This window comes from Bacillus sp. Root131 (assembly GCF_001429475.1).
Classification (GTDB): domain Bacteria; phylum Bacillota; class Bacilli; order Bacillales; family Bacillaceae_G; genus Bacillus_A; species Bacillus_A thuringiensis_S.
Genome location: NZ_LMJQ01000001.1, coordinates 2,556,230 through 2,671,572 on the forward strand (window position 1 = coordinate 2,556,230; position 115,343 = coordinate 2,671,572).

Consider the following 115,343-nt stretch of genomic DNA (forward strand, 5'->3'; position numbering starts at 1 on the left):
ATGATACGAAACATAACATAAAAGCAGGTTTAGTTAAACCACTTGCTTATATGCATCGAAATATTTTAGATCATAGAGATTTATTTAACTCTTTATTTAAAATCGAACCGATGAAAGAGAAAACAAATAGCGGACTTCGTTCAATTTCTTGGGAAGACGCACGTAAACACGCAGAACAAGAAGGGAAAGCTGAGTCTACTACAAATACATTTGGAATTGAAAATCCGTATTATCATAAGAATAATCTGAAGAAAAAACTTAAAGGTTTAAAAAACTTTAGAGCAAATGAAACATATGATGAATCACCAGAATATAATGATTTACAAATTATTTTAGATTTATTTAAAGAGAAAAATGTCAAACCGCTCTTTATTTCTGTACCTGTAAATGGGCCTTGGTATGATTATACTGGATTCCCGAAAGAACGCCGTGAAGTGTATTATAAAAAAGTTCGAGAACAGGTTGAGAAAGCAGGATATCCAGTAGTTGATTTCTCTGGCCATGAATATGATAAGTATTTCTTAAAAGATACGATTCATTTGGGCTGGAAAGGTTGGATTTATTTTGATGAAGCAGTGCAGAAATTTTATTCTGAGAAATAAAGTATAGAAATCGGAATGGCTATGAGCCGTTCCGATTTTTTTAGTATAGAGGATTTTGGTGAGGACAATTTGGGAATGCATGTATATCTTGAACCTGTCTATAATCATAATGTTTCATTGCGAACTGAGCTTGATAAAGGTATTCATACACATATAATTGACCATCATGCGCTGAACATAATACGCCGGAAGTTCCTTGCCCATTTATGAAGGAAATACCGATAGGGCGTCCGATTAAGTATGGTATTTTTTGCTGCCAATGCATAGGGGAATCACTCCTTTTTGAGATAATATACGAAAAGAATGATCGAATGGTTGCTTATCCATGTAAATGTAGATGGAAAGGTGTTATATAATTTCTGAAGATTAATTCATATATAAATAAAAAACCGCTATAACTTCGAATGAATTTATAGCGGTTTTTATTATATTCTTAAGCAAGATTTTTGCGCTTTTTTGTCCATTTTTTTATAACGAAGTATAAAAGTATAAGTACGACGCCACCAATTGCAAATGATTTCACATACGGACCAGCAATATCGTTTATATTCTCCCAATTTTCACCTAGTTTTTCACCTAAATAAATGAAAATAATAGACCAAGGGATAATCGCAAGTGCTGTTAATGTAGTGAAACGTAGTAAAGGCATTTTTGTAATACCAGCAGGAATTGAAATCGCATGACGCACTACTGGAATGAAGCGTGCTGTAAAAATGACGCCAGTTCCGTAACGATTAAACCAATCTTCTGCAGCATCTATTTGTTTTTTATGTATGAAAATATATTTTCCATAACGTTCTAATATAGGGCGTCCGCCGTATCGTCCAAGCCAATAAATAAAGATTTGGGCAATAACACCGCCAATTGTACCGAATACAACTGCGCCTATAAATGAGATACTACCATTGAATACTAAGTATCCTGCATAAGCAAGGACAATTTCACTTGGGATAATCTCAATCATAAGTCCAAGCATAATGCCCCAATAACCTAATCCTTCAAAAAACGTTAATACTGAATGAATAAAACTACTTAACATTGTTGCACCTTCTAATTTATGGATTTTTGAATATATGCCCCTTTACTTAATAATATAAAAGGTTCACTATATGTATATTATACCTTATTCATATAGGGGATTGCTATTTCAATTCTTTTATGTCTCCCATAAGTATTATAGTAAAGGATATAAGCCACGTTTTCATGAAGGGTTAATGAAAAGATTATTAAAAATTTCTTATAAAAAAATAGAAGCATTTCTGCTCCTATTTTTTAAGGCTTCACATCTAAGTTCTGTAAAAATAACGTTGCTGTTACGTAACGTTTTGCTAACATTTGTACATAAGCGGTATGTACAGAAAGGGTCGCAATAATAATAGCGTTACGAATTGCTTCGCGTTGTTCGTTATTAATTTGATCGAACTTGCTTGCGATTTTATCAGCTTTTTCTTTTACGATGTTTTCAATTGTATGAACTGTATCTGTTGCATTTAGTTGTAAGCAATTCCCTTGATTGAGTTCTTCAAATAGAGAAGAGTATGCTACATATAAATGAACAGGATTGATTAAATCATCACTTCGATCGGCTGGGTCATTAACGATAAGGCGTAATAGCTTACGAATTGATTCAAAATCAAGTGCTGTTTTTAAATCTTCGACAATGAACAGTAAGGCTGCTTGTTCAATCGAATATTTTTTCCCTTTTTGAGGAGAGCCAATCATTTCTTTTATATCTCGTTTCACCCAGTTTTGCATAGCAGTTACAGAGAAACTTGTGTTTTCAATCTGATTGCCAAGCGCAACTATTTCATTTAAAGAAAAACCGACATCAGTATCGTCAATTTTAATCAGCTTTTCAAAAATAGGTGAAAGTGCGGTAGTAATAAAAGCTGTAACGCTTTGTCCGCTTTCAATATCTTTTTTATGTGACTTTGCCCAAGCTTCTTGTAAAATACCGAGAGGCTTTTTCGTATTCCATCCTCTTAGTGATAGAAGAAGGGTAGCCATTTCGTTTCGTGTGAGATGAAATGTTTCCATCTTTTCACCTCCAAAATAATAAAAAGTTCTTATGAACTTATAATATGTTTTGTTTCATTTAAAGTCAATTCTGTTTTGCTTAATTTTTCCTTTGTCACCAAACTGTCGGAAGTAAATAATACTTGCATATTTCGACAAAAGTTCATATAATAAGTTCATAAGAACCTTTAAAATGTTCTTAAAAACAAATCTATCATTCTGAATTTACTAGAAAGATAGATTTCACATATATCTATATAAAAGGAGAATGGATATAATATGTTGAAAAAACTTGTAGCAGTAATGACAGCATTTATGGTTATCTTTGGGGCTAGCAGCTTTATGTTCGTAGATCATGCGGCAGCGAAAAGTTACAAATCTGGTAAAAAATCATTTACACCAAGTTCAGGTCAAAAGTCAAAAGTTGATTTAAACAAAAAAGACTCAAATGTAAATTCTCAAAAAACGACTCCAGATTCAAAAACGAAAGCAACAAACACAGCACCAAAAAGTAATAAAGGAAGCTTTATGAAAGGTTTATTACTAGGTGGTCTTGGTGGTTTACTAATGGGTAGCTTATTTGCAAATATGGGAGCTCTTGGTTCTGTATTAGCGTTTATGGTAAATATGTTAGTAATGGCTGGTATCGTAATGTTAGCAGTTCGTGCATTTAAATACTTCAAAGACCAACGTAAAAAGAAGGCAGATGAAGTAGCATGGAAACAATAAAAATTTCTGAACAAGAATTAATAAATGCGCTTTGCGTATATATAGCTGAAAAAAGACAAGTGGGTCCAGAAGAAGTGTTAGTTGAACTCATGTATGACGATGACTACGGTTTCTCTGCGGAAGTAGAGGTAAATGGTCGCCAGCAAATTTTAATTCAAGCAAACTTAATCGAAGCATTACGCTTATTGCTTGACAGAGAATATAATGTCAATTCATTCGCAGCGAGATTACAACTTGAATTAGATGATGAAGAAGGTATTTACGCATTAGCGAAAATTAATAGTGACGAACAATAAGACTGTTAGGGCTTCATGCTCTAGCAGTTTTTTTATTTTAATTTCTATTATTAGTATGTTTCCTATTTTGGGATAAAATTCAATTATTAATAAATGAATGAATTGGTAAAAATATGTTATTCTTATTAAGAATGTTTTATATTAATAGGAGGATATTATGAAAAAGAAATTATTAGCAACAATAGCTGCGGTATGTTTATCTTTAACTGCTTGTAATTCAACGGAGCAAACAAAAGATGTACAAGCGAACGAAAAAAAAGATAACAATACTGAACAGCAAACAGCAAAAACTAGCCCGAAAGCTAAAGAGATAAAAGAAAAAAGTGCAGTGGAGAGATTATCACAAGATCATAGTGTTTCGTTAGAAGGTGATGGCGCGAATTCTTCTGATTTTTTTTGAGTTAAAATCCGGATTTGTTATTGCGGAAGTAGAACATACAGGAGAAAGTAATGCAATTCTAGAGTTAAAAGATGAACAAGGTAATGACTCTGGTTCACTTTCGAATTTTATTGGTAATGGAAAAGAAAAACGTGTAGTTTTATTAAACAAGAGTGGAAAATATTTTATTAATCCAATGGCAGATGGTCACTGGAAAGTGAATATGTCTCAGTCTATTCCAATAGATAAAGTAGTAACAGCTCCAGGAACAATTAGTGGTCACGGATCTGATGTTGTTTTTGTGAAGCTTGAAAAAGGTTTGAAAGAATTGCATGGTGTACATAAGAATGGTGAAAGTAATTTTGTAGTTGATTTAAACGATAGCATGATATTTAATGAAATTGGTGCTGCCGATACTACGAAAAAAGTACCTGTAAAAGAAAATGGTATACATATATTCACTATTCAAGCTGATGGTGATTGGACAATCGAAGTGAAATAATTTGAAAAGCTCTCCTTATGTTTTTGATAAGGGGAGCTTTTTGACAAATAAGTCTTATTAAATAATTTCTTGTTGTTTATAGAAATCTTTATAATTTGTTTGGAATTTATGCCATAAATTATTCATCTTTCGTCTACCGATATCTACCATCGGATTAAACTGAATTGCAGCTTTCTGACGAACAAAGTGAACGTTTTGAATGGCGTGATATAATTGTTGGTCGACTATATCACGTTTTTTACTTGCATATTTAGCAATTGATAGACCTGCAACAGTTCCTTGCGCCATCGCAATTTTTCCGCTTTCAATGCCTGTAATATTGCCAGCTACAAATAAACCTGGAAGAGGGGTTTCCATTGTTTCGGAATGGAGAGGAACGTGTCCGCCTAATTCTGAAATGTAATGGAAGGGACAACCAGCTACAGCTGCAAGTTCGGCAAGTGGGTATAATCCCCCGGCAATACAAACAAAATCTGCTTCATATATTTTCTCTGATCCATTAATAACATTTCCTTTAGAGTCAATATTAGCAATACGTACACCTTCAACTTGATCTGTTCCGATAATTTCAAGAGCTGCTTTCCGAAGGTGAAGTGGCGTTCCGTTTATTTTCATTCCGCTGTTTGGATAGAATGTTAATCCAGCTTTTCGAATCCAATCATATTTCATAAAGTGGCTACCTATTCGTAAAATAGCAGAAGGAGCGAGATGTGCTGCATTTAAAAGAGAGTTTAAAACTTCTTCAGGTTCACCAGCTTTTTGACTTAACTCGCTTTTTTCAGGGAGTACAATATGATCTACTTTAATTCCCGCTAATTGCAATTCACTTAAAATGGCGAAAGACAAAATGTTAGCACCAATAATGATTCCTTTTTTTCCAACTTGCACGCGATGAACATTTGTCATAACTTGAGCTGCTCCAATTGACATCACTCCTGGAAGTGTCCAGCCTGGAAGGGGAATAAAATATTCCGCAGCACCAGTAGCAAGTAGTACGAACGGTGCTTCTAACGTACCGATATTAGTATGTACAAACCAATTGTTTTCATCTTTATCTAAATTATAGACCGAAACACCGCACCTGATATGTACTGAAAGTGATTCTGCTTCTTCATGAAGTCGCTTCGATTCTTCTATTCCGTTCCACCATTCTCCAGTAGGCTCTTGATGCAACTGTCCTAACAATCTCCCGCCCGGCTTCATAAATTCATCAATAACGAGCACTTTTAGTCCGAAACGAGCACAAGAGATAGAAGCAGATAATCCCGTTGGTCCTGCACCAATGATAATTACATCACTCATCGTTTTTTCACCATCTCTCTCACGATATTCGGATGCTGTTTCCCGCTTTCAACAACCATGTTTTCTTCTACAACAGTTAAGCATGCGCGTACATTTGTTTGATTATTTACTGTCACGCGGCATTCGGAACAGTGCCCGATATTACAATAAATACCTCGCGGTGTCCCGCTATCTTCATGAACTCTTAATGTCCGTATTTCATTTGCTAACAGGGCAGCAGCTATCGTTTCATGTTCATATGCTTCGTATTGATGACCGTTAAATTGAAAAGTAATACGCTCACTACTTTGTAAAGTACCTAAAATAGGGTGATGTGTAATTCTATTCATTTACTTTCACCTACCGATCCAAAAGTAACTGCACGTATTGGTGGTTGATATTTTAACGGTAGTTCATTAAGAGTTACGTCAGGATTCGCATTTTCTATCATTCGATCTATCATTATTCTGCATGTGCGACCACCGCAAAATCCCATGCCAGCACGTGTTCTTAGTTTTAATTCTCTTGCCGAGCAGTTATATTCAGCAATTGTCGATTGAAGTTGTCCATATGTAACCTCTTCACAACGACAAACGATTAAGTTGTTTTTATTTGTCATATGTATTCCTCCTCTAGTTCGGTTTGCACAAATTATATATGCAAAAATCATGCCAATATAGAGGGGAGAGGGCTACCTATAAACGCCTGATTGGTGCATACTGATTCTTTATTGAAGTCCGAGTTTCTTTAAACGGTTATATAAAGTAGCCCTTGTTACGCCAAGTTGTTTTGCGCATTCTAATTTATTCCCATTTAAAATTCGTAAAGCCTTTTCAATAACTTTTTTCTCATGCTCATCCATCTCTTCTTGTAAAGAAAGGATTGTATTATTGTTGCTGAGTAATAGGGAATGAGCTGTATGGTTGTCTAAAGTTTCAGTCGTATGAAATGGTAAATATTCTTGTTTTATAATTCCGTCTGTTGCGAATACCACAAGCCGTTCAACAACGTTTCGAAGTTCGCGAATATTACCTGGCCAATTGTAATGAAGCAGTTCATGCATAATGCTTGAAGGTAGGTCACGAATTGGTCGGTTATAGTTGATCGAAAAATCGTTTAAGAATGAGTATGTGAGTTCGATAATATCCTCTCGTCTTTCACGCAGCGGTGGAATATGCAGGCTAACTACATTTAAACGATAATATAAATCTTCTCGGAAAGTTCCTTTTCTCATTTCTTCTTGTAAATCCCGATTTGTAGCAGCGATAATGCGGAAATCAATATTAATTTCTTTTTCTCCGCCAACTCGGTAATACTTTCGTTCTTGTAGTACACGTAACAGTTTTACTTGCATATCGAGCGGCATTTCGCCAATCTCATCGAGGAATAAAGTACCGCCTTGTGCGAGTTCGATTTTACCTTTTTTCCCTTTACTATTCGCTCCAGAAAAGGCCCCACGCTCGTAACCGAATAATTCACTTTCAAATAAAGCTTCTGGAATTGCCCCGCAGTTAATCGAAATGAAAGGCGCCTTCGCTGCTTCACTTGCTTCATGAATTGCTTTCGCAAATACTTCTTTTCCAACTCCGCTTTCCCCAAGTATTAAAACAGTTGATTTCACCGAACAAACTTTTCTAGCTAATTGTATCGTTCTTTGTATAACAGGACTTTTCCCATTCATCGCAAGGAATGGATCGGATTCATCTTTATACTTTGCCACTTCTTGTTCTAAACGGTGCATTTCATGTGACATATTAAATAGTTTTTCATTTAAAGCGACTTGATTTGTAACATCTGTTTCTGAAACGACTGCTCCTATAATTTCATCATTACAATAAACTGGATTTGAATTAATTAATACGAATAAATCGGGACGAGGCTGATGGAACTGAGCGACTATATTTTTTCCATCATGTAAAGATTGTAAAATTTCCAAGTCTTTATAATCAAAAAAACGAGTAATCGGTTGCCCAATAATCTCATTATGGTTGACTGAAAATATTTTTTCAGCACCATCTGTCCAAGTTCGAACGCATTCTTTACTATCAATGACTGTAACAGAAGAGTCAGTTGTTTGTATTACGGTGTTATAAAATGACTGTAGTTCATTGTAGGACTTATAAAGAAATGGAATCATTTGCTGAGAGGTTATACAGAATATCGGCTCATCGTTTTCGTTAAGGATGATAACAGCTAATTCATAAGAAAAAGCGTCAATTAATGCAGTGAATGAGTCATCTACATAAATAATGGCGCAATTATATTCTTCTGTAGTAGAAGGGAGATAATAAAACCTTCCGTTTACTTGCTTAATGTGATTAAGGCTACATGTATGATCGATTAAAATACTTTCCAAAAACTCTTGTATAGTCGGAAATGAAAATGCCATAATATCCTCCCGTTATGTATAAAAAATTTGACAGTGATAAAAAAATAATACACCTATTTACTATAAATTTGAATTATTTTTACAAATAAAAATATTGTTTATGGAAATTGTATATGTGCAGAATTGGCACGTCAATTGCATAAAAGAAAGTGAGAGGTTTAGGGAAAGGAGGAGTATATTGTGAGGCACTGCGACGTTTTAATTATAGGTGGTGGAATAATAGGGTGTTCTATCGCTTATTACACTTCAAAATACGGAAGAGACGTAACAATCATTGAAAAAGGAGAATTTGTCAGCGGGACGTCTTCACGGTGTGATGGGAATATTTTGGCCATTGATAAAGACCCAGGGTTTGATAGTCAAATGTCTTTAGTAAGTCAAAAATTAGTAACTGATTTAAGTGAAAAATTAGAGCATTCATTTGAATATAGGGCACCAGGAAGTATTCTCGTATGTGAGTCAGACGAAGAGATGGAAGCTGCGCAGCAATGGGTAGATCGGCAAAAAGAAGCTGGATTACCGTTTCGAATGCTTGATAGGCAAGATATAAGAGAAGAGTCGCCTTTTTTTGCTGATGATTTATTAGGCGGTTTAGAATGTGCGACGGATTCAACTGTGAATCCATATCTCCTTGCTTTCTCGCTTCTGTCAGAGGCACAAAAGTTTGGCGCAAAAGCCTTTAAGCAGACCGAAGTAAAGAGTATGAAAATAGAGACGAATGGTTCATTTGTTGTAGAAACTACGAATGGTACTTTTACAGCAAAACAAGTTGTAAATGCAGCCGGTGTGTGGGCTCCTAAGATTGGTCAGATGTTAAATGTAAATATACCAATTGAACCGAGAAAAGGGCATATTATAGTAGCATCAAGGCAACAACATGTAGGATGCCGTAAAGTAATGGAATTCGGTTATTTAATTTCTAAATTTGGCGGAAAAAGAAAAGTAGATGCTTTAACTGAAAAATACGGGGTTGCGCTCGTATTTGAGCCTACTGAAAGTCAAAATTTCTTAATTGGAAGTAGTCGTGAATTTGTAGGGTTTCATACGAGAATAAACAATGAAGTCATTAAATGTATCGCAAATAGAGCGATTCGCTTTTATCCGAAAATGGCAGATATGATGGTAATTCGTTCTTACGCTGGTTTACGTCCGTGGACAGAAGATCATTTGCCGATTATTTCACGAGTGGAACATATTCCGAATTATTTCATTGCCGCTGGACATGAAGGGGATGGGATTAGTCTTGCAGCAGTTACTGGGAAAGTAATTGAAGAGTTATTAAATGAAAAAGAGACAATTATTCCTATTGAACCACTTCGTTTGAGTCGTTTTACAGAAAGGGTGTTAAACGGATGAGGTCACAAAGAGTCTTTACGACTATTGATACACATACGGGCGGGAATCCAACGAGGACATTAATTAGCGGACTTCCAAAGTTGATTGGAGAGACGATGGCAGAGAAGATGTTACATATGAAAAAGGAATATGATTGGATTCGAAAATTGTTAATGAATGAACCGCGTGGTCATGATGTAATGTCAGGGGCATTATTAACAAACCCGTGTCATCCTGAGGCTGATATAGGTGTTATATACATAGAGACAGGTGGATACTTACCGATGTGCGGTCACGATACAATCGGTGTATGTACAGCGTTAGTTGAATCAGGTTTAATTCCAGTAGTTGAACCGATTACTTCTTTAAAACTAGATACCCCGGCTGGCTTAGTGGAAGTAGATATTGCTGTTCAAGATGGAAAAGCAAAAGAGGTATCTTTCTGTAACATACCAGCTTTTTTATTGAAAAATATTACTGTACACGTCAAAGACATTGGAACTGTAGAGGCTGATATTGCGTATGGAGGGAATTTTTATGCCATTATTGATGCGAATTCAGTAGGCCTAGAATTAGTACCAGAAAATGCATCTACAATCATCGATAAGGCGATTCATATAAGAAACACAATTAATGAGAAGTTTGAAATCATTCATCCAGAGTATTCGTTTATTAGAGGATTAACACATGTTGAATTTTATACAGATGCTACTCATGAATGTGCGAATGTGAAAAATACAGTTGTTGTACCACCAGGCGGAATAGATCGATCCCCATGCGGTACAGGAACATCTGCGAAGCTAGCTGTATTATACGCTCAAAAAGAAATCAAAATTGGTGAAGAGTTCATTCATGAGAGTATCGTTGGTTCTTTATTTAAAGGATATGTCGTGAATACGACACATGTTGAAAATATTGAAGCTGTCATAACGAAAATTACGGGATCAGCTTGGCTTATGGGTATGCATAAATTTTTTTACAATGAAATGGATCCACTCAAAGAAGGATTTTTGCTAATTCCGCCGATGGAACATGAAACGGAGGATATAAAATGAACATTCAAAAAATGTATACAGCAGTAGACGTACATGTAAATGGCGAGGCATTTCGTGTAATGAAAGACGTACCATGCAAATACTACTACAGTTTGGAGCAATTAAATGAACAATTTTCAGGTGAATTAGCAGAAGAGAGGAAGCTTTTATTAAATGAACCACGTGGTTTTATCGGTTTGAATGGGTGTATTGTCGTTCCATCTATCCATAATGAAGTGGATGCAGCTGTATTATTTTTTAATCATGAAGGTTCGATTCCGCTTCATTATGGGGGCATTGTTGCGGTAATAACGATGTTACTCGAAAGTGGGTATTTAAAAAAGAGAGAGTCCAATCAATACAAAATTGAAACGTTATCTGGAATATTTTTAGTTCATGCGTATGTAGAGAATGATGAAGTTGTATCTGTTTCGTTTGAAAGCAAACTTTGCTATTTGATTGAGGAAAATTTACAGGTTGGTAATGTAAGTTATTCTCTCATACAAGCAGATAAAGTATATGCAGTTGTAGAAAAAGGTGCGTATTCGCCAGAAATTCGTGTTGAAAACATTCCAGAATTGAAAAGATGGGGAGAAGCTACACTGCAGGTTATACAAAAACAGTCGCTAATAAAAAGGCTTATTTTAGTAGATCCTTCGCAAAAAGAAAAGAACCATATAAAGTCGATTACATTTCATGAAGATAACTTTATCGTACGTTCGCCAGGTTTTGTTTCTACTATCGTTTCCTATGTTCATGCGTTATTTAAAAATGATTATATGGCGGATAAACCTTTTAAAAATGAAAGTATATTTAATAGTTTTATAACTGTGGAAAAAGTGAAGAAGGAGGAGCTAGGATACATTTTCCGTTTTGAAAGTAGAGGATTTATTACAGGAATGCAGACGTTTCTATTAGACCCTACGGATCCATTTCCGGCAGGGTTCTTATTAAAATAAAATGTGATAAGGAGAGATAAATATGCAAAAAATTAAAGGGGCATTTCCAGTATTAATAACACCGATGGATGAATTTCAGGAAATTAATTGGGATGGGGTAAAACAAAATGTAAATTACTTTATCGAACAAAAGGTTGCAGGCATCATCATTAATGGAAGTACAGGAGAGTTTGTAAGTTTATCAAAAGAAGAGCGATTTAAAATGGTAGAAACCGTTTTGAAAGAAATTGATGGCCGTATTCCAGTCATTGTTGGAACTGCTGCGGAAACGACGAAAGAAACAATTGAATATACGAAACATGCAGAAGCGCACGGAGCGGATTGTGCATTAATTATAAACTCTTACTATTGTAAACCGAAGGAAGAGGAGATCTATTTTCATTTTAAAGAAATCTCAAACTCTGTAAATATACCAATTATGTTATACAATAATCCATTTACTTCTGGTGTTGATATGAGTACAGAGCTAATGCTCCGTATTGGAAAAGAGTGTGAAAATGTTACACATATTAAAGAATCTAGCGGAGATATTCGAAAAGCAAGAGATTTAGTAAGACAAAGTGAAGGGGCTTTCCAAGTCTTCTGTGGTTCTGAAGATTTAGTTATGGAATCATATTTAGTTGGTGCCTCGGGATGGGTTTCAGTAGCAGGAAATATCGTTCCTGGTCTCGTTACAAAAATGTATGAGCATTTTCAAAATGGTGAATTAGAAAAAGCATGGGAAATAAACGATGCTATTTTACCACTTTGCGAGTTTCTTGAAGGGTCAGGGAAATATGTTCAAATCGTTAAACGTTCCATGGAATTACATGGGCAAGCGGGAGGACCTTCTCGCTATCCAAGACTAGGATTAACTGTTAACGAAGATCAAAAGCTTCAAACGATTTTATCAAATATTGCAGCTCATGCAGGTGTTTAAATAAGGAGGAGAACATAATGTTAAAGACAAATATTGAGCTGAAACCAAAAGTGGAAGCGTTTTTAAATGAAGAAATTAAAATGTTTATTAATGGCGAATTTGTTTCTGCTATTGGCGGAAAGACGTTTGAAACGTACAATCCAGCAACAGAAGATGTTTTAGCAGTCGTATGTGAAGCGCAAGAAGAGGATATTGATGCTGCAGTAAAAGCAGCAAGATCTGCATTTAAATCTGGTCCGTGGGCAGAAATGACTACTGCTGAAAGAGCGCATCTTATTTATAAATTAGCAGATTTAATTGAAGAACATAGAGAAGAGTTAGCGCAATTAGAAGCTTTAGATAATGGGAAGCCGTATCAAGTAGCACTTGAGGATGATATTTCAGCGACTGTAGAAAATTATCGTTATTACGCAGGATGGGCTACAAAAATTATTGGGCAAACAATCCCGATTTCAAAAGATTACTTAAACTATACGAGACATGAACCTGTAGGTGTTGTAGGTCAGATTATTCCGTGGAACTTTCCGCTCGTTATGTCTTCTTGGAAAATGGGAGCTGCACTGGCGACAGGTTGTACGATCGTATTAAAACCAGCAGAGCAAACACCTTTATCCTTACTATATACAGCAAAACTCTTTAAAGAGGCTGGATTTCCAAACGGTGTTGTAAACTTTGTACCAGGCTTTGGTCCTGAAGCAGGAGCGGCAATTGTAAATCATCATGACATTGATAAAGTTGCTTTTACAGGATCTACTGTTACAGGAAAGTATATTATGCGTCAGTCTGCAGAAATGATTAAGCATGTAACGTTAGAGCTTGGCGGCAAATCACCAAATATCATTTTAGAAGATGCGGACTTGGAAGAAGCAATTAGTGGTGCATTCCAAGGTATTATGTATAATCACGGTCAAAATTGTAGCGCAGGATCACGTGTATTTGTTCATCGTAAACATTATGAAACTGTAGTAGATGCACTTGTGAAAATGGCGAACAACGTAAAACTTGGAGCAGGTATGGAGAAAGGAACGGAGATGGGTCCACTCGTATCTAAGAAACAACAAGAGCGTGTGTTAAATTACATTGAGCAAGGGAAGAAAGAAGGTGCTACAGTTGCGGCTGGTGGTGAACGTGCGCTTGAAAAAGGTTATTTCGTTAAGCCAACTGTATTCACAGACGTTACAGACGATATGACAATCGTTAAGGAAGAAATATTTGGACCAGTTGTTGTTGTACTTCCATTTGATTCGACAGAAGAAGTAATTGAACGAGCGAACAACTCATCTTATGGCCTTGCTGCGGGTGTATGGACGCAAAATATCAAAACGGGTCATCAAGTGGCAAATAAATTAAAAGCAGGAACAGTGTGGATTAATGATTATAACTTAGAAAATGCAGCTGCACCATTTGGTGGATACAAACAATCTGGTATTGGCCGCGAATTAGGTTCATATGCGCTTGATAATTATACAGAAGTGAAAAGTGTTTGGGTAAATATAAAGTAATAGGGCGTTTTACTGACAAAATTGAGGGATGAAATAATGAAAGATGCGGACAACTAGAAAGTTTGATAATAGTTGTCCGTTTTCTTATATACAAAATTGTTTTTCAAAAGAATGATAAGGGGGATTTGGATGGAGAATTTAGTAGAATGGTTAGTAGGGCAAGTGTGGAGTATCGGTTTAGTTGTTTTTGCATTAGGGGCAGGCGTATATTTCACGATTGCAACACGCTTTTTGCAAATTCGTTATTTTAAAGAGATGATTAAACTATTATTTGAAGGAAAGAGTTCAGAGACGGGAATATCATCTTTTCAGGCATTTTGTTTAGCCTTATCAGGAAGAGTTGGAATTGGTAATATCGCAGGGGTAGCGACAGCAATCGCTTTCGGCGGGCCTGGAGCTGTATTTTGGATGTGGGTAATGGCTTTGTTAGGGGCAGCGAGCGCGTTTGTTGAATCAACATTATCTCAAGTATACAAAAGTAAAGTAGGGAATGAATATCGCGGCGGTACTCCATATTTCATTGAGAAAGGTTTAAAAATGAAATGGTTTGCAGTCATTGTAGCGGTAGTTGTAACACTTTCATATGGCGTGTTATTACCAGGTATTCAATCTAGTAGTATCGCAGTTGGATTTGAAAACTCTAATGGTATTAACAAATATATAACTGGTATATTTTTAGTCGTGTTACTAGCAGCAATTATTTTTGGTGGTGTAAAGAGAATTGCTGGCGTTTCTCAAATGCTTGTTCCATTTATGGCAATTGGTTATGTAATTGTTACATGTATCATATTAATTGCGAATGTAACGGAGATTCCAAGTATGTTTGCTTTAATTTTCTCTAGCGCATTTGGTGTAAATGAAATGTTTGGTGGAATTGTTGGTGCAGCTATTGCATGGGGCGTAAAACGCGCTGTATTTTCAAACGTTGCTGGTGTCGGAGAAGCGACGTATAGTTCGGCTGCTGCTGAAGTATCGCATCCTGCAAAACAAGGATTAGTTCAAGCGTTTTCCGTATATATCGATACAATTGTCGTATGTACAGCGACAGCTCTTATGATATTAATTACAGGTATGTATAATGTTATACCTGAAGGGAAACGCGCTATTGTAAAAAACATAGGAAATGTGGAAGCAGGTCCAATTTATACGCAACAAGCAGTTGAAACTGTGATGACAGGGTTTGGTCCAATATTTATTTCAATTGCAATTTTCTTTTTTGCATTTACAACGTTACTCGCTTATTACTATATCGCTGAAACGACGCTTACTTATTTAGATCGTCAATTGAAGTATGGCTGGTTAAAACCAGTTTTAAAATTTGGATTTTTAATTATGGTTTACATCGGTAGTGTTGAATCAGCGTCGCTTTTATGGAATCTCGGAGATTTAGGAATCGGTAGTATGGCATGGTTAAACTTAATCGCGATTCTATTATTAAGTAAAATTGCATTAAAAGTGTTAAAAGACTATGAAACGCAGAAAAAAGAAGGGAAAGATCCAGTATTTAATCCTAAAAATGTGGGGATTGAAGGATTAACATTTTGGGAAGAAAGAAGTAAAGAGGTTGAAAGAAAAAGTTCTAGAGAAAAAGTTATTGTAGATGATAATTTAAAATTATAACGTAAATTAACCGAAAATTCTTAATTTAAAAGAAGGTATATTGCCTCCATTTCATCGCATACTACAATAGGTATGGATAATATGACTGGAGGGAATAAGATGGAACATGAGCAACATAGTTCGATAAATGATATTCTACATCATTATAAAGAAGGTATAGGTAGTTTTACAAATCAAATTCCTGAAATCGCTGAGACATATAATGCGTTTACGCAAGCTTGTTTTCAAGAGGGTGCTTTAACAAAAAGAGAAAAACAACTTATTGCATTAGGAATTAGTTTAGCAACGCAAGATGAGTATTGTACAATTTATCATACAAAAGGTTGTCTTGATCAAGGATGTTCGGATAAAGAGATTCTGGAAGCATGTGGTGTTTCAGCAGCATTTGCTGGCGGAGCTGCGATGAGTCAAGCGGTAACTTTAGTGCAAGAGTGTTTAACAGAACTGAAAAATCAAAAGCATTGAATAAAAAAACGTTTTAAACTTTATGTTTAAAACGTTTTTTTATGTGAAATTAAATTTGTATTCACTTTAGTATTCTATATCTTCATAAATCGAATTCTCTACATCAGGAAGAACTGTGTATATACTCTTACCGATTAAAGCTTCTAATTCTTTCTTAATTGCATAAAACCCTTTCCAATGTAAAGATGTATGAGATGTTGTACCATGACGCAAACCAACGGAAATTAATCTTCTTTCCAGCGTAGTAAAGCCATCCGCGTCAGCAAGAGCGTCACAAAGAGAAATTACTTTATTGTATAAGTCGTAGTTACTATGTTCATTCAATATTGCAACCAACCGGCTTTTCATATGGTCAGGAACGAGATGCCATTCCGCTGCGATATCTATATGTTCATTTTTACAGGGAAATGAGTGTGTCACACAAATAATGGCGTTTCCTGCATATCCTAAATCATTCATATACATATAACCATCATAGGAATGAATGACCGATTTGGTAAAACCTTTGTATCTTCCGATATCATGCAAAAGGGCAGCGTTATATGCTATGTCAGCATCTAGGTCATACCCTTTTTTTATAAGTTCTATAATTATGTTTTCAGTTGCATGAGCAACATGTAGTGAATGTTCAAACCAAGGGCCCGGGTTTTGTTCATATGCCCATTCGAGTAGTTCTTTTGCGTACGTTCTATCTAATATATATTTCATATCGTTATCCTTTCACAAAAAATCATATCTTAATATAAATTCATCTTATTATTTCATTATTCCTTCTTTAAAAATTGTTACAATGAAACAAAAGGGGGAAAAGTAATGCGAAATTTAGTAATTGAAGAAATTAAGCAACTAGAAAATGATATGGAAGAACTTTCGAAACTTTTGAAAACGGTTGTAAATGATGGGGCATCAATTGGTTTTTTGCCTCCACTGGAACAAAAAGACGCAACAAAGTATTGGCAAACAGTCATAGCGCCAGAAGTGATATTGTATGTAGCTAAAATAAACAACGAAGTAGCAGGGAGTATTCAATTACAATTAGTTACAAAGCCTAACGGAATTCATAGAGCCGAGATTTGCAAATTAATGACTCATCCAAACTTTAGACGTAACGGTATTGGACGATTGCTTATGCAAAAAGCAGAGGAACGAGCGAAGCAAGAAAACAGGTCTCTTTTAGTATTAGATACTAGAGAAGGAGATCCATCCAATAAATTGTACAAATCATTAGACTACCAAGAAGTTGGAACAATACCAGGATATGCAATTTCTCCGAATGGAAAGTTAGATGCTACGGTTCTTTATTATAAATGCATATAAATTGTGATTAAAAGGTTATCATACTGAATAATAAGAAACTATTTTAACACCGTCTATATTTTTCTGGCGGTGTTAAATAAATTTATTGATATAATCCATTTAACGCACTAAATGAATTTGAGAAAGTTTTTAGAGGGTTCTTTTAGTAATGATTCTCGTCTTATAATAAATGTAGAGAAGATGACTAGCCAACTATAGTTATTTTCGCTTTATTATCGGAAGGGGATGAAAGAATGAAAAAGAATAGTTTACAAAAGATGAAGAAAGTTATTTTAAGTGGTGGCGTATTACTTACGGGATTATTAACATTTGGATTTTCAGAAAAGGCTTCAGCTCATGGTTATGTAGAATCACCAGCGAGCCGATCTTATTTATGTAAGCAAGGGGTAAATGTAAATTGTGGACCGATTCAATATGAACCACAAAGTGTAGAAGGGATAGGGGGATTTCCGCAACTAGGACCTTCTGATGGACAAATTGCAGGGGCTGGTCATTTTCCTGCTTTAGATGTTCAAACTGTGGATAGGTGGAAGAAAGTTACGTTAAATGGCGGGACGAATACATTCAAGTGGAAACTAACTGCTCCTCATAGTACAAAAGAGTGGAAATATTATATTACGAAAAAAGGCTGGAATCCAAATAAACCTTTAACGCGATCAGATTTAGATTTAGTGCCATTCTATGTGAAAAATGACGGTGGGGCTAGACCAGGGACAACAGTAACGCATGAAGCAAATGTACCAACTGATCGTAGTGGATACCATCTTATTTTAGCTGTTTGGGAAATTGCAGACACTGGAAATGCGTTTTATCAAGTTATAGATGTAAACCTTGTGAATAATGGCTTAGCTTCAAATTTCGCTTTTAACAACGTAGTGCAAGCTCCTACACTATTTTAATTGAAACATATATTTCGATCATCTAATTCATTTTAGATGATTTTTTTTATGAAAATGATGAAAAATATAGAAGAAAGTGCAATTATTTATAAAAAAATATGCTTTAAATATTGTCATATTTGCTTCTTTAAGATATCCTTTTCATGAAGAGGTGGAAAACATGGAAAAAGTACTAGTTTTCGGGCATAAAAACCCAGATACAGATGCAATTTGTTCTGCAATTGCTTATGCAGAATTGAAAAAAGAATTAGGAATGAATGCTGAGCCTGTACGTTTAGGCGAAATCAGCGGTGAAACTCAATTTGCGTTAGACTATTTTAAAGTAGAAGGACCGCGTTTTGTTGAGACAGTAGCAAGCGAAGTGGACAACGTTATTTTAGTTGACCATAACGAGCGTCAACAAAGTGCTAACGATATCGAATCAGTTCGTGTGTTAGAAGTTATTGACCATCACCGTATTGCTAACTTTGAAACAAGCGATCCTATATACTATCGTTGTGAGCCAGTTGGATGTACAGCTACAATCTTAAACAAAATGTACAAAGAAAATGGCGTTACAATTCGTAAAGAAGTTGCAGGTTTAATGTTATCTGCAATTATTTCAGATTCTTTACTATTCAAATCTCCAACTTGCACAGAACAAGACGTAGCAGCTGCTCGTGAATTAGCGGAAATCGCTGGTGTAGATGCTGATAGCTACGGCTTAGAAATGTTAAAAGCTGGTGCTGACTTAAGCGGAAAAACAATGGAGCAATTAATCTCTCTTGACGCTAAAGAATTCCAAATGGGTAATGCGAAAGTTGAAATCGCACAAGTAAACGCTGTTGATACAAACGACGTTCTTGTACACCAAGCGGAACTTGAAAAAGTAATTTCTGCAGTAGTAGAAGAAAAAGGTTTAGACCTATTCTTATTCGTTGTAACTGATATCTTAACTAACGATTCTGTCGGTCTTGCGATCGGTAAAGCAGCAAACGTTGTTGAGAAAGCATACAACGTATCACTAGAAAACAACACAGCTACATTAAAAGGTGTTGTATCTCGTAAAAAACAAATCGTACCAGTATTAACAGAAGCATTCCAAGCTTAATTTTATTGAGTACACATAAACAGCAAGGACAAGTAGTCAGATTGGCTACTTGTCCTTTTTTATCTCTAAAAAACAGAAAATTAAATGCAGGATTTAATAATTATAGTGAGTATGCCTTTAAACAAAAAAATAGAGATTACAGTATTGAAGATTGTTTTAAGTTTCATGAGTCGATAGAAAAGTGTGTTGTACCAATTTGGAAACAGTTAGGAAGTTTTCTTAAAAAGAATCTTGATGTAAAAACGTATCGTCCCTGGGATCTTGCTCCTTGTAATTTGCAAAAATATCCATTTGAAAATTACATTAATTTATTGGATGGAATTGAAGAAATGTTGCGGAAGACAGATTCATGTTTTTATGAGGAATTTACTCATATAAGGAAAGCGGGATTAATTGACGTACAAGAACGGAAAAATAAAGCACCAGGAGCTGCTTGCTTTACCTTATCTCATAGTAAAGACGTTTTTGTTTATTCTAATTTTAGTTCTTCATTTTATGCGATTCATGCATTAATACATGAATTGGGGCATGCATTTCACTTTTATAAACAATTTAACAATGAAAGTAGTATGCAGGAAAGATACCTTCGTGAAGAGGTGGCGGAACTTTATTCCCTTAGTCTTGAATTACTATTAATGGATAAGCTTAATATTTTTTATACGCAAGAGGATGATTATAAAGAAGTACAGCAAGCTCAATTATATCGTACTTTATCGTTATTAATATCGTCAGTTTCAGGAGATGTATTCCAGCACTGGCTTTATACAAATCCAAACCATTCACCAGAAGAGCGAGATGAGAAATATATTGAACTATGTAAAAGGTATCAATATTCATCAGTTGATATTGCAGGAGTAGAGAATGAAATTGGTTCGAGTCATTTCACTTTGTTCAGTTTCCTTTTTATAAAATTGAATATGCAATTGCGCAAATAGGAGCGATGCAATTGTTTCAAATTTATGGAGAGAATCAGGAACAAGCGATTGCTTTCTTTAAAGAGGGAGCGAGTTCAGATTGGAATTTACCTATACAGGAAATATATATAAATACAGGTGTTGCGTTTGACTTTTCGGAAGAAAGGATACAAAGTACTGCAAGGGCTATTTTAGATTTGATTAACGAATTAAAATAAGGATAGCGTTAGCTATCCTTATAATCGTTTATTCGTAAGATTTTTTCTTGTTTATATAAAATGTGATTATCGCAGTAATGAAGAAAATAGGTATCGCATACACTTGCCCAACAAATAACTTCCAGCCGACATAATTATAGCCTTCAGATGCTGGGATGATAACGGAAATAACGCAAACGATAAAATAGACTAATAGTGCAGGGATAATATTTTTTATTTTTATGAACCTCCTTTTTAATTATATCTATACATCCTTATGTTAAAATTTATATTTAATATTTTGAAGAAAAAAAGCAAAAATTTTTATGGTATTATAATATTTGCAATGAGAGTGATCCATAGTACGTATATGGTAAAATGTGTAATTTTAGCTTTCGGAATTATTATATAGTATTTCGAGAGAAAAATGTACAAAATAACGAATTTTATTTACAGAAGTAAAGGGAGTAGAAATATATATGAAAAGGCTATGTATAATTCCTTGTGGAAAAAAGAAAATTTGGGATAAGCATTCAAACTACGGACCGATGGAAGCAAAAGATGTATATATTAGTCCGTTCGGAAAAGCATGTCAGGCATACGCAACTATGTTTTTCGAAAACTGGGTTATATTATCAGCGAAACATGGATTTTTAAGACCAAATGATATTGTATTAGAAAACTATGATCTTGCATTTGATTCAAAAAGCGATGAGGTAATAAGTATAGAGCAATTACAAAAACAGTTGGTAGATAAAAGTTTATTACAGTTTGACGAAATCGTCTTACTAGCAGGAAAAAAGCATAAAAAAGTAGTGACAAAGTTATATCCAGAAGAAATGATTACATATCCGCTAGAGGGGTGTAAAGGGATTGGGTATATGTTGCAGAGGTTGAAAGAAGCTGTGAAGGAAGGGGAGGAAATATAGGTGAAGTTTCAGTGATTTTAAACTCTATTTATTTAGGGAGCTTAGGCATCGCCGAAAGGGTGATGCTTTTTTGTTCGTGCCGTCAATTTTAGAAAATGTAGGGTGTATGGGTACAGTTAAGATTGTAAGTGGGAATAGCAATAAGACAAGTTTTGAATAGAATATTAAGAAAGGAGATGTTGATGAATAATGGCTAGATATAGTTTGCACGGAGGACATAATAGTATTGTTCAAGGTGCTAATTTCGGGAATCGGAAAGAACACGTTCTGGATAGGCAAGTTAAAGATGCCGTGGCGGCTAAGTTAAGAGCCTTAGGACACACGGTTTATGACGATACGGACGAGGTAGGAACAACTCAATCACAAAATTTAAATAATATCATTCGTAAAAGCAATTCCCATGCTGTGGATTTAGTTATTTCTTTTCATCTTAATGCAAGCGATGGAAATGGACAGGGTGTTGAGGTTCTGTATTATGATCAGAAAGACTTGGCGGCTAAAATCTCAGCTCAACTAGCAAAAGATATTGGATGGCGTGATCGAGGTGCAAAACAGCGTACAGATTTAGCGGTATTAAATGGGACGAAAGCACCTGCTATTCTTATAGAATTAGGATTTATTGATAATGAATCTGACATGGCAAAATGGAATGTTGATAAAATCGCTAATTCTATTGTGTTTGCTCTTACAGGACAAACTGGAGGAGGTACAGTGGATTTGCTCAAAGTAAAAACTGGCGGTGTAGCATTTAGTAATTTACAAGCTTTGGCTCAAGCGATGGTTGATGCGGGTATTGATGGACAAATTGTCGTTCAGAAAGATGGCATTGGTTATGCTATAACGAATGGCTATCCAGCTGGAAATATCGATAAATTTACAGCTTGGTTAGATGCGCGTAAGTGGTACTATGAGTATGTGAGATAAAGTAAAACTTTAATCAGTGGGTTAAAAATACAAGTTGGCTTTTATTATTTTAATGGCTCACGATAATATACTATGTAACCACAAATATGGACAATGTATATAATTAAAACCACCTATCAAAAAGGTGGTTTTAATTATATACTTTAGTTTTTTTGAATAATCATCTTTTAAATCTATAATAATATTCTATTTTTCGATACATAAGTTAAATTTTAAATCATTATCAATGAATACAAAATCTCTACTGCTAATTAAAAAACTGACTTGATTGTTTAAGGGATAAGAGCAAAAAATACAATCTCTGAATATGATAATAAAAAAGGAGATGATGAATAATGGGTTACATTGTAGATATTTCAAAATGGAATGGCAATATTAACTGGGATATCGCAGCCCCACAATTAGATTTCGTAATTGCACGTGTGCAAGATGGTTCAACTTATGTTGATCCTTTATATAATAATTATGTACAAGCAATGAAAGTAAGAAATATTCCGTTTGGTAATTATGCGTTCTGTCGTTTCGTTTCAGTAGAGGATGCACGGATAGAAGCAAGAGACTTTTGGAACCGTGGTGAAAAAAATGCCACAGTTTGGGTAGCTGACGTAGAAGTAAAAACAATGAATGATATGAGAGCGGGTGCACAAGCATTTATTGATGAATTACGTAGATTAGGAGCTAAGAAGGTCGGTTTATATATTGCTCATCATATGTATGCTCCATTTGGAATGGCAAATGTCAATTCTGATTTTGTATGGATTCCTCGTTATGGTGGTAACAAACCGGCGTATCCATGTGATATTTGGCAATACACAGAAACAGGGAATGTAGCTGGTATCGGAAAATGTGATTTAAATGAGCTAATTGGAAATAAACCGTTAGCTTGGTTTATAAATCAAACTGTTGAGCCAATAAAGAAACAAGAAGGGGTTGGAATTATAGTGAATAAATATAACAAAGTAGTTACTTATGAATTTGGTGTAAATTTAATTCCTGACATGATTCAAATGATGGATAAGCTTGGATATACTTCTAAAATAATATCTCCCGGAAATAACCAAGGACTTGTGTATTTCGAGACAGATTATCGTCAAGGGAACGAACTGGACAAAGTAACGGCTTGGTTAGATACGAAAGGAATTAAATTTTTTTATACAAAAGAGTAGTTTGCTAAATAAAAAGCCGTCATGTGACGGCTTTTTATTTTTATGTAATCTTCTAAATCTAGTTATAATATGGAGAAAATAGACTAATAAACAAGCCTTTGTATACTTTCAAACATAGAATATGATGAATTCTATTAAGGAGGAAGCATATCCATGGGGAATACTTGTCATTGTGGGCATTCCCGAAATTGTAATAAATTTTGGGATAATTTAATGTTTGGGAGATGTAGATGTAAACGCAGTGATTTTCACGAATGTTGTTGCAAAGAGAAACCGAAATGTGAGTGTGAAAAATGTCATTGTAAAACAAAACCGAAATGCCATTGTAGAGATGAAGATGAAGGGTATTAATAATAAAAAAGAGTACGATACGTACTCTTTTTTAGGGTGGTTATATTCCATCTTGAACAGATTTCTTTACAATTACCCATGTGTCTTTCTTTTTAACCGTTATAGCTACATTAGTTCCATTAGATTCCTTATAAAAGATATATCCATTGTTTGAGTTTACATATGTTACTGGCTCACCTATGCAATCTCGCGAGCAGGATTTGTTGACCAGTTCAATTAGGGATAGTTCGCTTGGATCGGTTTTACTTGCTTCTATAACAGCATCAAGGTTTGTTTTTCGATAACCTTGCAAGTTTATATGAAAAAGCTGCTCTATTTCTCCTGTAATGCTAGTATTCATTACTTCTACTGAATTCTTTTTTTCTTGAAGAAATCCGTTTTCATAAAGTAATTTTGTATATCCAATCCATGCTATTAATACTAGCATGAAAAACATACCCGTCATTTTAAGCATTCGAAGTCGTTTACTTATAATTGTTTCTGAGTATTTCATTCAGTCTAATCCTCCAATGTTTTTAATTTAAAATATGCTTGGATACATACTTTTAGAAGAGGATGAGAATGAATGAGTTTTCAATAAAAAAGAAAACATCCAGAGCTAGATGCTTTCCTTTTTTGTATGTTTCGCTATCTGTTAGTTACTTGTTTCATCAGCGGTCTTATTTCTTTAACTGGTGGTTTCTTATCATAGGCATCAACGTAAGAAAAGTAGTAGTTTAAGTTTCTTAGAAGACCTTTTCCTATTTTTGCACTTAAGAAAGGAAATACTTGTCCAGTATAATCATCGAGAGATTTACAGTAATATTTTTCATCTAAATATATACTGTATTTACATGTTAGTTCTACTAAAGGATTCCCTTCATCATCAAATACTTCTTTAGAATCAATAATATCTATTAGTGCAAATTTTTCATTTAGGTAAACTTTCTTTTTTTTCTCGTGTTTATTTGTAAGTATAAAAACGAGCCCAATCGCGTTAATCAAACTATTTCCTCCTATAAAAAACGGATATTAATAAAATATATCGATATAAGCTAAATGTAAAGAGGAGAGGTGAAATATCATGGAGAGAAAGTTAAATAAGCCGATTTATGTTTGGGAATCGACTTATTTTATCAAGTATTACTTAGTAGTAATACCTACTCTGATTAACATTTCACTTTATTGAAATACTTGTGGGAATTGTTTTACGATTGCGTTTGTTATCATGTCGGCCATTTCTAATGCTTCTTTTTCAATTTTATCGTAAAGTTGTACTCCTGCTTCATAATCTTTATTTAGGAAGGTAAGTGCTTCTGCTTTCGTTAGTGCTAAATGTTCATAAAACATTTTTCGGAATTCTTCTTTTCCTATATATGGGTTGATGTTATTAAGAAACTCAACGATTTCATCACCATTAGCGTACCATTTTTTCTCTATAGCGGCAGCTGCATTTTGATCACCAGTTTTTGCGGCTTTAACAAGATCTGCTGCAATGACTAAGTGATCCTTAATTAATGCACTATATTTTTTTACTGCATCTTCACCGTAAAATGGTTCAAGTGATAGTCCCATATGTGTTGCGTTTTGTAGAAGTCGTCCAACAGTAACGTTAACATCGGGTAAATTAAATACAATACTTATAATAGCCAATCTCGTCCAAGCGACGTGTTGTTCCCATAAAGAACGCATATACCCTTTTAAAAAATTCTCGTTTTTACTAATTCGGTAGTTACGTACAGATAAATCATAGTTTACATAAGGGTTATGGTAGGGGGAGTAATACGATTGCCAATAAGAATACATAAATAGTAACACTCCTTTGAACATGTATAACTCAAAGTATGATATAGATTTATGTTTAGTTACGTGTCCTAGATTATTTTTAGGGAATTTTGAATTGGAGAAATTAGGTGAATGATCTTGTGGTATATATGAATAAATTGAATATAAAGTAAAAGAGGGTCTGCAAGGGAAGTTACAGACCCTCAAAAGGGTATTGCCGAGATGTCGGACTCGACTACGTAATGTTATCATAAAATTCTTTTGAAAAAACCTGGTAAATGTGTCCAAATGAAATTGGGACCTTAATAAAGTCAAAGAGACCTGCTTCCCGCGGCAGGCCCCATTAACTAGATAATGTCGATGAGCAAAAACTCATCTGGAGTACTTTCATAGTAACAAGTAAAATGTGTTTTGTGTATTGAGAAAGAAGAATTGCATAATTATATGTGAACAATTAAAATCCCAACAATTTATGATTATCATTAATTGTTGGGATTTAAATATGGTTATAAAATGGAAAAAAGACTTGGAAGTGAGATTGAGGTGTAGAAGTAAGTAATCATGAAAAAGACCTGCTAATATAAGCAGGTCAACTTAAGGGGTTTATCCAACAGATTATTATATATGGTAACAACTGAATTGTAGTAAGTCTATACATTTAATATTGAGAAAAATTCTGCGAATGATATATTTTTTGCGCATATATTAACATCTAAAAAGTTGAGAAAGAAAATTAAAAAGCTTTTTATAAGAGAATAATGGTTGGTACTTATAGTATGATTCATATTTCCACGCATCATTATTAGAGAATTGGAGTTGTGTTGTTTTCTTTTTTGCCGTGATGGAACTCATATTATGATGTTTCATATAGAAACCTCCTGAATTTATATGTATACGATTAGTAGTATTCAAGAAAGGGAAATAAAATGAATATTTAAATTGAAACTCTTTCTTCATGTTTACTGGATTTACGTTATAAATGTTGTAAAACATATAAAACATGGATGCTAATTCATATTAAATAGGTGGAGAAACATAGAATAATGAAAAAATAATAAGCATCTATTCATCTCTTTCAAGTCGCATAAGTGATTGATATAATAGAAGTAGATGAAAGATAAAGAAAAGCAGGTGACTCTTTTTTGTTTACTAAAGCACAAGAACTTTTAGCGTCCTACTTTGGTTATTCTTCGTTTCGAAGAGGACAAGATGAAACAATTAAAAATGTACTAGATGGGAAAGATACAGTATGTATTATGCCAACGGGTGGCGGTAAGTCGATTTGTTATCAAATTCCGGCATTAGTATTTGAAGGAACGACGTTGGTTATATCGCCTTTAATATCACTTATGAAGGATCAAGTAGATACATTGGTACAGAATGGCATTTCAGCTACATATATTAATAGTTCTATTTCTATTGCCGAAGCAAATCAGCGAATTCAATTAGCGAAACAAGGACATTACAAATTACTTTATGTCGCGCCTGAGCGTCTTGATTCGATGGAGTTTGTTGACCAACTTATCGATATGAAAATCCCTATGATTGCGATTGATGAAGCACACTGTATTTCACAGTGGGGACATGATTTCCGTCCAAGTTATTTACATATACATCGCATATTAGATTATCTTCCAGAAAAACCGCTCGTATTAGCATTAACAGCAACAGCAACACCGCAAGTACGTGAGGACATTTGTAACACACTTGAAATTAATCAAGAAAATACAATTATGACAACGTTTGAGCGTGAGAACTTATCGTTTTCTGTCATTAAAGGGCAAGATCGAAATGCATATTTGGCGGATTATATTCGTCAAAATCAAAAGGAATCTGGGATTATATATGCAGCTACTAGAAAAGTAGTCGATCAGTTATATGAAGATTTAATGAAGGCTGGAGTTTCTGTATCAAAATATCATGCTGGTATGAGTGATAGTGATCGAAATGAGCAACAAGAACTCTTTTTACGAGATGAAGTAAGTGTAATGGTAGCAACATCTGCATTCGGGATGGGTATTGATAAATCGAATATTCGTTACGTAATTCATTATCAGCTTCCAAAAAATATGGAAAGTTACTATCAAGAAGCAGGACGTGCTGGTCGTGACGGATTAGATAGTACATGTATATTGTTATATTCTTCTCAAGATGTACAAGTACAGCGTTTTTTAATTGATCAATCAACTGGAGAATCACGTTTTTCAAATGAACTTGAAAAATTGCAAAATATGACCGATTACTGTCATACAGAACAATGTTTACAATCATTCATTTTGCAATACTTTGGAGAAGAACCGAAAGAAGATTGTGGACGCTGTGGTAATTGTACAGACGATCGCGAGAGCATTGATGTGACAAGGGAATCACAAATGGTTTTATCATGCATGATTAGAACGAACCAACGCTTTGGGAAGCAAATGATAGCGCAAGTATTAACGGGGTCGAAAAATAAGAAAGTTATTGAATTTAATTTTCATACTTTACCAACGTATGGGCTTTTATCGAACCGTAGTGTAAAAGAGGTCAGTGAGTTTATTGAGTTTTTAATTTCAGATGAGTTAATTGCAGTTGAACATGGCACTTATCCGACGTTAAAAGTAACAGAAAAAGGGAAAGAAGTATTACTTGGTAAAGAGAATGTTTTACGAAAAGAACGAGTAGAGACAAGACAAATTGTACAAGACCATCCTTTATTTGAAGTGCTTCGTGAAGTACGTAAAGAAATTGCACAAGGAGAAGGTGTACCTCCGTTCGTTATTTTCTCTGACCAAACATTAAAAGATATGTGCGTGAAAATGCCGCAAAGTGATTCCGAATTGTTGACGGTAAAAGGTATCGGAGAACACAAACTTGTGAAATATGGCTCGCACTTCTTACAAGCAGTTCAGCATTTTATTGAGGAAAATCCAAATTACGCTGAAACGATTAAGACAGAAGTAGTTGCAGAGCGTAAAAAGTCAGGAAAAGCGTCCGCAAATTCTCATTTAGAAACGTATGAAATGTATAAACAAGGTATTGATTTGAATGAGATTGCAAAAGAACGTAACTTATCAAGACAAACAATCGAAAACCATTTAATTCGCTGCTACGAGGATGGAATGGAAGTAGAGTGGCAAAGTTTTGTTCCAGCAGAGTATGAATCTCTTATTGAAACTGCCGTTCAAAATGCTGAGGGTGGTCTGAAATCTATTAAAGAACAGCTTCCGAATGAAGTGAGTTACTTTATGATTCGTGCTTATTTACAAATAAGAAAGTAGAGACATATAAAGGGGATAAGATTTTATGTATCATGTTTTCGTTTATGGCACGTTAAGAAGAGGACAAACGAATGCTCATTATATGTTAGGTGCAACGTGCATTGCAGACAGAGCTTGGACATATGGAAAATTATTTGATACGAATGAAGGATATCCGGCTATGACTTATTCGATTGAAGAAAAGGTGTATGGAGAAGTTTATGTAGTAAATGATGAGATATTGTGTAAGTTAGATGAACTAGAAGAATATACAGGTAATGCGGAGACCGATTTATATGATCGAATCACGCAAACAGTATATGTTGCTGATAGGGAAATAGAAGCATATGTGTATATCGCTCAAGATAAAAAGATGATATTGAAAGTTATTGATTCTGGTGACTGGGTGGAGTATCAAAAAGAAAAATAAAAGTAGCTAAAGAGTAGATAGTGGAATAATCCATTATCTATTTTTTATACTTTCACTTTCAAAATTCTTATTATTTTGATGAATTGTAAATATAGGGAAATCAAAAGGAGGATTTTTCATGGGCATTAGAAATTTAGTTTCTCACCTGTAACAGAAAAATAATTTGCAGGAGGAGAATAATAATGAACGAATTAAATGTAAAAGAATTTTATAAAAAACAATTTGAACTAATAAGCTATGATATAAATAATGAAAATTGGTTACAGGAAGTTGCTAAAGAAGTGCAAGAACAAGTTGGATATCCAATTCAGACGATGTTAGAACTAGGAGCTGGAAATGGCGGATTTGCAAGGGCGATGTCTAATTTGAATGTAAAAATGACTACTGTTGAGCTTGTACCGGAGTTAGCTATGTTTGCAAAAGAACATGCTACTAATGATATTGAGGTTCATTGCGCCGATTTTTATAAAATTAACTTTAAAGAAAAGTTTGATGTTGTTATTTATTTAGACGGATTTGGTGTAGGAACAGATGAGGAACAATTGATTCTATTAAAACGAATTAAAAATTGGATGATGGATGATGGATGTGCACTTATTGATATTTATCAACCGTTATATTGGGAAAAGGCCAATGGACAAGAAATGCCGATAGGTTCTGCAATGCGAAAGTATGAATATGATAGTGAAAATGCAAGAATGCTAGACCATTGGTGGGAAATAGATTCTTCAAATGATATCGTGACACAATCTTTACGCTGCTATGCTGTAGGTGAGATTAGTAATTTATGTGCCGAGGCTCATTTAAGTATAGTTGGGATTTTCCCAGGAGGAGCGCATGATTTTGAAGCTGGGAAATATAAAGAGCGATCCTCTTTAAATGAATGTTTATCATATCGAATAAAAGTAAAAAAGAGTAGGGATTAAATCCTTACTCTTTTTACTTTTATTGTGTGAATAATTGTCGTTTTTGTATACATCAATTTAATATATGTGTAGTTGTGTGATTTAAATGTTGCATATTCTTTTTAAATTAGAAAGATGAAAAGTAAGTTTTTTCGGAAAATTTAAATAGAAACTATTGACTTTATGATTGGATTTTTAATACAATGATACTTCGACTGAAAAATTAGAACGGACAGGAGGGAATCGTCGAAATGAGCAACATATTTGAAGATGAGTTACAAAAAATGAAGGATACTTTGCATACGATGGATGAGCAATTGGATAAGCTTGAAAAAATCCCAGTTTATTATGGAGAAGATTTTAAGGAGCAAATTCTTGAAAGTATGAGAGAGTCTAATAGACAAAATTTACGTATTGGTGTGCAAGAGCCGTACTTTGGAAGGTTAGATTTTCAGGAAGATGGTAAAGAAGCAGCTATGCCGATTTATATTGGAAAAGTAGGGGTTTCGGATATGGACACGATGAAACCAATCATTATTGATTGGAGAGCACCTGTCGCAAGTATGTTTTATTCATTTACCGGTGGAGAAGAATTAGCATTTTATCAATCACCAGATGGGTTAGTAGAAGGTGATGTGTATTTAAAACGAAACATTTCTATTCGAAAAAGAGAACTTGAACGTGTCGTTGATACATATGTAAAAGGAAATGAAGATGTATCACATGCCGATGATTTTCTTCTATATCGATTAGGTGAGAATAAAGATAATAAACTAAAGGATATTGTTTCAACGATTCAATCGGAACAAAATGATATTATTCGTGCGGAAAGAAACTTGCCATTATTAATTCAAGGGGTTGCAGGGAGCGGAAAGACAACAATTGCTTTACATCGCCTTGCTTTTTTGATTTATGAATATCGTGAGCAGCTAGAAGCTGAGAGAATGATCGTATTTGCGCCGAATAGTCTGTTTTTAGACTATATTTCGAGTGTACTTCCTGAATTAGGTGTAGGGAATATTAGTCAAACAACGTTTCCGGATTGGGCATTACGCACGTTAGATGATTCAGTGAAACTAAAGCAGACAGAAGAAAAATTGAAAGAAGCATTTTCAATTAATCGTGATGAAGAAAAGGTTATGCTCGGTAAATTGAAAGGTACACTGGAATTTAAGTTCTTTATTGAAGAGAGAATGATTCAATTTGAAAATGAATTAATACCAACAAGTGATTTTGAGGCATGGGACAAAGCTATTATTCCAGTAGAAGACATAAAAAAATGGATGCAAGTTGAATATAAACATTATCCATTAAAGAAAAGAAGAGAAAGATTAGTCGGCCGAATGAAGCGCTGGATTGAAATTGAACTGAAAAAGTATGGAGAAACAAACGAGAAGAAATTATTAAAAAAAGAAGCGACAAAGAGATTGAACACTTATATGAAGTTTTGGCCGAAAATGAGCCCACTTTCACTATATAGTTCAATATTGAAAAGTAAAGAAATACTCGAAGTATTGCCTGAAGAACTTGTGAAAGAAACTGAAAAGAGTTGTCGTAAAAAAGAAGTGTATGTAGAAGATTTACCAGCTTTAATTTACATACATCACCGCATAACAGGTATTGAAATCGGACAGAAATTCCATCACGTCGTTATTGATGAAGCGCAAGATTTTCCACCATTCCAAGTTTATGTATTAAAAGAAATTACACTAGGTAATTCTTTTACTATATTAGGTGATTTATCTCAAGCAATTTATGATTATCAAGGAATTGAAGATTGGAGTGCTTTTAAAGAAGTATTCCAAGAAACAGGTTATTATGAACTGACGAGAAGTTATCGTTCTACAAAAGAAATTATAGAATTTGCGAACGAAATAATTAAAAATGCAGAGATTCCAGTTGGGCTCGCAACACCAGTTTTTCGCAGTGGTGAAGATGTTAAGGTAATCCATGCAGAAGATCAATTTAATGAGATTATGAAGACGTTAAAACATCTACAAAACGAAGATGTGAAAACCATTGCGGTAATAGGAAGAACAGACGATGAATGCCGCGATATATATGAGAAATTAACAAAAGCAGGATTGGCTGTAAACGTTATTGAAGCAGATCAAAGTAAATATGAAGGTGGTATTTCAGTAGTACCTGTCTATTTAGCGAAAGGTTTAGAATTTGATGCGGTGCTTTTAATTGATGTGGATGAAGAACATTACAAAAACACAAAACATGATGCAAAGTTACTATATGTCGGATGTACGAGATCACTTCATGATTTATGGATTTTCCATAGTGGGGAAGCGTCACCTTTAATTAAAGGATTAAAATAAAGTGAAACTATAATCAGTGGGGAGTTTTACTGCAAGCTAATGTAGGATAAATATAAAAAGAGGATTTTCTAGTACTGTATGAAAATCCTCTTTTTTATATTGAAATGGTAGATGTGTAAAATGACAATAAAGTTATTTAATTTTAAAACCTAAAACAAGTATAACCCCGCTCTAAATTTAGGACGGGGTTAAAACATAGTTATTTAATTTTCGATATAAGATACTTCACTGTACTTAAAAATATAACAATAAAGTCGTTTGAAAATCTAAGTTTTATTCAACAATATCGCCCATTGTTGAATAATGTTCAATTTTAAACGAATAAAGCCATTAATATTAAATTTTGATAGCTATCATCCAATTTTACACCCTTTGCTTTTCTACCCTCTTCAAAGAAGCCTAGATTCTTATATAACTGGATTGCACCTAGATTATCTTCCATTACCTCAAGACAAACTTTTTCAATCTTACTGTTATTTTTAGCCCAATTGATTAACGTTTCTAGAAGAGCTCTTCCAATACCATAATTTCGATATTCAGGTAGTATGGTCATCGCAAAAGCCCCTTGATGACTAATTTTTTCTTTGTTTCCGTTCTTAAAATCTATTGCACCGACTAACTTACCATCAACTTCAGCAATAAACTGTACATAATTTGGATTTTCATGATAAGCTTTTAACGTTTTTTGAATAGCATCGATACGCACCTTTTTTACATCCTCAACCGTACTTAGCGTGTATGGAGCGTTTATTAAAGCTTTTGAAGCAGAATCTAGTATTCTTTCTGCATCCTGTTCTTTAGCTTCTCTAATTATTACTGTTTTTCCATCCTTAGATTTATAAGTAAAAACATTAGTTGATAAGATACTACACACACCCTTTCGGAATATAATTAATTAAAATTTTTAACTGTTTCGCGATTCTTAAGTAAGAAAAAGTCGTATCACCTTTTTCTGCATTCGCTCTGCTTCAACTTAATAACGATTATTTCAAATGTTTCTAATTTTTACAATAATTTATTCCGTTATATAACCCGATTTTTGAATAACATGACTGGCGTTTTTTAAACAAATTCATTATCTCTGTACAAGATGAATTAACGACTTGAGCTGTTGTATAAATAATATACAATGACCTTTTCTAATTCCTTAGTTTGTCCTTTTTCCCGTATACGAACGGCATCTACTGGAATTTGTGTATGTTTTAACCAATCTAGAATAAGGTGTAGTTGTACTTGTATTTGACCAATGTGTAGCTTCTTTATGTTCTTATTCTGAATTCTATTAATTAATTGCAGCATATAGGGAAGTTTTTCTATACATTCGCTTAAATCTCCGCAATAACCTGAAGGGAATTCATTTGTACCAAATTCTAAAGTATTGATGTAATTAGAAACTAGGTATATCATGGCTTTTTGTTCGGTATAACCACCTAATTCAATCGCTTTTCGAAGGGATTTTTCTAAATCGTCTTCTTTATTGCTAGAGTCCATATAAATTCCTATCCATCTAAAAGGTCTTGAATCAATCGGATTGTTTTCTGTCCATCTATATAGAATATCAATTAGAAAACTATTTAGTGAGAAAGTTAAGACCTCATCTTTTTCGTTTAATGCATCTAAAATAGTAAACAGCGAAATGGCAAACTCTTCTTGATCTTTTGATTCCCATTTCTTTGCATTTGAAATAAATGTCTCTAAATGTTTATAAGCTAATTTTCGAAGTCCCGCTTCGCGATGCTGACAGTAACAAATAAAATCATGCCAATGTTCATTTGTATTCATATTTATAATAATGGTTTGTAATGCAGTGTGAGGTTTATGTATTATAAGTCCCCCAATCTATTAAGAACGTGTTGAAAATTTAGTGTTATTATATCATTACATAAATTAAAAAGGGAGAGTTACTATGATTACAAAAGTAATTACGAAAAGTAATTGGGAAATCGCAAAAATAATTGGAGAAATTAATGAAGATTCACTTATAGAAGAGGGATTTATTCATTGTTCATTAGTAGATCAAGCTTTAAAAGTTGCAGAAAAATATTTCAAGCATGAAGAAGATGTTTTATTACTTACAATTGATCCAGCCCTATTAAAAGCAGAAGTAAAATATGAACTTGCTTCTAACGGTCAAGAATATCCGCATGTTTACGGAGTAATTAATGTTGAGGCGATTGTAGAGGTTGTTCCATTGCATAAAGAAAACGGAGAGTTTATCCCGCATTAACAGACAGCTCGATTGGTGAGGGCTGATAATCAGTGGGGAATGAACCAAACCCCCACTGATTAAAAAAGATAAGTATGTTATATATGTTAGTGAGAAAAGCGCAAATCATATAGTTAGTGTGTTTTATTATCCGTTTTTTTGTAAAAAATATTGTTTTTATCACACTAATACTGTACGATACATAGTATAAAACATATACTGTATGACATATAGTAATGGAAAAGAGGTGAGTGAATGGATGCTTTATTAAATTCGTTAATTACTGAACTAAGAAGAGGAACATTAACATTAGCGGTTTTAAGCCAGTTAAGAACACCGCAGTATGGGTATTCACTTGTCCAATTATTGGAGAAATCAGGGATCACAATCGATCAAAGTACTTTATATCCACTACTTCGCCGATTAGAAAAGCAAGAGCTAGTGACGAGTAGTTGGGATAAAACGGAGAGTAGACCGCGTAAGTATTACGTTTTAAGTGAATACGGATTAGAGATATTTTTGCAGTTAAAAAAGGAATGGATAAAGGATTCGAAGGAACTTTATAACTTATTAAAGGAGGACAAGAATGAATTTAATTGATATTTATGTCGAGGAAGTAGCGAAGAGATTACCTGAAAAAAATCGTGAAGATATTATTCTTGAACTACGGTCAACAATCGAGGATATGTTACCGGATGATTATAATGAAGATGATGAAAAAAGAGTTCTTGAAAAATTGGGAAGTCCAGTTGCATTAGCTAATGGATACTTGGATAGACCAATGCATTTAATTGGACCACGTTATTTTGATGTATATATGACATTATTAAAAATGATCTTACCAATCGCAGTTGTAATTGCGCTTATTTCAATGGTTGCAGAAAATTTTATTAGTTATAGTGGTGATCAGGCTGTATTAAATGTTATTTTAAAATTGATAGGTGAAGGCATTGGAAGAACGTTTGAAGTAGGTTTCCAAGTATTTTTCTGGCTGACAGTTGTGTTTGCTGTTATAGAAAGAACGGATAAAGAAAAGGACCCACAACCATTAACAACAAGTTTAAAAAAATGGACGCCAGATGATTTGAAAAATATTGCGTATATCCCGAAGAAAAAGGCGATCTCAAAGTTTGAAGTGTTTGGAGGTCTAATGTGGACGGCAATATGGGCTACACTTTACTTCTATGCGAATCATCTCGTTGGCGTATACAATGGTACGGAAAATGGACTGAAGTTTGTCTCGCCAACTTTTAATCAAGATGTTTTACTGCAGTACTGGCCAATTGTTGTAATTATGATCGTTTTTGAAATAGGTATATCCCTTTATAAATTAGTGCAAGGAAAATGGACGCAAAGATTGGCGATTGGAAATGCTATTCTTCAAGTAGCTGGGACGATAGTATTCATTGTAATTGTAGTAAATCCACATTTATTTAACACAGGATTTATTACGTATTTGGCAAATGCATTTACTATTTCCACAGAGGAGTTTAAAACGTGGCTCATTGGGGGAGGAATTTTCTTCTATACGTTATCTGCTGCAATAAATATATTTGATGGTTTCCGAAAAGCTAGTATTCGTACGTAGATAAAAATCGGAAATTTCGGTAAAATAAAACTATTAAAAAGATAGTGAAATAAGATGAACATGATGAAAGGAAGAAAACAATGATAAGGGAAGCAACGAAAAGAGATTTAGCATACATTTTAGATATTTATAACGATGCGATACTTTATACAACAGCTGTATATGCGTATAAACCTGTAACCCTTGAAAATAGAATAGATTGGTATGAACAAAAAAAGGCCGAAGGGTATCCAATTTTTATATACGAATTAGATAATAAAGTAGTAGGATTTGCGACATTCGGCCCATTTAGAGCGTGGCCTGCTTATAAATATTCAGTTGAACATTCTGTGTATGTAGATAAGACATATAGAAAAAATGGCATTGGGTCTTTATTCATGAAAGAATTAATTAAAATTGCGAAGGAACGAGAGTATATGACCTTAATTGCTGGAATTGATGCAGAGAATGAGAAAAGTATTGCCTTGCATCAAAACTATGGATTTGTTCATGCAGGGACAATAAAAAAAGCTGGTTATAAGTTTAATAAATGGCTAGATTTAGCTTTTTATCAGCTGGAGCTTAACGGTCCTGAAAATCCTATAGAAGAATAAATATTTTTCGGTAGCAAGAAAAAATTCATGCTACCTTTTTCTTATTTTAATAGCTGATGAAAAGGTTTTTTATATTCAATATTGAATTATTAGAAGTTAATATAACGATATGAAAAGAGGGATGGAAATGGAAACTGTCATAAATAAAATAAAAGAGGTACAATCTAATTATGTGGGAATGGAAATTTATTCTACAAAAAACAATCGTATAGTTGCTTCATATAATAGTGAATTAAATATTCCGTTAGCATCAGCAGCAAAATTAGTTATTGGATTTGTAGTAGCACAAATGGTGAAGGAAAATAAACATAATTGGAATGATATACTTCATCACATTAAATTTAATCCGCATGAAGATAGTACGCAGTTATATCCGCATTTACAAGGAAGAACTTCTTTAACACTTAGTCAAGCGGTCGAGGTAATGATAGCTTGTCATGATAGTTACGTTGCACAGTCAGTTGTAATGCACTGTGGTGGATGGGATGCTGTGAAAATGTATGTACAAACGTACTTTTCAAAAATTCATATACAAGAGAATGCTAGAGATGAGAAAAATATTGGAGACTTAAATGAAGTTCTTGCCCTTTTGATACAAACCTTTCAAGGTTATAAATCAGAACCAGAATTATGGGAACCAATTATTAGTGGCATGGTAAGACAACAAGGAGAGTATGAAGAAATCCCATATTATCATTTAGCTCATATGACAGGTGGATTGCTCACAGCTACAATAAATATTGGTATAATAGGAATGTTTAACGAATTTCCGCTTCTTTATGTGATTGGGGGAAAAGATTTACCGAATCGACGTGAAAATAAAGAGGTAGATGAAGCTTTTGCAGTAGTTTTAAAGTACATATACAAAGAATATAGTGAAAACATGCTAGGAGTGAGCGGTTGAAAAGAAACTTAAAGACTTCAACAATCATTATTTTAATTTTAACGATTATTGCTCTTGAAGTTGGAATCGCACTATCTAATCACAATTTGTCATTAGATACAATTTACTTTGCAGCAATCCTTATTTGTATTGTATTGCTTTTTGGTACACGTGTTTCTGAAAAGAAAGAAAGTAAATCGAAACGAGGGCGAAGAAAAACAGCTCTTATATTTTGGCCATCTATTTTATTGTCTATCACTTGTTTCGCAGTTATAAGTTACATAAGGATAGGCTATGTCTCTGTACCAGGGATAATTGGCTTTTCATGCTTTGTTACATATGGTGGATTCGTATGTATTAGTATTTTAAAGAGAAAAAATAAAATGTAGCTTACTGAGCTGAAAGGAAGCAATATATATGAAACATATAAAGAACGGTACACGCACTGAAGGAGAATATATTAAAAATAAAGTTATTCAATATAATATGTCCATCTTAACAGATGAGGCAAGACAGACGATGGAAGAAGTAAGCCTCGTAGTAAAAAATGAAGAAGGAAAAATTTTTGGTGGCGTAACAGGTACGATGTATTTTTATCACCTTCATATCGACTTTTTATGGGTTGATGAATCAGTTCGTCATGACGGTTATGGTAGCCAACTTTTACATGAAATTGAAGGTATTGCGAAGGAAAAAGGGTGTAGATTAATATTGCTAGATTCATTTAGTTTCCAAGCACCAGAATTTTATAAAAAGCACGGTTACAGGGAGTATGGTGTCGTTGAAGATCACCCGAAAGGTCATAGTCAGCACTTTTTTGAAAAGAGATTATAAAGTGAAACTTTAATCAGTGGGGGTTTTACGGGTAGCCGGATCCCACCAAACTTCTTTGCTTTTGCTGAATTTTGAGGTGGGGTCTTACTGCACGGCAAATAGCGGGATAATAATATTATGTATACTGGTTGATGGGAGAAAGCATATGTACACGTATAAATTGCAACAAGAACAACCAGTCTGTGCAGAAAAAATAAAAAAACTTTATGATTCTGTCGGTTGGTGGCCAGAAAGAAAAGAAGTCGATATTGAAATAATGTTAAAGAATAGTATAGCAATTGGAGTATGGGAAGAAAATGAATTAATTGGATTTGCTAGAGTCGTTTCTGATGGTGTTTTTCGAGCATACATTGAAGATGTTGTCATACATGAGAGTGTAAGAAATAAAGGTATTGGAGAGAAGATGCTTACAATATTACTTCGAGAAATATCTCATATTGATATTGTTAGTCTATTTTGCGGAGAGAAGCTAATAAAGTTTTATGGTGAGCAACAATTTCAAGCAACGAAGCAAATTGTGATGCATCGTAATCAAACAGGGAAAGAATAAGAGGTGCCAATTAAAATGAATGCAACAAGAGCGTACTGTTTATCGAAAAGAAAAGCGACAGAAGATTCTCCAGATGGTTGGAGTGCAACATGTATGAGGCTTAATAATAAAATATTTGCGATAGTAAATCATGAAGAAGGTGAAAAAGCTGCGATTACATTGAAGTGTGATCCAGAAGTCGCATTAAGAATAAGAGAAGATTATCCAGAAACAATTATTCCAGGGTATCATATGAATAAAAAACATTGGAATACCGTTTATATTCGTAAGGGTATAGAACAGGAGCAAATAAATAAAATGATTGATTGGTCGTATGATTTAGTACTACAATCATTTTCAAAGAAAAAGCAGCAGGAGTTAATGAATTAATATGTATTAGGAGTGTGTGTAATGAAAGATTCGATTAAAGATACGTATGATAAATTAGCGAGTACATATAAAGAAAATCTAGATTTCGCAAATCCATATAACAGTTATTATGAAAGACCGGCGATGATGGAGCTTATTCCAAAGGAACTAGAAGGAAAAAAGATACTAGATGCTGGATGTGCAGCTGGATGGTATACTTCTCAATTCATAGGAAGAAGAGCAAATGTTACAGCAATTGATATAAGTCCTGAAATGGTAAAAGCAGCAAAAGAAAATATAGGAGAAGAAGCAACGTTCCTTTGTCATGATCTGCAAGAAACATTGCCATTTGAAGATAGTACGTATGATGTGATTGTAAGTTCGTTAACTCTTCATTACTTAGAAAATTGGAATCAAGTATTTCAAGAATTTCGTCGTGTACTGAAGCCAGATGGAGAACTTATTTATTCTATTCATCATCCTTTTATGGATTTCACAAAGTTTCCATGTGAAAATTATTTTGAAAAACAGTTATTAATAGATACTTGGGTTAAACCGAATATTACTATTGAAGTCAAGTTTTTCAGAAGGTCACTACAAGACATAATAAATGAAACTACAAATTATTTTGTATTAGAAGAGATAGTGGAACCGAAGGCAGTTGAAAAGATGAAAGAAGTAGACGAAAAATCATATTATTATCTAAATATGAATCCACATTTTCTTATCATAAAAGCAACTAATAAATAGCTAGTAAAATAACTTTATTTTACTAGCTATTTACAGTTATACATTATATATTAGGAGACTTTAAAATGAATACGAAACGAAATAGAGTATTATATGCACTATTTACTATAGTTGTTATTATTTTAGGTCTTAGCTCAAGGAAGTTTTCTTTTGCACTACCACATCTATTAAATGATTACTTAGGCGATGCTTTATGGGCATTAATGATTTTCACTGGCTTTGGATTTTTGTTTCTTAAAACAGAGACGAAGAAGTTGTCTTTTATTAGTTTAATGTTTTGCTACGGGATTGAAGTGAGCCAATTGTATCATGCTGAATGGATAGATAGCATGCGTGCAACGACTTTGGGTGGACTCGTGTTGGGATACGGTTTTTTGTGGAGTGATTTAGTGGCTTATACAATTGGTGTTGGAGTGGGAATACTGTGTGAGGTTATTTTTCGGAAGAAATAAGAATTGTAAAAGGAGTATTTGTAAATGGAACAAGCACTGGAAATTGCAAAGTTTTGGTTTCAAAATGAACATGTCACAGCTACTGTAATGCAACCAAAAGTAGCGAAGGTTATATGCAAGAATAAAGAGTATATTTTAAAGAGAACGGGATCGATAGACCAACTTCTAGTTGAATTCGATGTTTTGGATCAACTGTATGAAAAGGGAATTAAAGTACAGAGAGTAGTAAAGACAGAAAATGATGAACAATATGTATTATATAAAGAAAAATATTATTGCTTATATGAGTATGTTGCCGGAAGTGTTTTAGAAATAAAAGATACGGATAAGCTGGAAAGGCTAGCAAGTACAATTGGAGAAGAAATAGCTAATCTGCACAAAGCATTATATTCGGTGAATAGTGATCATGAGTTAATAAAAAGAAATTTATATAAGACGGTATTTGAATGGGCTATACCAATTTTAGAAAAGAATGAGTATGTTCATCGAGAGGTAATTCAAAAGATGGAGCGAATGCACACAGATTTCAAGGAAACGGTCCATCCATTACCGAGACAAATTATTCATCGTGATATGCATCTATCAAATGTAATCTTTAAAGATGATAAACTGGAAGGGTTTATAGATTTCGATATTTTAGAAAATAATGTAAAAATATTTGATATATGTTATTGCTGTACAAGTGTATTAAGCGAGGTATTTAGTGATGAAAGATTAAGAGGAAAATGGTTACATATCGTTAGCAAAGTCTTTGAAGGTTATTATAAACAAAATGATTTAACGAAAGAAGAACTAAAAGCTATTTGGTATGTTATGCTTTCAATTCAAATTATCTTTATTGCTTATTTTGTCCAGTTACCAGATTTATTAAAGTTAAATGAAGAAATGTTCTTCTGGATCTTTGCTAATAAGGAAGATATTGAAGAAGTTATAGAAGGTATCGTAAAGGTATGAAAAAAATAATATTAATTGGTTCTGGTGGTTCAGGAAAATCTACACTAGCAAGACAGTTAGGAAATAAATTAAATATTAAGGTGCATCATCTTGATGTATTATTTTGGAAACCGAATTGGGAAGGTGTTCCGAGAGAAGAACAAATAACAGTTCAAAATAACTTAATTAAAGATGAGAAGTGGATTATTGATGGGAATTATGGCGGGACGATGGGTATCAGACTGAATGCAGCTGATACAATTATTTTCCTTGATATTCATAGAACAATTTGTATTTATCGTGCTTTTAAAAGAATTGTAAAATACCGAAATAAAACAAGACCAGATATGGGCGCGGGGTGTGAAGAAAGATTTGATTTGCAATTTTTTAAATGGATATGGGAATATCCTAATGCTAAACGACCTACAATTTTAAAAGAGTTAGAGCAATTGCCCGAAGAGAAAAAGGTTATTGTTTTAAAATCTCCAAATGAGGTTCGGAAATTTTTAGAGCACATATAATAATAGAATGTAACACAAAAATTCTTTGTGGATCTTACCGATTAGTTTAATAAAACTAATCGTTTTTTATTATGAAAAATTTAACGCTTTTTGAAAATTGTATTTTGTAATGAGTATATGACTATAAGTTCATATAAAATGAACGTTTGGAGGAATAGAAAATGACTAACGATTTAATTCAACTAATCGATTCATTAATGGTCAATATTCCAGCTGGAGAGGTAGTATTAAGAGATGATCGAATAAAAAAAGAATGGCTAGTACAAATTCAACCATTTCTTCTTGCAAAGTATGCTGTAACAATGGAACTATATGATGCTATTACAAATAGTACATTAAATAATTTTGAAAAAAATCATAAACCAGTTGTAAATATTTCATGGAACGATGCCATTGCGTTTTGTAATGTACTTTCAAAAATAGCGGGATTAAAAGAATATTATTCTATTAGTGATGTTGGTCAAATTGTGAAATGTAATTTAGATTCGAATGGCTACCGATTACCATCTGAGGCAGAGTGGCAATATGCATGTAAAGCAAGTACAACCGGATATACATACGGGAAACTTCTTGATATAGCGTGGTATAATGAAAATTCAAATGGACAAATTCATGACGTTGGCCAAAAGGAACCGAATGCATGGGGACTTTATGATATGCTAGGGAACGTTTGGGAATGGTGCTATGATTTGTATGATGAAAAAGTATACGGATCATACCGCATTTTTCGTGGAGGTAGTTGGGCGGAGGCAGCGAGAGGTTGCGGCGCTACTTGTCGTCGCCGAAGCCATCCCACATTTCATATAGAAGATCTCGGTTTTAGACTTGCTAGGTCAATTTAGCAGGAATATGATACGAACAACAAAGAAAAGAGTATGGAGAGAATCCATACTCTTGCTAACATAGAAATGATTTAACGTAAGGAGTGTTTATAATGGCGCGTGTTTTATGTATTAACGCTGGATCAGAAGGACATATAAATCCAACTTTACCGGTTGTAGAAGAATTGATTTCTCGCGGTGAAGAGGTCGTTTATTTCTCAATAGAAGCTTTCAGGGAGCGGATTGAAAAGACAGGTGCTACTGTACGAACGATTGATGACCAAAAATTTATAAAAGCGTTTCTATCTGGAGGCAGAAATTATTTACAGGAAAGAATAAACGGTCTTCTACATACAGCGGATATTGTTATACCTAGTGTTCTAGAACAAATTGAAGGTGAACATTTTGATTACATAATTCATGATTCTATGTTTGGCTGTGGGCACTTAATTGCTCAAATTCTTAAACTGCCATCCATAAATTCATGTACATCTTTTGCGCAGGATGAAAAATCTTTTGAACAAATGTTAGGTCATCTGTCAAAAAATATTCCAGTAGAAATTCATGATAAAATACAGAATGATTTTCAAAACTTAACGAAGGGAATTGCTGAAAAATATGGTGTTGAAATAAAATCACAGTATGAAGTTTTCTGTAATCCTGCACCCCTTACTATTGTGTATACAATTAAGGAGTTCCAGCCTTTTGGTGATACGTTTGATGAAACATATAAATTTGTAGGACCATCTATCTCTGCACACGTGAAAAACAGAGACGTTGATTTTACTTCAATTGAAGAAAAAAGTCCGATTTATATTTCATTAGGTACTGTTTTTAATGAAGCGATTGACTTTTATAAACTGTGTATGAAGGCCTTTGAGAATAATGAGCATACAATTGTTATGTCTATTGGTAATAAAACGAAAATAAGTAATCTAGGCGAAATTCCTAAAAACTTCATTGTGAAACACTATGTGCCTCAAACCGAACTGCTTACTTATACGAAACTATTTATTACACACGGCGGGATGAACAGTACGCATGAAGGACTATATAACGGGGTTCTGCTCGTTGTAATACCGCAAAGTGCAGATCAGCCAGCAATCGCAAAGCAAGTGGAGAGTCTTGGAGCAGGAGTTCAATTACATATGAATGAATTAACCGTGGAGAAATTGCGTGAAAGTGTGGAGTTAATTTTAAATAACCCTTCATATAAAGAGGCTGCTTTGAATTTGAAGGAATCATTCCGAACATCGGGTGGATATAAGGAAGCTGTTGATGAAATTTTTACATTTGTAGGTCAGTAATAAATATAAAGTTATACATGAAAAAAGTGTCTATATTAAATGATATAGACACTTTTCTGTTGTAAGAAGAGAAGAATTGTTTAAATGGAAAAAATGAAAATACTAAATGTGAATTTTGAGAACTAAGTCTACAATTTCTGCTGCACACTTTTATTTTATCCCGTATTAACCGACCGTAAAACCCCAACTAATTAAAGTTTTACTTTATGATTTCAGGATGTGGTTTTATATGTTAGTAATAATTTCACTGTTTCTGCACAACTTCTGCACATGCTTAGGCGAGTTCTATGTCATGATATATTCATAAAGTGAAATATTTCACAAGGAAAAAATATATTTTCACTGCGGTGTATGCATAATTAATACATACATCGGTACAAGTTTGTCTCTTGTTATTCTTTTACATCAAAGCCCACATTCCACTACAAAGTATAACAAGAAGGAGACATGAACATGAATAATCGATTTTTAAAACAACTACAAAACATGAAAATGAACAAAAAAAGTTTAGGAGCTGTAGCATTAACAGCTGGAATTATTAGTACGACACTTATTCCTCAAAATGCTTATGCGCACGGTTTTGTTGAAAAGCCCGGTAGCCGATCCGCTTTATGTAGTCCAACTTATGGTGCGCTAAATGTAAACTGCGGAAGTGTTATGTATGAACCACAAAGTTTAGAAGCTCCAAAAGGGTTCCCACAAGGTGGTCCAGTAGATGGACAAGTTGCTTCAGCAGGCGGAAAATTTGGTGGTATTTTAGATCAACAAACAGCAAATCGTTGGTTTAAAAATACAATCACTGGTGGGGAAAATACATTTACTTGGAAGTATACTGCGCCTCACTTAACGAGTAAGTGGCATTACTATATTACTAAAAAAGGATGGAATCCAAATAAAGCGCTAACAAGAGCAGATTTTGAACCAATTGGAACTGTGCAACACGATGGTTCTGCAGCTTCAAATAATTTAACTCATAAAATTAATGTACCTACTGATCGTAGTGGATATCATGTGATTTTAGCAGTATGGGATGTAGCTGATACAGCAAATGCATTCTATAATGTAATTGATGTTAATCTTATTAATGATGTGAAACCAGACATAGAAGCGCCAAGTATTCCAAATGGACTTCAGACGAAAAAAGTAACAGCGAATAGTGTAGAACTAACATGGAACTCTTCTACGGATAATGTAGGGGTAAAAGGATATCAAATCTTCCGTAACGGAGAGATGATAGATACAATACTAGGCACTCATTTTATTGATAAGAAATTACAACCAAGCACAGAATACTCTTATACTGTAAAAGCAATTGACGCAGCTGGAAATGTATCGAAAGAAAGTACAGCGCTTACAGTAAAAACAACAGTTGCGACTCCTGATACAGAAGCACCAACACAACCAAAAGGATTACATAGTATGGGAACGACAGCATCAAGTGTGGATTTAATGTGGAGTCCATCTGACGATAACATTGGTGTAGACCATTATGATATTTATAGAGAAATAGAAGGATTAATGAAAAAGATTGCAACATCCAATACAACTTCTTATATGGATAAAAATCTGCTTGCTAATACTACTTATAAATATGTAGTGAAAGCTGTTGATGTAGCTGGAAATGAATCCGTACAGAGTGATATATTCACAATTACTACAAAAGCTGAAAGCGCTTCATATGAAGCGTGGGATGCAAAAAAAGCATATAAAAAGGGAGATAGAGTTCTACACGAAGGAAAAGTATATGAAGCAGTCCAGAGTTATCAAGGAAATGGTGATCCAAACTGGATTTATGCATTATCATTATGGAAAACAGTGTAAGCTTTACCTAGGCATGAACTAAGAGATGATGGGCTTTGATGCAAAAGGGAATCTTGAGAATTCGCTTTTCTATTTATAAAAAAGACGACGTATTCAGCGTCGTCTTTTTTTCTAAATTTTACTTCCCTTCATTCAATGATGATAAGTCCCGTAATTAATTAAACTAAAGTGTTATTTTAATAAAATAGCGGGAAAAGGAGAGATTTATAGAAAAATCGTTGTGTATGATTCTAAAATGTTTTTGAAAATGTATGGAGTGAAATAAAAAGAACCCTTTGTAAAACGGGTTCTTTTGGTGCGTTAATCTATTAATTACAATCTTGATGATATTCATCACACGAATCTTTATTATCGTTACAGCAAATACAAAATGTTTTTTGCACAAATAAACTAACTATACTAGTAGGGCCTTCCTGTTTCGTAAAAGTAAGACTTTGAAAATCTTCAACTTGAAATATTTTTGTTTGAACAGGTTGTAATGTTGTAGTAATTGGGCGGCTAGATTTTCTTGTTAGAATAGTTACTTGAACGGGTGCACTCATCCCGACAACGAATAACTGAATTAATGTTTTATTATGATTGTTTGTGAAATCCTCAAATACAGTTTGTGGAGCGGTGGTTTCAAGGAAAACAGATAAAGGTATATTTCCATTTGCATTTTCTTCAGAACCAGTTATCGTATGAGTTTCAATAAAACAGTTATTTTTTTGATCGTTCGAATACGATTGGTTTTTATAATATTTTTTACCATCTTTATAAAAATAATTAGCCATAATTATTTTGCTCTCCTTTCTTTGGGATATCAATATATAGTATTAATTAAAAGGAAAGAGTGCTTGTACTAAAGAATAATATCCGCTCTTGAAAATAATTGAAAAAACAATTTGATATGCATACTATTTGAGAATGTTGTAGTTTCTAACTAAAAATAAGCACACATTAAAGTGTGCTCTAGATAAGAAAGGTAAGAATCTTATGAATGGAGAATCTCCATTCAATAACATATGCTTGTCAAATTTTAAGGTGAAAACTTTTTAACAAGAAAGTTATTCAGAAAATTTTCCTGTGATGATAAAATTATATTTTTGATTTTAAATGTTTGGAATTATGGATGTCGAGATGGATTTTTAAAAAAATTATAGAAATTTAATTTTACTATAAATAAAGGAGCAGTTAGCCAAGTTTAACTAATCGATATATAGATATTATATTGAGTTATGTATTGTATTCGAGGAGGAATAAAGAATGTGTACGTATTGGGAAACGTATTTAGAGAATTCTCCGAGAAGCAAGAAAAAAATAAATGAGCCGTTAGCAAAAGCTAACGGCAAACAGGGATGTCACACTAGATGTATTTATAATATTAAAGAAATATTGATTTTTATTCAAATGGAGAGAAGTAGGCTATTAACATGGAGATGCATAAATTCATATCCTGTAAGTAGTAAATTAATGACGGGATAGATTGAAAATGGATGATCCGATTAAGGAGATAGTTGGTGCTTGGTTTGTTGCAGTAGGGACAATTATTGCTGCGGTTGGTAGTACACCTTTTAAAAAATTGAATGACGAATTAAGAAGAGATTTAAACGTATGGGGGAATGTATTACAGGCAACAGGGAACGGCCTAGAAGCTGATGGACAAGGGGAAATATCTCTTGAAAAAATCGGTAATGAAATCCAATCAATTGGTAATGTAACGGTTTTAACAGGACTCATTATAGAATTTGAAGATAATACACAAAAAAAAGTAGTGATTGCAGGGAATTGGATTCAAGCATTAGGTGGTATTACATCAATAGGTGGTGAATTAGAGGATAGTTCCGACATAGATGAATCGTATAACATTGTTGGGAATGTGTTACAAGCGACTGGAAATTCATTACAGGCAATAGGTGGAATAGATGAATTGAAAGCTAGTCGGGATAAAGTGGAAGAAATTTCGGAAGGAAATGAGGAGGATGGACAGATTATAGTGATTACGGGGAGCTGGATTCAAGCGGTTGGTTCAGTAGTTTCATTAATCGGTCAAATAAGAGAAGAAAGACAAGAGATTTTAGACAACAATTCATAGTGAGTTTAATAAAATATTCTTTTTAAAGTGAAAGCAAACAGAATATAGTGCGAATAGAAAACTAGAGAATGCCAATTTCATTAAGGGTGTTTTAAGACTATGTATGCTAGGTTCTTTGCTTTCAAGTTAAAAGTTCTTTCATTGGAATATTCACTAAAGAGACTTTCAAGTGAATAAGATACAGAGAGGTGACTATATGAATAAACAATATAGTCACCTTTCTATTATGATAACATTTTCGTCATAAGTATATGTGGAATGCTATCTTCCATGAATATATCAGAAGAAGTTTGATAGCCTAATTTTTTATAAAATCCTTCAGCTTGTGTTTGACCGTGTAGCTTCACTTTTGTAACTTGTTCGTTACGAGCAATTTCTTCTAACGTTTGAATGATAACTTTACCTAATCCGTATGTACGATAATCTTTTAAAATACAAATACGTTCTAATTTTCCGACACCATCAACAAATCGTATACGCCCTGTGCCTACAGGAAACTCATGATAATAAACTAAAATATGTTTACATTGCTCTCCGATTTCATCGAATATATCGAATTCATCTGCAAGAGGGACACCTTGTTCTTTTACAAATACTTCTTTTCGAATGTGAAAGGCAGTTTCTAAATCAGTAAGTTCTGTTATAAGTTTGGATTGCAAAATGTTCAGTCCTTTCTAGTGTAATCAGCTTGTGTTTTCATAGTATATCATAATAAAGTGCTATTAAGAGAAGATGAACATACTAAAAAGCCAACTTTAAAAAGTCAGCTTTTATTACAATTCCTTTATCCCATTTTTAGTGCAGATAATTGCTTTACTCGTCATACTTATAAACAATCCTGTTTCAACTACACCAGTAATCATTTTTAATTGGGTGTGTAAATGGGCAGGATTAGAAATATGATTAGAGAATATACAATCGATAATCATGTTATTGTTATCGGTTATATAGGTTTCATTATTTTTCAAACGTAATGTTGTTTGACACCCTAAAGACTGAATTTTATTTTCGGTTTGTTTCCATGAAAAAGGGATGATTTCAACAGGTAATGGAAAATTACCTAAATGTGTTACAAGTTTCGATTCATCAGCAATGATAATTAGTTCTTTAGAGGAAGAGGCAACGATTTTTTCACGAAGTAATGCACCACCACCGCCTTTTATAAGTTGTAAATTTGAATCGATTTCATCCGCTCCATCAATTGTAAGATCAAGACTTTGTACGTCGTTTAACGAAATTAGGGGGATATTTAGTTGCTGTGCTAATGCTTCAGTTTCCTTTGATGTCGGTACAGCTTGAAATGATAATCCTTCTTTTACATACTCACCTAATTTTTGTATTGTCCAATATACAGTAGAACCTGTACCAAGCCCAATCTTCATGCCATCATTTACAAAGTTAGCAGCATATTCGCCAGCGAGTTGTTTTAAATTCATCGCTTTACTCCGCCGGACGTGGCCCAGCATCAAGACTTGAATTTTCAACTGTAAGTACCGGACGAACGACTATATCTTTATGTACACGCATTTGACAAGATAATCGTAAATGATCTTCAATCCCTTTTTCCGTCATTGCATGTTTCTCATTCGCACTCGCTTCACAGAAATCACCTGCTAGTATTTCTACTCTACAAGTCGTGCAACGTGCATTCCCGCCGCAACGATGGAGAATGTTGACACCGCTATCTTCAATTGCTAATACTAACTTTGTTCCTTCTTTCACATCAAAAGTTCCCGCACCTTCAATTGTTAATTTTGGCAAATTTGTTCCTCCTCACGTAAAATTGTACATAACATATTTATGACCGCGAATTCTTGAACATAAACATTATTTTTTTATACCCCCGTAACTTTTTTAAATGTAGAATCGTTTATTAAGTAAGCGCTGAAAAGGAGTGGTTATTTTGTGCACAAAAGTAACTCATGTTTTAAAGAATCATATCGATATGAATCATTCAAATATAAATTTTTTAATTGAACAATATGGAGAGCTAAAAAGATACTGTACTTTTTTAACGAAAAACAAATGGGATGGGGAAGATCTCGCCCAAGAAACGGTGTGTAAAGTGCTTCAAAAATATAGAAATAAAGATATTTGTATGACACTCGTCTATAAAATAGCTAGAAATCGTTGGTTAGATCAGATGAAGTCTAAGTCTGTTCATGAAAAAATAAGAGAACAAATCACTGTTGAAGAACCACATGAGAACATTGCAGATTTGCATGAAATGGTAGGGAAAGTATTGTCTTCATTAAATGTACAGCAATCCGCAATTTTATTATTAAAAGATGTTTTTCAATATAGTATCGCTGATATTGCTAAATTGTGTTCTGTATCAGAAGGTGCAGTGAAAGCTTCTTTATTTCGGAGTAGAAATAGGCTGAAAACTGTAAGTGAAGAAGGGATCGAGATAGTCGAATTCACAGAGGATATTGAAGTTGTTGTAACGTCTATTCGTGAGGAAAGACCGGAATTGTTAACGAAACTTCTTCCGACAATAGATTTTACTAAGTTACCATCTAAACAGCCAGTCTTATTATTTAGTGTAAAAGAACCTTCTTCCTACAGTTGTATGCTTTGCGTTGCATAACAAGTATTGGGGGGATTTAAAATGAATGCAATTCCATATGTAGTAGAACAAACAAAATTAGGAGAACGTTCCTATGATATATATTCAAGGCTATTAAAAGACCGCATTATTATTATCGGTTCAGAAATTAATGATCAAGTAGCGAGTAGTGTCGTAGCTCAACTATTATTTTTAGAAGCAGAAGATGCAGAAAAAGATATATATTTATATATCAATAGCCCAGGAGGTTCAACGACAGCAGGTTTTGCAATATTAGATACGATGAATTTAATTAAACCAGATGTACAAACGCTATGCATGGGCTTTGCGGCATCATTTGGTGCATTGTTATTATTATCAGGAGCAAAAGGAAAACGGTTTGCGCTCCCTAACAGTGAAATTATGATTCATCAGCCGCTTGGTGGTGCACAGGGGCAAGCAACAGAAATTGAAATAACAGCAAAAAGGATATTAAAGTTAAAGCATGATATTAATAAAATGATTGCAGAAAAAACAGGCCAACCGATTGAAAGAGTAGCGCATGATACAGAAAGAGATTATTTTATGACCGCAGAAGAAGCTAAGGAATATGGAATTGTAGATGATGTTGTTACGAAAAAATAAGATAAAAAGGCTAGAGGATATGTTAATTCTCTAGCCTTTTTATTAATCTTTTACCCATTCATCAACTAATGCTTGATTTTTTTTAATCCATTTTCGCGCAGCTTCTTCAGGATCTTTTGTTTTATTTAACATGACCATTAACGTACCAAGTTGTTCATCGGTCATTTTCCATTTATCAAAGTATTTTATAACATCTGGGTGATCTTTTTCGAAACCTTTACGAACGGAGTAATAAATGTCATCTTTTTCACCATATACTTTCTTAGGGTCTTTTAAATATTTTAAGTCAAATTCTGAAAAACCCCAATGCGGATTCCAAAGCGTAACAGCGATTGGTTTCTTTTTCGTATATGCTTTCTTTAATTCACTCATCATCGCAGCTTCTGAGGATTGGACAAGTTTTAGTTTTATATCATATTCTTTCATTGCTTTATTCGTTAAATTCATAAGACTACTACCAGGTTCGATACCGACAATTTTATTATCTAATTCATCTTTATGAGCATTTAAGTCTTCAATACTGTTAATATTTTTCACATAGGAAGGTACGACTAGACCAAGTCCAGTACCTTCGTACCATTTTGATTTTAAGACAATATCATCTTTATAACGATCGTTTAGCGGCTTATCCGTAACGGGTAGCCATACTTCTAAATTCGCATCAACATCACCACGAGCGACACCAGTCCAAATTGCGGCTTTTTCTAAATACATGAGCTCAACTTTGTAGCCTTTTTCTTCTAATAAAACTTTCCACATGTTTGCAGTTGCAATATTTTCTTTCCAACTTGTTACACCAAGTTTAATTTTTCCTTTCGAATTTGCATTTGTTGCATTACATGAAGTGAAAATCATAGTAATAAATAATGCAAGGCATATAAACCAAATTTTCTTTCGCATCGAAAACCTCCTAAGTAGTGTTTGCCTTATAAAATAAATGTATAAGTAAGCATTCTTATTATGAACGGAAACGAGAATTTTAAAGAAATCTTATGAATGTCATTTTTATGTAATATTTCTTTGCAAAATCGCAACACTATGTGAATAGATGGGTAGAAAAGGAGTAGTGACATGGATAATACAAAGGTGCGTGTTGAAAACGTAACAAAAGTATTCGGGAAACATCCGCAAAGAGCCCTTTCTTTATTAAAAGAGGGGAAAAGCAAATCGGAAATTTTAAAAGAGACAGGAATGAACGTTGGTGTAAAAAAAGCAACGTTTGAGGTATACTCTGGAGAAATTTTCGTTATTATGGGTTTGTCTGGTAGCGGGAAATCTACGCTAGTTCGTATGTTAAATCAATTGATTAAACCAACTGCAGGTCATATATACATAGATGGTGAAGACATCGCAACGATGGGAAAAGAAGAGTTACGGAGAGTAAGAAGAACGAAAATGAGTATGGTATTTCAGAAGTTCGCTCTATTTCCGCATCGTACGGTTATACAAAATGTTGCATATGGTTTAGAAATACAAGGGGTTTCGGTAGAAGAGCGAGAGAAAAAAGCGTTAGAATCGCTACAGTTAGTAGGACTCGATCATCATAAAGATAATTATCCAAGTCAACTTAGTGGTGGTATGCAGCAGCGCGTTGGAATCGCAAGAGCACTAACGAATAATCCAGATGTATTACTAATGGACGAGTCATTCAGTGCATTAGATCCACTTATTCGAAAAGAAATGCAAGATGAATTGTTAGAGTTACAAGATAAAATGGAAAAAACGATTATATTTATTACACATGATTTAGATGAAGCGCTTCGAATTGGGGATCGTATCGCATTAATGAAAGATGGAGAAATTGTCCAAATTGGAACGCCAGAAGAAATTATGATGAGCCCCGCTAATGAATTCGTAGAAAAGTTTGTTGCGGATGTGAATTTAGGAAAAGTAATTACAGCGGAATCTATATTAAAACGACCAGAAACTTTATTAATTGATCGTGGACCACGTGTAGCCCTTCAAATTATGAGGAATGCAGGTGTTTCAACTGTATATGTTGTCAATAAAAAGTATGAGTTTTTAGGTATATTAACCGCGGATGATGCGAGTAAAGCAGTTCAAAAACAATGGCCGATTGCTGATTTATTACTTAATGATATTCCGCATGTGTATTTAGATACTTTACTGGAAGAGACATATGCAAAAATGGCGGAGATGAAATATCCGTTACCAGTAATCGATGAGAAGAAAAGGCTAAGAGGAATTATTAAACGTGAAAGTGTCATTCAAGCTCTTGCAGGAAACATTGAGGAAGAGGTGAAAGACGATGAATAATATACCACGTATTCCTTTAGGAGAATGGGTCGACTCATTTGTTGCAAGTTTATATGAGCACCTTGAAGGCATATTCCGAGGTTTCTCTTATATTATCGGCGGATTCGTTGATTTACTCACTAATTTTTTAACAATAATACCGGCCATATTGATGATTATTATCCTTTGTTTCCTCATTTGGTACACAACGAGAAAAGTATCATTAATTATTTTTACACTAATCGGCTTATTGTTTATTTTAAATATTAACTACTGGGCACAAACGATGCAAACATTAGCACTCGTACTTACGTCTGTTATTATTTCAATTATTGTCGGAATTCCAATTGGAATATTAGCATCTCAAAATGAACGTTTTTCAAAATTTTTAAAACCAACATTAGATTTTATGCAAACAATGCCGGCATTCGTATACCTCATTCCAGCGATTACATTTTTCGGAGTTGGTGTAGTACCTGGAATTATTGCATCGGTAATCTTTGCAATGCCACCTACAATTCGTTTTACTGACTTAGGAATTAGACAAGTTCCAGAAGATTTAATTGAAGCAGCGAATGCATTTGGATCCACAGCATCACAAAAACTATTTAAAGTACAATTACCACTTGCAACCGGAACGATTATGGCTGGTGTGAACCAAAGCATTATGCTTTCGTTATCAATGGTTGTAACAGCGTCACTTGTAGGAGCTCCTGGGCTTGGAGTTGATGTATATCGCTCGGTAACACAAGTTAATATCGGAATGGGATTTGAAGCTGGATTAGCTATCGTAGTAATCGCAATTATATTAGACCGAATTACACAAGGGTTCCATACGAAAAGAAAATAATGACCAAAAAACACACTTTTATACTACAAAGTGTGTTTTTTATTGCATCCAGTTTACATACGAACGATAACAGAACCTCCAGCTGGTGCACAAACTTGGTTTTGCTGTTGTTCCATGGATTTAATTAATTGATTATTTTCTTAGCTAACTGACTTTCAAGGCTAGCGATGCGCGGCATCATATATTGTGAATCATGATGCAATGTATTCCTTACAGGATGGGGGGAATAAACATACTGTTGATTTATATTTGGATTCCAATGAGGATGCATTTGAATCGTTCCTCCGTCAATAAATTACGGATCTTTCTTATAGTAAATGCCTATATATATTTAATGGTTACTTGAAATTTTTTCATTATAAAAGGAGTATGTACAGAAAATGGAAAATATTATATATGAAGTTAAAGTGCTTTTTTTGAAAAGATTCAAGCGAGATAGTGCGTATATTAATACATTTAAGTGAATGCATGTTGTTTAGGGAGAAATGATGGGAGGAGATGCAATTTTGGCTAAAAATAAAAAAAGAAATGATGCTTTGGCAATAGGTGTCGGTATAGGGGTTGTAATCGGTGTATTTCAAGGGCACTTTACAAATAATTTAGTAATCGGAATTGTGATTGGGATTATAATTGGGATTGCGTTTTTGAAGAAATAATGAGGTGTAAATTCATTTCAAAGTTGTAGTATCAAAAGAATGAATATTCCGAATGTTAAACCTGTTTTTCCTTTTTTTGTGATATTATATATGAAAAGGATGGTGATGGATATGTCAACAAACAATCAAGTAGAACAAAACTGCTTCATTTGCGAAAAACATAAAGGAAATATTATAGTTCCAGGTGGAGCTATTTACGAAGATGAACTCGTTTACGTTGGACATGTCTACTGGGATAGTGAAGAAACATACCTAGGTTATGTAATGATAGATATAAAAAGACATGTACCTGGCCTTGCTGAACTAACAGATGAAGAAGCGAAAGCGTTAGGACTTATAACAAGTAGAGTAAGTAAAGCGCTAAAAGAAAGCGAAGGTGCAGAGCATATTTACACTTTTGTTTCAGGAAATGGTGTACCACATATGCATATGCACATTATTCCACGTTATCCCAATACACCAAAAGAATTTTGGTCACCAACCGAAGTAGCGAAATGGACTGGTGCACCATATGGTGATGAAGAGAAAATAAAAAAACTATGCGAAAGAATACGTAAGTATATGGTAAATGAGTATGCATACAACAAATAATACACAATATTCATGGGTTGGAAATATAGAAATGTGTTTAGGAGAAATTTCAGTTAAGCAATATGGTGATATTGTACTTGGTAAATATGGCGGGAATATAAGTGCTGGAGCGAAAAAGAATGAAGATGGTGCGTTAGTTTGGTCGAATGATGATTGGGAGTTTACAGCTATTTTAGATGGACATAATAGTGCGGAAAGTGTTGATTTAGTAGTAAATACAATCGAAAAAGAATATGAAAATATAAGAATAATTTTGAATGAACCAATTGATACAGTATTTCGATCTGTTGAAAATCATATACTTTCAATTTTTCAATCCTCTTCATTTAAAGAAAAATGCCAAAGAATTAAAGGTGAAACAGCTTGCTTACTATGTGTAAGAAAAGAAAATTATATATGGTGGCTTTCTATTGGTGATTGTTTAGTGTATGTATTTCATGAAGAGTTACATAAGTTAGGGCAATATGCATTAAATCAACGTCATTTTTACGAATGGATTGGAAATGTAAACACATTTGATTTACCTGTTCCTTGTTATTCATCAGGTATTCGTGAATTACGTACTGGAAAGAACCGAATTGTAATGGTGACAGATGGGGTATTAGAATGCGGGGAACGCCGATATGAAACGCCATTAAATCTGTATAATAATATGAATAGAAATAATATTAAACTTAAAGAAAATGTTCACAATGTTTTAGAACATGTTCATCATCAATTCGGACGAGATAGTGCGACCATTATTAGTTGGGATGTTGAAAATAAAGATAATGCTACGTATCCGAGTGATCAGCCGGAGAAAAGGTAAAGGAGGAGGCCTTTCTGTTTCTTTTGAAACTAATTGTCTTATTGTTATGGATTATAATTTTAATTTTTTTAGAAAAAATCGTGAGGAAGAAGTTAAATATACCGAGACAAACAGGATGGAATAGTAAATATGTCAGTCAATCACATAAATGGGGACAATGGATCATCATTATTTCTTATGTAGTACTTATGATGATAGGTTCAATTTGGAATCCAATATACATGACTTATATACCAATTTTCTTTTTTATGACGTTGTACATTTTTCAAGGATATATGCAGTGGAAATATGATAGTAAAGCAAAAGAATATATTATTTCGTTTGGAATTGTTCCGTTATTAATAATTACAGGTATTATTTTGAATGTATTCTATAATACGTATTGGTGATGGATGGTCATACAAATAAAGGGTGAGAAAATGATAAGACCACATTTACGGGCTGAAGTAATGATTGTAAACGACGAACATTCAAAAGTACTAGTACAATGTGATGAAAACGAATCATTTTATCGTTTTCCAGGTGGCTCTATTGAATTTGGTGAAACGTCAAAAGAAGCAATAATTCGAGAGTTAATAGAAGAATACGATTTGAAAGTTCATGTTCAAGAGTTAGCAATTGTAAATGAACACATTTTTGAGTGGGACAACGAAAAAGGTCATCATTGTACATTGATATATTGGGGGACTGTTGAAAAAATCATTACAAATGAAATAAGGCATAAAGAGCATGAGGATATTATATTAATTTGGAAAAGTCTAGAGGAATTACAGGAGAAGCCGACATATCCTGAAGGAATCATAAGTTATTTAGAAGGGGATAACCGTAATATAGTCCAATTTATTTCAAGTAATTAAATGAAATAATAGGAGGGGTGAAAATAGGAGCTTCTACTTTTTGGATTATAACTATTGTTTTTTGTATAGCTGTCTATTTTCTCGATAAGTTTTTAAGAAAAAAATTGAATATGCCCAAGGGTGGTTTTTGGGGATATAAGAAACATGTAAATAGTTTACATAAAAAATTGGAAATAGGACTACTTTTTATTTATTTAATAACTAGCTTTATGTTTATCTTTATCTTTAAATTCGAAAGTGTTAATATTGCTTATGTCATTTTTACTTATTTAGGTGGGAAGTTAATCTTAAGAGCATTGATGGAATGGAAGTATGATAGAGAGTCGAAAGAATATATATTTTCGGTAATTGGGGTATTCACGTTTATTTTTATGACTTCGATACTATTTTACTTCTTTCCACCTGCTGTATAATAAAAAAATTGATAGTATAAATAATAAGATAACTAACGAATAAGAAACCATTTACTTAGGAATAAACGGTTTCTTATTCTGTGTATGAAATTCTGTCTTTTTCATTCAATCATTTATTTTAGCTAGTATGAATGTAATGAAATTTGTTTTGTCCTCCGCATACTTATGTTTATCAGTAGGATTAGCTTGTGAAAGTTGAATTTTTAATTGTTCATACTGTATACGAGATGTTTTATTGTCTATTAAGTAATCTCGAAATTGTAATTGTTCTATTAAATATTTATTTCCTTGTTCATACATATGAATTTGATGAGTTCGTGGCTCTCCTTTATTAAAATAGTATCTTTCAGGCAATACATCTTTTCTGTATTTATAATTTAGTAGTTCCAACTTTGCGATACATTGTATGCCAACTGCATTATCTTTTAGTTCTATTGCTATATCAATAATTGGCTTTGCACTTAAATATGGAATAGAAGTACTACCAATATGGTGTATCGCTAAAATATGTTCGCCAATTTGTTCCTCAATGATTTGTTTCTCTTTCATAAACTCAATTTCCCATTCTTCAGTCCACGGCACTAAAAACACTTTCCCATACGGTAAACCTAACATTTAATTAGCACCTCTTTCAAAATAGTTTTCAAAAAGTTTATTACATCTTCTTAAAGCTTCTCAAAACAAGGTGTTCCCACAATCTCCAAGGAAGAATCTTCTTCGTAAAGATCATAAATTTTACACCTTTTCCAATAGGATATCGTAAAGTAGTACGCTTTGTTTCAGCAATTTCAACGATTTTATTAGCAACATCTATCGGATTACCAAATGTATCACTACCGCTATTAATATGTTTTTGTATTTTATCCATATATTCTTTGTAAGGAGATGTTGTATCAGATTGGTTTTCAGCTAGTTGTTTACCAACCTCCCATATATTTGTGTTGTAAGAACCAGGTTCAATTAAAGCGACATCTATTCCGAAAGGTTTTACTTCTAAGCGAAGCGATTCACTCCAGCCTTCTAATGCATATTTTGAAGATACATAAGGAGATAAACCAGGAAATCCAACTTGGCCGCTAATGCTGCTTATATTAATGATTTTTCCACTTCTTTGTTTTCTCATATACGGTAAGACAAGCTGGGTAATTGATATAGCTCCAAATAGGTTCGTTTCAAATTGTTTACGGTATTCCTCTACTGGAATTTCTTCTACAAAGCCGCCATTTGCATATCCTGCATTATTAACAAGTAGGTCTACTTTTTGTATTTCTTTTAAAAATAATTGGAAGTTATGTATAGAGTTTTGATCGGTTACATCTAATTGTTGAATTTTTATGTTTTGTTGTAAGTTGAGTTGAGTAGCTTGAGATAGTAAGTTCACTTGTTTTTCAAGGTTCCGCATTGTAGCAATAACTAAATAATCTTTTTTTGCGAGTTCGAGTGTAGTTAATAGTCCAAATCCACTTGAGGCTCCAGTAATTATTGCGATTTTTTTATTCATTTTTTCCCAGCTTTCTTTTTCTTTTATCATAACGAGTTATGATAAGAAAATCTATTATTCTTACATTTAGTATGAAATCAATTTGTATGTAAAAAAAGGGGATTATAGGGAATCAGCGTATATAGAGTAGTGTATATTAATATGATAATGAAATGAGGGAAGAAAAATGGTCCATGTAAAAGCTGTATTAGCGGATCAGTTATTAGCAAATGCAAATGATCCCAGTTGGTATATGCCATTTTCAGATGCAGTTAAGGGTTTGTCTGAGAGGGAAGCTTGCTGGAAACCGAATGAAGAGAGTAATAGTATAGCTGAAATCGTACAACATTTACTGTATTGGAACTCTACGTGGCAAACTAGGTATAAAGAATCAAATGTGAATGCAGTACCCGCTATAGGAGATAATAACAAAAGTTTTATGCTCTCAGATAATCAAACTTTCGATGAATTACGGGAAAAACTACTAGAAAAACTGTTACAATGGCAAAATCTCATAAATGAAGAAAAGGTTGAAAGTGATGTAGTGGGATTTCCTGTTTCTGCAAAGTGGTGGGAAGTGCTAGCGAATGTAACAACTCATAATGCATATCATATTGGTCAAATTATTTACATCCGAAAATTACAGAAGAGCTTTGATAATGAATAAAGTAACAATTCTCTTATTAAGGGAACAAAGGTGGACAAAACGAGACAAACGTCTCATTTTGTCCACTTTTTTATTGTTAAAAGATAGAGAAAACCTATTAAAACAAGGATTCGAAATTGGCACAATACTTGCAATATAAAAGACGAACAAGAAAATAGGAGGGCTGGACATGTTAAAAACAACTGAAAGTAAAGGGAATGAAATTACGAAAGAACAAGCTCATTGGATGTACGAAAAAATGTTAGAAATTCGTAAGTTTGAAGATAAGGTGCATGAATTGTTCGCGCAAGGCGTTTTGCCAGGTTTCGTTCATTTATACGCAGGTGAAGAAGCGGTAGCAGTTGGTGTATGTGCCCACTTAACGGATAGTGACAGTATTACAAGTACACATAGAGGTCATGGACATTGTATCGCAAAAGGTTGTGATTTAAATGGTATGATGGCTGAACTTTTCGGGAAAGCGACAGGATTATGTAAAGGTAAAGGCGGTTCCATGCATATTGCCGATTTAGATAAAGGAATGCTTGGTGCGAATGGCATTGTAGGCGGGGGTTTCCCACTTGCTTGCGGTTCAGCATTAACAGCTAAATATAAAGGAACAAAAGATGTAAGTGTTTGCTTCTTCGGTGACGGAGCAAACAATGAAGGAACATTCCATGAAGGGGTTAATTTAGCGGCGATTTGGAAGTTACCAGTTATTTTTATCGCAGAAAATAACGGTTATGGTGAAGCAACTACATTTGAATATGCTTCAAGTTGTGATTCTATCGCTGATCGCGCAAAAGCTTATAATATTCCAGGTGTTCAAGTAGATGGAAAAGATCTTCTAGCTGTATATAAAGCTGCTGCAGAAGCAGTTGAACGTGCGCGTAATGGTGATGGTCCAACAATTATTGAATGTATGACATATCGTAATTATGGTCATTTCGAAGGTGAAGCGCAAACATATAAAACATCAGAAGAAAAAGAAGAACATTTAAACGAAAAAGATGCAATTGTGAATTTCCGTAAGCATTTAATTCATGAAGGTTTATTAACAGAATCTGAACTTGTTGATATGGAAAAAGCAGTAGATGATGCAGTACAAAGATCCATTGAATTTAGTGAAAATAGTCCATACCCAGAGGATGAAGAATTATTAAAAGATGTATACGTTTCTTACAAATAAGAGGAGGGTGAAAAATTATGACTAGAACAGTAAGTATGTCAACTGCAATTAATGAAGCGATGAAAATCTCAATGCGTCGTGATGAAAATGTAATTTTAATAGGTGAAGACGTTGCAGGTGGTGCACAAGTTGATCACCTGCAAGATGATGAAGCATGGGGCGGTGTACTCGGTGTTACAAAAGGACTTGTACAAGAATTTGGACGAAATCGTATTTTAGATACACCAATTTCTGAAGCGGGTTATATGGGAGCGGCGATGGCAGCTGCGGCAACAGGATTACGTCCGATTGCTGAATTAATGTTTAATGATTTCATCGGCAGTTGTCTTGATCAAGTATTAAACCAAGGTGCAAAATTCCGCTATATGTTCGGTGGTAAAGCGAAAGTACCCGTTACAGTACGTACGATGCATGGTGCTGGTTTTAGCGCAGCAGCTCAGCATTCGCAAAGTTTATACGCATTATTTACAAGCATTCCAGGTATTAAAGTTGTCGTTCCTTCCACTCCATATGACGCAAAAGGCTTATTATTAGCGGCAATTGAAGATGATGACCCAGTAATCTTCTTTGAAGATAAAACACTTTACAATATGAAAGGTGAAGTGCCAGAAGGATACTATACAATTCCATTAGGAAAAGCAGATATTAAACGGGAAGGTTCTGATTTAACAATTGTCGCAATCGGAAAGCAAGTTCATACAGCGCTTGCAGCTGCAAAGCAATTATCGAAAAAGGGGCTTGAAGTAGAAGTAATTGATCCACGATCTTTATCACCGCTTGATGAAGATACTATTTTATCATCTGTTGAAAAAACAAATCGTCTTATCGTCATTGACGAAGCGAATCCTAGATGTAGTATTGCAACAGATATTGCGGCAATTGTGGCGGATAAAGGTTTTGATTTGTTAGATGCACCTATTAAACGAATTACAGCACCACATACACCTGTTCCATTCTCACCGCCACTTGAAAAGTTGTATTTGCCAACGCCAGAAAAAGTAATTGAAACTGTATCAGAAATGATCGGAGACCAATCTTTATTACATGTGTAATAAAACGATGAGAAGGGAGAGAGACACATGGCTGTAGAAGTTGTAATGCCGAAGTTAGGTATGGCGATGAAAGAAGGTATTATTACGAGCTGGAATATTAAAGCAGGCGATAATGTAGCAAAAGGAGAACTGATCGCTAGTATTAACTCAGAAAAAATTGAAACGGAAATTGAAGCACCCGCTGATGGTACGGTACTTGATATAGCTGTAAGTGAAGATGAAGGAGTGCCGCCTGGTACTGTAATTTGCTACATCGGTAAACCGAATGAAAAAGTAGAGATGAAGGAAAGTACACCTGTTATAGAAGAAAAAACATCTAATATAGAAGCGCAACATGTACAACATCCAGAACCTTATGTGAAAGAAGTGGCGAAGCAACGAATCAAAATTTCACCTGTAGCGAAGAAAATTGCAAAGTCTGAAAATCTGGATATCAAGGCATTAGTTGGCACAGGTCCTGGCGGAAGGATTACAAAGGCAGATGTATTAAAAGCACTTGAGGTAAGAGGAAACGTTCCGGAAATATCTGAACGAGAAGAAAGTAACGCGGTTCCTGTTACTGGTATGCGTAAAGCAATCGCAAATCGTATGCACGCAAGCTTACAAAATAGCGCACAATTAACGTTAACGATGAAAGTAGATGTAACAGATTTAGTTGCTTTACATAAAGAAATAGCAGAAGTTGTACAAAAAAGATATGATAACAAACTAACCATTACGGATTTCGTCTCTCGTGCTGTTGTATTAGCGCTTGGGGAGCATAAAGAAATGAACAGCGCTTATATAGATGATGCAATTCATCAATTTGAACATGTTCATTTAGGCATGGCAGTCGCATTAGAAAAAGGGTTAGTCGTTTCGGCTATTCGCTTTGCAAATAATTTATCTTTAGTAGAGTTGTCTAAAGAGATTAAGAATGTGGCACAAAAGGCACGAGCAGGTAGCTTAAGTAGTGATGATATGCACGGAACGACATTTACAATTAGTAATTTAGGTAGCTTTGGTATTGAATATTTTACGCCGGTATTAAATACACCTGAAACTGGTATTTTAGGTGTAGGTGCAATTGAACATGTTCCTGTATATAAAGGGGAAAAACTAAGAAAAGGAAGTATGTTACCTTTAAGTTTAACATTCGATCATCGTGTATTAGACGGTGCACCAGCAGCTGCATTTTTACGCACAATTAAACATTATTTAGAAGAACCTATAACAATTCTTTTATAAAGAGAAGGTGAGAGAATGGATAAATTAGTTGTTATTGGGGGTGGACCTGCTGGCTATGTAGCAGCAATTACCGCGGCTCAAAATGGCAAAGATGTCACTCTTATTGATGAAGCTGACCTTGGCGGAACATGTTTAAATGTTGGGTGTATGCCTACGAAATCACTGTTAGAAAGTGCTGAAGTACATGACATTGTGAGAAAAGCGAATGATTATGGAGTTACGATTAATACAGAAAATATCTCAATTGATTGGGGTCAAATACAGGCGAGGAAATCACAAATCGTAAAGCAACTCGTCCAAGGAATACAATATTTAATGAAGAAAAATAAAATTAAAGTTGTAAAAGGAAAAGCGAAATTCGAAACGGATCATCGTGTGCGAGTTGTACAAGGAAATAAAGAAGAAGTAATTGATGGAGGGAGCTTTATTATTGCAGCTGGTTCCGAACCTACAGAATTACCATTCGCTCCGTTCGATGGAAAATGGATTTTAAATAGTAGCCATGCAATGTCTCTTGAGAGTGTACCATCTTCATTGTTAATCGTTGGCGGTGGTGTAATAGGATGTGAGTTTGCAAGTATTTATAGTAGAATCGGCACAAAAGTATCGATAGTTGAGATGGCACCGCAATTACTACCTGGTGAAGATGAAGATATCGCGAATATTTTAAGAGAGAAATTAGAAAAAGATGGTGTGGAAATTTTTACGGGAGCAGTTTTAAAAGGATTAAATAACTATAAGAAGCAAGCTTCATTTGAATACGAGGGAATTACTCACGAAGTAACTCCAGAATTTGTTCTTGTTTCTGTAGGAAGAAAACCACGAGTACAACAATTAGGATTAGAAAAGGCAGGAGTTCAGTTTTCAAATAAAGGGATTGCTGTGAATGAACATATGCAAACGAACGTATCACATATTTCCGCAGTTGGTGATGTGATCGGTGGAATTCAGCTTGCTCACGTTGCCTTCCATGAAGGAACGACAGCAGCATTACACGCAAGCGGAGAAGACGTGAAAGTAAATTATCACGCTGTTCCCCGTTGTATATACACAGCTCCAGAAATAGCTAGTGTCGGGTTAAGTGAAAAAGGTGCAAGAGAACAATATGGTGATATTCTCATTGGAGAATTCCATTTTACAGCGAACGGAAAAGCTCTTATTTTAGGAGAACAAACGGGTAAAGTAAAAGTCATTGTGGAACCTAAATACCAAGAAATTGTAGGGATTTCTATTATCGGTCCTCATGCAACTGAACTTATTGGTCAAGGGACCGTAATGATTCATACAGAAGTTACCGCTGATATAATGAGAGATTATATTGCAGCGCATCCAACCTTATCTGAAGCGATTCATGAAGCATTATTGCAAGCTGTAGGACAGGCTGTACATGCTTAAATCGAATTATAATAAACCACTATTCTCTAAATGAATGAGAGAATAGTGGTTTGAATTTTTATAGAAGAAATTAAATCCTCTATTACTTTTTAATGTCAATAGCTGAAGTTTTATCGTTCCATTCAGGAGCTAAATTAGCAGTTTTACCGTACCAATCAGCGTGTTTAAATAAAACGCCTTTTCCATATCCTTGTGTTGAAGTGTGTTCCCAAAGTGTTGTTGAATAACTTGCAGAAGGCGACGCTGTACTTACAGAAGAAATTCTGTCATTCCAGCTAGATGGTAAGTTTTTAAAGCCACTGCTCCAGTAAATATATTGGCCACCTTTATCTTTATGTTCATAAAAATCAGTACTACCAGCACCACTACCTAAAGGATTAATATTATTTTTAATTGCTTTTTTATCCTTTGCAATATACGCATCCAATGTTTCGCGGCTAGTAAAACCATAAGCTAGCCAATCTCCATTTTCATTTTGCTTAGGTAATACCATAGTAATTTGGATATCTTTCTTATCCTGATCACTTAATTTTGCAAATGAATTAACATTTTGTTCATCCACTTTTAAATAATCAAATGACTTAATTGTGTTACTTTTTTCCTCAGCACTTACTGCACCTAGTCCTCCAGTTAATGCAAAACCCGCTACTAATGTCCCTGCTACTAATTTCTTCAACATATAACCATCCCTTTTTGTTTGAATTTTTGTACAGGTGAATCTTGTACAGCTAAAATGTATTCTAATTTTATACTTTTGTAAATATTCTGAAATTTTAGAAATAATAGGCGGAATATTTACATTTTTACATTATTTCTTTAGAAAAAATGGTTATTGGAATGATATAATAAGTGGATGCATTGCTTTTACTGGATGTAAAGATATTTTAGGAGAGGTGTCATTGAAATATTTTACAAGAGAATGGTATAAAAAAATGCAAGTTTTAGAATTTGTAAGTTTTATAGAGTCTATAAAAGAATGGTCGGAAATGGATATACAAAGTTTAAAGGAAGAAATAGAGGAAAGGAAAATAGATTTATTAAAATTCCTTCCTGAATCGATATACTCAATTATACAAAACATAACAATTAATTCAGAATACCCATCAGGTGAACTGAAAAAACTTATGCAAGAGTGGACAACAGATTATGAGAAAAGAATGGCACAATTAGATCAATCATACGTAGAATATTTTAATTCCATTGAGAAAAAACTTCCGTCAAATGTCGCTCAGTTACACAAGACATCACTACACGATAGTGTAATTAAAGTAATAAAGAGAGAATCAGAAGATACTTTGTCTATCGTATTAGATTGCAGTGGTACTTTTAGTGAATTTGATAAACTTGAAGTAACCTTTATAGGAGTAACAAAGTGTTCTATGCAGGAAAACTTTGACAGTGCTTGGTGGCTATATCATGAAATAGCTCTTACTGAAGATGGTTTTGAACTAGGTGTTTTATTTGACTCTCCATTTAGAGAAGTGACGATTTGCGCAGCAGATGTATTACTTGTGAAGAAATAATGTTGTATGGAGTATTACAAACGTTTGACATAATAAAAAAATAAAGTTATTGTAGATACATGGAGTCTACAATAGGAGCTGTACTATGAAATATTCTAAAGCTACAAATTATGCTCTTCATACAATGCTTTTTCTGGCAAAGGCCACACCAAATAAGTTAGTTAGTGTTTACCAATTAGCAGAAATGCAAAATGTTTCACCAACGTACTTGTCTAAAATACTAACTAAGTTGACGAAGGAAGGGATGATACACTCATCATCTGGTCCAAAGGGCGGTTACTCGCTTAGTAAGAATTGGGAAGATATTTCATTTTTAGATATTATACATGCAATTGAAGGCAAAACATCATTGTTTGACTGTTGTTTACATGACAAACCTGGATGTTTAATTAATGAGGCAATGCTCGCAGCAGAAGAGAAAATGGAAGAAGAGTTAAGAAATCAAAAAATCGTAGATCTTGCGAAAAAAATAAAAGTGGATTTTTAATCTGCTTTTATTTTTAAATTAATTAAGGATAAAAAGGCTCTTTAATATCTTTAATTGTAGTTAGAAAATGATATGAAGAAGGAGAGAAGATGATGAATAATTTTTGGAATGATCGATATAAATCAGATGAATATTTTTACGGGGAAGAACCTAATACATTTATTAAAGAACAAGCATTTCGTTTAGCAAATCACAATAAAGTAATAGCATTTGCGGAGGGAGAAGGTAGAAATGCTGTATTTCTAGCAAGACAAGGGAACGAAGTAACAGCTATTGATTATTCGGAAGATGGATTAGAAAAGACAAAAAAATTGGCAGAGAAGCATAACGTAAACGTGCATACAAAAAAAGTAGATTTATTAGCTGATAGTTTGCCAGAAAATGAATATGATGCGGCAATTATGGTATTTGGACATTTTCATGATGATTATAAAAAAATGATATTAGATAAAATGATACAAACGATAAAACCTGGTGGATTAATTATGTTTGAAGTTTACTCAAAAAAACAAATAAACTATAGTACTGGTGGACCAAAAGATGTTGATATGCTGTATGATCCAATTGATATCCTTACTTGGTGTGAAGAACATAAGGTAATTCATTTCTTTAATGGAGAACAAGAGCGAGTTGAAGGGAAAGGGCACACTGGTTTAGCTGATGTTATTCAAGTTGTTATTAGAAAATTAATATAAGTGTTAATGAAAGTTAAATGTATGAATGTAAAAAGACCAGTCGTATAAGACTGGTCTTTCTATTTAGATACTAAATTATCAAGTTTCCAATATGTATTTGTTAACGGCGCAGCTTTGCTATCTATGTATAAATACATATTATTTAAATCTTTTGGTGAAGTTTTCAGTTCAAATACAACGTCAGTAGTTAAAGAGAATTCGTGTGGAACATTTTTATAGTGCTCGTCACCTATCGGATGAGCTTCACCTTCATATTTCTGACCAGTTTTTTCATCTTGTATGAAATATTTTATTTCCGAAAGATCAATAGTTTGTCCATCCTCTCGAACATTATTAATCATAACACGAGTAGTAAGGCGCCGCTCTTCGTCTATTTTTTCAAACTTTGCATTTTCAACTGTCGCTCTATAGTATTCGTTTTTAACTATTTCTCCATAGTGCATTGCATTCTTTTCGAGAGCGCTCTTTTCTTGTTTTGGTGTAGTATTGCTATTGCACCCTGTTAATATTCCTGTAAATAATAATGCTGTACATGTCGTTTTGATTAATGATTTCATAGTAATCCCTTTCTGTATTAAAAAGTAAAACATAGGAATAATTTTACATGAATAAGGAAATAAATAGAAGTCTTTTAGTGGAATATGCAAATCTGCATTTATTTTATGTAAAGTTAACAAAATAGAAAAAGAGGAAAACACTGCATAAAGACGGAAGAAAAAGGATTGAAAATATTGTGAAACGGAAGAAACGTGCATATAATTAATATAAAGTTCAAATTTCTGAATCTTCAATAACGGTGGTGATAACATGTTTACTGAAGAACGTCGAGAGAAAATTTTAGAACTACTTAATACAGATGGAAGAGTAATAGCAAAGGATCTTGCGGAAAGATTTGATATGTCTATTGATTCTATAAGAAGAGATTTGTCTATTATGGAAAAGGATGGTTTATTAAAAAGAACGCACGGAGGTGCAATTGAACTTACGCGAGTGAGAAACTTAGCTGCGGAACCAACTAAACGTTATAGTGATAGCTCAATATATGAGGACACAATTGCAAGAGTTGCGGTATCTTATATACAAGAAGGTGATTCAATTTTTATTGGTGGGGCTTCCGTTCATAATGCGATGCTGAAATATTTACCGGAAGTATCATTTACGGTTATTACGAATTCTATAGAAATAGCTGGTTATCTACGAGAATATAAGAATATTGATACGTATTTAATTGGCGGAAAAGTAAAACCTTCAGGGAATATTACTGATACACTTGCCTCTGAATTGATAAGTAGATTTTCTATTGATCTGTATTTCTCTACAGGTGGAGGCATTTCATTACAAGGTATTAGTACCGCAACACCTGAAGTTGCTTATTTTAGTAAAAGAGTAAGTGAAATTGCTAGAAGAAATATTTGTTTAGTTCCGCATAATAAACTTGGAATAGATTGTTTTATAAGAGGAGAGTCTCTAAAAAAAATTGACATTATTATAACTGACGAAGAGGCTAGTAAAGAAACTGTTCAGGACTTTGAGAAACAAGGTAAACAAGTTGTAATAGCGCCATTATATTCATTTGAAAGGAGTTTGACATGATTGTAAAAGAGCAAGAGTTTCATATAAATGGATTAACTTATACAATTCGTTCTGCAGCTGAGAAAGATGCAGAGCAGTTATCGAAAATTAGAGTTCAGATTGATAGAGAAACTGAAAATATGGATAGAGATGCTGGAGAGGGATTTATAGATGATCTAGGATTTCAAAAAATAATAAAAACAGATAGTGAAGAGACTAAGAATCTCTTTTTAGTTGTAGAAGTGCACAATCGAATCGTTGGATTTTCAAGATGTGAAGGGTCAAATTTTAAGAGATTATCTCATAAAGTGGAGTTTGGTGTTTGTATTTTAAAAGAGTTTTGGGGATATAGAATGGGTAAGAGTCTATTGCAACAATCTATTAAATGGGCTGATGAAAATGCAGTAAATAAAATATCTTTACAAGTATTAGAGACAAACGAGAAAGCTATTCATCTGTATAAAAAATTAGGTTTTGAAGTAGAAGGCATTTTGAAAAATGACAAAAGACTATCGGATGGAAAGTATTATAATACGGTAGTGATGGGAAGGTTTACTGATACTTTTCATAAAAGAGGGGAAGAGGTATGTTTTACAGAAGGAAGTACTATGTAGTGAAAAATGAATTCATAGAAGTATTTAATGATCATTTCAATAACACGAACTTACCTAATCAGTTAAAGCATGGCTCTAGGCTAATAGGACGCTGGATGAAAGGTAATAAGAATGGTACGTCTGAAGTATTCGCCATATGGGAATATGATAGTTTTGAAAGGTATAAAGAAATTGAATCGAAAATTAGAAGTGACGAGATTCATGTAAAAAGAATACATGATTGGTATGAAAAACATGGCGGAAGAGAATATGTTTTACAGAAGTACATAGTAGAGATGAAAAATGAAGAGTTAGTATGTACTGTAAAATAATAGGAGCGAAGACTAATGCAGGTCAGAACGAAATTATATATTAGTTTATCAGCCGCTATTTTATTTGCAATAGCCGTGATTGTTTTCTTTATAAATGGTAATCCACAAAAGTGGTTTTGGTTATGTATTTTCTTTGCGTCCATTATACAAAATATGGTGCTACTAAAAAAGAATAAAGACGAGCATTAATATATTCAAATTATTAACATATTTGTGTCATCTTTCTAGTTGTATTGAAAACGCTTTTATTCAGTTTTATAATAGAAGTATGTTTTATAAATCTCCAAAACAATTAAAAGGGAGATGATACAATGTTAGCTTCACCGTTTTACTTACATACATGGAAAAAGTTTATTGATGAAGGAGTCTTTGATTCGAACCGTATAAACGAAAGAATTTCAGAGTCATGGCATCGATGTAGACAAGCAAATGTGAATCCTTATATGAATAAAGGTCAGAAAATTTTGTCTTCTAATGTTTTTCAAGAACAAAAGAAAAAGAGTGAAATTTTTCTTGATATAGCATTACCTCAAATACAAAATATGAGAAAAACCATTGATGAACTACAAATGATGGCATTATTAATCGATCCAGATGGTTATGTTCTATCGTTAAGTGGAAATAAACAAACGTTAAAGCGAGCGAAACATATTAATTTTATTGAAGGTGTAAAATGGACAGAAGCAGCTGTTGGTACAAATGCAATTGGAACAGCGCTAGAAATTGAAGAAGCTATTATGATAAGTGGTACTGAACATTATTCCGTGGCATCTCATAGCTGGAGTTGTGCGGCTGCTCCTATCCATAATGATGACGGGAAATTAATTGGTGTTCTAGATTTCTCCTGTCCAATTGAATTTTCGCATCCATATATGCTCGGTATGGTAACTTCAATTGCACATGCAATAGAACGTGAATGTAGCATAAGAGTTCATCAAAATGAATTACACTTAATTCATCGTTTTTTGGATGTCATTGATAGTGACGAACAAGTAGTTATTTGTAATCATCGTGATGTTATCGTTTCTGCGAGTAAGAGTGTTCGTGAACGAATAAATAATTGGTCAAGAATGAAGCTTGAAGAGTTAATGCACCATGGATTGGAAACTAAATTAGAGATACCAGTATATAGTAATGAAAGAATGATTGGGAAATGTATGTATTTAAAGAAAAACAAACAAATAAATACATATTCTGCTTTCGCATTTATAAAAGGAATTACTTTTTCAGGAGTTACCGGGACAAGCAAAGCATTTCAACACACACTAGAAGAAATTAAGCTTGTTTCACCGACTGATGCTAGTGTGTATGTATGTGGTGAGACAGGAGTAGGAAAGGAATATGTTGCGAGAGCGATTCATGAAAATAGCCCAAGAAAAGATGGGCCCTTTATAGCTGTTAACTGCGGTTCTCTGCCTAAAGAATTAATGGAAAGTGAATTGTTCGGTTACGTTGAAGGTGCGTTTACAGGTGCGCGACGTCAAGGGTATAAAGGGAAATTTGAACAAGCGCATGGAGGAACATTATTTTTAGATGAAATTGGTGAAGTACCACCAGAGATGCAAGTAGCATTATTGCGTGTTTTACAAGAACGTACAATAACTCCAATAGGAAGTTCAAAAGAGGTACCAGTAAATATTCGTATTATTACTGCCACACATAAAGATTTACTACGGTTAGTAGAAGAAGGGAAATTCCGTCAAGATTTATATTATCGTTTGCACGTTTATCCGTTATATGTTCCATCGTTAATAGAAAGAAAAGAGGATATCTCATATTTTATACAACACTTTTGCGAACGGAAGAATTGGAATGTTGTATTTCCAAAGAGTATTTGCAATCAATTTTTACAACATACATGGCCCGGAAATATTCGAGAACTAGTAAATGTATTAGAACGCATTTACATCTTGTCGCAAGGACGGGAAATATGCGAAAAGCAAGTCGCTTTTTTGCTACAAACAATGATGGGAAATCAACAACAACTTGAGTTACAAGTTGAAAATAAAACAGAACATCCACTAAATTTTCGCGAAAAAATACAGCGTGATAGCATGATTGAAGTATTACAAAAGACAAACGGAAATGTTTCATTAGCTGCAAAACTATTAGATGTACCCCGTAGTACATTTTATAAGCGAATGCAAAAATATAAGTTATAAAGTAGATTTTTGTAATCTACTTTTTCTTTGTGGGCTCATGTTCTGTCGGAATCTGCGCTTACCGGGGAAATAATAGAATTGTTAGAAGGGAAATTTCCTAATGGAGGTTAGTATGTGAAGTATATTGAGATTGGAATCGGGAATAAGTGGTTCGTTCGAACGGAAACTGAAAATAAAGATGGGACTGAATTTGAAGAACGAGGAATTATAAAACCTATTTACTTAGAGTCTGTATACGTACGAATTTGGTTTCGGAAAACGTGTTTTATTTTTGATACGAAAGAGGGTTTTAAGAAAGATAAGAAGAGAAGGATTGAATATAAATTTATTGTTGGAATTGTGAGTAGGGTGACTGAAGAAAAAGTACGCTAATGAAAAGCATGTAAAGTAAAAGTGGTACTCAATCTATTGAGTACCACTTTCAGTAAATGATAGAAATTTGTTTGCAAGTTTTTCTTGCGACATGTTTTTATCCTTTCTATATAGAAGTTTGTATTAAGAATATTATGCAATAAATATCAGAAAATACAGTTATTAATAGATTAGGAGAGAATAGTATATCAATGTCACTATATTATAAAAAAATCCGTGAGCAATTAGGGCATGAACTAATATTCATGCCGAGTGTAGCTGCTATTATAAAAAATAAACAGGGGGATATTTTATCCCGCATTAACGGGCAGTAAGACTCCCATCTCAAAATTCAGCGAAAGCAAAGAAGTTAGGTGGGGGATCAACTGCCCGTAAAAGCCCGATTGGTTCAACTAATAATCAGTGGGGGATAATAAAACCCCCACTGATTAAAGTTTCACTTTATTTCAATATCCTGGTGGGGAATACTGGAGTTTGCCAGCTGGAGCAATTGAACTTGGGGAAACTCCAGAAGAAGCAGTAGTTAGGGAAGTTTTGGAAGAAACAGGATTGAAAGTACAAGTAAAAAAACAAAAAGGAGTATTTGGAGGAGAAAAGTACCGCCATACATATCCGAATGGTGATGAAGTAGAATATATTATTGTTGTGTTTGAGTGTGAAGTTAGCGGTGGCGAGTTGAAATCGATAGATGGTGAATCGTTAAAACTAAAATATTTCCCTTTATCTGAAAAGCCCCTTTTAGCATTGCCATACCCAGATAAAATATTTTTATAAATGTAAAATAGCACACCGTATTTATTGCAGGTGTGCTATTTATATAACCCCGTCGTATACATTTCCGTCAATGTATGTACTATCTCTTCTAACTCTAATTTTTTATCATTTTTCACAATCGCCCAAAGAAACATCTCATTCATTGCGAACCAAGCACGTGCTACAATTTCTTTATTTAATTCAGGCTGTGCTAATCCACTTTCTTGAGAGTATGTAATATCCTGCGTAATATTGTTTATGAAGCGTTCCCGTATCTCGTCCCATTTTTTACGTATCTCTTTTGATAATCCGATTGCTTCTTCTACAACTTGTAAAATAGCTCGTTCTTTCTTTGCTAGTTGGAGAAATGCTCTAACTTGATTTCGAATCATTTTATGAGCTTCTTCCTTCGTTTGAGGCAAAAAGGAGCGCTTGGCAATATTATGAAATTGATTCATAACATCTTCCATTAAACTAATTAGGAGATCGTCTTTGTTTTTGAAGTATACATATGCTGTTCCGTAACCGGTTTCTGCATGTTTAATAATTTGTGTAATTGTCGTTTTTTGAAATCCGTTACGTATAAAAATAGTGTAACCAGAGTGTAGTAGTTTCTTCTTCGTTTCTAAGGAGCGGTGTTTTCTTGATGAAAGAGTAGAGTTTTTCAAAGAATCACCTCTTTATACTGAAATGTCTGAAAATATAACTGTATTGTAAAAGAAGTTCATATATAAAGTCAACTGACATAATATCATTGACGTTATATCAATTAAGGTGCTATATTTCAATTAGTTAGAATAAAAAGAAAATTAAGAGAAGGTGACACCATGTATAAAGAACCATTTCAACCAACTTATGAGTATGCGCTTGAATGTGATAAACATGATGAACTGAAAGATTTTCAAACTGAATTCTATAAAAAAGAAGGTACTATATATTTAGATGGAAACTCATTAGGGCTACTTTCAAAAAGAGCAGAGAAATCATTACTTACGTTGCTAGATTCGTGGAAAGAATATGGAATTGACGGTTGGACTGAAGGTGAGCACCCGTGGTTCTTCCTTTCAGAGAAATTAGGTAAACTTACAGCCCCTCTTATTGGAGCTTTACCGGAGGAAACTATTGTAACCGGTTCTACGACTACAAATATACACCAAGTTATTGCGACGTTTTATGAACCGAAAGGAATACGTACAAAAATACTTGCGGATGAATTAACTTTCCCGTCAGATATTTATGCACTTCAAAGTCAAATACGTTTAAAAGGATTAGACCCAGATGAGCATCTAGTAAGAGTGAAAAGCCGAGATGGTAGAACACTTTCTGAAGAAGATATTATTCATGCGATGGAAGATGATATCGCTTTAATTTTATTACCTTCTGTTTTATATAGAAGTGGTCAAATTCTTGATATGAAACGTTTAACAACGGAAGCACATAAACGAGACATTCATATCGGATTTGATTTATGTCATTCAATAGGATCTATTCCGCATCATTTCAAAGATTGGGATGTTGATTTTGCTGTTTGGTGCAATTATAAATATTTAAATGCAGGACCGGGTAGTGTTGCAGGACTTTATGTAAATAATAAACATTTTAATAGACTGCCAGGGTTGTCTGGATGGTTTAGTTCTAAAAAAGATAAGCAGTTTGATATGGAGCATACATTAACAGCCGCTGATCATGCAGGTGCTTATCAAATTGGTACACCTCACGTATTAAGTATAGCACCATTAATTGGTTCTCTTGAAATTTTCAAAGATGCTGGTATTGAACGTTTACGTGAGAAGTCTTTACATATTACGAGATACATGCTGAATTTAATTGATCATGAATTAAAAGATTTCGGATTTACAATTGGAAATCCGTTAGAGGATGAAAGTCGAGGCGGGCACATTTATTTAGAGCATGCAGAAGCAGCACGTATATGTAAAGCGCTAAAGGCAAATGGAGTAATTCCAGATTTTAGAGCGCCAAATGGAGTGAGACTTGCGCCGGTCGCTTTATATAACACATACGAAGAAGTGTGGAAATCTGTACAAATATTAAAGGGAATTATGAAAGAAGAAAAGTATAAGCAGTTTGAAAATAAGCGAGAGGTTGTGGCATAAGTATGAAAACATCAGAGTGGATTGATATTTCACAACCGCTAAATAATAATATTGCAACGTGGCCAGGAGACACACCGTTCTCGTATGAAGTTTCATGGTCAAAAGAAGAAAGTGGCTCGGTAAATGTCGGAAAGTTAACGATGAGTATTCATACAGGCACTCATATTGATGCACCATTTCATTTTGATAATGATGGAAAGAAAGTATTGGATTTAGATGTTCAAGTTTATGTTGGCCCAGCACGGATTATTGACGTTTCTAATCTTGAAAGCATCGGGAAAAAGGAATTAGAAAACTTTCATTTAGAAGGTGTAGAACGATTATTATTACGTACATCTTCACATGGAAAAAATGAAGAATTTCCAGATGTGATCCCTCATTTACGTGCAGACATAGCACCTTTTCTATCAGAGAAAGGTATTCGTTTAATCGGAGTAGATGTACCATCAGTTGATCCGTTAGATGATAAAGAATTAGCAGCGCATCATCAATTATTTAAACATGGAATTCATATTTTAGAAAATGTCGTATTAGATCATGTAGCAGACGGTGATTATGAACTTATTGCATTACCACTTGCATTAACTGATGCAGATGGAAGTCCAGTTCGAGCCGTTATTAGACCAATATAAGTAGAATTATATAAAAGGGGCGTTTGGCTAATATGAAAGAAAATGAAAAAGTAATTATTGAAAAAGGGATTCATACGGATTTTAAAGAGAATATGACGTATGGGGAGTATTTACAATTAGATAGTTTACTATCTTCTCAAAAAAGATTATCGGATCATCATGATGAAATGTTATTTATCGTTATCCACCAAGCAAGTGAGCTTTGGATGAAGCTCATTTTACATGAGCTAAATGCGGCGATTGAATCTATTAAACAAGATAAATTACAACCAGCTTTTAAAATGTTAGCACGTGTATCGAAAATTCAGTCTCAAATTATTCAATCTTGGGATATTCTTGCGACATTAACACCATCAGAATATATTGAGTTTCGTGATTCACTCGGTCAAGCTTCAGGTTTTCAATCGTATCAATATCGTATGATTGAGTATGCACTTGGCTATAAAACGCCGCACGCATTAAAAATTTATGAAAAGGATCCAGAATTACATGCACGACTTCATAAAGCGCTACATGCACCAAGTCTATATGATGTCGCGATTCAAGCATTAGTAAAAGAAGGATTCCCTATTCATAAAGATGTGTTAAACCGTGATATTACGCAGCCTTATGAAGAAGATGCAACAGTAGAAGCGGCGTGGTTAGAAGTGTATGTGGATGTGAAAAAATATTGGAATTTATATCAGCTTGCTGAAAAATTGATTGATATTGAAGACTGGCTACAACAATGGCGTTTCCGTCATATGAAAACAGTAGAAAGAATTATTGGACATAAAATGGGAACAGGTGGATCCTCCGGTGTTTCTTATTTAAAACGAGTACTTGATCAAAGATTCTTCCCAGAGCTTTGGAATGTTCGTACGAAATTATAAAAATAAACCTGTCAGTTCATTATGGCTGACAGGTTTATTTTTATTTGAGCACAATTATGTTTAAAATGAAGTAACAAGATATAATAAATGGAGTAACTATTTAAATGGAGGTAAAGTTTTTGGATTTCAAGCAACTAGAAAATAAATTCGAAAAGAAAAAAGTGAATACATTTCTTGTTTATCAAAAAGGGGAATTAACAACTGAGTATTATAAAACACCTGAATGTGCAAATAACTTATATAAAATAAATTCGATTACAAAAAGTATCGTATCTTTATTAATTGGTATTGCAATTGATAAGGGCTATATAAATGATATACATACACCGATTACAGAGTGGATTGAAAATGTACCTGGGGAAAAACATGATTTGACGCTTTATCACTTATTAACAATGACTACTGGTGAGGATTGGAAAGAGTTTGGGAATGGAGTAGTATTCCCAAATGACTTTGTAGAATCAGAGAACTGGGTACAGTACATATTAGAAAAGCCAATAATTGAAAAACCTGCTACAAAAATGAATTATAATTCAGGTTCTTCTCATTTACTGAGCTATATTATTCAAGAAGCTACTGGAATGTCGACAGAGCGGTTTGCAAAGAAATATTTATTTGATCCATTAGAAATTAACGAATACGAATGGCAACAAGATCCGCAGGGTATATATGTTGGCGGCTTCGGTATGAAAATGAAATCTACAGATTTATTAAAATTAGGAAAATTATGTTTACAAAATGGATATTGGAATGGGAAAGAAATTGTATCAGCACAATGGTTAGAAGAGTCAAGCAGGGCGCAATTTGAAACATATGAACATGTCGGTGCATATGGATATCACTGGTGGGTATTACATAACGAAAGATTTCACATACCGTATTGTATATATTTCGCTATGGGATATGGCGGACAATACATCGTTATCATTCCTCAGTTAGAAGTAGTAGCTATTATAAGTAGTCATATGCCAAAGCGTGGGCTCGTTCCATTAAAATTATTTATTGAGCATGTACAGGGAAATTCTAATTATTTATAAGAAAAGGAGGGAATGTATGAGGGGTGAAAAAACTTTATCTTTATTTAGATTATGTTTAAGTCTTCTAGCATGTAGCGCCATTATTACGCAATTCATAATCAGGGCACAAGTGAAACCGTTCAATCCAGTTAACTTTTTTAGTTTCTTTACGATCGAAAGTAACATTTTAGTTGCATGTATTCTCCTTTTAAGCAGTATCGGAACAGCTACATTTGGTCGATCAGAGCAGTTTGGTATACTTCGTGGTGCGGCAACGGTATATATACTTACGACAGGACTAATTTATTTTTTACTATTAAGAGGATTAGAAGAATCACTTCAAACTGCAATACCATGGGTAAATACGGTGCTGCATTATATCATGCCAATTACCATGCTTTTAGATTGGATTTTAAATCCACCAAATAAGAAAATCACCTGGAAAAAAGCTGCAAGTTGGCTCTTATTCCCGTTTTTTTACGTTGTATATAGCTTATTACGTGGTCCAATCGTAAATTGGTATCCATATCCTTTTTTAGATCCGAGAATAGGAGGATATGGTAGAGTCCTTTTATATAGTATAGGGATAGCTGTTGTAATTGGCGCTATTTGTATATTGGTAAGATTTTTAGGGAATCGAAATTTTAGGAAAGAATTTTAGAAATGCAAGAACCCCCACTGTTTCTGTTTTTAACAGTGGGGGTTCACTTTATCTACTCGTCTTCTGAAACGACAACTTTATAAATTTCTCCGTCTTCGTTTCAAATTCTACATCAACAAAAACACCATATTCTTTTCCATCTTCACGTAACCACAATTTAAATTTTTCAACAGTTATTTGAACTGTTTTGGGTTTTCTACCTATATGTAGATAATCAATAATTTCTGCTTTTGGGTATTGTTCTTTCGTCTTTTCTACGGCAAGTTTACCCCATTTGGCATACGGCGGCTGCGCATGAACAATTGATGAGCCTGTATATATATTTGAACATGTTGTTAGGAACAGAATGACGAGTGCGACACGTTTTAACGATTTTTTCATGATGAACTCCTTTTATCCTTTTTTTATATTGTTTACATATTTTTTCAACGATATTAGTTTGGATTTTTTTGTCTTCTTTACATAAAAGCGAGGCTTTTACAAAACATAACCAAGAAATCATTTCTGTAATTAAGGAGGGAAAAGTATGCGCCAAAAAGCTATTTTTAAAATAGCAGTTTTACTTGCGTTCATAGGACTGTCTTTAATGGTCAGTAGTATACAACTAAAGAATGTAGAAGCTTTTTCTAATCAAGTCATTCAAAGAGGAGCATCTGGCGAAGATGTCATTGAACTGCAATCTCGTTTGAAATATAACGGATTTTATACGGGAAAAGTGGATGGTGTTTTCGGATGGGGTACATATTGGGCACTTCGGAATTTTCAAGAGAAATTCGGATTACCTGTTGATGGTTTAGCTGGAGCTAAAACGAAGCAAATGCTCGTGAAGGCAACGAAGTATGACAAGTCCACTGCCAATAAAGGAAATAGTGGTAGTACTGCACAAAAAAATAAACCATCTCAAAATAAAGGGACAAATGTTCCGAATGGTTATTCGCAAAATGACATTCAACTCATGGCAAACGCAGTATACGGGGAATCACGTGGTGAACCGTATTTAGGACAAGTTGCAGTAGCTGCTGTTATTTTAAATCGTGTTACAAGTACATCATTTCCAAATACCGTTTCAGGAGTAATATTTGAGCCAAGAGCCTTTACGGCAGTTGCGGATGGGCAAATATATTTAACGCCAAATGAAACAGCGAAAAAAGCTGTATTAGATGCGATTAATGGATGGGATCCAACAGGAAATGCTTTATATTATTTCAATCCAGATACTGCGACTAGTAAATGGATTTGGACTCGTCCACAAATTAAAAAAATCGGTAAACATATTTTCTGTAAATAGAGCGGAGGTGGGACAATGTTACGAGGTATTATCATTGTATTATTAACAGTCGGTGTAGTAGGAACAGGATACTGGGGCTATAAAGAGCACCAAGAGAAAAATGCGGTTTTAATTAGAGCGGAAAATAGCTATCAACGTGCATTCCATGATTTAGCATACGAAGTCGATTTATTACACGATAAAATTGGCACAACACTTGCGATGAATTCACGATCATCTTTATCACCTGCATTAGCGGATGTATGGCGTTTAACATCTGAAGCTCGCTCAGATGTAGGGCAACTTCCTTTAACATTAATGCCATTTAATAAAACGGAAGAATTTTTAGCGAATATCGGTGATTTTAGTTACCGTGCAGCCATTCGTGATTTAGAAAAAGAGCCTTTAAATGAGCAAGAATATAAAACGTTGCAAACTTTATATTCAAATGCAGGAAATATACAAGATGAACTAAGAAAAGTACAACATCTTGTTTTGAAAAATAATTTACGCTGGATGGATGTAGAAATGGCACTTGCATCAAATCGCGATCCAGCAGATAACACAATTATTGATGGATTGAAAACTGTAGAGAAAAACGTAACATCATATTCTTCTACAAACTTCGGACCGACCTTTACAAGTGCGCAAAAAAATAAAAAAGGCGGATTTGAAGCGCAAGGAAAGGCAATTTCTAAAGATGAAGCGGCGAAAATTGCAAAATCGTTTTTGAATTTAAAAGGAAATGAAAAAGTAGATGTTGAGAAAAGCGGAAAAGGTGCGAAAGAATCTTTCTATAGTGTGAAAATTAAAGATGAAGCAACGAACAATGAGTTTTATATGGATATTACGGGAAAAGGCGGATATCCAATTTGGGTTATGAATAACCGCGAAATTAAAGAACAGAAAGTTAGTTTAAACGATGCAGGTAGTAAAGGTTTGAAATTTTTAAAGGACCATAAGTTTAATAATATGGAGCTTTATGATAGCTCTCAATATGATAATGTTGGTGTGTTTACGTATGTAGTAAATGAAAATGGAGTACGAATTTATCCAGAAGCAATCCAAATGAAAATTGCTTTAGATGACGGTTCTATCGTAGGGTTCTCCGCAAAAGAATATTTAGCGTCGCATCAAAAACGAACAGTTCCATCGGCAAAGTTAACTGTAGCAGAAGCAAGAAAGAAAATCAATCCGGATGTGAAAGTAATGGAAGAACGTAAAGCTGTAGTAGTCAATGATTTGCATAATGAAGTACTTTGCTATGAATTTGTAGGTACTTTAGGAAAAGATACGTACCAAATATTCATTAATGCTAATAGTGGGGCCGAAGAAAAGGTAAAGAAAATGCAAGCTGTTGAAAAAATTTATGATTAAACCTTAATAGTGAAGTGGTGAAAATAATGAAAACTCTAATATATATATTGATGCTTTGCTTCGTTATAACTGGATGCAGTATTGGAAAAAAAGACAATCCAAACGAAAAGCCGGAACAAAAAAATGTCTCAATGAAAAATGTTAATTATACGAATAAATCAAATAAGCCAAATGAAAAAGCAGCAGATCATTTAGCATCTTTAGCTGCAAGTGTGCCAGGTGTGAATGATGCGACAGCCGTAGTAGTCGGCAAATATGCAATTGTAGGTATAGACGTAAAAGCAAAACTTGATCGAACTCGAGTTGAATCAATTAAATACTCTGTTGCAGAAAGTTTAAAAAATGATCCTGACGGTGCTAATGCAGTCGTTGTAGCAGATGTTGATACGTATGAACGCCTCAAACAAATTGGAAAGCAAATTAAAAAAGGAAAAACAGGTGAAGGTATACTAGATGAATTAGCGGCTATTGTGGGCCGAGTAATGCCACAAGTTCCAAATGATATGATTGAAAATAGAGAAACGAATCCAATTAAAGATAATGATAAACAATTACCAAAAGATGAAAAACAAGAGCTAAGAAAAGAACAGGATGATCAATCAAATAATCATTTGAATAAATGAAATTAGCCTCGTACTTAATTGTACGAGGTTTTTGAATATAATATTAAATATTCAGTTTATTTTTAAGGGAATATATGGTTTAATTATGATGGGAGGGACAACTGTTATGATGAAAAAAAGCGCATGTATATTGTTTAGTTTTTGCTTAGGTTTCAGTATGACAGCGTGTGAACAGAGAAAAGAAGTGAAAAATCAAACAGCAACTTCTTCTACTGTGATGGAAAGGCAACAGAAAGCGTCTATCAATATAAACCATTTCTCGAACATAAATGAAGGAATGACTTATACAGAAGTAAAAGATTTAATTGGTTGTGAAGGGGATTTACTTATAGAAGAAGGGGTAGAGCATTCTACACAAATTAAACAAATTTTTGCTTGGAAAGGAAACGATCCAAATTCATTTGTTGAAATTACCTTTTTAGATGGAAGAGTGCATTCAAAAGTACAGCAAGGTATAAGTTAATAAGCAAAAAATGGGAGAGTTTGGCATGAACATACACACAGGGGAAATTCAATTAGTTCCGTATAAGGAGAAATATAAAGAAGTTATACAAACATTTACTTTACCAAGTGAACAAGTTCAGTTTACATCAGATCCAAGCGCATTACTGGAGAAAGCAAAAAGTGATCGTACAAAAAATGTGATTGTTATTTTAGATTACAATGGGGTACCGGTTGGTCTTTTCGCATTGCAAACGGGAGATAGAGTAAAGGAGTTTACGGATAATGAGGATGCTTTACTTTTAACATCATTTTCTATTAATCACAATAGACAAAGAAAGGGATACGCTAAAAAGTCATTGTTATTATTAGAAGAGTTTGTAAAACGTTATTTTCCAATAAAAAATGAAGTTGTACTTGCTGTGAATGAAAGAAATATTCCTGCACAAAATTTATATGCAAAAGTCGGCTTCCAAGATAAAGGTTTTAGAAGAATGGGACCAATTGGCCAACAAATAATAATGCATTTACCTATAATGAAATAATGAGATAGAAAACTTACTCTTGAATATTCATGTAGTAGGTTTTTTTATTTTAACAATATATAATATATGTATATAAAATGAAACAGAAATGAAGGATATAAAAAATGAATCAAGATAGACAATGGAATATTGTTGGGGGAAGAGTGATTAAAACTGGGATTGCAGTTTTTCTTACAGTGTTAGTTTGTAAATTTTTTAACATCCCAACTATTTTTGCTGTAATAACAGCAATTGTTACAATTGAACCAACTGCAACAGACTCAATAAAAAAAGGGTTTATTCGCTTTCCGGCCTCAACAATTGGATCGGCATATGCCATGACTTTCACATTTTTCCTAGGCCATCAAGCAATTTCTTATGCATTAGCTGCGATGTTTACGATTGTTACATGTCAAAAACTAAGGTTACATGCGGGAACATTAGTCGCGACTTTAACTGCTGTAGCTATGATTCCAATTACGGCAGATCATTATTTTACTGCATTTTTAATTCGTTTAGCTACTACATCTACTGGTATTATAGTATCTACTTTAGTGAATTTTTTCATTTTCCCACCACACTACACGAAAACGATTTTTGGATGTACAGAGGATCTATTTGCTAAAACAGCAAATATTATGGAAGAATGGATTACTGCATTACTTGCAGGAAAAGGTATGAAAAAGGAGACAGCTCAGGATCTATCTAAATTGACTTTATTATTGCATAAGGCGATACAATTTGTTCAATATGAGCAGAAAGATTGGAAATATCATCACCATACAAAGAAGGAAATGAGAAGCTTTTTACTTGTACAAAAGCAATTGCATTTATTACAGCAAATCATTTACCATATAGATAATTTAGCTCGAGTGTCAATTGAGACCTGTGACTGGTCACAAAGTGAAAGGGAAATATTACAACAAACAACTTATTCTATAATTGCTATATTGAGAAACCGTTGTAATGAAATTGATGAGGAACATTTTAAACTTATTGCTGAATTAGACAAGCAATTTTGGAGTTATAAAAATGATTTAAAAGATTATAAACCAGATCATTATCATCACCATTTTTCAAGTGAATCTATTATTTTATTTGAGGTATTATCTATTCATGATATGTTAGAAGAATTAAAACAAATATCCGAGAAATATGAGTGGGAAAATCAATTCAGTTGATAAATTCATTTTATTGTGGGGGAATAATATGACAATTTATGTTGCACTACTAAGAGGAATCAATGTCGGTGGACATAAAGTAATCAAAATGGCTGATTTAAAACGATTGTTTGAATCAATAGAATTAAAACATGTGAAAACATATATACAAAGTGGTAATATCGTGTTCGAATCTGAGGAAGGTATAAACTTTCTAAAGGACCGAATACAATCTGAAATGAAAAATGAATTTGATTTCGATGTTCCAGTCATGCTAAGAACACATGATGAATTTATAAATATTATTAAACAATGTCCGTATGAAGTTCATTCATTGTTAGAAGGAGAAAGTGTTCATGTTGCTTTTTTAGCTAATGTACTTTCTGAAGAAGAGAGTAGTAAATTGCTTACATTTAAAAGTGAACTTGAAGATTGCTATATAGATGAGAAGGTTGCTTATTTGTTTTTCAAAAATAGCATTCGAAATTCTAAATTAATGAACCAGTTTCAGAAGTTACATACACCAGCTACAGTTAGGAATTGGCGGACTGTGAATAAATTAAAAGCAATTGTAGAGAGTATGTAAATATAAAAAGATGAGGTTTTCTACATGTAGAAAACCTCATCTTTTTACTTATATTGTTTTGCAACTATGAGTTCGACAATAGGATAAATAAAGAATGAAGAGCAAATTGCGATGAACAGAGGGAGGTTTTTAACGCCATCTAAATTAGCCCCCATAGAAAATCCTTCGGAGAAGATTAATAAAAGGAACATTATAACTACAAGCACAAAATACGCAATTTTAAAGCTTTTATATGTAATTTGTTGGCCCATTTCATCTTGACTTTCTTCTGATACACCGTGGGGATCTCCCCAAGTAATGTGATTAATTAAATTACTAAGTATTAACGAAATAGCAAAAATCGTACTACCCAAAATAGAACCTTCAGTGATGTATTTATATGTGCCATGTACTATTATTGCAATTAATGCTAAAACAATGATGATAAAAATAGTTTTTTTAGTATTCAATAAATAATTGCCCCCCTCGATTGTAAAAAACTCTTTACAAATATAAGTATAAAATTGGAAAAGTATCATGTCAAATACTTTTTACATAAAATATGTAAGTATGCAATATTTTGGTTTTATGATAAATAAAAAATTACAATACATTTGAATGTAAAAGAATGGGCTCGCATATATTTGGAAGGGATGTCAGATTAATTTAGGGGGTAGTTATGTCTATACTTTTAAAAGCTGGTGCAGATGCAGGAAACAACGGTTTGAAGTTAATGGTGAAAGGGCAAGACCCTATTTTTATTCCGAGTATTTATTCTTTATATATAGGTGAGCCTACAGGACTCTTAGATGAGGTAGATGTTTCATTATCTGAATTAGAAAACCACATTGATGTGACTATAAGTTCGCCATCGTTAATGCTAAATAATGTACGATACATCGTTGGAGAAAAAGTCATTCAAGATCAATTAAAAGGTACTGAGGTAGAGAAGAAATCGAATAAGTCAACGGATGAGTTAATGGTTATTACAATACTATCAGGTTTGGCGGTAAGCGCTATGCGTCAAAGTCCAACTTCTAGCCATATTAATATTCGTTATGATTTATCTGTCGCTCTTCCTATGCAGCTTATTACACAAGAAATAGCTGCTGAAAATGCAAAACGTTATATGGGAAATCATAAGGTTATTTTCCATTATCCGAACGGACGCGATGTGACAATTAATGTTTCAATTGAGTTTTGTAAATGCCTGCCTGAGGGCGCATCTGGGACGTGGGGCATTGTATACGATGAAGAAGGAAATGTTGTGAAACATAAAATAGAATGTGAGCCGAATCAAGTTTCTGAAATTGATTTTGTAGATAAGACTCTACTCTCTTTTGATATTGGTGCAGGGACGACAGAAGAAGTTGTTTCATTAGGGGTAAATTTCCGTCCGCAACTAAGTAAAGGTTTATCTTATGGTGTAAAAGAGACGTTATTACAAATTATCACGAGATGGAACCGAAAGTATCCAACTAAGACGATTGATAGTATTACAGAATTCAATCAAATTTATTTAAATGATAAGCATCCGAGAAATACCTTATTAGTTGAGGAATCACAGCCGGCACTATTAGGTTTAGCAGCTCGTGTTGCAACAGATATTATAAATAAAATTGATGATATGAAAGACGATCCATACGTGTTTATTTATGGCGGTGGTGCAGTAATTATTAAAAACAGTTTAAAAATGATTTTAAAGCAAAAAGGACGACTCAAAAATGTAATCTTTGTAGATAATCCGTTATTTACCAATGCACGAGGATTATTAGTCTATACTTGTTCGCCAAAATATAGAGAGCATAAGCAAAAAGAGTTAGGATTTACAAACTTAACGATAAGTTAGTTGGTGGAAGTATGCGATCTAGGCGATATAAACGTGGTGATCGAGTAAAAATCAATATTCATAAATCGGTATCACCTGAAATGCTTGCGTGGCTGAATAAACAATCAAATCCAACTAATTTCTTCTTTTTTGCTGCGCAGCAACTATTTAAACAAGTAGGAGATATTGACGTTTCTAAAGCTTTACCAAGCAGCCATGTTTTCTCATTATATGTGGAGCCTTCATCCTTATTAAAAGTTGAAGTAAACCCTTTTAAAAACATGACACTAGAAACAAATACATCCACCGAAAATGCAAAAAAAAAATTATGGGAATCTGTTGATCAATTAGATTGTCCATTTTTTTAAACATAGAAAAATATAAGAAGTCCCATCACTATACATACGAATACAGTGATGGGTTTTTGTTTGTAAATAGAAGGGGCACAATATAATTTGTGCCCCTTTTGTTAATTATTTGTTTGTCTAAATTTCAGATGTATGTTTAGAAACAGCAGTAATTATGTTTTCCCAGTCATCTGGATGGTTTTCATGGCCTGCCCCTTTAAGAGTTAATAGTACTGAGTTTGGAATTTCATCAATTAGTGCGAGGCCATGTTCGAATGGGAGTGCTGTATCATCTGTTCCGTGAATAACCAATGTAGGTGCTTGTATGGAGTGAAGTACACCTTCATATGCATCATCACCTTGAAGTAAAGCATGATTAAACATACTTAATAAATTATTTGCGCGTTCTATTTCTTGTTTTACTTGTGTATAAACTCTATTTTCATCAAATATTCGTTCTGATCCACATAATAGACGAGATCCTGAAACTAAATACTCTGCCACATCGTTTTTATTTGTCCAATCTATACTTGTGCCATTTACATGATGTGTTAAAATTCTTTCATCGATTGGAGGTAAATCGCGAGTATTGTCATCAGATCCTATTACACTAGTCGCTAGTAAAGTTAGCGTCAAAATTCTTTCGGGATGTTTTATAGCGGCAATTTGAGCAATCATACCACCTAATGACATACCAAATAGGTGAGCTTTATCAATATGATAAGCATCTAGTACTCCAATTGCATCTTCAGCCATATCTGTTACTGTATAATTGGAAGTTCTAGGTTCGTAGGCAACAGAGCGTCCAACATCACGGTTATCAAAGCGAATAACAAATTTCCCCGTACTAGCCAACAGCTCACAAAACTCTTCGTCCCAATAAACCATGGAACATGTAGCGCCCATAATTAATAAAATAGCAGGGTTCTTAGGGTTCCCAAAGCTTTCTGTACATATATCAATTCCGTTTATTTTAAATATCTTTTCACTCATATAGTTAGCCTCATTTCTTTTGAATTTAATTAATAAAACAGTTTTGGATGATTCTAAGATGTGTGTAAGATTTGTTTTGAAATTCATCCAGTATTAACGAGCAGTAGGAGCCCAATTGGTGAGGGCTGATTAAAGTTTCACTTTATAATGCTTCTTGCATAATTACCCCCAAAAATAATTATATGGTAATTCAAGACAAAAAAATTTGAGAAATAATTGTATGTTATTAAAATAAACAGCAAGGAGGAGAGTAAATGAAAGCAATTGTTATTGATCGATATGGTAGTGTTGAAGAATTGAAAGAAAGACAAGTTTTAAAATCGGTTGTTAAGAATAACGAAAAAGCTCAACAATAAATAATAGCCCATACTACACATTGTCATTTTCGGGTATTATTTATTGTTGGCTATTGTGTTATTACTTCTAACAAATACTGTTTCGTATTGTATCATGTAATTTCTCTAATCCAATTGCCATATCTTTCTCGTTTAACATTGAATAGCTAATTCTTAATTGGTTATCATTTGTTTCGTAGTTTAATAGACAAGCTGTTCCTGGTAAAAAAGAGACATCTACTTCATTTGCTTTTTGTAATAAGGTAAAGGGATCTATCGAATCAGGCAGTTTCACCCATAAATTAAAAGCGCCATTTGGTATCTCAAAGTTTAGTCCTTTTAATGGCGATAGTATATCAATTGTTAAATCACGTCTCATTTGTAAAGCTGTACGTAATTTTTCTAAATGATTTTTCATACGTTCCGCACGTAAGAAAGGTAGAAGTGCCTTCTGTGTTAATAAAGGACTACCGATATCCATGGAACCTTTCACTGCATATAGCCATTCAAAAATAGGACCATCGGCAAAAAGTGCTGCGATACGGAGTCCTGGTGCTAACGTTTTACTAAATCCTTTTATATATATCACGTGGCCATCCTTATCAAAACTTTTGATTGGTGGTGGGACTATAGCACCTTCAAAATATATTTCTCCGAAAGAATCATCTTCAATGATAAAAAATTGATATAGCTCCGCTAGTTCTATAAGTTCCATTCTTCGTTCTTTACTCATTACTGTACCTGTCGGGTTCTGGAAGGTGGGATTTGTATACAATAAAACAGGATTTTTACTTTGACAAATATCATCAATTAAGTCGGAGCGAACTCCATGATTATCAAGAGAAATAGGAATGATTTGAACACCTTTATTGATGAAAACGTCAAGCGCAGCACTGTAACATGGAATTTCTACTAATACGATATCTCCAGGTTTTAATAATGTTTGAGCAATTAAATCAATTCCTTGTTGTGCTCCGCTTGTAATTAATAATTGAGATGGGTCCGTCACTAATTTCTGGTGTTCATTTAAGTAATTTGCTATTTCAACTCGCAGTTCATAATCGCCTTGAACTGGCCCATAAGTTGCTAACAACATCGGATTTTTATCTAGCAATTTATGCATTTCGTCTGCCAAAAATGGATTTGGTAACAGACGAGGATACAGAATTGCTTGTGAAAAATCATAATATTTACGGTGCTTATTCATTGCATATTGAGAACGCATAACATTAATAGATCTTGATTGTTGCCATTTATACGGTATCGGTTTGAAATCTTTCTTTACACGTTTATATATGTAAGCACCTTTTCCTTGTTCGATGCGTATATACCCTTTCGTTTCTAACTGTTTATACGCTTTACGAACAGTTAATACATTGATTTGTAAATCTGTGGCCATACAACGTAAAGAAGGAAGGGATTCACCATGTGAAAGCATACCACTTTGTACTCTTTCAACAATTTGCATATATATTTGCTTGTAATACGGTATGTTTGATTCTTTACGCAATACAATCTTCATAGTTTCACCTATTTTTCTTTTTAATTTAATTAAAGCGAAAAATATATAGGGAATCAACTACAACTTGAAGTAACTGTTATATGTATTGATACACTGTTATACACCATACCCTCTATACTCATTTTAAGAGTAAAAAGGAGGAAGAAAAATGGTCATTTTTAATTACATTTTAGTATGTATTATTTTCGGGACAACATTTTTAACAATAAAAATTGGAATTGAAGCAGGGGCGCCACCGTTGTTTTCAGCAGGAATTCGATTCTTTTTAGCGGGCATAATCCTTATGATTATTTTTAAATTAAAGCGAAAAGAAATTATGCCACATATATTTTCAAAACGTATTATGTATGCTGGATTTTGTTTAACATTTATGACATTCGCAAGTTTATATTGGTCAGAACAATATATTTCTTCGGGATTAGCTGCTGTTCTTTCTGCTACGGGACCAATGATGATTTTATTAATACAAGCAAAGAGGAATAGGGAGAAATTACAAAAGGAACAACTCGTTGCCTTAGTTATTGCACTAATAGGTGTTATATTTGTTTCTTTACCAGGAATGCATCAACAAGTAAGTTTCATATGGAGTATTGCTTGTATTGTTTTAGTTATAGGAGAGTTATTTTACGGAATAGGCTCTATTCGTTCGAAAGAAATACTTTCAGATTTATCAAATGTATCACCATTTCTTATTAACGGAATTCAAATGTTTTATGGAGGGATTTTACTATTAATCGCATCTATTATTGTAGAACAACCAAATGTAACTGTATTAACTTCATGGAGTGTACAATGGCCTATTTTATATCTCATATTTATCGGATCGATCGGTGGACACGGATTATATTACTGGCTCTTATCAAAAACAAACCCAGTATTTCCATCGACGTGGTTATATGTATCACCATTAATAGCAATTATCGTAGGTTATATCGTATTAGGAGAACCCTTAAATCCTACAATGGGAATGGGAGCTTGTCTTATATTGATTGGTGTATTTTTGGCCAATCGTTCAACACTACGGACTTATTTCAAAAAAGGGCGGTTATTAGAGAAGGAGATGTAGTTTAATAAAGCAACAGCCCTGTATATTACAGGACTGATAAAATCAAAAACACAGTTGGAAAAATAACCAACTGTGTTTTTGATAATTAATTCACTTTTTTAATAAAGCCTTTATAATGACGTTTTACAAGCTGGCTTTCTAACGTCTTCATAGTTTCTAGTGCTACACCGACAATGATAAGTAAGCTTGTACCACCAATTTGAGCAGAAGGTGGTAACGTAGCAATTTTCGTGAATACGAGCGGTAATATAGAAATTGCACCTAAGAAAATTGCACCAATAAATGTTAAACGGTATAAAATTTTAGTTACATATTGTTCAGTTGCTTTACCAGGACGAATACCAGGAACATATCCATTTTGCTTTTTCAAATTCTCAGCCATTTGTTCAGGATTTACTTGAATAAATGCGTAGAAGTATGTGAAAGCAACGATAAGACCGACATAAAGTGTCATTCCAATTGGATGTGCGAAATCAAGATTTGCAACTAACCATTTTGATACGCTTGAATCAGGGAAGAGCTGCGCAATTGTACGCGGCGTCATTAAAAATGCAGAAGCAAAGATAACTGGTATAACACCAGCACTATTTACTTTAAGCGGTAAATGAGTGTTTTTTGCTCCTTGATATTGATTGTTTCCTGAAACAGCTTTTGCATATTGGATCGGTATTTTACGTACAGCTTGTTGAATGTAAATAACACCAACAACTATCGCTAAAATTACGAGTCCAATTAAAACAATTTTTATTATGTGCATAAATAGCTGATCGCCAGCATTTTGGAATTGTTGTAAATAAATTTGATTTGCAACATTTGGAATCGCGGCAACGAGACCTGCGAAGATAATCATCGAAATACCATTACCAACTCCGTTAGCGGTAATTTGTTCGCCTAACCAAAGTAAAAATGCAGTACCTGCAGTTAAAACTGTCGCAATAAATAAGTATGTAGTCCAGCTTTGATCTGTTATTAATTGTCCACCTGCTATATTATTAAAGCCATAAGACATTCCGATGGCCTGTATGAATGCGAGAATGATTGTAAAGTATCGAGTGAATTGAGCTGATTTCTTACGGCCCATTTCTCCTTGCTTTGCCCATTCCGAAAACTTAGGTATAACATCCATTTGTAGTAATTGTACTATGATGGAAGCTGTAATATATGGTGTAATACCTACAGCAAAGATTGAGAAATGTTGCAATGCTCCTCCACCAAATACGTTTAACATACCTAGAACGTTAGCTTGATCTTGTACTTTTAATACCTCTGCGTTAGTATGAGGAACTGGAATAAACGTGCCAATTCGAAAAACGATTAACATCGCTAGTGTAAAAAGGATTTTCCTTCTTATCTCAGCTACTCTCATGAAATTTGAAATCGTACGAAACATTATGTCGCCTCCTATATTTTTATCAGTAAAAACTGATTATTATACCCTATGAAGTAACCACAAACCTCCTTCCGCACTAAATTCATTTGACAAATGGATTTTCATACACTTTGTAGTTTTCACGGATATAAAAATATAAGGTGTTATATAAGCGACCTATACACTTTTCGTAATCATTCAATACCCATAATATATCGAATAAATTAACAAATGTACATACATACGCATTAAAAATGAATAAATAGGGCCATTTTTTACATTTATTTAATGATAAATTGATAGGACATTATTATTCACGATTGTTATACATGTTATAAAAATAAAGGTGAGCCATTATGATTTATAACTAATATTCATTCAAATGTGTCAGCTAATAGTGTCTCCCAATCTTTAAAGGATAATTTATCATTTATATGTTTTAGTGCGTTAGGTACAAAAATATGACAAATAAGTTCTAAGCTATTACCATCTGGATCAATAAAATAAACAGATGCATTACCTTGATGTGGACGGACAAATGGTTCAATAGATTCATTACTCCCAAACGGAACAGCTTTAATTTGAAGTGAGTGTAACCAATATAATGATTCTTTTAAATCCTCATATGAAACTCTAAATGCAATATGACGTAAAGAAGGATGATATTTTGTTTCGTATTCAGAGCCCGCCCATAATCCTAGCCAACTTTTCCCATCCTCAATCCAAAAGAATGCTGTTGATTCATCGCTCCAGGCTAACTTCAACCCTAGTTTTTCATAAAATCTGATAGATTGTTGTAAATTACTCACTGGTAAATGCGCTTCGTATATTCCTTTAATCAATTAAAATCCTCCACCTTTTTATTTTCTTACAATTAATATATCGATTTAAAAAGAATGTAAAATCAAATAAAAGTATGAAAGTACATACTACTTTAGTAGTAGTAATAGTAATCAATTATATTTCAATTAAAATTCATCTCCCGCTGATTAAAGTTTCACTTTATATGATTAGAGAATTCTTTTAATTTAAGAAGGAATAAATGTTAAAAAAAGCTAATTAAACAGTGTACATATTTATAGGGGAGAAGATATAAATGAAAGTTGTTATAAAAAAATTACCACCATTAGAAGTAGCGTATATAAGACGAACTGGTAGCTACTTTGAACCGCAAGATCACTGGGGGAAGTTACTGAACTGGTCAATTGAAAATAAACTGTATCCACCAGAGCAATCATTTATCGGAATATCATTAGATAATCCTGAACTTGTTGCAAGTCATAAGTGCCGGCATGATGCATGTGTTACGATTCCTGAAAACTTCGATAAAGAAAAGTATCATGATGTGCAATTTAAAAGATTAGATGGAGGTACATATGGTCTATACCAGTTCTATGATGAACCTCATAAATTAAGTGAAGCGTATCAATACATGTATGCAGAGTGGCTACTAAATAGTGAGTATGGTGCAGATTATGATAGAGATAATTTAGAGTTTTGCTTAAATAATCTTGCTGAAGATCTAGAAGGAAAGTTAAAAGTTGATTTATTTGTGGCTTTAAAATGAAATTGGAATAGTAGTGAAAGAAAATCTGTTTTCGAAGATAATATTTTTAGCGTAGAAATTTAAGTATGTAGGTTGCAATGAAAGGAGAATCCGCATGGATACATTTGTAAATGACAAGTTTTATGAAACGAGAAATCAATTAGTTGAGGAAATTTCTTTGTTGAGTGATGCTCAATTTAATAGGAAACCAGATAAGGATAAATGGAGTATTGCACAAGTTTGTCATCATTTAGTTTTATTAGATGAAAGAGTGATAACAGTTATTTCCTCAGGGTTAAAAAAGTTAGATAGTACCCAAAATGAGCGTAAAGAAATTCACACTATTTTATTAGATAGAACGAAAAAGTTTATAGCTCCAGAAATGATTGAACCAAGTATAGAACCATTTGAAGTGGAGCAAATGCTCAATATGCTAAACGAATCAAGAAAAGAATTGATGCGTTTTCTGAGTACAATAGAAGATGAATCTAAATTAGTAAAAAAATCAGTGATGCATCCAGCTCTTGGAGAATTATTTCTTGATCAGTGGATAGAATTAATCTATTTGCATGAACAGCGTCATATAGAACAAATCAAAGAGATAAAATTGCCTTGTGAAATTGAAAAGTAAAAATCATTCCCTGTTTATTGATGCGTATTATAAACAGGGGAAACGATTGATTCATATTGATTCAGAAGAAAACAAAAATAGAATGAAATTAGTTGAAAGTAACCAATAAGCTTAAGAAAATATAAAACTATCCGATTTTCTGTATAAGTGTAACCCCGTCTTAAATGAAGAGCGGGGTTATTTTTTTTGAAAGTGTTTTTATTTAGAAGGAAATAAATCAGCAACGAAATTCAAAAAATTAATCATCATAACATATTGTATATGCACGTTTTAATAAATTGAAATGATAATGAATGATATATCCTTATTTTGAAAGTACACTTCACACCCTTAAGGAAGGGGTATTCTGTCAGGAAACGATAAAATACAATTCTGTTAGGGGATGTATGCAATTTATTCTCTTTATTTTTGCAACAGAACCACCTTCAAAATTATCTTTTGTAGTTGAAGTTTCCCGAATAATAAGTTACATTTTTAAAGTTCAAACAACTTTACGAAAGTACAAAAAGGGGAGAAATATTATTATTATGCAAAAAATGAAATGGAAGAACTATGTATGTTACTTTGTAATTCTATTACTGCTCGGAACAGCAGTAATAGTCAAACCACCTATCTCTAAGGCTGAGGAATCTGAAGTTAATATTACATTGTTAGGTACTGCAGATATTCATGGCAGATTTATGCCTTGGGATTATGCGCTTGATGGAGCAAATATGAGTGGAAGTTTGACGCAGCTTTATACGGTTATAAAGAAGGTCCGTCAAGAAAATCAAAATACCATATTAGTAGATGCCGGGGATACAATTCAAGGAAACTCAGTAGAATTATTCAACGATAAGCCACAATCGCCAATGATGGTAGCGATGAATACAATGGGATATGACGCCTGGGCATTTGGAAATCATGAATTCAACTTTGGATTAGATACATTGAAAAAAGTTAGTGAGCAATATAAGGGAAAAACGTTAGCAGGAAATATTTATAAGGAAAATGGAGAGCGCTTTCTTCCTGCATATACAATTGTAGAAAAAGGTGGAATTAAAGTTGGGATTATTGGTATGAATACACCAATGATTAGTGATTTTGAAAAAGGGACAGATCACTTAAATGGTTTAGTGGTGAAAAATCCGGTAGAAGAGACGAAAAAGGCAATTAAGGAATTAGAAGGTAAAGTAGATGTAATGGTAGGAGTTATGCATATGGGATTAGAAAATGAGAATGGTATCCCTGGTACTGGTGTTCAAGATATTGCAAATGCTTGTCCGGAACTAAGCGCTATTTTTGCGGCTCACATGCATAAACTTGTAAAAAAAGAAGTTGTAAATGGCGTAATTATTACAGAGCCAGATAAATATGGAACACATATTTCACGTATTGACCTTACTTTTACAAAGCAAGATGGGAAGTTGGTTTTAAAAGATAAAACTGCTACCGCTATACCTGTAAAAAATGCTGATGGAACAACGATATTATCTGATCCTACACTTGAAGAAACACTAACACCTTTTCACGAATATGCGAGAGGAGATGCAAATGTTGTAGTCGCTCAATTAAAGGGTAGAAATCTTGTTCCTGAAAATGAAATAAAGGGTATTCCAAGTGTTCAGATTCAAGAAACACCTTTATCAGATTTCTTTCATGAAGTCATGCTCTACTACAGTAAAGCAGATGTAGTAGCCCATCAAATTGATAATGATTATGCCCGTTTGGATACAGGTCCTATTAAGAAAAAAGATATTGCGTATAATTACCAATATGCCTTGGGAGAGATTACAGTATATAAGATTTCTGGAAAAGATTTAAAAGACTATATGGAATGGGCAGCAGGATATTTTAACTCATCTCGTGCCGGAGATGTAACCGTTAGCTTTGATAAAACCCGCCGTGCATCTAAATACAGTACGAACGATTTCTTTGGAGGCGTAAAATACGAAATTGACTTAACAAAACCATACGGAAGTAGAATTACAAATTTACGCTCTATTCGTACAAACAAACCAATCAAAATGAGCGATGTTATGACGCTGGGAATGAATGCATACAGAATGGAGGCTCTTCAGGCAAAAGGAGGAGCTTTAGAGGGGCGTAAGTTTGAACAAATTTGGTCATCTAAACAAGAGAATGCATTTGGAGAAACAGGTGGAACCATTCGTAACCTTGCTATTACATATTTAAAAGAGGTAAAGAACGGTGTATACACGCCAAAAGTTATGCGTAATTGGAAAATTACTGGTGTAGATTTACATTCTTCAGAGCATAAGGCTGTAGTTGATCTTGTGAATAAAGGGATTTTAGAAATTCCAAAAACAGAAGACGGAAAATACACAAATATAGCATCTATAAATACGAAAGATTCAATTACAAAAGAAGAGATTGTAGCACTCTCACAAAAAGCAAATATTAATCCAAATCAGTTTAAGCATATAAAAACGAAAGGTGAATTTTACAAAAAACTTAGTAGGATTACTAAAAAAATATAAATTATAAGGTTTCTTATAGTAATTGTTATTTAGAGGTAAGTATACTTTTATTACAATGAATATAGATAATTAATAACTAACCAATTGGATGAGCGCCTATAAGGACTCTCTTTTATTCAAATTAATGTACATATGTGTTCCGTTCATTATTTATAATATTGACCACAATTTATGTAATTTTGCATAATGTTACATAAATTGTGTATTTTCTCTTTTTTCCGACAGAAATAGACAGTATACTTTGTACAAGCTTTCTATTTCAAAAATTATACGAGGTGAAATAATGAAAAACACAAAGACATTAACTAAGGTAGCATTAACAACAGGATTAGCTTTAACAGCTGTGGCACCATATGGGGTAGGTCATGCAGAGGAAACAGATCAGTTACAAGTTCAAATTCAGGAGGAATCGTTCCGTTCGGGTGAACTTACACAACCGTCACAAAAGGCACCAGAAAATGTAGTAAAGGATGCACTTAAGGAGAAAACAGAGCAAGCTCTGTCCCAAAAACAAGTCAATGGAGAAGCAGGAGTAGATTATAAAGTCCTTCAAAAACGTGGTTCGTATGATGGAACTACACTTGTACGTATGCAGCAAACATACGAAGGAAAAGAAGTATATGGCCATCAATTAACTGCACATGTAGATAATAATGGTGTTATTAAAAGTGTTTCAGGTGATAGCGCGCAAAATTTAAAACAAGAAGAATTGAAAAAACCTATTAATCTATCAAAAGATGAAGCAAAACAATTTATTTATACGAAGTACGGGAACGATATCAAGTTTATTACTGAGCCAGAAGTTAAAGAGGTTATTTTTGTTGATGAAAATAATGGACAAGCTAAAAATGCATACCAAGTTACCTTTGAAGCCGCAACACCAAACTATGTTTCTGGTACTTATTTAGTAAATGCACAAAATGGTGATATGTTAAAAAATATGGTACAAGAATCTAACTTAAAAGCTAGTGACAAACTAGTTGGAGCTTTAAAGAAAAGTAAACAAAGCAGTCTTACATCATTAACTGGAACAGGAAAAGATGATTTAGGTATTTCTCGTTCATTTGGTATCTCTAAACAAAGTAATGGCAAATATGCTCTTGCTGATTATACAAGAGGGCAAGGGATTGAAACATATGATGTGAATTACAAAGATATTACTAAAGAAGAAAGCTATTATCCTGGTACATTAGCGACTAGTACTTCGGCAACATTTAACGATCCCAAAGCGGTAAGTGCTCATTACTTAGCAACAAAAGTATTTGATTTTTATAAAGATAAATACAAGCGTAATAGCTTTGATAATAAGGGACAAAAGGTAGTTTCAGTTGTACACGCTTGGGATTCTGAAGAGACGAATGATCCGAAGAATTGGCAGAATGCATTAAGTGCTAATAATGGAAGTATGCTTGTATATGGTGATCCTATTGTTAAAGCATATGACGTAGCTGGACATGAATTTACACATGCTGTTACTTCTAGCGAATCTAATCTTGAATATTACGGGGAATCCGGTGCGATTAATGAGGCACTATCTGATATTATGGGAACATCTATTGAGAAATACGTAAATAATGGAAACTTTAACTGGACAATGGGAGAACAAACGGGATCTGTTTTCCGTGATATGGAAAACCCAGCTTCTGTTCCATCTTCACTTGGAGTACCTTATCCAGATGATTACAGTGAATTTAACGATTTTAATGGATGGGATCAAGGCGGTGTTCATTTTAATTCAAGTATTATTAATAAAGTTGCGTATCTCATTGCAAAAGGCGGAACTCATAACGGAGTGACTGTTAAAGGAATTGGTGAAGATAAAATGTTTGATATTTTCTATTATGCAAATACTGATGAGTTAAACATGACTTCTAATTTCAAAGAATTGAGATCAGCATGTATTCGAGTGGCAACTAATAAATATGGTGCAAATACAGCTGAAGTTCAAGCAGTTCAAAAGGCATTTGATGCAGCAAAAATTAAGTAATTTAGAAATATAGTTATCATTCATATATTAATACATTATGAAAAAACAGCTAATATCATTTTAAGGATATTAGCTGTTTTTTTACTTAGCAATGTATTGTTGGAAATAAACTGACTAAGCAATAATTAGGTGCGTTATCTGTAAGAAGTTGCGACAAATAAATAAGGTTTAAAGTGTGTAAAAACAGAAAATTAATAATATATTGACCTCTTGATAGAAAGTCTATAAAATGAAAGCGATAACAAACGATTGCTTTAAAATGATTTCCCTGACCTTTTAGCATTTACAAATATATGAGGGCATACACAAATCTATTTTTTTAAGCAATTTATGCAAACGCTTCCGTATTAAAAGGTCATTGAAATACATACGTGAAAATAGCCAATATGGAGGTGAAGCAAAAGAGATTTCTAGATTAATTTAAGCAGTGTTATTCAGTGTAAGCATAATAAATCGCTAGTAATATTTGAAGAAAGGGTGTATGTGGTGCAAATTATAAAAAGATTAATTAACAAAACAGTTTTATTACTTACTTTAATCGTTATGTTATCATCTGTTTTCTCCTTTCATGGTGTGAAGGCAGTTTCAAATTCGAAAACAACTGAAGTTATCATTCATTACAAAGAGAAGCTTGGAAATACAAAAGACTGGAATCTTTGGTTATGGGGAGAAAATGCAAATGGTACATCTTATGAATTTACTGGTGAAGATGAATTTGGAAAATACGCTAAGATAAAAATAGACGGTGACTATAATCGTGTAGGATTTATAGTTCGAACAAATGAATGGGAAAAAGATGGTGGGGATCGTTGGATTGAAAATATAAAGGGCGGTCGTGCTGAAGTATGGATTCTTTCGGGCGATGAAAAAGTATATAACTCTAAGCCTTCTTCAGATCTCTCAATTCAAAAAGCAACTATTGATAGTTTCCATGAAATTACCATAACGACTAATGTCCCGTTTCATATTAGGGAAAAGAAAATTGAAATTGAAGGCATTAAAATTAAAAATATTAGTCCTTATGATATAAATAGTGGAGATATTACTAATAAGGTCAAAATAATTACGGAACAGAAAATTGATTTAAAACAAACATACAAAGTTAAAATAGAAAACTTAGCTGATACGAATACTGAAATTGGTAAAGTCATTCGTAGCGAGGAATTTGATAATTTATTTTATTATAGTGGTAACGATTTAGGGAATACATATACCGCGCAACATACAAAGTTCCGTTTATGGGCTCCTACTGCAAGCGAAGCGAAGTTAGTTACATATAAAAACTGGAACGATAAAATAGGTGCTGAAATAAACATGCAACAAGGTGAAAAGGGAACTTGGACAGCAGAACTAAAGGGGAATCAAAAAGGGCTCTTTTATACGTATAAGGTCAAAATTGGTGATACATGGACTGAAGCGGTTGATCCATATGTGCGTGCTGCTTCTGTAAATGGAGATAAAGGTGCAGTCGTTAATTTAGAAGAAACAAATCCGAAAAAATGGAAAGCAAACAAAAAGCCAAAATTTAAAAATCCGGAAGATGCTATTATTTATGAGTTACATGTACGCGATCTTTCCATCCAACCTGAAAGTGGTATTAAACAGAAAGGGAAGTATTTAGGTGTAACAGAAAAAGGAACAAAAGGGCCAGAAGGTGTAAAAACAGGACTTGATCATATAAAGGATCTAGGTGTTACTCACGTTCAGTTTTTACCGATATTTGATTATGCTTCTGTAAATGAAGAGACTTTAAATGAACCGCAATATAACTGGGGATATGATCCTAAAAATTTCAACGTTCCAGAAGGCTCCTATTCTACAAATCCTTATGAGCCGACTGTGCGAATAACTGAATTGAAGCAAATGGTTCAAACACTACATGATAATAATCTTCGAGTAGTGATGGATGTAGTATATAACCATATGTATAACGCTGCTGAATCTAATTTCCATAAGTTAGTTCCAGGTTATTATTATCGTTACAATGAAGATGGAACATTTGCAAATGGAACTGGAGTAGGAAATGATACTGCTTCAGAAAGAAAAATGATGAGGAAATTTATGATAGATTCCGTCACATATTGGGCAAAAGAATACAATTTAGATGGATTCCGTTTTGATTTAATGGGTATTCATGATTATGAAACGATGAATGAAATACGTAAAGCTGTTAATCAAATTGACCCTTCTATTATACTACACGGAGAAGGATGGGATTTAAATACACCTCTTGCAGCTGAGCTGAAAGCAAATCAAAAAAATGCAGAGAAAATGAAAGGGATTGCTCATTTTAACGATAATATACGTGATGGGTTGAAAGGTAGTGTATTTGAGGAAAAGGAAAATGGTTTTATAAATGGAAAGGAAAACATGGAAGATTGTATTAAAAAAGGTATTACGGCAGGTATTGACTACGATACAAATTCGTCTACCTATCAAGATCCGGAACAGGTATTAACTTATGTGGAAGCACATGACAATCATACATTATGGGATAAACTTGAGTTAACTAATTCAGGTGACAGTGAAGAAGTGCGAAAACAAATGCACAAATTGTCTTCTTCAATTTTATTAACATCACAAGGAGTTCCATTTTTACATGCAGGGCAAGAGTTTATGCGGACGAAATACGGTGATCATAATAGTTACAAATCTCCAGATTCAATTAACCAGATGGATTGGCTGCGCCGTGCAACGTTTAATAATGAAGTAGATTATATGAAGGGTTTAATAGAATTACGCAAAAAGTACTCAGCTTTTCGAATGACATCTGCAGAGCAAATAAAAACACACGTATCATTTATTGATGCCCCGAAAAATACGGTAGCTTATACAATAGAGGGGAATAAAAATGAATACTTTACAGTGGCTCACAATGCAAATAGAGAAGCTGTTGATATAACACTTCCATCGAAAGGTCCTTGGAAAGTACTAGTAGACGGGAAGCAGGCGGGAAGTAAACCACTTTATGTTGTCCATGACAATAAAATTAAAGTTCCTGCATTAAGTTCATTTGTCTTAAAAACAGAGAAACCGATTAAATAAAAGCGAAGAATGTGGAAATAAATACTGCATTGAGCAAATTTAACAAGGATTGCAAATAAAAAAAGCGAAGTGAAGATTATTCTCACTTCGTTTTTAAAGTTAATGTAATATAATTTCACATACTGTAATTATATTACAATTTAATAAAAGAAATAAGCAATAGATTATTTCTTTTGTGGCAGTAGGAGAAGAAGATATCTTTGAGTTTATTTATAAAATTACCTGAAATACATTCGTAATTCAGATAATGTTTATTATATATTCGAACATATAACGAACTAGATGTTCGAGTTGTATTAATTCCTACAAATCGTTTAAAAATAACAAAGGCGTAAAAAGTATAAGGAATTAAAATAGAGAAAAGACACCATTCAAGGTGTCTTTTCTCTATTTTGAATATGAAATGTAAGTAACTCGATTGTATGTAATAGTATGTGATATTTTCACACTAACTGATTAAGAAAAATTTAAAACTCTTTTCTTAATCTATTTGTAATAAATTACATCATAAAATTTTATCGATATAATAAATAAAACTTTCTCAACATTATTTGATTTAATAACTATATTCAACCGCTCTCCAATCCATTACAATAATTTCACATTGGAAATACATGAATATTCTCAATGTTATAAATGGTTTATACCTTATAGGATTACTATGGGAAAGGATGTGAAATATCCAAAAAGAAATCATTTTTTATGATGAAATAAAAAATTTTAATGAAGAAAAAGTTATTTCATTATTTTCAAGTTTCGTTAAAGTGCATGTATTTATAATCACTATGAGACAAGGAGCAGAATCCAAAAAAATTTTTGTAAATTAGAAAATTGCATTTCAAAAATAAGTTAAACGTTTATGGAGGGTTATATGAGCGAGAAAATTTATTACTGGTCTCCGATTAAGCATTGGGAGAAGTTGCATAATGAAGTTTTGATAGGGGAAATGAGATTTACAGGTATTCTGTCTGAGTGGTTTCCAGATTTTTATTTTATGGCTCAAAAAGGTGTGAAAATTAGTGAACTAGTAGAGCGCTTTTCGTTAGGAAATGTAGAAGAGACACAAAAAAACATAGAGCTCATGATAAAAAATCGTGTGTTAGTAAGTAATATATTACACCCAAGAGAAGTATTTTCTTCACAAGAAAAGATTTTTTCAAATCCATATAGCAACCAGATTCGCTTTTCTAAAGAAAAGTTAGATAAGTATATGAGTGAACAATTAAATCGCACGCACGTTGCTGCACGGTCGACCGAAATTCAACTTGAAACAACAAATGAGCTACCTACTATAATTAAGGAACGTAGATCTTGTCGTCAATTTGATACGGAAAAACATATTAGTTTTTCGGAATTTTCCCAATTCTTATCAACTCTAAAACAGGTTAAGGAAGAAAAAATATACTATCATTACGCAAGTGCAGGCGGGCTCTATCCCATTGATATCTTTGTTTATATAAAACCAAAACGTATAGAGGGTATGAAAGCTGGATTTTATTATTATAACCCATCAAAAAACAGTCTTGTGATTGTAAACAACATTGATCAAGTGATCAAAAGTGATCATGAGTTAATTAATCAGGATTTATTTACTCAATCTGCATTCTCAGTTTATTTGATTTATAATGCGAACGCTTCTATCCCGAAATACGGTTCAGATGGATATTTATTTGCTTGTATTGAGTCAGGCATTATCACTGCTACCTTAAATATGGTTGCTGAAACATTAAATTTAGGGGTTTGTTCAGTTGGTCATATGAAATTTGAAGATATTCAGCAATTTTTATGTTTGGATAATCATCAAGTGTTTCTCCATGGGCTTGAAGTTGGCTTAAAAATTAACGAGTAGAAGAAATGAATATTAGGGGGATAAAGATAAAAATGCACATTAAAGATCGAAGTTCAATTCATGAAAATAAAGAAGTAGAAGCGTTTTGGAAGGAGCAATTATCTTCCGAGATTCTCGATTTTTCTGTATTTAAATTTAATAGCGATTACCAACTAAATAAAGAAACACCTTGTGAGTACGTTCAAGTCAGAGTGAATGTAGAATTTAGTAAAAGTATACAAAAAATAAGTAAGTCTCAAGATTTATTATTATTTAGCTGGTTTCAAGCCGCTTTAAGGGTTTGTTTGGCACATTATACAGATCAAGAAAGAATTACCATTGGTATTCCTAGAATTGAAAAGAATCTTGAACAAAGTGAGAATCTTAATAAGTTGATTCCTTTAGGAAGTGAAATCCATCCGCATCACCCCTTTAAACAATTAGTAAATGAGATTGAACAAACGACTTTATTCGGGTATGAAAATCAGGAGTATCCGCTCTCTGAATTATTAGTTAAACACAATTTAACTCCTTTTCAAATTGTAATCGGGATGGAAGGATTACATAATGAAAATTCGCTAGAAGAATACGCAGAGAATAATTTAGCCCTATGGATACGAAGAAAATGGAATGAAATACATAATGAATTTGAATTTCAAATTTCTTGTAAGTCCCGTTCATTCTCTTCTTTGCAACAGTTTGCCAATTCGTATTGTTATGTTTTAAAGCAAGTTTCACAAAATCCGAATTTGGCATTGAAAGATATTTGTATTATTGCAGAAGAAGAAAAAGAGTTGTTAGAAGGATTGAATACTTTTCAAACGGGCATAGACTTGTTTCAATCATTTCAAGATTTGTTTGAAGCGCAAGTATTAAAAACTCCAGATCAAATTGCTGTTGTTTGTAATGATCAATCTTTGACATATAGAGAATTGAATAAGAAAGCGAATCAATTGGCTTCTATTCTTCAAAGTAAAGGTGTTTCAAAAGAAAGTATTATTGGCGTTATGGTAGATCGGTCATTAGAAATGATTATTGGTATGATGGGGATTTTAAAAGCAGGAGCAGCGTATTTACCAATCGACCCTAACTACCCAACTGAACGAATTGAATATATGTTACAAGATAGTCAAGCAAAATATTTACTTAGTAAGCGAACAGAGGAAGTATTGCCGCAATTTGCGGGTGAAGTACTGTATCTTGATAAAGAATATCTTTTCCAAGGTGAAGAAAGTAATTTAGTACGAGAACATAATCCTAATGATTTGGCTTATGTTATTTACACATCAGGATCGACAGGAAATCCAAAAGGGGTAATGATAGAACAAAAATCGCTAGTTCATTTTTTAAATGTAATGAGAGAAAAAGTAAAAGCTAATCAATCATTCTTGTTTCTTGCTAGTGTATCTTTTGATATTTCCTTGTTAGAAATATGTCTTCCTTTAACGCAAGGTTCAAAAGTAGTAATTGCTACAGAGGAACAGTTTGCAACAAAAGAATTGGCTCATTTGGTCAAAAAACATAAGGTGGATTTATGGGAATCAACGCCATCGCGAATGGAAGTGATTTTGAGTGATCCAGAAGGGGCAAATTTTCTAAAAGATTTAAAATCTATTTTATTAGCAGGAGAAGCATTTTCCATTGATTTGGTTGAAAAAATTCGTTGTATCAGTGAAGCAACAATTTTAAATATTTATGGTCCCACAGAAACAACCATTTGCGCAACAGTAAAAGACTTGAGCACTTCCAAAGAAGTTACGATCGGCAAACCAAATCCGAATTATCATTCCTATATATTGAATAAGTATGGCCAATTAAAACCATTTGGAATTCCCGGTGAACTCTGCATTGCTGGAGTAGCGGTAGCACGAGGGTATCTTGGTAAAAGTAAACTGACAGATGAAAAATTTGTACAGAGTCCTTTTGCGGCAGGGGAAATGATGTATCATACAGGTGATCTCGTTCGTTGGTTGCCTAATGGAGAACTTGAGTATTTAGGTCGAATGGATCATCAAGTGAAAATTCGAGGGTATCGGATTGAATTAAGAGAAATCGAAACTCAATTAAGGGAATATCCAGAAATAAACCAGGCTATCGTTGTTGATCAAGTGTATGGAAATAGGAAATTATTAGCTGCCTACTATGTATCGGATAACAAGGTGTCTTTTGGTGAAATCAGAAAATATTTAAGTGATAAATTACCTGAGTTTATGATTCCTGAAAAAATGATTCAGGTAGAAGAGATTCCATTGAATCCAAATGGAAAAGTGGATAGAAAAAGGTTATTGGATATAACCCAAACGGATTATGTATCAATTCCATACGTTGCCCCGCGCAATGAAATTGAACAAAAATTGGTGCGTGCGTGGGAAAAAGTTATGGAGATTGAGGGAATCGGTATTCATGATAATTTTTTTGCATTAAAAGGAGAATCCATTAAAGCACTTCAGGTAATTAATTTATTAAGAAAAGACTGCTTAAAAATAAGTACAACAGATTTTTTTAAGCACCCTACAATCGCTCAACTGAGTTCTTGTGTAAAGTTAGAGCATAAAGAAGAAAACTTTGAAAGTAAACCAACTCATGTTAAAGATTTGTCTAATCCATTCTCCTTAACAGAAGTTCAGACAGCGTATATGTTAGGAAGGAATTCACAGTTTGAATTAAGTGGTATTTCCCCTCAAACATATTTTGAATATGAAACAGCATTGGATATCAATCGTCTTTCAAAAAGTTTTCAAAAGGTGATCCATCGTCATCCAATGTTGCGAGCTGTAATTTTACCAGAGGGAAAACAGCAAATATTACAAAGCGTTCCTGATTACGAGATTGAAATAGAGAGTCTCATAGATTTAGATGATAGGAATCAACATGCTCGCTTACAAGAAGAGCGTTCTCGAATGACTAACCATGTATTCCCTTTGGGGCAATGGCCTTTGTTTGAATTGAAAGCTTTTCTTTTAAAAGAAGACACGTATTTATTATGTTTTCGATACGATGCTTTGTTAATGGACGGAGCAAGCATGAACATTGTTGGACAGGATTTGTTGCATTATTATTATAAACCAAATCAAAAATTAGAATCTTTATCTTTTGATTTTCAAGATTATATGTTTATCTATGATGAAATGAAACAAATCGGAGAATATAAAACAGCAAAAGATTATTGGACAAGTAAGCTTCCTGACTTTCCGTTTGCACCTTCTTTGCTGTTAAAAAAGGATCCAGCAGAGATTGCTACTCCTAAATTCCAATCACTTACAAAAATCCTGGACAATGAAAAATGGACAAAGCTACGAAAGTTAGCACAAGAGAAAGAGGTAACGCCTTCCGCTCTACTTTGTACAATATATGGTGATGTGTTGGCATATTGGAGTAATCAACGTCGATTAGCAATTAATTTGACTGTATTTAACCGTTATCCTGTTCATGATGAAGTAGAACAGATTGTAGGAGATTTCACATCGCTTATTTTGTTGGATGTTGATGTAAAACCAGAGCAAACTTTCTTTACTAGAGTAAAAGAAACGCAATCTACTTTATTAGATGGCCTTGAACATCGTCATTACGATGGAGTTAACTTTATTCGAGATTTTACTCGATATCATCAAATGACGCCAAAAGCAGTTATGCCAATCGTTTTCACCTCGATGTTAGCAGGTGCAGGTGCTTTCTCTTGGGAACAACTTGGTTCTCTTCGCTATATTCATGCTCGGACTCCACAAGTGTATTTGGATAATGTAGTAATTGAAAAAAATGGTGAGTTATTAATTAGCTGGAATTATGTTGAAGAGTTGTTTGATATTGATGTGATAGAAGCAATGTTTTCCCAATTTGTTGACTTATTGGAACAATTGGTGAAACAAAGCGATATAACATCTTTGCAGATGAAAGAATCGGATCAAACTTTAATTGAACAATATAATGAAACAACAGAAAAAATACCTTCAACTACTCTGTATCAATTATTTACAGACCAAGTAAAACGTACACCGAATGAAGTAGCGGTGGTATTTGAGCAAAAATGGTTAACATACTCGGAACTTCATAAACGCTCCAATCAAATTGCCCACTTCTTAAAAGAGCAGGGCATTGGTCTTGGTGACAAAGTCGGTCTTTTAGCCAAAAGACGAGTTGACACAATTGTTAATATGCTAGGTATTTTAAAAGCAGGTGCTGCTTATGTTCCGATTGATCCCAATCATCCTTTAGATCGCCAAACATATATTTTAAAAAATAGCTCATGCAAGCTTTTATTAGAACCTAGTCTTTATGAAGAAAATGATTTGTCATTTTATACAACAGAAGACATGCCCGCTATTGCTGGTCCAGAAGATATTGCCTATATTATATACACTTCAGGAAGTACAGGAAAACCAAAAGGAGTAATTATTACTCACCAAGCGGTTACAAATACGATTCAAGACATAAATCAAAAATATGAGGTAAATGAAGATGATCGTATTATTGGTATCTCTTCCATGTGTTTTGACCTATCTGTATACGATATTTTCGGAGCTTTAAGCACAGGTGCAATGTTAGTAATGATTCGTGATCCGAGAGACATGCAAGAATTAATCCGCACTGTCGAACGTAGAGGGATTACAATTTGGAATACAGTGCCTGCAATCATGGATTTGGCATTGGATCAAGTAGGTTCTCATTTTGAACATTCTTCTTTACGTTTAGTTTTACATAGTGGAGATTGGATTCCCCTTTCTTTACCAGAAAAAATAAAACGACATTTTCCGATTGCAGAAGTAGTTTCACTAGGAGGAGCAACAGAAGCATCGATTTGGTCAATTTATTATCCGGTCAAACAGGTGGAATCACATTGGAATAGTATTCCATACGGGATGCCCTTGGCAAACCAAACGTATTATGTGTTGAACTATGAAAAGAAAATGTGCCCTGTTGGTGTAATTGGAGATTTATATATCGGGGGAGTGGGCCTTGCTAAAGGATATTTAAATGATGAAAAGAAAACAAATGAAGCGTTTGTGTCACATCCTGATTTTGGTCTTATATACAAAACAGGAGATTGTGGAAAAATGCATTCTGAGGGATATATTGAATTTTTAGGCCGCCAAGATTACCAAGTAAAAATTCAAGGGTATCGAGTAGAGTTAGAAGAAATCGCTCATTGTCTTCTAACTTATAAACAAGTCGAACATGCTGTCGTAATTGATCAAACAGATGAGAACGGAATAAAATTTTTAGTTGCATATGTGGTAACTGAGCAAAATATTAGTACAACAGAACTACGAAAGCATTTGCGAGATCACTTGCCAGATTACATGATTCCTTCTTATTTTGTTTATTTGGATCAATTACCCTTGACTCCAAACGGTAAATTAGATAGAAAAGCGCTCCCTACTCCCGAGAAACAAACAAATGAAGTATTTATTGCTCCAAAAACTGAAATGGAAAAAATATTAACTAGTATTTGGCAAGAAGTACTCAAAATAGATCAAGTTGGAGTAAATGATCATTTCTTCGCCTTAGGTGGAGATTCGATAAAAGCGATTCAAGTGTCCGTCAGACTGTATCGACAAGGATTTGAGCTTGAACCAAAAAATCTATTTTCATTTCCTATATTAAGGGACATGGTTCAATTTGTTAAAAAGCTAGACCATTTTTCAAGTTCACAAACAAATGATGTAAACATAATGAACGATAATAAAGCTACATTACTAAATATTAAAGATAAACAACTTAATCAACAAACACTTACCAAAATACAAGAAAAAATGCCGGATATAAAAATAGAACGTATTTACCCGTTAGCACCTTTCCAAGAAGTTATTTATGAACATGCTACGAATGAACCTGATACAAATGCATATTTTGAACAAACAATTTGGGTACTTGAGGGGGAGTTGGATATTAAACTCTTTATTCAGTGTTTCCAACAATTAGTTGATCGTCATGATTCTTTAAGAACAATAATTGTGCAAGATGAACAAGCAAAACCTTGGCAAGCTGTTCTATATGATGTTCAAATAAATTCAGAAATAAAAAACTTGATTGAGATGACGAAACAAGAACAGCAAGAATTCCTAAAACAGTGGATGAATGAAAATTTAAGTCGAGGATTTAAAAATGATGAACTTATGACACGTCTCTGTATATTCCAACTAGGTAATAACGAGCATAAGGTAATTTGGAGTTCCCATCATCTATTATGTGATGGTTGGAGCGTCAGCATTTTGATAGACGAATTATTCCAGCTCTATGAAACAACAAATGCGGGAACTACGGCGGGGTTACCTATAGTAAAACCTTTTGAAACATTCATAGACTGGACTTTGGTACAAGATCATGAGAAAGCACGTCATTTTTGGAGGGATTATTTATCAGGATACAATCAGAAAATTAGTATTCCTAAAAAGGAAGTCCCATCTAAAAGTGAAGGGTTAAACTTCACTTTTATGGATTTAACCTTAGACAAGGATTTGACTAATCAGTTACAGACATTTGTAACTAAAAACAATATAACTATGAATACAGCACTACTAGCTGTATGGGGAATATTACTTGGCAAATTCAACGGAACGAGAGAAGTAGTATTGCCTAATCTCGTATCAGTCAGACCTCCCGAAGTAGAAGGAATTGAAAGTATGTTCGGTCTGTTCACAAATGTTTTGCCTATCCGATTAGCATGGACAGAAACGCAGTCTTTTGTGGACTTCCTGCAAAAGGTACAACTAGAGACATTGAAATGTAATGAGTATGCATACTATTCATTTGTTGATATACAAAAGCAAAGTGAATTAAAAACTGAGTTGACTGACCATCTTTGGGTTTTTGAAAACTATCCAACTAATCCAGCAATCTTTTCTTCAAATGAAAACAGACATTTTGCTATCACGGATTACGAAGTTGTTGATGAGCCACATGTAAAGTATGGAATTATGTGCTTCCCTGAAGAAAGACTTACAATAAAGTTTGGATATGATCAAACGGTATATGAAGCAGAGAAAATACAGGAAATATTAAATCACATCCATTGCTTAATCAACATGATTCTTCAAAATCCAATACAAACAATTTGTGATTACAAATTATAAAAAATGAAAAGGCGAGCAAGAACTCGCCTTTTTAAATAGAATAGGGGTAAATCAAATGACAAAAAACTTGCAGCTATCAGCCGAAGAAATGCGTCAGTTAGGATATCAAGCGGTTGACTTGATTGTTGATCATATGAATCATTTAAAAAGTAAACCAGTTTCAGAAACGATTGATAGTAATATTTTTAGAGACAAGCTAATTGAAACGATTCCGGAAAACGGATCTAATCCAAAAGAATTACTTCATTTTCTTAATAACAATGTGTTTAATCAAATTACTCATGTGGATCATCCTCATTTTATGGCTTTTGTGCCAGGTCCTAACAATTATGTTGGTGTATTAGCAGATTTTTTAGCAAGTGGGTTTAATGTATTTCCTACAGCTTGGATAGTAGGTGCAGGTGCCGAACAAATTGAATTAACGACAATTAACTGGTTAAAATCAATGCTAGGATTCCCTGATTCAGCTGAAGGACTATTTGTCAGTGGTGGTTCCATGGCTAATTTGACTGCACTTACTGTAGCGAGACAGGTCAAGCTGAATAATGACATAGAAAATGCGATTGTTTATTTTTCTAACCAAACTCATTTTTCTGTAGATCGAGCACTTAAAGTATTAGGTTTTAAACAGCATCAAATTTGCCGAATTGAGACAGATGAAGACTTAAAAATTTCAGTTAGTACTTTAAGAAAACAAATAAAAGAAGATCGATTAAAAGGGAAAAAACCATTCTGTGTTATTGCTAATGCAGGGACAACGAATTGCGGAGCGGTGGACTCCCTCGATGAATTGGCTGATGTATGTGGTGATGAAGATATATGGCTACACGTGGATGGGGCTTATGGGGCTGCAGCAATTCTCAGTGAAAAAGGAAGGGAGTTATTAAGTGGAATTCATCGTGCCGATTCTTTAACGTTAGACCCGCATAAATGGCTTTTTCAGCCTTATGATGTTGGTTGTGTACTTATTCGAAATAGCCAATATTTAAGTGAAACATTCCGTATGATCCCAGAGTATATTAAGGATACAGAAACTAATATAGAAGAAAAAGTGAATTTTGGGGAGCGTGGAATTGAACTTTCTCGTAGATTTAGAGCATTAAAGGTATGGCTTTCTTTTAAAGCATTCGGAGTTACAGCTTTTCGTGAGGCAATTGATCATGGCATTATGCTAGCTGAACAAGTTGAAGAGTTTTTAAGGAAAGAAAAAGATTGGGAAGTAGTAACACCCGCCCAATTAGGAATTGTTACTTTTCGTTATATTCCATGTGAGCTAACATCTACAGATACAATTCATGAAATAAACAAAAAATTGGTGGAAGAAATTAATCAAAGAGGATTTGCTATGCTAAGTACTACTAAATTAAAAGAAAAAGTAGTAATTCGACTTTGCTCTATCAACCCAAGGACAACAAAAGAAGAAATACTTCAAATCATGATGAACATAAAAGCATTGGCAGAGGAAATAAACACATCGCCTAAACATCTTATATCTGTTTCTCAACCTTGATATATTAGGCGGATTTTACATATTAATAGCCGATTCTCATTTAGAATCGGCTATTATGTTTAAATGATAACATATATACTATTTATAAGTATTTATCTTGTAATGGGATTAAGCCTCAACCTTGGATACTCGTTTGAAACCAGTCTTTATTGCTTGTACTATTTCGTTCACAGCATAAATAGATACATCGGCATTTGGATTTAACCCTTCAAACCAGTGATAGGCATTTGGATATAAATGAAACTCCACATCAACACCAGCTTGCGCTAGTTTGCTTACATAGGTTAATGTTTCGCTGCGGAATGGATCTAATTGACCAACAAATGTGTAAGTATACGGTAAGTCACTATAATCCTCAGCTCGAGAAGGTGCTGCATAGGCAGGGATTTGATCCGTTCCATACATTTCTCCTAAATACATTTTCCAGCCAGCTTCATTTTCCTTTTGATTCCAAACAAATCCCTCTTTAATTTCATTCGCTGAAGGTGTATCATTTCTGTCATCAATCATTGGATATAGTGGCATTTGTAAACAAATTGAAGGATATTTTCGATCTCGGGCTAATAATGATAATGCTGCTGTTAGTCCACCGCCGGCACTTACTCCTGCAACCCCAATACGATTTGAATCAATGTTTAATGACTTTGCATTATCAGCAATCCATTTTAAAGCTGAATAACAATCCTCAATTGGTGCTGGGTAAGGGTGTTCAGGTGCTAAGCGGTAGTCTACAGATACAACCACACAGCCAGCTTCTTTTGCAAACCTCATACAAGTATCATCGTTATCATCTATAGAACCTAAGATATAACCACCACCATGTATCCATAATAAGACAGGTAAAGATTCATGATTTGATTTTGGACGATAAATTCGTAATGGTAACGGATTATCATCAGGCCCAACAATGACTTTATCTGTTAAAGAAAGAGAGTCATCAACAACGGTAGGTGGTCTCATTTGAGCTATTCCTTCTCTGATTGATTGCAAGTTTTCCGGGCGTAAATCGAGATCCGGAAACATCTCTAACCCTTGTAATAATTCTGGATTTACTCTAGTTTTCATTTTAGCACCTCTATTTGTAATTGTTTTCAAATAAATGAAGTGTATATTCTAAGTAGTTTAATTGTGAAAGAACACCACAATTAAATTGTAAATTGGATATGTTATAACGGTCAACAGAATATTCGGAAATTAAAACCTTTCTCAAGAAGGACTTTCATGCAATTAATAATACAAGTATTGGATTTAAGAGCAAAGTGGTTTAATGTCGTTGTAATTATGTACATTAGAAAAATTTCTTTTTGAGTCTAGAAAAGGATTAGATTCTTTTCTAGACTCATGAAGAATTATGAAAAGCAAAATTTTATAGATAGTTATCTTAAAAATAAACAAAGAGAGAAGAACTAACCAATGTTCTTCTCTCTTTTTCATATGTAATTAGGGTATCCTTAACTGCAAATACGGATGGTATAGATTAATGGATGAATAATTTCCTTTTAAATTAATAACGGAATACATAAAGATTTTTATATGTAATATTGCATATACAGGGACTACTAGTGAAAATGTTGAGCAATGTTTTTCCATATGGTAAATTAGTTCCTTAGTTATTTATTTTATTTCATTTTCAATCGTGTAAGGCTAGGGGCGAAGATTTACAAAGGTGACTAGTAAAAAATATAACAATATAAGTATAAGATTTTGTACTTAGTAATCTCGCGATTTAAGGCATGACATTGGATAAGTGCGGGGAGTTCAATCGATTTTGAATAAAATCAATAGTATCAGTTGCAATTTTTTTACGTTTAAGAACGATCCCGGCATGCCCACATTTATAAATATATCGTGGAGGTCTTTCCCAAGATTCCCACAAGTAGTCTGTATCCTCAGAATGCACATATAGATCATGCTTACCTGAAATTAATAAAATATTTTCTTTTTTTACTTTTGGCAATGCTTGACTCGGTTCAGTGATTTTCCAATAATCTATTAAATCATCATACGTAACACCATGATGTTCCAAGTCTTCTCTAATAAATTTACCTGGAGTTGTATTCCAAATAGAATAAGAAAGTCGATTTGCATAGAAAATGGATGCTAACACATCAATTTCTTCTTCAACAAGAGAGGTTAAGTTAGTAATAAATCCGCCTAAACTAATTCCTATTAGAATCAGGGGCCCATTTTTATTTGCTTTAATCCATTTAATCAAAGCTCGTAAGTCAGCTACCGCTTGTCTAGTTGCTTGTAATGTTCGTTCAATATTTGCACTTACCATATACTCTCCACTGAATAAGGATTGATCGGGTTTTCTTTCAAAATGATAGGGTAGAGTGAAATAATACATATTCCACTTCAGGCTGGTCATATGATCGTGGAATATTTTTTTCACACGTTCGTTAGAATCCATTCTCCAACCGTGAACAAAGATAACATGAGGTGCATTTTCATTTTTATGTAAGAATAATTCCCCAGTTACAGAGTCGTTGCGTGAATCACCGGATTGAACCGAACTTTTATAGTTGAATTGCCCAACCATGTATTCATTTTCCTGCTTTGAATGCTTAATGTCAAAATGAAAATGTGATGGTTGTACTTTATAAAAAGATTCTATGTCCTTTATATTTAATGAAGTGTTAGAAAGGGAAGTAAACTGAAATGCTACACTTCTTTTTTTATGTAAATCATATAAGGCGTACCGATCAATGAGTTTTGAAAAAATCAAATTAACCTCCTCCAAAATACATATTGTTTAAAACATGGACAAAATTTATGTTGTAAATTAATTATAAAATATTCTCTTTTCCTAATAGTAGGTGATAAATTTGTATATCATATTATAAAGCTTGCAATAAAATAAAACTATAAATATATACTAAAATTTAAGAAGTAAGTTAATGTTCATATCCGTATAAAAGAATATTAAATTGTTTCTTTTCTTATTAAAAGATGTAATTTCTATTAGGAAACTTACTCATATAAATATTTACAAATAGGTTTCTCTATATTTATTGTATAGAAATTACACAGTAAATATTTTTTGTGCTACATACATTAAATTAATCTTAACCTTTAATAAATTTATTAAACGGAATAACTCCTTATCAATATTCAAAAACGGCTGCATTTTTGAATTTGTGTTCTAGCTTTTCTGAAACAGGTAAATAACTACACATAAACTCCTTATATCTCTAGTTAAACTACCGATTAGCTCCATATAAACTCTAGATAACCTATATAGAATACAAGTTATCAAGGAGGTAAGAAA

118 protein-coding genes and 5 pseudogenes (1 of these 123 cut by a window edge) are annotated in these 115,343 nt (G+C 33.7%); 90 read left to right on the forward strand and 33 right to left on the reverse strand.

Going from position 1 to position 115,343, the window contains the following annotated elements; translation table 11 throughout:
* Positions 1 to 602: the 3' portion of a D-alanyl-lipoteichoic acid biosynthesis protein DltD gene (gene dltD, locus ASE54_RS12810; RefSeq protein WP_000782292.1), read on the forward strand. Its footprint begins 580 nt before the window's first position; the window shows 602 of its 1,182 coding nt (coding positions 581–1,182); its start codon lies beyond the left edge, outside the window; the stop codon is at positions 600 to 602.
* Between the two features lie 40 nt (positions 603 to 642).
* Here dltD and ASE54_RS12815 read toward each other — a convergent pair whose 3' ends face one another.
* From ASE54_RS12815 to ASE54_RS12825, 3 genes are all read right to left on the reverse strand, one after another.
* Positions 643 to 867 (reverse strand): hypothetical protein, encoded by a 225-nt coding sequence (locus tag ASE54_RS12815; protein ID WP_000558692.1) that lies wholly within the window; start codon positions 865 to 867, stop codon positions 643 to 645.
* 168 nt (positions 868 to 1,035) lie between these two features.
* Positions 1,036 to 1,641, reverse strand: coding sequence for a DedA family protein (locus tag ASE54_RS12820; protein ID WP_000952913.1), 606 nt, complete (start codon positions 1,639 to 1,641; stop codon positions 1,036 to 1,038).
* 233 nt (positions 1,642 to 1,874) lie between these two features.
* Positions 1,875 to 2,639, reverse strand: coding sequence for a DUF1836 domain-containing protein (locus ASE54_RS12825; protein WP_000447231.1), 765 nt, complete (start codon positions 2,637 to 2,639; stop codon positions 1,875 to 1,877).
* Between the two features lie 258 nt (positions 2,640 to 2,897).
* Between ASE54_RS12825 and ASE54_RS12830 the strand changes: the two genes are divergently transcribed.
* The 3 genes and pseudogenes from ASE54_RS12830 (at position 2,898) to ASE54_RS12840 (ending at position 4,524) form a co-directional block, all read left to right on the forward strand.
* Positions 2,898 to 3,347, forward strand: coding sequence for a hypothetical protein (locus ASE54_RS12830; protein ID WP_000914478.1), 450 nt, complete (start codon positions 2,898 to 2,900; stop codon positions 3,345 to 3,347).
* The gene (locus tag ASE54_RS12835; RefSeq protein WP_000447761.1) at positions 3,335 to 3,643 is read left to right on the forward strand and encodes a YxcD family protein; all 309 of its coding nucleotides are present in this window, start codon (positions 3,335 to 3,337) and stop codon (positions 3,641 to 3,643) included. Before ASE54_RS12830 ends, ASE54_RS12835 begins: the two co-directional genes overlap by 13 nt.
* Before the next feature lie 157 nt (positions 3,644 to 3,800).
* Positions 3,801 to 4,524, forward strand: a pseudogene (locus ASE54_RS12840) (hypothetical protein).
* Between the two features lie 57 nt (positions 4,525 to 4,581).
* Here ASE54_RS12840 and ASE54_RS12845 read toward each other — a convergent pair.
* From ASE54_RS12845 to ASE54_RS12860, 4 genes are all read right to left on the reverse strand, one after another.
* On the reverse strand, positions 4,582 to 5,826 hold the full coding sequence (locus tag ASE54_RS12845; protein WP_001286109.1) for an NAD(P)/FAD-dependent oxidoreductase: 1,245 nt from the start codon (positions 5,824 to 5,826) through the stop codon (positions 4,582 to 4,584).
* Positions 5,823 to 6,155, reverse strand: coding sequence for a (2Fe-2S)-binding protein (locus ASE54_RS12850; protein ID WP_001080019.1), 333 nt, complete (start codon positions 6,153 to 6,155; stop codon positions 5,823 to 5,825). The genes ASE54_RS12845 and ASE54_RS12850 overlap by 4 nt, the downstream gene beginning before the upstream one ends.
* The gene (locus ASE54_RS12855) at positions 6,152 to 6,424 is read right to left on the reverse strand and encodes a (2Fe-2S)-binding protein (protein WP_000182619.1); all 273 of its coding nucleotides are present in this window, start codon (positions 6,422 to 6,424) and stop codon (positions 6,152 to 6,154) included. Before ASE54_RS12855 ends, ASE54_RS12850 begins: the two co-directional genes overlap by 4 nt.
* Before the next feature lie 108 nt (positions 6,425 to 6,532).
* The gene (locus ASE54_RS12860) at positions 6,533 to 8,194 is read right to left on the reverse strand and encodes a sigma 54-interacting transcriptional regulator (protein ID WP_000885736.1); all 1,662 of its coding nucleotides are present in this window, start codon (positions 8,192 to 8,194) and stop codon (positions 6,533 to 6,535) included.
* A 180-nt stretch (positions 8,195 to 8,374) separates the two neighbouring features.
* Here ASE54_RS12860 and ASE54_RS12865 point away from each other — a divergent pair, with 180 nt between their 5' ends.
* The 7 genes from ASE54_RS12865 to ASE54_RS12895 all read left to right on the forward strand — a co-directional run bounded on the left by ASE54_RS12865 (position 8,375) and on the right by ASE54_RS12895 (position 16,028).
* The gene (locus ASE54_RS12865; RefSeq protein WP_001215272.1) at positions 8,375 to 9,550 is read left to right on the forward strand and encodes an FAD-dependent oxidoreductase; all 1,176 of its coding nucleotides are present in this window, start codon (positions 8,375 to 8,377) and stop codon (positions 9,548 to 9,550) included.
* A complete protein-coding gene (locus tag ASE54_RS12870) occupies positions 9,547 to 10,584 on the forward strand; it encodes a proline racemase family protein (RefSeq protein WP_014895277.1) in 1,038 nt (345 codons plus the stop codon). Before ASE54_RS12865 ends, ASE54_RS12870 begins: the two co-directional genes overlap by 4 nt.
* A complete protein-coding gene (locus ASE54_RS12875) occupies positions 10,581 to 11,522 on the forward strand; it encodes a proline racemase family protein (protein ID WP_001025577.1) in 942 nt (313 codons plus the stop codon). Before ASE54_RS12870 ends, ASE54_RS12875 begins: the two co-directional genes overlap by 4 nt.
* Before the next feature lie 22 nt (positions 11,523 to 11,544).
* Positions 11,545 to 12,441: a 4-hydroxy-tetrahydrodipicolinate synthase gene (gene dapA, locus ASE54_RS12880; protein WP_001169451.1), complete on the forward strand. Its 897-nt coding sequence runs from the start codon at positions 11,545 to 11,547 to the stop codon at positions 12,439 to 12,441.
* A 17-nt stretch (positions 12,442 to 12,458) separates the two neighbouring features.
* The gene (locus ASE54_RS12885) at positions 12,459 to 13,943 is read left to right on the forward strand and encodes an aldehyde dehydrogenase family protein (protein WP_000920980.1); all 1,485 of its coding nucleotides are present in this window, start codon (positions 12,459 to 12,461) and stop codon (positions 13,941 to 13,943) included.
* Positions 13,944 to 14,072: 129 nt separating this feature from the next.
* Complete coding sequence (locus ASE54_RS12890; RefSeq protein ID WP_000429519.1) at positions 14,073 to 15,563, forward strand: alanine/glycine:cation symporter family protein; 1,491 nt, start codon at positions 14,073 to 14,075, stop codon at positions 15,561 to 15,563.
* Between the two features lie 72 nt (positions 15,564 to 15,635).
* A complete protein-coding gene (locus ASE54_RS12895) occupies positions 15,636 to 16,028 on the forward strand; it encodes a carboxymuconolactone decarboxylase family protein (protein WP_001999958.1) in 393 nt (130 codons plus the stop codon).
* Positions 16,029 to 16,094: 66 nt separating this feature from the next.
* On the opposite strand, the gene ASE54_RS12900 is transcribed toward ASE54_RS12895, so the two are convergent.
* On the reverse strand, positions 16,095 to 16,736 hold the full coding sequence (locus ASE54_RS12900; protein ID WP_014895276.1) for an HD domain-containing protein: 642 nt from the start codon (positions 16,734 to 16,736) through the stop codon (positions 16,095 to 16,097).
* Between the two features lie 105 nt (positions 16,737 to 16,841).
* On the opposite strand from ASE54_RS12900, the gene ASE54_RS12905 reads away from it, so the two are divergent.
* The 4 genes and pseudogenes from ASE54_RS12905 to ASE54_RS12920 all read left to right on the forward strand — a co-directional run.
* Positions 16,842 to 17,345 carry a GNAT family N-acetyltransferase gene (locus tag ASE54_RS12905; RefSeq protein ID WP_001245261.1) on the forward strand — a complete coding sequence of 168 codons (504 nt, stop codon included), beginning with the start codon at positions 16,842 to 16,844 and terminating at the stop codon, positions 17,343 to 17,345.
* Between the two features lie 233 nt (positions 17,346 to 17,578).
* Positions 17,579 to 18,244 (forward strand): lytic polysaccharide monooxygenase, encoded by a 666-nt coding sequence (locus tag ASE54_RS12910; RefSeq protein WP_000742282.1) that lies wholly within the window; start codon positions 17,579 to 17,581, stop codon positions 18,242 to 18,244.
* Positions 18,245 to 18,404: 160 nt separating this feature from the next.
* Positions 18,405 to 19,334, forward strand: a complete 930-nt coding sequence (gene ppaC, locus ASE54_RS12915; RefSeq protein ID WP_000416871.1) for a manganese-dependent inorganic pyrophosphatase — start codon at positions 18,405 to 18,407, stop codon at positions 19,332 to 19,334.
* A gap of 65 nt (positions 19,335 to 19,399) precedes the next feature.
* Positions 19,400 to 20,466: pseudogene (locus tag ASE54_RS12920) on the forward strand (M3 family oligoendopeptidase); the annotation flags it as partial.
* A gap of 28 nt (positions 20,467 to 20,494) precedes the next feature.
* On the opposite strand, the gene ASE54_RS34185 reads toward ASE54_RS12920, so the two are convergent.
* Positions 20,495 to 20,683, reverse strand: a complete 189-nt coding sequence (locus tag ASE54_RS34185) for a DUF4017 family protein (protein WP_000789485.1) — start codon at positions 20,681 to 20,683, stop codon at positions 20,495 to 20,497.
* 241 nt (positions 20,684 to 20,924) lie between these two features.
* Between ASE54_RS34185 and ASE54_RS12930 the strand changes: the two genes are divergently transcribed.
* The 3 genes from ASE54_RS12930 (at position 20,925) to ASE54_RS12940 (ending at position 23,464) form a co-directional block, all read left to right on the forward strand.
* Entirely contained in the window at positions 20,925 to 21,374 is a 450-nt protein-coding gene (locus ASE54_RS12930) for a DUF6884 domain-containing protein (RefSeq protein WP_000824878.1), read from the forward strand.
* Between the two features lie 189 nt (positions 21,375 to 21,563).
* Positions 21,564 to 22,298 (forward strand): N-acetylmuramoyl-L-alanine amidase, encoded by a 735-nt coding sequence (locus ASE54_RS12935; protein WP_000135285.1) that lies wholly within the window; start codon positions 21,564 to 21,566, stop codon positions 22,296 to 22,298.
* Between the two features lie 335 nt (positions 22,299 to 22,633).
* A complete protein-coding gene (locus tag ASE54_RS12940) occupies positions 22,634 to 23,464 on the forward strand; it encodes a GH25 family lysozyme (RefSeq protein ID WP_000540626.1) in 831 nt (276 codons plus the stop codon).
* Between the two features lie 391 nt (positions 23,465 to 23,855).
* On the opposite strand, the gene ASE54_RS12945 is transcribed toward ASE54_RS12940, so the two are convergent.
* The 3 genes from ASE54_RS12945 to ASE54_RS12955 form a co-directional block, all read right to left on the reverse strand.
* The gene (locus ASE54_RS12945) at positions 23,856 to 24,308 is read right to left on the reverse strand and encodes a hypothetical protein (RefSeq protein WP_000877576.1); all 453 of its coding nucleotides are present in this window, start codon (positions 24,306 to 24,308) and stop codon (positions 23,856 to 23,858) included.
* Between the two features lie 134 nt (positions 24,309 to 24,442).
* Positions 24,443 to 24,799 carry a hypothetical protein gene (locus ASE54_RS12950; protein WP_000606231.1) on the reverse strand — a complete coding sequence of 119 codons (357 nt, stop codon included), beginning with the start codon at positions 24,797 to 24,799 and terminating at the stop codon, positions 24,443 to 24,445.
* A 177-nt stretch (positions 24,800 to 24,976) separates the two neighbouring features.
* Complete coding sequence (locus ASE54_RS12955; protein ID WP_000287734.1) at positions 24,977 to 25,600, reverse strand: hypothetical protein; 624 nt, start codon at positions 25,598 to 25,600, stop codon at positions 24,977 to 24,979.
* Between the two features lie 1,121 nt (positions 25,601 to 26,721).
* On the opposite strand from ASE54_RS12955, the gene recQ reads away from it, so the two are divergent.
* The 4 genes from recQ to ASE54_RS12975 all read left to right on the forward strand — a co-directional run bounded on the left by recQ (position 26,722) and on the right by ASE54_RS12975 (position 32,480).
* Positions 26,722 to 28,839, forward strand: coding sequence for a DNA helicase RecQ (gene recQ, locus ASE54_RS12960; RefSeq protein ID WP_000494275.1), 2,118 nt, complete (start codon positions 26,722 to 26,724; stop codon positions 28,837 to 28,839).
* Between the two features lie 25 nt (positions 28,840 to 28,864).
* Positions 28,865 to 29,248, forward strand: a complete 384-nt coding sequence (locus ASE54_RS12965) for a gamma-glutamylcyclotransferase (RefSeq protein ID WP_000274901.1) — start codon at positions 28,865 to 28,867, stop codon at positions 29,246 to 29,248.
* Positions 29,249 to 29,430: 182 nt separating this feature from the next.
* Positions 29,431 to 30,174 (forward strand): class I SAM-dependent methyltransferase, encoded by a 744-nt coding sequence (locus ASE54_RS12970; protein ID WP_001004294.1) that lies wholly within the window; start codon positions 29,431 to 29,433, stop codon positions 30,172 to 30,174.
* A 230-nt stretch (positions 30,175 to 30,404) separates the two neighbouring features.
* Positions 30,405 to 32,480 carry a 3'-5' exonuclease gene (locus ASE54_RS12975; protein WP_000065164.1) on the forward strand — a complete coding sequence of 692 codons (2,076 nt, stop codon included), beginning with the start codon at positions 30,405 to 30,407 and terminating at the stop codon, positions 32,478 to 32,480.
* A gap of 313 nt (positions 32,481 to 32,793) precedes the next feature.
* Here the strand turns inward: ASE54_RS12975 and ASE54_RS12980 are convergent, their stop codons facing one another.
* Positions 32,794 to 33,354, reverse strand: a complete 561-nt coding sequence (locus ASE54_RS12980) for a GNAT family N-acetyltransferase (RefSeq protein WP_000337120.1) — start codon at positions 33,352 to 33,354, stop codon at positions 32,794 to 32,796.
* A 221-nt stretch (positions 33,355 to 33,575) separates the two neighbouring features.
* Positions 33,576 to 34,262 carry a hypothetical protein gene (locus tag ASE54_RS12985; RefSeq protein WP_001095278.1) on the reverse strand — a complete coding sequence of 229 codons (687 nt, stop codon included), beginning with the start codon at positions 34,260 to 34,262 and terminating at the stop codon, positions 33,576 to 33,578.
* 124 nt (positions 34,263 to 34,386) lie between these two features.
* On the opposite strand from ASE54_RS12985, the gene ASE54_RS12990 reads away from it, so the two are divergent.
* The 16 genes from ASE54_RS12990 to ASE54_RS13065 all read left to right on the forward strand — a co-directional run bounded on the left by ASE54_RS12990 (position 34,387) and on the right by ASE54_RS13065 (position 46,087).
* A complete protein-coding gene (locus ASE54_RS12990; protein ID WP_000629079.1) occupies positions 34,387 to 34,707 on the forward strand; it encodes a DUF952 domain-containing protein in 321 nt (106 codons plus the stop codon).
* A gap of 234 nt (positions 34,708 to 34,941) precedes the next feature.
* On the forward strand, positions 34,942 to 35,286 hold the full coding sequence (locus tag ASE54_RS12995; protein ID WP_000339346.1) for a PadR family transcriptional regulator: 345 nt from the start codon (positions 34,942 to 34,944) through the stop codon (positions 35,284 to 35,286).
* On the forward strand, positions 35,273 to 36,274 hold the full coding sequence (locus tag ASE54_RS13000) for a hypothetical protein (protein WP_001048843.1): 1,002 nt from the start codon (positions 35,273 to 35,275) through the stop codon (positions 36,272 to 36,274). The genes ASE54_RS12995 and ASE54_RS13000 overlap by 14 nt, the downstream gene beginning before the upstream one ends.
* 80 nt (positions 36,275 to 36,354) lie before the next feature.
* Positions 36,355 to 36,867, forward strand: a complete 513-nt coding sequence (locus ASE54_RS13005) for a GNAT family N-acetyltransferase (protein ID WP_000617519.1) — start codon at positions 36,355 to 36,357, stop codon at positions 36,865 to 36,867.
* Between the two features lie 127 nt (positions 36,868 to 36,994).
* Positions 36,995 to 37,771 (forward strand): serine hydrolase, encoded by a 777-nt coding sequence (locus tag ASE54_RS13010; protein WP_000450757.1) that lies wholly within the window; start codon positions 36,995 to 36,997, stop codon positions 37,769 to 37,771.
* The gene (locus ASE54_RS13015; RefSeq protein WP_000827988.1) at positions 37,768 to 38,139 is read left to right on the forward strand and encodes a hypothetical protein; all 372 of its coding nucleotides are present in this window, start codon (positions 37,768 to 37,770) and stop codon (positions 38,137 to 38,139) included. The genes ASE54_RS13010 and ASE54_RS13015 overlap by 4 nt, the downstream gene beginning before the upstream one ends.
* A 28-nt stretch (positions 38,140 to 38,167) precedes the next feature.
* The gene (locus ASE54_RS13020) at positions 38,168 to 38,584 is read left to right on the forward strand and encodes a GNAT family N-acetyltransferase (protein WP_000680538.1); all 417 of its coding nucleotides are present in this window, start codon (positions 38,168 to 38,170) and stop codon (positions 38,582 to 38,584) included.
* A gap of 145 nt (positions 38,585 to 38,729) precedes the next feature.
* A complete protein-coding gene (locus ASE54_RS13025) occupies positions 38,730 to 39,134 on the forward strand; it encodes a GNAT family N-acetyltransferase (protein WP_000288980.1) in 405 nt (134 codons plus the stop codon).
* 15 nt (positions 39,135 to 39,149) lie between these two features.
* On the forward strand, positions 39,150 to 39,503 hold the full coding sequence (locus ASE54_RS13030; RefSeq protein ID WP_000994625.1) for an MmcQ/YjbR family DNA-binding protein: 354 nt from the start codon (positions 39,150 to 39,152) through the stop codon (positions 39,501 to 39,503).
* Between the two features lie 21 nt (positions 39,504 to 39,524).
* Positions 39,525 to 40,232 carry a class I SAM-dependent methyltransferase gene (locus ASE54_RS13035; protein ID WP_000655259.1) on the forward strand — a complete coding sequence of 236 codons (708 nt, stop codon included), beginning with the start codon at positions 39,525 to 39,527 and terminating at the stop codon, positions 40,230 to 40,232.
* A 65-nt stretch (positions 40,233 to 40,297) separates the two neighbouring features.
* Positions 40,298 to 40,684 carry a DUF2809 domain-containing protein gene (locus tag ASE54_RS13040; RefSeq protein WP_001093452.1) on the forward strand — a complete coding sequence of 129 codons (387 nt, stop codon included), beginning with the start codon at positions 40,298 to 40,300 and terminating at the stop codon, positions 40,682 to 40,684.
* Between the two features lie 24 nt (positions 40,685 to 40,708).
* Positions 40,709 to 41,638 carry a phosphotransferase gene (locus ASE54_RS13045; protein WP_000434085.1) on the forward strand — a complete coding sequence of 310 codons (930 nt, stop codon included), beginning with the start codon at positions 40,709 to 40,711 and terminating at the stop codon, positions 41,636 to 41,638.
* Positions 41,635 to 42,138, forward strand: a complete 504-nt coding sequence (locus tag ASE54_RS13050; protein ID WP_000720571.1) for a DNA topology modulation protein — start codon at positions 41,635 to 41,637, stop codon at positions 42,136 to 42,138. Before ASE54_RS13045 ends, ASE54_RS13050 begins: the two co-directional genes overlap by 4 nt.
* 161 nt (positions 42,139 to 42,299) lie before the next feature.
* A complete protein-coding gene (locus ASE54_RS13055) occupies positions 42,300 to 42,980 on the forward strand; it encodes an SUMF1/EgtB/PvdO family nonheme iron enzyme (protein WP_000180349.1) in 681 nt (226 codons plus the stop codon).
* Between the two features lie 92 nt (positions 42,981 to 43,072).
* Entirely contained in the window at positions 43,073 to 44,266 is a 1,194-nt protein-coding gene (locus ASE54_RS13060) for a macrolide family glycosyltransferase (protein ID WP_000124872.1), read from the forward strand.
* 453 nt (positions 44,267 to 44,719) lie between these two features.
* On the forward strand, positions 44,720 to 46,087 hold the full coding sequence (locus ASE54_RS13065) for a lytic polysaccharide monooxygenase (RefSeq protein WP_014895274.1): 1,368 nt from the start codon (positions 44,720 to 44,722) through the stop codon (positions 46,085 to 46,087).
* Positions 46,088 to 46,395: 308 nt separating this feature from the next.
* Here ASE54_RS13065 and ASE54_RS13070 read toward each other — a convergent pair whose 3' ends face one another.
* On the reverse strand, positions 46,396 to 46,860 hold the full coding sequence (locus tag ASE54_RS13070) for a hypothetical protein (protein ID WP_000024965.1): 465 nt from the start codon (positions 46,858 to 46,860) through the stop codon (positions 46,396 to 46,398).
* A gap of 472 nt (positions 46,861 to 47,332) precedes the next feature.
* Between ASE54_RS13070 and ASE54_RS13075 the strand changes: the two genes are divergently transcribed.
* Together ASE54_RS13075 and ASE54_RS13080 are read left to right on the forward strand one after the other, a co-directional pair.
* Entirely contained in the window at positions 47,333 to 47,551 is a 219-nt protein-coding gene (locus tag ASE54_RS13075; RefSeq protein ID WP_000337734.1) for a hypothetical protein, read from the forward strand.
* A gap of 7 nt (positions 47,552 to 47,558) precedes the next feature.
* Positions 47,559 to 48,161: a hypothetical protein gene (locus ASE54_RS13080; RefSeq protein WP_000342605.1), complete on the forward strand. Its 603-nt coding sequence runs from the start codon at positions 47,559 to 47,561 to the stop codon at positions 48,159 to 48,161.
* Between the two features lie 224 nt (positions 48,162 to 48,385).
* Here the strand turns inward: ASE54_RS13080 and ASE54_RS13085 are convergent, their stop codons facing one another.
* The 3 genes from ASE54_RS13085 to ASE54_RS13095 all read right to left on the reverse strand — a co-directional run bounded on the left by ASE54_RS13085 (position 48,386) and on the right by ASE54_RS13095 (position 49,922).
* Complete coding sequence (locus tag ASE54_RS13085; RefSeq protein ID WP_001190875.1) at positions 48,386 to 48,820, reverse strand: GNAT family N-acetyltransferase; 435 nt, start codon at positions 48,818 to 48,820, stop codon at positions 48,386 to 48,388.
* Between the two features lie 114 nt (positions 48,821 to 48,934).
* Complete coding sequence (rpiA, locus tag ASE54_RS13090; RefSeq protein WP_001049995.1) at positions 48,935 to 49,597, reverse strand: ribose 5-phosphate isomerase A; 663 nt, start codon at positions 49,595 to 49,597, stop codon at positions 48,935 to 48,937.
* Between the two features lie 4 nt (positions 49,598 to 49,601).
* A complete protein-coding gene (locus ASE54_RS13095) occupies positions 49,602 to 49,922 on the reverse strand; it encodes a 2Fe-2S iron-sulfur cluster-binding protein (RefSeq protein ID WP_001125391.1) in 321 nt (106 codons plus the stop codon).
* A gap of 142 nt (positions 49,923 to 50,064) precedes the next feature.
* On the opposite strand from ASE54_RS13095, the gene ASE54_RS13100 reads away from it, so the two are divergent.
* Both ASE54_RS13100 and clpP read left to right on the forward strand, forming a co-directional pair.
* Complete coding sequence (locus ASE54_RS13100) at positions 50,065 to 50,751, forward strand: RNA polymerase subunit sigma-70 (RefSeq protein WP_000337517.1); 687 nt, start codon at positions 50,065 to 50,067, stop codon at positions 50,749 to 50,751.
* Positions 50,752 to 50,772: 21 nt separating this feature from the next.
* A complete protein-coding gene (gene clpP, locus ASE54_RS13105) occupies positions 50,773 to 51,354 on the forward strand; it encodes an ATP-dependent Clp endopeptidase proteolytic subunit ClpP (protein ID WP_000991620.1) in 582 nt (193 codons plus the stop codon).
* Positions 51,355 to 51,396: 42 nt separating this feature from the next.
* Here clpP and ASE54_RS13110 read toward each other — a convergent pair whose 3' ends face one another.
* Entirely contained in the window at positions 51,397 to 52,254 is an 858-nt protein-coding gene (locus tag ASE54_RS13110) for a glycine betaine ABC transporter substrate-binding protein (RefSeq protein ID WP_001227626.1), read from the reverse strand.
* Positions 52,255 to 52,425: 171 nt separating this feature from the next.
* Between ASE54_RS13110 and ASE54_RS13115 the strand changes: the two genes are divergently transcribed.
* Positions 52,426 to 53,631, forward strand: coding sequence for a glycine betaine/L-proline ABC transporter ATP-binding protein (locus ASE54_RS13115; protein ID WP_000370608.1), 1,206 nt, complete (start codon positions 52,426 to 52,428; stop codon positions 53,629 to 53,631).
* On the forward strand, positions 53,624 to 54,460 hold the full coding sequence (locus ASE54_RS13120; RefSeq protein WP_001059837.1) for a proline/glycine betaine ABC transporter permease: 837 nt from the start codon (positions 53,624 to 53,626) through the stop codon (positions 54,458 to 54,460). The genes ASE54_RS13115 and ASE54_RS13120 overlap by 8 nt, the downstream gene beginning before the upstream one ends.
* A gap of 53 nt (positions 54,461 to 54,513) precedes the next feature.
* Here ASE54_RS13120 and ASE54_RS35725 read toward each other — a convergent pair.
* Positions 54,514 to 54,731: pseudogene (locus ASE54_RS35725) on the reverse strand (hypothetical protein).
* 217 nt (positions 54,732 to 54,948) lie between these two features.
* Here ASE54_RS35725 and ASE54_RS13125 point away from each other — a divergent pair.
* The 6 genes from ASE54_RS13125 (at position 54,949) to ASE54_RS13150 (ending at position 57,785) form a co-directional block, all read left to right on the forward strand.
* Positions 54,949 to 55,116 carry a hypothetical protein gene (locus ASE54_RS13125; RefSeq protein WP_000508401.1) on the forward strand — a complete coding sequence of 56 codons (168 nt, stop codon included), beginning with the start codon at positions 54,949 to 54,951 and terminating at the stop codon, positions 55,114 to 55,116.
* 90 nt (positions 55,117 to 55,206) lie between these two features.
* Positions 55,207 to 55,707, forward strand: a complete 501-nt coding sequence (locus ASE54_RS13130; RefSeq protein ID WP_057187477.1) for an HIT family protein — start codon at positions 55,207 to 55,209, stop codon at positions 55,705 to 55,707.
* The gene (locus tag ASE54_RS13135) at positions 55,685 to 56,515 is read left to right on the forward strand and encodes a PP2C family serine/threonine-protein phosphatase (protein ID WP_057187472.1); all 831 of its coding nucleotides are present in this window, start codon (positions 55,685 to 55,687) and stop codon (positions 56,513 to 56,515) included. The genes ASE54_RS13130 and ASE54_RS13135 overlap by 23 nt, the downstream gene beginning before the upstream one ends.
* A gap of 23 nt (positions 56,516 to 56,538) precedes the next feature.
* Positions 56,539 to 56,904, forward strand: coding sequence for a DUF4181 domain-containing protein (locus ASE54_RS13140; RefSeq protein WP_000767737.1), 366 nt, complete (start codon positions 56,539 to 56,541; stop codon positions 56,902 to 56,904).
* A 30-nt stretch (positions 56,905 to 56,934) separates the two neighbouring features.
* Positions 56,935 to 57,372 (forward strand): NUDIX domain-containing protein, encoded by a 438-nt coding sequence (locus tag ASE54_RS13145; RefSeq protein ID WP_000620904.1) that lies wholly within the window; start codon positions 56,935 to 56,937, stop codon positions 57,370 to 57,372.
* Between the two features lie 23 nt (positions 57,373 to 57,395).
* Positions 57,396 to 57,785 (forward strand): DUF4181 domain-containing protein, encoded by a 390-nt coding sequence (locus tag ASE54_RS13150; protein WP_042992857.1) that lies wholly within the window; start codon positions 57,396 to 57,398, stop codon positions 57,783 to 57,785.
* A 105-nt stretch (positions 57,786 to 57,890) separates the two neighbouring features.
* On the opposite strand, the gene ASE54_RS13155 is transcribed toward ASE54_RS13150, so the two are convergent.
* Together ASE54_RS13155 and ASE54_RS13160 are read right to left on the reverse strand one after the other, a co-directional pair.
* On the reverse strand, positions 57,891 to 58,400 hold the full coding sequence (locus ASE54_RS13155) for a GrpB family protein (RefSeq protein WP_000901210.1): 510 nt from the start codon (positions 58,398 to 58,400) through the stop codon (positions 57,891 to 57,893).
* A gap of 40 nt (positions 58,401 to 58,440) precedes the next feature.
* Complete coding sequence (locus tag ASE54_RS13160) at positions 58,441 to 59,286, reverse strand: oxidoreductase (RefSeq protein WP_025989043.1); 846 nt, start codon at positions 59,284 to 59,286, stop codon at positions 58,441 to 58,443.
* Positions 59,287 to 59,452: 166 nt separating this feature from the next.
* Here ASE54_RS13160 and ASE54_RS13165 point away from each other — a divergent pair, with 166 nt between their 5' ends.
* From ASE54_RS13165 to lpdA, 6 genes are read left to right on the forward strand one after another with little or no spacing between them, the layout of a single operon-like run.
* Positions 59,453 to 59,932, forward strand: a complete 480-nt coding sequence (locus ASE54_RS13165) for a DinB family protein (protein WP_003260628.1) — start codon at positions 59,453 to 59,455, stop codon at positions 59,930 to 59,932.
* Positions 59,925 to 60,071: a hypothetical protein gene (locus ASE54_RS36325; protein ID WP_001045415.1), complete on the forward strand. Its 147-nt coding sequence runs from the start codon at positions 59,925 to 59,927 to the stop codon at positions 60,069 to 60,071. The genes ASE54_RS13165 and ASE54_RS36325 overlap by 8 nt, the downstream gene beginning before the upstream one ends.
* Before the next feature lie 30 nt (positions 60,072 to 60,101).
* On the forward strand, positions 60,102 to 61,100 hold the full coding sequence (gene acoA / locus ASE54_RS13170; RefSeq protein ID WP_000921263.1) for an acetoin:2,6-dichlorophenolindophenol oxidoreductase subunit alpha: 999 nt from the start codon (positions 60,102 to 60,104) through the stop codon (positions 61,098 to 61,100).
* A 17-nt stretch (positions 61,101 to 61,117) separates the two neighbouring features.
* Complete coding sequence (gene acoB / locus ASE54_RS13175; RefSeq protein WP_000198884.1) at positions 61,118 to 62,152, forward strand: acetoin:2,6-dichlorophenolindophenol oxidoreductase subunit beta; 1,035 nt, start codon at positions 61,118 to 61,120, stop codon at positions 62,150 to 62,152.
* A gap of 27 nt (positions 62,153 to 62,179) precedes the next feature.
* The gene (locus ASE54_RS13180; protein WP_000257760.1) at positions 62,180 to 63,379 is read left to right on the forward strand and encodes a dihydrolipoamide acetyltransferase family protein; all 1,200 of its coding nucleotides are present in this window, start codon (positions 62,180 to 62,182) and stop codon (positions 63,377 to 63,379) included.
* Between the two features lie 15 nt (positions 63,380 to 63,394).
* The gene (gene lpdA, locus ASE54_RS13185) at positions 63,395 to 64,774 is read left to right on the forward strand and encodes a dihydrolipoyl dehydrogenase (RefSeq protein ID WP_000359762.1); all 1,380 of its coding nucleotides are present in this window, start codon (positions 63,395 to 63,397) and stop codon (positions 64,772 to 64,774) included.
* Positions 64,775 to 64,856: 82 nt separating this feature from the next.
* Here lpdA and ASE54_RS13190 read toward each other — a convergent pair whose 3' ends face one another.
* Positions 64,857 to 65,453 (reverse strand): hypothetical protein, encoded by a 597-nt coding sequence (locus tag ASE54_RS13190; RefSeq protein ID WP_000914437.1) that lies wholly within the window; start codon positions 65,451 to 65,453, stop codon positions 64,857 to 64,859.
* Between the two features lie 220 nt (positions 65,454 to 65,673).
* Between ASE54_RS13190 and ASE54_RS13195 the strand changes: the two genes are divergently transcribed.
* The 3 genes from ASE54_RS13195 (at position 65,674) to ASE54_RS13205 (ending at position 67,479) form a co-directional block, all read left to right on the forward strand.
* Positions 65,674 to 66,297, forward strand: a complete 624-nt coding sequence (locus tag ASE54_RS13195) for a DUF4085 domain-containing protein (RefSeq protein ID WP_000873450.1) — start codon at positions 65,674 to 65,676, stop codon at positions 66,295 to 66,297.
* Positions 66,298 to 66,382: 85 nt separating this feature from the next.
* Complete coding sequence (locus ASE54_RS13200) at positions 66,383 to 66,784, forward strand: Rrf2 family transcriptional regulator (RefSeq protein WP_000877653.1); 402 nt, start codon at positions 66,383 to 66,385, stop codon at positions 66,782 to 66,784.
* Between the two features lie 89 nt (positions 66,785 to 66,873).
* Positions 66,874 to 67,479: a class I SAM-dependent methyltransferase gene (locus ASE54_RS13205; protein ID WP_002094049.1), complete on the forward strand. Its 606-nt coding sequence runs from the start codon at positions 66,874 to 66,876 to the stop codon at positions 67,477 to 67,479.
* A gap of 59 nt (positions 67,480 to 67,538) precedes the next feature.
* On the opposite strand, the gene ASE54_RS13210 is transcribed toward ASE54_RS13205, so the two are convergent.
* A complete protein-coding gene (locus tag ASE54_RS13210; protein ID WP_014895273.1) occupies positions 67,539 to 68,036 on the reverse strand; it encodes a hypothetical protein in 498 nt (165 codons plus the stop codon).
* A gap of 250 nt (positions 68,037 to 68,286) precedes the next feature.
* Here ASE54_RS13210 and ASE54_RS13215 point away from each other — a divergent pair, with 250 nt between their 5' ends.
* From ASE54_RS13215 to ASE54_RS13245, 8 genes and pseudogenes are all read left to right on the forward strand, one after another.
* Entirely contained in the window at positions 68,287 to 69,072 is a 786-nt protein-coding gene (locus tag ASE54_RS13215; protein ID WP_000493642.1) for a DeoR/GlpR family DNA-binding transcription regulator, read from the forward strand.
* Positions 69,069 to 69,665, forward strand: coding sequence for a GNAT family N-acetyltransferase (locus ASE54_RS13220; protein WP_014895272.1), 597 nt, complete (start codon positions 69,069 to 69,071; stop codon positions 69,663 to 69,665). The genes ASE54_RS13215 and ASE54_RS13220 overlap by 4 nt, the downstream gene beginning before the upstream one ends.
* Complete coding sequence (locus ASE54_RS13225; RefSeq protein ID WP_000499995.1) at positions 69,638 to 69,976, forward strand: NIPSNAP family protein; 339 nt, start codon at positions 69,638 to 69,640, stop codon at positions 69,974 to 69,976. Before ASE54_RS13220 ends, ASE54_RS13225 begins: the two co-directional genes overlap by 28 nt.
* Positions 69,977 to 69,991: 15 nt before the next feature.
* Positions 69,992 to 70,165 carry a hypothetical protein gene (locus ASE54_RS36330; protein WP_001198099.1) on the forward strand — a complete coding sequence of 58 codons (174 nt, stop codon included), beginning with the start codon at positions 69,992 to 69,994 and terminating at the stop codon, positions 70,163 to 70,165.
* Positions 70,166 to 70,287: 122 nt separating this feature from the next.
* Positions 70,288 to 72,138 carry a sigma-54-dependent Fis family transcriptional regulator gene (locus ASE54_RS13230; protein ID WP_000881380.1) on the forward strand — a complete coding sequence of 617 codons (1,851 nt, stop codon included), beginning with the start codon at positions 70,288 to 70,290 and terminating at the stop codon, positions 72,136 to 72,138.
* Between the two features lie 114 nt (positions 72,139 to 72,252).
* Positions 72,253 to 72,510, forward strand: coding sequence for a DUF3977 family protein (locus ASE54_RS13235; RefSeq protein ID WP_000873836.1), 258 nt, complete (start codon positions 72,253 to 72,255; stop codon positions 72,508 to 72,510).
* A gap of 185 nt (positions 72,511 to 72,695) precedes the next feature.
* Positions 72,696 to 72,803: pseudogene (locus tag ASE54_RS13240) on the forward strand (phosphohydrolase); the annotation flags it as partial.
* A 148-nt stretch (positions 72,804 to 72,951) separates the two neighbouring features.
* Positions 72,952 to 73,284, forward strand: a pseudogene (locus ASE54_RS13245) (NUDIX domain-containing protein); the annotation flags it as partial.
* Between the two features lie 35 nt (positions 73,285 to 73,319).
* Here the strand turns inward: ASE54_RS13245 and ASE54_RS13250 are convergent.
* Complete coding sequence (locus tag ASE54_RS13250) at positions 73,320 to 73,931, reverse strand: TetR/AcrR family transcriptional regulator (RefSeq protein ID WP_000798548.1); 612 nt, start codon at positions 73,929 to 73,931, stop codon at positions 73,320 to 73,322.
* 159 nt (positions 73,932 to 74,090) lie between these two features.
* Here ASE54_RS13250 and kynU point away from each other — a divergent pair, with 159 nt between their 5' ends.
* The 5 genes from kynU (at position 74,091) to ASE54_RS13275 (ending at position 78,558) form a co-directional block, all read left to right on the forward strand.
* The gene (gene kynU, locus ASE54_RS13255) at positions 74,091 to 75,377 is read left to right on the forward strand and encodes a kynureninase (protein WP_000276297.1); all 1,287 of its coding nucleotides are present in this window, start codon (positions 74,091 to 74,093) and stop codon (positions 75,375 to 75,377) included.
* Between the two features lie 2 nt (positions 75,378 to 75,379).
* Positions 75,380 to 76,009 carry an arylformamidase gene (kynB, locus tag ASE54_RS13260; protein ID WP_000858071.1) on the forward strand — a complete coding sequence of 210 codons (630 nt, stop codon included), beginning with the start codon at positions 75,380 to 75,382 and terminating at the stop codon, positions 76,007 to 76,009.
* A gap of 32 nt (positions 76,010 to 76,041) precedes the next feature.
* Complete coding sequence (gene kynA, locus ASE54_RS13265) at positions 76,042 to 76,881, forward strand: tryptophan 2,3-dioxygenase (protein ID WP_000661940.1); 840 nt, start codon at positions 76,042 to 76,044, stop codon at positions 76,879 to 76,881.
* Positions 76,882 to 77,000: 119 nt separating this feature from the next.
* Positions 77,001 to 77,918: a serine hydrolase gene (locus ASE54_RS13270; protein ID WP_000346246.1), complete on the forward strand. Its 918-nt coding sequence runs from the start codon at positions 77,001 to 77,003 to the stop codon at positions 77,916 to 77,918.
* 16 nt (positions 77,919 to 77,934) lie between these two features.
* Positions 77,935 to 78,558, forward strand: coding sequence for a Pr6Pr family membrane protein (locus ASE54_RS13275; protein WP_001213866.1), 624 nt, complete (start codon positions 77,935 to 77,937; stop codon positions 78,556 to 78,558).
* 48 nt (positions 78,559 to 78,606) lie between these two features.
* Here ASE54_RS13275 and ASE54_RS13280 read toward each other — a convergent pair whose 3' ends face one another.
* A complete protein-coding gene (locus tag ASE54_RS13280; protein WP_000749154.1) occupies positions 78,607 to 78,939 on the reverse strand; it encodes a DUF3889 domain-containing protein in 333 nt (110 codons plus the stop codon).
* Positions 78,940 to 79,084: 145 nt separating this feature from the next.
* Between ASE54_RS13280 and sleB the strand changes: the two genes are divergently transcribed.
* From sleB to ASE54_RS13315, 7 genes are all read left to right on the forward strand, one after another.
* Positions 79,085 to 79,846, forward strand: a complete 762-nt coding sequence (sleB, locus tag ASE54_RS13285) for a spore cortex-lytic enzyme (RefSeq protein ID WP_001249047.1) — start codon at positions 79,085 to 79,087, stop codon at positions 79,844 to 79,846.
* Positions 79,847 to 79,861: 15 nt separating this feature from the next.
* Positions 79,862 to 81,202, forward strand: coding sequence for a germination protein YpeB (gene ypeB / locus ASE54_RS13290; protein WP_000943737.1), 1,341 nt, complete (start codon positions 79,862 to 79,864; stop codon positions 81,200 to 81,202).
* 26 nt (positions 81,203 to 81,228) lie between these two features.
* Complete coding sequence (locus tag ASE54_RS13295) at positions 81,229 to 81,825, forward strand: YhcN/YlaJ family sporulation lipoprotein (protein ID WP_000854056.1); 597 nt, start codon at positions 81,229 to 81,231, stop codon at positions 81,823 to 81,825.
* Between the two features lie 106 nt (positions 81,826 to 81,931).
* Positions 81,932 to 82,288: a hypothetical protein gene (locus ASE54_RS13300; RefSeq protein ID WP_000976437.1), complete on the forward strand. Its 357-nt coding sequence runs from the start codon at positions 81,932 to 81,934 to the stop codon at positions 82,286 to 82,288.
* A gap of 10 nt (positions 82,289 to 82,298) precedes the next feature.
* Positions 82,299 to 82,811, forward strand: coding sequence for a GNAT family N-acetyltransferase (locus ASE54_RS13305; RefSeq protein ID WP_003309562.1), 513 nt, complete (start codon positions 82,299 to 82,301; stop codon positions 82,809 to 82,811).
* Positions 82,812 to 82,915: 104 nt separating this feature from the next.
* Positions 82,916 to 83,971: an aromatic acid exporter family protein gene (locus ASE54_RS13310; RefSeq protein WP_001070855.1), complete on the forward strand. Its 1,056-nt coding sequence runs from the start codon at positions 82,916 to 82,918 to the stop codon at positions 83,969 to 83,971.
* Positions 83,972 to 83,999: 28 nt separating this feature from the next.
* Positions 84,000 to 84,536 (forward strand): DUF1697 domain-containing protein, encoded by a 537-nt coding sequence (locus tag ASE54_RS13315; protein ID WP_000158573.1) that lies wholly within the window; start codon positions 84,000 to 84,002, stop codon positions 84,534 to 84,536.
* A 44-nt stretch (positions 84,537 to 84,580) separates the two neighbouring features.
* Here ASE54_RS13315 and ASE54_RS13320 read toward each other — a convergent pair whose 3' ends face one another.
* A complete protein-coding gene (locus tag ASE54_RS13320; RefSeq protein ID WP_001093136.1) occupies positions 84,581 to 84,985 on the reverse strand; it encodes a hypothetical protein in 405 nt (134 codons plus the stop codon).
* A 209-nt stretch (positions 84,986 to 85,194) separates the two neighbouring features.
* Here ASE54_RS13320 and ASE54_RS13325 point away from each other — a divergent pair, with 209 nt between their 5' ends.
* Both ASE54_RS13325 and ASE54_RS13330 read left to right on the forward strand, forming a co-directional pair.
* Positions 85,195 to 86,364, forward strand: a complete 1,170-nt coding sequence (locus ASE54_RS13325) for a ParM/StbA family protein (protein ID WP_000025620.1) — start codon at positions 85,195 to 85,197, stop codon at positions 86,362 to 86,364.
* 11 nt (positions 86,365 to 86,375) lie between these two features.
* Positions 86,376 to 86,711 carry a hypothetical protein gene (locus ASE54_RS13330; protein WP_001257762.1) on the forward strand — a complete coding sequence of 112 codons (336 nt, stop codon included), beginning with the start codon at positions 86,376 to 86,378 and terminating at the stop codon, positions 86,709 to 86,711.
* A 117-nt stretch (positions 86,712 to 86,828) separates the two neighbouring features.
* Here the strand turns inward: ASE54_RS13330 and ASE54_RS13335 are convergent, their stop codons facing one another.
* Both ASE54_RS13335 and ASE54_RS13345 read right to left on the reverse strand, forming a co-directional pair.
* Positions 86,829 to 87,683 carry an alpha/beta hydrolase gene (locus tag ASE54_RS13335; protein ID WP_001290767.1) on the reverse strand — a complete coding sequence of 285 codons (855 nt, stop codon included), beginning with the start codon at positions 87,681 to 87,683 and terminating at the stop codon, positions 86,829 to 86,831.
* A gap of 423 nt (positions 87,684 to 88,106) precedes the next feature.
* Positions 88,107 to 89,540: a PLP-dependent aminotransferase family protein gene (locus ASE54_RS13345; RefSeq protein ID WP_014895271.1), complete on the reverse strand. Its 1,434-nt coding sequence runs from the start codon at positions 89,538 to 89,540 to the stop codon at positions 88,107 to 88,109.
* A gap of 148 nt (positions 89,541 to 89,688) precedes the next feature.
* Here ASE54_RS13345 and ASE54_RS13350 point away from each other — a divergent pair, with 148 nt between their 5' ends.
* On the forward strand, positions 89,689 to 90,606 hold the full coding sequence (locus ASE54_RS13350; RefSeq protein WP_000234339.1) for an EamA family transporter: 918 nt from the start codon (positions 89,689 to 89,691) through the stop codon (positions 90,604 to 90,606).
* Between the two features lie 85 nt (positions 90,607 to 90,691).
* On the opposite strand, the gene secY is transcribed toward ASE54_RS13350, so the two are convergent.
* Both secY and ASE54_RS13360 read right to left on the reverse strand, forming a co-directional pair.
* Positions 90,692 to 91,996, reverse strand: coding sequence for a preprotein translocase subunit SecY (gene secY / locus ASE54_RS13355; protein ID WP_000490135.1), 1,305 nt, complete (start codon positions 91,994 to 91,996; stop codon positions 90,692 to 90,694).
* A 353-nt stretch (positions 91,997 to 92,349) separates the two neighbouring features.
* Positions 92,350 to 92,817, reverse strand: a complete 468-nt coding sequence (locus ASE54_RS13360; RefSeq protein WP_000589643.1) for a VOC family protein — start codon at positions 92,815 to 92,817, stop codon at positions 92,350 to 92,352.
* A 254-nt stretch (positions 92,818 to 93,071) separates the two neighbouring features.
* Here ASE54_RS13360 and ASE54_RS13365 point away from each other — a divergent pair, with 254 nt between their 5' ends.
* The 8 genes from ASE54_RS13365 to ASE54_RS13400 all read left to right on the forward strand — a co-directional run bounded on the left by ASE54_RS13365 (position 93,072) and on the right by ASE54_RS13400 (position 112,072).
* Positions 93,072 to 93,542: a GyrI-like domain-containing protein gene (locus tag ASE54_RS13365; RefSeq protein ID WP_000869613.1), complete on the forward strand. Its 471-nt coding sequence runs from the start codon at positions 93,072 to 93,074 to the stop codon at positions 93,540 to 93,542.
* Positions 93,543 to 93,636: 94 nt separating this feature from the next.
* Positions 93,637 to 94,152 (forward strand): DinB family protein, encoded by a 516-nt coding sequence (locus tag ASE54_RS13370; RefSeq protein WP_000379374.1) that lies wholly within the window; start codon positions 93,637 to 93,639, stop codon positions 94,150 to 94,152.
* Positions 94,153 to 94,679: 527 nt separating this feature from the next.
* Positions 94,680 to 96,632 (forward strand): 5'-nucleotidase C-terminal domain-containing protein, encoded by a 1,953-nt coding sequence (locus ASE54_RS13375; RefSeq protein WP_014895270.1) that lies wholly within the window; start codon positions 94,680 to 94,682, stop codon positions 96,630 to 96,632.
* Between the two features lie 283 nt (positions 96,633 to 96,915).
* A complete protein-coding gene (locus ASE54_RS13380) occupies positions 96,916 to 98,619 on the forward strand; it encodes a M4 family metallopeptidase (RefSeq protein ID WP_000799184.1) in 1,704 nt (567 codons plus the stop codon).
* Positions 98,620 to 99,105: 486 nt separating this feature from the next.
* Positions 99,106 to 101,664, forward strand: coding sequence for a type I pullulanase (pulA, locus tag ASE54_RS13385; RefSeq protein ID WP_001165749.1), 2,559 nt, complete (start codon positions 99,106 to 99,108; stop codon positions 101,662 to 101,664).
* An 871-nt stretch (positions 101,665 to 102,535) separates the two neighbouring features.
* A complete protein-coding gene (locus ASE54_RS13390; protein ID WP_001290966.1) occupies positions 102,536 to 103,513 on the forward strand; it encodes a SagB/ThcOx family dehydrogenase in 978 nt (325 codons plus the stop codon).
* Between the two features lie 32 nt (positions 103,514 to 103,545).
* A complete protein-coding gene (locus ASE54_RS13395; protein WP_000547600.1) occupies positions 103,546 to 110,562 on the forward strand; it encodes a non-ribosomal peptide synthetase in 7,017 nt (2,338 codons plus the stop codon).
* 55 nt (positions 110,563 to 110,617) lie between these two features.
* The gene (locus ASE54_RS13400; protein WP_000164809.1) at positions 110,618 to 112,072 is read left to right on the forward strand and encodes an aminotransferase class I/II-fold pyridoxal phosphate-dependent enzyme; all 1,455 of its coding nucleotides are present in this window, start codon (positions 110,618 to 110,620) and stop codon (positions 112,070 to 112,072) included.
* A 108-nt stretch (positions 112,073 to 112,180) separates the two neighbouring features.
* Here the strand turns inward: ASE54_RS13400 and ASE54_RS13405 are convergent, their stop codons facing one another.
* Positions 112,181 to 113,137 (reverse strand): alpha/beta hydrolase, encoded by a 957-nt coding sequence (locus tag ASE54_RS13405; protein ID WP_000857940.1) that lies wholly within the window; start codon positions 113,135 to 113,137, stop codon positions 112,181 to 112,183.
* Between the two features lie 661 nt (positions 113,138 to 113,798).
* Complete coding sequence (locus ASE54_RS13410) at positions 113,799 to 114,800, reverse strand: alpha/beta hydrolase family protein (protein ID WP_000577701.1); 1,002 nt, start codon at positions 114,798 to 114,800, stop codon at positions 113,799 to 113,801.
* Positions 114,801 to 115,343: the final 543 nt, after the last annotated feature.

Coding starts and splice junctions, on each gene's coding strand:
- ASE54_RS12815 (WP_000558692.1), bottom strand. CDS start 867: ATGCATTGGCAGCAAAAAATACCATACTTAATCGGACGCCCTATCGGT.
- ASE54_RS12820 (WP_000952913.1), bottom strand. CDS start 1,641: ATGTTAAGTAGTTTTATTCATTCAGTATTAACGTTTTTTGAAGGATTA.
- ASE54_RS12825 (WP_000447231.1), bottom strand. CDS start 2,639: ATGGAAACATTTCATCTCACACGAAACGAAATGGCTACCCTTCTTCTA.
- ASE54_RS12830 (WP_000914478.1), top strand. CDS start 2,898: ATGTTGAAAAAACTTGTAGCAGTAATGACAGCATTTATGGTTATCTTT.
- ASE54_RS12835 (WP_000447761.1), top strand. CDS start 3,335: ATGGAAACAATAAAAATTTCTGAACAAGAATTAATAAATGCGCTTTGC.
- ASE54_RS12845 (WP_001286109.1), bottom strand. CDS start 5,826: ATGAGTGATGTAATTATCATTGGTGCAGGACCAACGGGATTATCTGCT.
- ASE54_RS12850 (WP_001080019.1), bottom strand. CDS start 6,155: ATGAATAGAATTACACATCACCCTATTTTAGGTACTTTACAAAGTAGT.
- ASE54_RS12855 (WP_000182619.1), bottom strand. CDS start 6,424: ATGACAAATAAAAACAACTTAATCGTTTGTCGTTGTGAAGAGGTTACA.
- ASE54_RS12860 (WP_000885736.1), bottom strand. CDS start 8,194: ATGGCATTTTCATTTCCGACTATACAAGAGTTTTTGGAAAGTATTTTA.
- ASE54_RS12870 (WP_014895277.1), top strand. CDS start 9,547: ATGAGGTCACAAAGAGTCTTTACGACTATTGATACACATACGGGCGGG.
- ASE54_RS12875 (WP_001025577.1), top strand. CDS start 10,581: ATGAACATTCAAAAAATGTATACAGCAGTAGACGTACATGTAAATGGC.
- dapA (WP_001169451.1), top strand. CDS start 11,545: ATGCAAAAAATTAAAGGGGCATTTCCAGTATTAATAACACCGATGGAT.
- ASE54_RS12885 (WP_000920980.1), top strand. CDS start 12,459: ATGTTAAAGACAAATATTGAGCTGAAACCAAAAGTGGAAGCGTTTTTA.
- ASE54_RS12890 (WP_000429519.1), top strand. CDS start 14,073: ATGGAGAATTTAGTAGAATGGTTAGTAGGGCAAGTGTGGAGTATCGGT.
- ASE54_RS12895 (WP_001999958.1), top strand. CDS start 15,636: ATGGATAATATGACTGGAGGGAATAAGATGGAACATGAGCAACATAGT.
- ASE54_RS12900 (WP_014895276.1), bottom strand. CDS start 16,736: ATGAAATATATATTAGATAGAACGTACGCAAAAGAACTACTCGAATGG.
- ASE54_RS12905 (WP_001245261.1), top strand. CDS start 16,842: ATGCGAAATTTAGTAATTGAAGAAATTAAGCAACTAGAAAATGATATG.
- ASE54_RS12910 (WP_000742282.1), top strand. CDS start 17,579: ATGAAAAAGAATAGTTTACAAAAGATGAAGAAAGTTATTTTAAGTGGT.
- ppaC (WP_000416871.1), top strand. CDS start 18,405: ATGGAAAAAGTACTAGTTTTCGGGCATAAAAACCCAGATACAGATGCA.
- ASE54_RS12930 (WP_000824878.1), top strand. CDS start 20,925: ATGAAAAGGCTATGTATAATTCCTTGTGGAAAAAAGAAAATTTGGGAT.
- ASE54_RS12935 (WP_000135285.1), top strand. CDS start 21,564: ATGGCTAGATATAGTTTGCACGGAGGACATAATAGTATTGTTCAAGGT.
- ASE54_RS12940 (WP_000540626.1), top strand. CDS start 22,634: ATGGGTTACATTGTAGATATTTCAAAATGGAATGGCAATATTAACTGG.
- ASE54_RS12945 (WP_000877576.1), bottom strand. CDS start 24,308: ATGAAATACTCAGAAACAATTATAAGTAAACGACTTCGAATGCTTAAA.
- ASE54_RS12955 (WP_000287734.1), bottom strand. CDS start 25,600: ATGTATTCTTATTGGCAATCGTATTACTCCCCCTACCATAACCCTTAT.
- ASE54_RS12965 (WP_000274901.1), top strand. CDS start 28,865: ATGTATCATGTTTTCGTTTATGGCACGTTAAGAAGAGGACAAACGAAT.
- ASE54_RS12970 (WP_001004294.1), top strand. CDS start 29,431: ATGAACGAATTAAATGTAAAAGAATTTTATAAAAAACAATTTGAACTA.
- ASE54_RS12975 (WP_000065164.1), top strand. CDS start 30,405: ATGAGCAACATATTTGAAGATGAGTTACAAAAAATGAAGGATACTTTG.
- ASE54_RS12985 (WP_001095278.1), bottom strand. CDS start 34,262: ATGAATACAAATGAACATTGGCATGATTTTATTTGTTACTGTCAGCAT.
- ASE54_RS12990 (WP_000629079.1), top strand. CDS start 34,387: ATGATTACAAAAGTAATTACGAAAAGTAATTGGGAAATCGCAAAAATA.
- ASE54_RS12995 (WP_000339346.1), top strand. CDS start 34,942: ATGGATGCTTTATTAAATTCGTTAATTACTGAACTAAGAAGAGGAACA.
- ASE54_RS13000 (WP_001048843.1), top strand. CDS start 35,273: ATGAATTTAATTGATATTTATGTCGAGGAAGTAGCGAAGAGATTACCT.
- ASE54_RS13005 (WP_000617519.1), top strand. CDS start 36,355: ATGATAAGGGAAGCAACGAAAAGAGATTTAGCATACATTTTAGATATT.
- ASE54_RS13010 (WP_000450757.1), top strand. CDS start 36,995: ATGGAAACTGTCATAAATAAAATAAAAGAGGTACAATCTAATTATGTG.
- ASE54_RS13020 (WP_000680538.1), top strand. CDS start 38,168: ATGAAACATATAAAGAACGGTACACGCACTGAAGGAGAATATATTAAA.
- ASE54_RS13025 (WP_000288980.1), top strand. CDS start 38,730: ATGTACACGTATAAATTGCAACAAGAACAACCAGTCTGTGCAGAAAAA.
- ASE54_RS13030 (WP_000994625.1), top strand. CDS start 39,150: ATGAATGCAACAAGAGCGTACTGTTTATCGAAAAGAAAAGCGACAGAA.
- ASE54_RS13035 (WP_000655259.1), top strand. CDS start 39,525: ATGAAAGATTCGATTAAAGATACGTATGATAAATTAGCGAGTACATAT.
- ASE54_RS13040 (WP_001093452.1), top strand. CDS start 40,298: ATGAATACGAAACGAAATAGAGTATTATATGCACTATTTACTATAGTT.
- ASE54_RS13045 (WP_000434085.1), top strand. CDS start 40,709: ATGGAACAAGCACTGGAAATTGCAAAGTTTTGGTTTCAAAATGAACAT.
- ASE54_RS13050 (WP_000720571.1), top strand. CDS start 41,635: ATGAAAAAAATAATATTAATTGGTTCTGGTGGTTCAGGAAAATCTACA.
- ASE54_RS13055 (WP_000180349.1), top strand. CDS start 42,300: ATGACTAACGATTTAATTCAACTAATCGATTCATTAATGGTCAATATT.
- ASE54_RS13060 (WP_000124872.1), top strand. CDS start 43,073: ATGGCGCGTGTTTTATGTATTAACGCTGGATCAGAAGGACATATAAAT.
- ASE54_RS13065 (WP_014895274.1), top strand. CDS start 44,720: ATGAATAATCGATTTTTAAAACAACTACAAAACATGAAAATGAACAAA.
- ASE54_RS13070 (WP_000024965.1), bottom strand. CDS start 46,860: ATGGCTAATTATTTTTATAAAGATGGTAAAAAATATTATAAAAACCAA.
- ASE54_RS13075 (WP_000337734.1), top strand. CDS start 47,333: ATGTGTACGTATTGGGAAACGTATTTAGAGAATTCTCCGAGAAGCAAG.
- ASE54_RS13080 (WP_000342605.1), top strand. CDS start 47,559: ATGGATGATCCGATTAAGGAGATAGTTGGTGCTTGGTTTGTTGCAGTA.
- rpiA (WP_001049995.1), bottom strand. CDS start 49,597: ATGAATTTAAAACAACTCGCTGGCGAATATGCTGCTAACTTTGTAAAT.
- clpP (WP_000991620.1), top strand. CDS start 50,773: ATGAATGCAATTCCATATGTAGTAGAACAAACAAAATTAGGAGAACGT.
- ASE54_RS13110 (WP_001227626.1), bottom strand. CDS start 52,254: ATGCGAAAGAAAATTTGGTTTATATGCCTTGCATTATTTATTACTATG.
- ASE54_RS13115 (WP_000370608.1), top strand. CDS start 52,426: ATGGATAATACAAAGGTGCGTGTTGAAAACGTAACAAAAGTATTCGGG.
- ASE54_RS13120 (WP_001059837.1), top strand. CDS start 53,624: ATGAATAATATACCACGTATTCCTTTAGGAGAATGGGTCGACTCATTT.
- ASE54_RS13125 (WP_000508401.1), top strand. CDS start 54,949: ATGGGAGGAGATGCAATTTTGGCTAAAAATAAAAAAAGAAATGATGCT.
- ASE54_RS13130 (WP_057187477.1), top strand. CDS start 55,207: ATGAAAAGGATGGTGATGGATATGTCAACAAACAATCAAGTAGAACAA.
- ASE54_RS13135 (WP_057187472.1), top strand. CDS start 55,685: ATGAGTATGCATACAACAAATAATACACAATATTCATGGGTTGGAAAT.
- ASE54_RS13145 (WP_000620904.1), top strand. CDS start 56,935: ATGATAAGACCACATTTACGGGCTGAAGTAATGATTGTAAACGACGAA.
- ASE54_RS13155 (WP_000901210.1), bottom strand. CDS start 58,400: ATGTTAGGTTTACCGTATGGGAAAGTGTTTTTAGTGCCGTGGACTGAA.
- ASE54_RS13160 (WP_025989043.1), bottom strand. CDS start 59,286: ATGAATAAAAAAATCGCAATAATTACTGGAGCCTCAAGTGGATTTGGA.
- ASE54_RS13165 (WP_003260628.1), top strand. CDS start 59,453: ATGGTCCATGTAAAAGCTGTATTAGCGGATCAGTTATTAGCAAATGCA.
- ASE54_RS36325 (WP_001045415.1), top strand. CDS start 59,925: ATGAATAAAGTAACAATTCTCTTATTAAGGGAACAAAGGTGGACAAAA.
- acoA (WP_000921263.1), top strand. CDS start 60,102: ATGTTAAAAACAACTGAAAGTAAAGGGAATGAAATTACGAAAGAACAA.
- acoB (WP_000198884.1), top strand. CDS start 61,118: ATGACTAGAACAGTAAGTATGTCAACTGCAATTAATGAAGCGATGAAA.
- ASE54_RS13180 (WP_000257760.1), top strand. CDS start 62,180: ATGGCTGTAGAAGTTGTAATGCCGAAGTTAGGTATGGCGATGAAAGAA.
- lpdA (WP_000359762.1), top strand. CDS start 63,395: ATGGATAAATTAGTTGTTATTGGGGGTGGACCTGCTGGCTATGTAGCA.
- ASE54_RS13190 (WP_000914437.1), bottom strand. CDS start 65,453: ATGTTGAAGAAATTAGTAGCAGGGACATTAGTAGCGGGTTTTGCATTA.
- ASE54_RS13200 (WP_000877653.1), top strand. CDS start 66,383: ATGAAATATTCTAAAGCTACAAATTATGCTCTTCATACAATGCTTTTT.
- ASE54_RS13205 (WP_002094049.1), top strand. CDS start 66,874: ATGATGAATAATTTTTGGAATGATCGATATAAATCAGATGAATATTTT.
- ASE54_RS13210 (WP_014895273.1), bottom strand. CDS start 68,036: ATGAAATCATTAATCAAAACGACATGTACAGCATTATTATTTACAGGA.
- ASE54_RS13215 (WP_000493642.1), top strand. CDS start 68,287: ATGTTTACTGAAGAACGTCGAGAGAAAATTTTAGAACTACTTAATACA.
- ASE54_RS13220 (WP_014895272.1), top strand. CDS start 69,069: ATGATTGTAAAAGAGCAAGAGTTTCATATAAATGGATTAACTTATACA.
- ASE54_RS13225 (WP_000499995.1), top strand. CDS start 69,638: ATGTTTTACAGAAGGAAGTACTATGTAGTGAAAAATGAATTCATAGAA.
- ASE54_RS36330 (WP_001198099.1), top strand. CDS start 69,992: ATGCAGGTCAGAACGAAATTATATATTAGTTTATCAGCCGCTATTTTA.
- ASE54_RS13230 (WP_000881380.1), top strand. CDS start 70,288: ATGTTAGCTTCACCGTTTTACTTACATACATGGAAAAAGTTTATTGAT.
- kynU (WP_000276297.1), top strand. CDS start 74,091: ATGTATAAAGAACCATTTCAACCAACTTATGAGTATGCGCTTGAATGT.
- kynB (WP_000858071.1), top strand. CDS start 75,380: ATGAAAACATCAGAGTGGATTGATATTTCACAACCGCTAAATAATAAT.
- kynA (WP_000661940.1), top strand. CDS start 76,042: ATGAAAGAAAATGAAAAAGTAATTATTGAAAAAGGGATTCATACGGAT.
- ASE54_RS13275 (WP_001213866.1), top strand. CDS start 77,935: ATGAGGGGTGAAAAAACTTTATCTTTATTTAGATTATGTTTAAGTCTT.
- ASE54_RS13280 (WP_000749154.1), bottom strand. CDS start 78,939: ATGAAAAAATCGTTAAAACGTGTCGCACTCGTCATTCTGTTCCTAACA.
- sleB (WP_001249047.1), top strand. CDS start 79,085: ATGCGCCAAAAAGCTATTTTTAAAATAGCAGTTTTACTTGCGTTCATA.
- ypeB (WP_000943737.1), top strand. CDS start 79,862: ATGTTACGAGGTATTATCATTGTATTATTAACAGTCGGTGTAGTAGGA.
- ASE54_RS13295 (WP_000854056.1), top strand. CDS start 81,229: ATGAAAACTCTAATATATATATTGATGCTTTGCTTCGTTATAACTGGA.
- ASE54_RS13300 (WP_000976437.1), top strand. CDS start 81,932: ATGATGAAAAAAAGCGCATGTATATTGTTTAGTTTTTGCTTAGGTTTC.
- ASE54_RS13305 (WP_003309562.1), top strand. CDS start 82,299: ATGGGAGAGTTTGGCATGAACATACACACAGGGGAAATTCAATTAGTT.
- ASE54_RS13310 (WP_001070855.1), top strand. CDS start 82,916: ATGAATCAAGATAGACAATGGAATATTGTTGGGGGAAGAGTGATTAAA.
- ASE54_RS13315 (WP_000158573.1), top strand. CDS start 84,000: ATGACAATTTATGTTGCACTACTAAGAGGAATCAATGTCGGTGGACAT.
- ASE54_RS13325 (WP_000025620.1), top strand. CDS start 85,195: ATGTCTATACTTTTAAAAGCTGGTGCAGATGCAGGAAACAACGGTTTG.
- ASE54_RS13330 (WP_001257762.1), top strand. CDS start 86,376: ATGCGATCTAGGCGATATAAACGTGGTGATCGAGTAAAAATCAATATT.
- ASE54_RS13335 (WP_001290767.1), bottom strand. CDS start 87,683: ATGAGTGAAAAGATATTTAAAATAAACGGAATTGATATATGTACAGAA.
- ASE54_RS13345 (WP_014895271.1), bottom strand. CDS start 89,540: ATGAAGATTGTATTGCGTAAAGAATCAAACATACCGTATTACAAGCAA.
- ASE54_RS13350 (WP_000234339.1), top strand. CDS start 89,689: ATGGTCATTTTTAATTACATTTTAGTATGTATTATTTTCGGGACAACA.
- secY (WP_000490135.1), bottom strand. CDS start 91,996: ATGTTTCGTACGATTTCAAATTTCATGAGAGTAGCTGAGATAAGAAGG.
- ASE54_RS13365 (WP_000869613.1), top strand. CDS start 93,072: ATGAAAGTTGTTATAAAAAAATTACCACCATTAGAAGTAGCGTATATA.
- ASE54_RS13370 (WP_000379374.1), top strand. CDS start 93,637: ATGGATACATTTGTAAATGACAAGTTTTATGAAACGAGAAATCAATTA.
- ASE54_RS13375 (WP_014895270.1), top strand. CDS start 94,680: ATGCAAAAAATGAAATGGAAGAACTATGTATGTTACTTTGTAATTCTA.
- ASE54_RS13380 (WP_000799184.1), top strand. CDS start 96,916: ATGAAAAACACAAAGACATTAACTAAGGTAGCATTAACAACAGGATTA.
- ASE54_RS13390 (WP_001290966.1), top strand. CDS start 102,536: ATGAGCGAGAAAATTTATTACTGGTCTCCGATTAAGCATTGGGAGAAG.
- ASE54_RS13395 (WP_000547600.1), top strand. CDS start 103,546: ATGCACATTAAAGATCGAAGTTCAATTCATGAAAATAAAGAAGTAGAA.
- ASE54_RS13400 (WP_000164809.1), top strand. CDS start 110,618: ATGACAAAAAACTTGCAGCTATCAGCCGAAGAAATGCGTCAGTTAGGA.
- ASE54_RS13405 (WP_000857940.1), bottom strand. CDS start 113,137: ATGAAAACTAGAGTAAATCCAGAATTATTACAAGGGTTAGAGATGTTT.